Source organism: Zwartia hollandica (assembly GCF_019923725.1).
GTDB lineage: Bacteria > Pseudomonadota > Gammaproteobacteria > Burkholderiales > Burkholderiaceae_B > Zwartia > Zwartia hollandica.
Genome location: NZ_JAHXRI010000006.1, coordinates 56,254 through 168,760, shown reverse-complemented (window position 1 = coordinate 168,760; position 112,507 = coordinate 56,254). Strand labels below are relative to the sequence as shown.

Below are 112,507 nucleotides of genomic sequence, written 5' to 3'. Positions count from 1 at the left end.
TCCGCCCACTTCAACGCCAACCACGTCGTCGCTTGTGTAAACCCGTACTGCGCCGCCGTGGAGGGCGTTGATGCAGCTCGAGCGCAGAGCAGCGCTTTGACTCGCGACGGTCAGTGCCACCGGCAACCCTTGTGCAACCTCACGTGCAAAGGAGGGGCCTGACAGAACACCCGATGGGATGTTCAAGTCCGCGCCTAGTGCTTCTTGCGCGATTTGGGAGGGTAGCTTGCCGCTACTTGCCTCGAGCCCTTTGCAGGTCCAAATGATTCCGGAGATTCGGTCGGTGCGATGTGCAAGTCCTTCGGACACCAGCTCGCATAGGCTGCGCAAGCCCGCCAGCGGGACCGCAAGGATTAACAGCCCGGGAGATGTCCCTGCGCACGCGTAATCGAGCGCAGCGCTGAGCCCACTTGTTGCCTGCATGGATGCGTGAAGCGCTACATCGGGTAGATAACCCCGATTGGTGTGTTTGGCTTGAATCTCGCTGGCAACTTCTTTATTACGCGCCCACAGTAGGGTGTCGCGATGGTCACAAGCGATATTTGCGAGCGCGGTCCCCCACGCACCTGCGCCAAGCACCGCAACTGGGCCGTTGTGAGCGTTAGTTGCGGGCATGGAGGCCTAGACTTTGTTGCATTACTGCCGGGTCATGCCCGGAGGTAGGATTAGGCCAGACTCCTTGCCAGCGTCTACCGCGCCAGCCTCTTGAGCAGCCTGTGCCAAGCGTTGTTCAAACAGAGCTTGAAAGTTCACTTCAGCAAGATGCAGCGGCGGCAGAGATGTGCGTGTGATGGCATCTGCCACGTTGGCACGCAGGTAGGGATACAGCATCGTGGGGCATACGATGCCCATGATGGGATCAAGTTGTTCCGCGGGAATATTTGCGATTTCAAAAATTGCAGCTTGCGTAGCTTCAACCAAGTACAACACTTTGTCTTTAATGCGTGTCGTGACCGTGACGGTAACAGCCGACTCAAAAACCGTCTCGGCAAGGGCTTGGCCACCTACATTGATCGCGACTTCGACCTCTGGCGCATCTTGCTCCAGAAAAATATTTGGAGCATTGGGCATCTCGAGGGAAAGATCCTTGAGATAGACGCGCTGCATATTAAAGGAGGGCGCGTTTTCGGGTTGAGCGTTTTGGTCAGACATAAAGAATCCAGGGACAGGGGAGAGAAAAAGTGGGCGAGCGTTAGAGGCTTACCCGTTGAGCAGAGGTAATAGTTTTCCGTCGCGGTCTAGTGCGGATAGATCATCAAATCCACCCACATGCGTGTCGCCAATATAAATTTGGGGAACGGTCCGGCGGCCAGTGCGCTCCATCATGAGGGCGCGCTGCTCGGTATCGACATCGATGCGGATCTTTTCAATTTCGGCCACACCACGCTGAGTCAGGAGCATCTCGGCACGTGAGCAATATGGGCAGTAGCCAGTGGTGTACATGACAACTTTGTTCATGGAGTGACTCCGTTATTTGGTGGTGAGGGGGAGGCCAGCAGTCGTCCAGGCCTTGATGCCGCCGTCCAGGATGCTGACAGCCGTAAAGCCTAAGGCCCGTAATTTGGTCGCCGCCCCGACAGCGCTACGCCCCATTTCGCAGACGAGAATGACGGGCTTGTCTTTGGCCAGACTAGCCGCTTTCTTCTCTAGGTCGGGGAGGGGGGCGTGGCGCGCTTGGGGGATATGACCGCCGTGAAACGCCTCGATTGAGCGCACGTCGAGTAAAACGGCTCCTTGATGGTTAATCATTTGTACAGCTTGGGTGCTGCTTACGCTCGCCCCGCCGCGGCTGCGCTGAATCATAGGCCAAGCTAAGGCCAGCCCGGAACCAAGAGCAATGCCGATTAAGAGAAGGTTGTTTTGATCTGAAAAGAAATCCACGGTGTGTCCAAAAGAGGCGGTATAGCCCCAAAAAAAGGGTCGGCTGGTTGTAAAGACAAAGACAATTATAAAATGGTGCTTTAACTACACTTTAACCTGTGTCTGCCATGTATAAATTAGTCTTGATGCGTCACGGCGAAAGCCAATGGAACCTCGAAAACCGATTCACCGGATGGACTGACATCGATCTGACCGAGGCAGGGCGAGAGCAGGCGCGCCGCGCGGGCGAGTTGCTCAAGGCGAAAGGCTATGTTTTCGATGTGGCTTTTACGTCGGTACTCAAGCGTGCGATTCGCACCCTGTGGATTGCGTTAGACGCCATGGATACGATGTATTTGCCGGTTCACAACAACTGGCGGCTGAACGAACGCCACTACGGAGACTTGCAGGGGCTAAATAAGGCTGAGATGGCGGCTCAGTACGGCGACGAGCAAGTACTCATCTGGCGTCGTGCCTACGCAATTGCGCCCAATCCGATCGGCCTAGATGACCAGCGTCATCCCCGGTTCGATCCACGCTACTCCAAGCTGACTCCAGAGCAACTGCCTGCGACGGAATGTCTGAAGGACACCGTCGCGAGGGTCCTGCCGTTTTGGGATGAAACAATCGCACCTTCGATCCGAGCGGGCCGTCGGGTGCTGGTTGCAGCCCATGGCAACAGCTTGCGAGCATTGATCAAGCATCTAGATAATGTCTCTGATGACGAGATCGTTCACCTAAACATCCCTACCGGTCAACCGCTGGTGTATGAGTTGGACAAAGAATTACGGCCCATTCGACATTACTACCTCGGCGACCCTGCTGAAATTGAGGCTGCCATGGCAGCGGTGGCGGCCCAAGGGAAAGCTAAGAAAGCGTGATCAAACGGCGTTTTGCGATTGCGGTGTGTCTTGGCCTAAGCCTCTGCGGGGGCGCAGGTACTTCGTTCGCCAATCCCGATGACATTGCCGCCCGCCAAAGCCAGGCTCAGCGCCAGAGGGAAGACTTGCGCGGTCGGATTCAGTCTGTGCAAAAGGAGTTGGACGCCCGAGAGGCCGATCGCAAGGAAGCCGCGGATGCGCTTAAGGTGTCGGAGACGGCGATTTCTCAGACTTCTCGACGTATTGCTGAGCTCGCCGCCGAGCTAAAAAAGGCTCAAAGCGAACTAACCGAGTTGCAACGTCAAATTACTCGTCAGCAGCGCACTTTGAGCGTACGTCGCGATGAGCTGTCTGACCAGTTACGTCGGCAGTATTCAAGTGGATTGTCTCCATGGTCCGCGTTACTGTCGGGCGATGACCCTCAAGAGCTTGGGCGTAACCTGGCTTATCTTGACTACGTCTCTAAGGCGCGCGCAGACACTGTTACGGCGCTCAAGCAGGATATTGAGCGTTTGGCTCAGCTAGAAGCGCGTGCGGATATTCGCCAAAAGGATGTGGCGCGTCTTGTCAGCGAAACCGCCCAGCAAAAGGATGCATTAGAAGCGCAAAAAAAGGAGCGCGCGACGGTTTTGGCCCGTATCGAGGGGCAGATGCAAGCCCAGCGGACAGAATCAGCACGACTTGGTCAGGACGAAAAGCGCCTGTCCGGCTTGATTACGGACTTAGAGGGGCAGCTTAAGGCAGCCCAGCAGGCAGCAGCCGAGGCGGAGCGTCGAGCGCTAGAGGCTCGTAAGATCGAGTTGGCTCGAAAAGAGAAGGCGCAGCGCGAGGCGGAAGAGGCGCGACGTGTGGCCGAGGCCGATAAGCGTCGACAAGCAGCTGAGCAGACGACGCAGGCCGAGGGCACCACACAAGCCGATTCGGATACGGCATCCCTTGCTGCGGGTAAGGGATTGTCCAAGAGCGTGCGCTGGCCGATCCGGGGAACCATCATGGCGCGGTTTGGAACAGATCGCCCCGAGGGTGGAGTCTGGCGCGGGATTCTAGTGCGTGCCGACTCTGGTGCGGCAGTGCAGGTTGTAGGGAATGGCACCGTGGTGTACTCAAACTGGCTCAGGGGGTTTGGCAACCTGTTGATTGTTGACCATGGGCAAGAGTATCTCAGCGTCTATGCCTATAACCAAAGTTTGCTTAAACAGGTGGGTGATGCGGTTCGGGCTGGGGATACGGTTGCCCTGGCGGGAAGTACGGGTGGGCAAGTGGATTCGGCCCTATACTTCGAAATCAGGCACCGCGGCGTCGCGGTCGATCCGATAGCCTATCTGGCCCGTTAGTTTTTTATTGTTGCCTAGGTTTCCGCATTAACGACATTGAATTCAGGAATGTGCATGGGCACTCGCAAATTACGTAGTTTGGGTTTAGTTTCCGCAGGTATTGTTGCCGGAGTGCTCTTGAGCCTGGGCATCAGTGCTGTGGCGCAGCGCGGTTCGCCCTTGCCGCTCGATGAGTTGAGACAATTCTCGAGTGTGTTTTCGGCAATCAAAAATAATTACGTTGAAGCCGTCGACGATAAAAAACTAATCAGTGGCGCAATCTCTGGAATGCTGTCCGATCTGGATCCGCACTCTGCCTACCTGGACGCGGACGCTTTCAAAGAAATGCAAAGCTCCACGCAAGGCGAGTTTGGTGGTTTAGGAATTGAGGTGGGTACGGAAGACGGAATGGTAAAAGTCATCTCGCCGATCGAGGACACGCCCGCCGCACGCGCGGGGATTCGCGCCGGGGATTTAATTTCTAAAATTGATGACACCTCGACTAAAGGTTTAAGCTTGACTGACGCGGTCAAGATGATGCGTGGTCCCGTTAGAACGCCGATCACCCTGACGATTATTCGCCAAGGTCAAGCACAACCGCTAGTCATCAAGATTGTGCGCGACACGATTCGTGTGCGTAGCGTACGAAGCAAGATGCTCGACGGGAATATTGGTTATGTACGTATCGCTCAATTCCAGGAAAAGACAGGCGCTGACCTTGCGCGGCATTTGAAAGAGCTCGCGGCGAAGGGTGCTCCGCGTGCATTGATCCTCGATCTGCGCAACGATCCGGGTGGGTTATTGAGTGGTGCAATTGGTGTCTCCGCGGCCTTTCTCAAGCCAGATACGCTGGTTGTATCGACAGACGGTCGCGCGCCAGACGCCAAACAAAAATACTTGTCTAACCCGTCCGATTATGCGCGTGGCGAGCCTGACTACCTGCGTGGTCTACCTGCGTGGGTGAAGACGGTGCCGATGGTGGTATTGGTTAACGTCGGTTCAGCCTCGGCGTCAGAGATCGTCGCGGGTGCTTTGCAAGATCACAAGCGTGCCACCATCATGGGTAACCGAACCTTTGGTAAAGGTTCGGTCCAGGTCATTCTGCCGATCTCAGACACCACTGCAATCAAACTTACGACGTCACGTTACTTCACACCTAATGGCCGCTCGATTCAGGCCAAGGGCATCAGCCCAGATATCGTTGTAGCGGATACGGCCGAGGGCGACTTGTTTAAATTGCCTCGTGAAGCGGATCTGCAGCGCCATCTAAGTAACCGTCAGACTCCGGAAGAGCAGGCAAAAGCGAAGGAAGACGAAACACCGCTCGCAGATACAAACAAGGTGTTTCAGTTTGGCACACCAGAAGACTTCCAGTTGCAACAGGCCGTTAACTTCCTAGATGGTAAGCCGATTCAAAAAGCTGTCCCTGCGCCCAAGAGTGCAAAGGCGGGAGCCGCTGCCGAGGGATCGTCGAGTAAAAAATGAATGATGCCCAGCTGCTAAGGTATGCCCGGCATATCTTGCTGGATGAGTTGGGCATAGAAGGCCAAGAAAGGCTCTTGGCGGCGAGGGTGTTAATCGTAGGAGCCGGTGGGTTGGGTTCGCCTGCGGCGATGTACCTTGCCTCTGCTGGCGTGGGCACGATTGTGTTGGCCGATAATGATGTCGTTGAGATTAGTAATCTGCAGCGGCAGATTATGCACAATACGAGTCGCCTCGGGCAGCTCAAGGCAGAGTCTGGACGCGAGACAATGCTGGCGCTGAATCCAGAACTGAAGGTAGAGATTCGAACGACGCGGATGGACCCGCATTCCCTCGATCAAGAGATCTCACAAGTCGACGTAGTATTAGACTGCACTGACAATTTTGCAACGCGTCATGCGGTCAACCGCGCTTGCATCAGGCACACAAAACCGTTGGTCTCTGGAGCTGGTATTCGTTTTGAAGGGCAGGTCAGTGTGTTTGATCCACGCGATCCGCACGCGCCTTGTTATCACTGCTTATTTCCCGAGGCGGACGATGTGGAGGCGCTTAACTGTGCGACCACGGGCGTTTTTGCCCCGCTCGTCGGCATCATCGGCAGCATGCAGGCCGCAGAGGCATTAAAAATCATCGCTGGAATAGGGACGACCTTAAAAGGTCGTCTATTGATACTGGACGCACTCGACATGCAGTGGCATAGCGTAAAAGTTAAGCGCGATCCCGGTTGTATCGTTTGCGCGTTGAGACCTCACGCCTGATCTAACTTGGCTTAGCGATCGTTCGTAGCCGCACCCAGGATCAGCTTGAGTTGTGTCTCCATGTGCAACGTGGGAGTCGTTTGCCATGCGCTCTGTGCAAAGCGCAACCAGCTGCCAATCACAAACTGAGTCAGCGCAGCCGCTAAGGCGGTGACTTCAATCGAGGGATCAAGTGTTCCGCTAGTGATGGCATGGCGCAGTGATTGCTTGAAAGAGGCATCGATGCGATCAGTAATTTGACTAGCGCGTGCTTGAAGGCGCTCGTCCTCAGTCACGAGGGCGTCTCCAGTCAAGACGCGCGTCATGCCGCGGTTGCGTTGTGCAAAGGTGAGCAACATTGTGGCGATTTTGCGCGCCTGTTCCACGCCATTGGGCTCTGCCGCCACGATTTGACTAACGAGCGTGAAAATCGTTGATTCGATGAACTCGAATAAGCCCTCAAACATTTGGGCTTTACTTGCGAAGTGACGGTAAAGCGCTGCCTCAGACAATTGCATTCGCGCAGCAAGCGCAGCCGTTGTGATTCGAGCTGCACGAGGCTGCTCAAGCATTTCTGCAAGCATTTGCAGAATCTGATGTTTACGTTCGCCGGTTTTGACTGACATCGCGTTCGGCCCATCAAGGAGGGATTAAAGGTGAGGCGTAAGCTGCGAAGGGGTGTGTGCTACGCCCGCAACGGCCGCTTTTGAAGCAGGAGGTCTGATACGCAGTTTACCCGCAAGTCGACAAAATTTGGGCGACCGCTTTTGCTGAGACCAAATGGTGTTCCGGGGTGGTAGACATGCACGGTGCGCAGACCGGCTCGCCTTGCACCACGTAGGTTCTCGACAGTGTCTTCGACGAGAACCGCTCTGCGAGGAGAGACGCCTTCGTGTGCCAAGATGTGGCGCATCATAGCGCTTGACGGTTTTGGCCTGAAATGACCGTGTAAGCGCATTTGTTCGACGGCCCACAGCCCATCGAAACACTGCAGAATTTTTAGGTGCTTTAGCACTGCGCGAGCGTAGTGCAACGGTGCATTGGTCACCAGCACCTTGCGCCCGGGCAGGCGACGCAGCTTGCTGGCGAGACCCGATTCGGCCCGAACTAGCGGCGCGACGTCGAAGTCGTGGCTGCGGTGCAAAAACGCATGTGCGTCCACGGCATGGTGCCGAACTAAACCGATTAGGGTGGCGCCATATTTGCGCCAGTACTGGGTCCGAAGCAGACTCGCTTCTTGCTCATCGATCGAGAGTGCCTCCATTACCGCGGCTGTCATGCCGAGGTTGATCTCGCGGAAAATCTTGTGTGACGTGTCGTGGAGTGTGTTGTCCAGATCAAAGAACCAGACTAGGTCCTTGTTGCGTGAGGCAGCAGAGCCTTCCGTAAGATGTACGCGTGCACGACGCACACGTATCCGTGGATGCAGTGGCAGTCTTTTAGGCGTCACGCGCGCATTACTGCGACGAGATCATTGTGCCAACACCACGATCTGTTAACACTTCGAGTAACAGGCAGTGGGGCACGCGACCGTCGACGATGTGTACGGACTTCACGCCATTACGCGCGGCATCCAGTGCCGAGGAGATCTTTGGCAGCATTCCGCCTGAGATTGTTCCATCGGCGAACAGCGCATCGATCGTTTTGGCCGACAACTGACGCAGCAGTTTGCCATCCTTATCGAGCACGCCAGGAGTATTGGTCATCATGAGTAGTTTTTCAGCGCCAAGCACCTCGGCCATCTTACCTGCGACGACGTCCGCATTGATGTTATAGGCAAGGCCGTCTACTCCGTAACCAATAGGCGAAATCACCGGGATGAACTGGTCATCTTGCAAGGCTTTCACAACGGCGGGTTCTACGCGGTCGATATCGCCCACGAAGCCGATGTCTAGCGGCTTGGACGGATCATCCTTGTTAGGCATGAGCTTTTTGCTTGCCTGGATCAAACAGCCGTCTTTGCCTGTGAGGCCGACTGCTTTACCACCTGCTTCATTGATCATGAGCACAATATCTTGCTGCACTTGTCCGCCAAGCACCCATTCCACGACTTCCATGGTGTCTGCGTCTGTCACGCGCATACCTTGAACAAACGTACCTTGCTTGCCAATGCGGCGCAGCGCTTCATCAATCTGGGGGCCGCCGCCGTGTACCACGATGGGGTTCAGGCCAATTAATTTCAGCAACACGACGTCGTGCGCGAAGCTGCGCTGCAAGACCTCTTCGGTCATCGCGTTACCACCGTATTTAATGACGATCGTCTTGCCGTGGAATCGTTTGATGTAAGGCAGACTTTCGGACAAAACCTCGGCGAATACTTCTGGAGGCATGGAAGTGGTTTGTGTCTGGCTGGTCATGGGCGTTCGGCAGGCAAGTGGTTGTGGATCGGAACAAATTATTGGAACCGGATTGTAGAGCCAAGAACGACCTGATGGGGGCTAGCCGGCCAAAGCTTTTTCGAGCGTACGACGAAACTCTTGCTTGTCGTACAGCCCGAGATAGCGCTTGATGATTTGACCGTTTTTATCGATCAGGAAGGCAGTTGGCGTAAGCTTCACATCACCAAAGGCTTTGGCTGCTTTACCAACAGTGTCTAGCGCAACAGGAAACGGTAGCTTGCGTGTTTCCGCAAAATTAATCACGTAGTTGGCAGGGTCGTATTGCATCGCAACAGCCACGAGCTCGAAGCCTTGTTCACGGTACTTGTTGTAGTTCTCGATGTTGTCCGGCATTTGCGCCACGCAGCTTACGCAATTAGTTGCCCAGAACTTGACCAGCACAACCTTTCCGCGCAGCTCTGAGAGTGAGAGCTGTTTGCCCGACAAGGTAGAAAACGTTACCTCAGGCGCCTTGGGCGCGGGTGCGGCAAAGAACCACGCCCCGATACCCCCGAGCGCCGCTAGCAGCGCGAGCGCTAGGAGTTTTTTCATTGAATTGGCATAACCTGTACACCACCCTGCGCGGGTGCAGCGCCCGCGCCGGGGGTCGTGACCGGTGCAGCAGGCTGCGCCGAGTCACCCAGACGCCCACCCATCAGACGGTTGGCGGTATCTAAGCGGTTTGCTTCGGCAGGGGTGATGATTTGAAAAAGCTTGTCTACCCGTTTGACGCCACCAATTTGGGCGGTCGTGGCAGCTGCCATATCGCCTTCACTTTGGGTCACCAGACCCATCAAGTACACGATGCCACGGTCGGTGGTGACCGTGATTGTGCGTGAGGGGATGTCTTTGGTCGTGGCAAGAGTGGCCATCACCTTTGAAGTAATCCAAATATCGTTACCCACGACGCCTGCGGAAGCGGCTTCTTTGGTGACGGTAATTTGGTCTGATACGGATTTAACCCCCTTGGTCTTGCGTGCAATTTCGCCTGCCTTGGCCTTCACATCGTTACCGATTGTGTCGCCGGTGAGCAGCACAACGCCGTCATAGACTGTGATTGTTGGGCGGATGCTGTCGCCGAAGGCGTTGCGCAGCTCGCCACCGATCTTCAATTCGATTGTTTTGTCGTCTGTTTGTTGCGCGACAGATCGGCGATCGACTGCTACGAGGCCGGTCGTCGCAGCAGCGCCGCCGATGAGCAAGGGGATACAGCCTTGCAGCATGCTCGATGAGGCTCCGAGTGCAACGCAAAGCAAAATGGGACGAATATAACGGGCTGCGTTAGTCATGCGGGATCTCCGAGTAGAAGCGTATCAATGCCGTCGCACAGCATGTGCAGCAGCAAAATGTGTATTTCTTGAATGCGCATTGTGCGGTCGTGTGGCACACAAAGATGGATGTCGTCGGCGCTGAGCAAAGCGTTCATTGCGCCGCCGCCTTTCCCACTGAGCGCAATGACGCGCATCTCACGTTCGTGTGCGGCCTGAATCGCTTGCTTGACGTTTTCTGAGTTGCCACTTGTGGAGATTGCGACAAGCACATCGCCGGGCTGCCCTAGGGCGCTGATTTGGCGCGAAAAAATTTGGGCGTAGCCATAGTCGTTGCCGACCGCAGTGAGGATCGACGTGTCAGTATTGAGCGCAATGCCAGCGAGTGGAAGTCGTTCGCGTTCAAAGCGACCAACCAGCTCGGCAATAAAGTGCTGCGCATCGGCAGCTGAGCCGCCGTTACCGCAGGCTAATATTTTCCCGCTGTTTGTGACGCAGCCAAAACATAACTCGATGGCGCGCACAAGCGGCGAAGAAAGAGTTTCTGCGCTGTCTTGCGTAGCAAGGACATGGTCGTTGAAGTGTGCGGCGATTGTCGAGGCAAGATTCATGGCAATTGTTCGGCTCCAGAGCTTGAATTATCTCATTTATCTAGCGTCAAGCGAAAGGCATCGCGGTGCCAAGTCAACCCGGGTGGCTCGAAAGCGAGTAAGTCAAACCGGCAATAGGGGGTCGCCCCCTTAAAGTGTTGTTGAACCAACCTTGAGAAAAAATAGCGCGCCGCAAGTCGGATGCGACGTTGTTTGGCCGGCGTCACACTCGCAGAGGCACCGCCATAGGCATTGGAGGCCCGTTGTCTTACTTCGACAAATACGAGCGTTGAGCCGTCGCGCACGACGAGATCGAGTTCACCTGCGGGGCAGCACAACTGGCGTTCGAGCAGCACGCACCCGGCACCTTGAAGATATTCCAGTGCACGCGTCTCATAGAGGTCTCCTTGGCGCTGCCGAGGCGAGCGGTTTGGTGGAGGGCGCTTCTCGGCGCCCGCTTGCTTGCGACTCAGTCGCCCGTGGAGGGAGGCGAGAGCTTTTTTTCGGCGCTGGACTGCTTTTTGTTGTGCGAGCTCTGCTAGTGAGAAAAGGGCTGCATGGTCCATAGAGGGTGAGGTTGTTTTATACATGGGGGAGCAGGTGCCGTGACGAGGTGGAGTAACGCGACTACACTGCCAGAATTCAGACCTTAACAGCCTCGCCATGACAGAAAATGTCCTACCGCAAGAGCTTCCAGACGCTTGGCACCGCCTTGGCCAAAAAGTCGACGCGCAACAGTGGCCCACCCATTGTTTGTACGTGGTGGCAACGCCTATTGGTAATTTGGCGGATCTCTCCTTGCGTGCCTGGCATGCGCTTGCGTTGGTCGATGTGATTGCGGCCGAAGATACGCGGGCTACGCGCACCTTGCTCGACGCCTGGGGGCTGACCACTCCCACCATGGCGGCACATCGGCATAACGAAGCCGGGGCGGCACTGGATATCGTTCGTCGACTTGAGTCAGGGCAACGCGTTGCCTTGGTCTCAGATGCAGGATCGCCGGCTGTGAGCGATCCAGGTGGGCTCGTGGTCCAGACAGTACGTGAAGCTGGTATGCGCGTGATCCCCTTACCTGGAGCGAGTGCGGTGATTACCGCGTTGATGGCGACCGGCGTAACAACAGACGCCTCGCCTGGCTTTGTATTTGCCGGCTTTGCCCCCACTAAGTCTATGGCGCGTCAGCGTTGGTTTCGTCACTGGACGCAGTTTGCTTGCGCAACGGTATTTTATGAAGCCCCTCATCGTATTGCTGCAAGTTTGAAAGACTTGCTGGTGGTGCTGGGCCCCCTGCGTCAAGTGAGTCTTGCCCGAGAATTGACTAAACGTTTTGAAGAGGTTGCGTGTGTGACGTTAGCGGACGCGCAGCAATGGTTGGACGCAGATTCTCATCGTGAGCAAGGTGAGTACGTCGTCATCATTCACCCTGCTCAAACTGAGCCTGACCTTGAGGCTGCCGAGCAAGCTGATGCGGGAGTTGATGCTTGGCTGGACGCCTTACTTGAGGTGTTGTCGGTACGTGATGCCGCACGTGTGGCGGCCAAAGCGACAGGTCAGTCCCGCGACACCTTGTACGCGCGAGCCTTGGCACGCAAAGGCAGTTAACCGCGCGCGCGCGGGGTTAAGGCCCCGTTACCCGCGGTGCGACACCGAGTGCGCTTTCAAGTGGTGCGGCGGCTTGCACGGCAGCCTCTGTGCTGGCGAAGGGACCCACGCGAACACGGTGTAGATTTCCCGCACCCAACTCGACATTTACAGAAATGCCTGCCTGAGTAGGTACTTGAGCGGCTGCGCGCGCGCCGGATCGCTAAAGGCACCAAGCTGCAAATAAACCGACCCTGCGGCTGCCGGTGTGGCGCTACTAGGTGGAACCGCAGCGAGTGGGAGTGCGGCGACCCCGGGCGTGGCGGGCGCCAAGCTTTGCGCTGTTTGGGTTGCTGGTGCCAGCGCTGTGCCATTGGCAATTTGCTCTGGCATGATCCGTTCGACGATTACGTCAGCGCTTCCGGGCGAGAGCACGCCAAGCTTATGGGCCGCGACATACGACAAGTCAATCACACGTCCGCCAAGGAAAGGCCCGCGGTCGTTAACACGCAGCACTACTGTTTTGCCGGTCGCCACGCGCGTGACGCGCACATAGCTCGGGATAGGCAATGTGGGGTGGGCTGCCGTCATGCCGTACATATCGTAGCGTTCACCGTTAGACGTGGGCTTGCCGTGATATTTTTTGCCGTACCAAGAGGCAGGGCCTTGCGCGCGATAAGGCCGCCCCGATGTGTCCGGCACGTAGCGCTGACCAAAGACGCTATAAGGATTGTTTGGGCCACGTGCCAAGGGTTCAATGCGCGGCACGGCATCCGGAACAGCATCTAAGTTTGCGGGGGGATTGGCCTCGGGGCCATCGTCCATGTAATAGGCGCCGCCACGGCGACCGCCTCCTGAACATGCTGCAAGTAGCGCGCAGACAAGCGCAATGACAAGTAAGCGGCCAAGGTGCGAGCCTACTGGTGCCATTAGGATAGTGTCGGCTGATCGCGATGACGCACGAGAACCGGACCGTGATCGGCGAAGCGCTTACCGAGCGTTTCAACCAGGTATACCGACCGATGTTTGCCACCGGTACAGCCGATCGCAACCGTGAGGTAGCTGCGTGTGTCCTCGGTATAGCGTGGCAGCCACTTACGAATGAAGGCTTCGATATCGGTTGCCATTTGGGCCACATCATCAAACCCGCCCAACCAGTCAGCGACCGGCTGGTCTTTACCCGTAAGTGGTCGTAACAACGGGTCGTAGTGCGGGTTGGGTAGACATCGCACATCAAAAACCATGTCAGCATCACTGGGTACGCCCTTCTTGAAGGCGAAGGACTCAAAGGTCAGTAGCAGCGGTTTACGATCTGCTTGGACGAGGTCACGAATCCAAGTGCGCAACTGACCAGGAGTCAGGCCGGAGGTGTCGATCACATGCCCAAGATTGCGCAGTGGCGCGAGTTGATCCCGTTCTTGGGCGATGCACTGCTCGAGCGAGGCGGCTACCCCTTTGCGTGCGAGGCGATCTGACAGGGGGTGGCGTCGGCGTGATTCAGAATAGCGTTGAATTAAAGTCTGGTCGTCTGCATCGAGAAAGACAACGCGCAGTTGTGTCCCCATCGCAGAGAGTGCCGTGATGATGTCGGGTAATTCATCGAGCTCGCCGGGCGAACGTACATCAATGGAAATGGCAACTCTGCCGGTCGGATCGCCTCGCATCGAACCAATAAATTCATGTAAAAAACGGACCGGCAGATTGTCGACACAGGTGTAGCCGGCGTCCTCGAGTAGGCGTAAGGCAACGGATTTGCCTGAGCCAGAAATCCCTGTGAGTAAGACAACGTTTAGCTCTGGCATGTTATGGCTGTCCTCTTGCGATGGCCTCTGCTTGCCTTTCCATGAACTCTGCGAGAGTGTCAATTCCACGCAGCTTTAGAATCGTATTGCGTACGGCTGCTTCAACCAAGACAGCTAAGTTGCGGCCCGCTGCCACTTGCAACATCACTTTGCGGATTGGGCAGCCCAACATATCTTGGGTCATGTCTTGCAAGGGCAGGCGCTCAAACTTGTCTTGCGCAGTGGCCCGCACAAGATGCACGATGAGCTTGAGTTTCATCTTGCGGCGTACCGACGTCTCACCAAAAATTGTCCGAATATTGAGCAGTCCCAAACCGCGGACTTCAAGCATATTACGCAAGAGCTCTGGGCAATGTCCTTCCACAACATGGGGTGCTGTGCGAGAAAGATCCACGGCATCATCGGCGACTAAGCCATGACCGCGTGAGATCAGTTCAAGCGCGAGTTCACTTTTTCCCAAGCCAGACTCGCCTGTGATCAATACGCCCACCCCGAGTACGTCCATGAATACCCCATGCACGGTGGTTGTAGGCGCTAAACGCCGACCAAGGTAAATGCGCAGCAAGTCGATAAGTTCGGCTGCAGGGACAGATGTTGTCAGTAGCGGGATCTGATTGCGCTCACAGCCTTGAATGAGATCGTCCGTTGGCGGCAAGCTGTCTGCAATGAGGATCGCAGGTACACCGCCCGCTAAAAGCTCATCGAGGTGGTGTATGCGGCGTTTAGAGTCAAACCGTGTGTAGTAGTCCATCTCTTGGGTGCCGAACACCTGAATCCGTGAGGGGTGGATGAGGTTCAAGTGTCCGATCAAGTCCGCTGCAGCCATCCCGTTATCGGGGATGAGACGATCAGCCGCTGTTTGTCCAGCAACCCAAGTGAATGGAATGTCTTCGGTATTGTCGTGAACCAGGTCCTGCACCGTCAGCATGGTGACTCCATTTTGGAAGAGGTGGGCCCGCTCGAGAAAACTTAGCGTAGATCTTCAGTCAACAAAGCATGCACGATCTTTGGGTCGGTTTCCATCGCCAACCGTGACCTGAGCGCTTCGTTGGAAAATAGGCGAGCCACTTCGGCAAGTATATCGAGATGTTGTTGCGTTGAGGCTTCTGGTGTGAGCAGAACGAGTAACTGATCAACAGGTTGTCGGTCAGGCGCATCAAAAGGTATCGGTTTTGCGAGTCTAAGAAATGCGGCGATGCCCGTTTTGAGGCCCTTAACCCGACCATGTGGCATGGCGATCCCGGAGCCCAAGCCCGTTGAGCCCAGACGCTCGCGCGCGAAAAGACTCTCGTAAACAGCGGCGCGCTCTACTCCTTGGTTATTCTCAAGTAGCAGAGCGGCTTGCTCAAACACCCGCTTTTTACTGGTTGCGGGCATCTCAAGCACAACATTGCTTAGTGGCAAAAGGCGCGACAAGTGTTTCATGTACGGGATTATAGGTTGGCCGCACTTCTGCTTGTTCGATTGCCCCATTCGCCGGTTGAGGACTTATTAAAAACCCACGCCCGCCAGAGGGTTGGCGGGCGTGGGTTTGCTGGAGGTCAACGCGAGGCGTTTTACGCCGTTTCGAAAGCCTGTCGCTTAGGGGCGAGGTGATGATGATCTTGGGTGCGGGCTTTGTACTGCAGTACTTTACGGTCGACTTTGTCTATCAATAAATCAATCGAAGCATAAAGGTTTTGCTCTGACGCTTCGCAATGAATGTCCTTGCCGCGGACATGCAAGGTGATCTCTGCGTGGTGCTTGAGGGGTTCGACTGACAGCATGACTTGCGTGCCAATCACGTGATCAAAATGCCGTAAAACGCGGGCCATTTTGGTTTGGATGTATTCCCGGATGGCTGGGGTGACGTCAAGATGGTGACCGGTGATGTTCAGGTTCATTGCGTACTCTCCAAAAAGGAACGGCAGTTGTGCGAATGCACGGGGTGTGGGCGGCGAGGGACTCCTATGTGTGCGATCAATATTTAAAGTGTAGTGACTTGCGCGCGGAAATCAAGGGTAAAAGTACCCATAGATTGATCTGCATCAGCAAAATTTGGTGTGCGCCGCAACATAAGAGCGGTTACTCGCCACGGCGGGCGTTACATCTTAAAGTGTTCGCCCAAATAGACGCGACGCACAGAGGCATCGTTAATGATCGCGTCGGGCACGCCGCTCGTGAGTACTTTGCCCTCACTGATGATATAAGCCCTGTCACAGATACCTAGGGTTTCTCGCACGTTGTGGTCAGTAATGAGCACACCGATTCCGCGACTTTTCAGAAAGCGCACGATACGCTGAATTTCAATCACCGCGATCGGGTCTACGCCAGCGAAGGGCTCATCAAGCAGAATAAACCGAGGACGAGTCGCAAGCGCGCGCGAGATCTCGACCCGTCTGCGCTCTCCGCCGGAGAGCGAGAGGGCGCTATTTTTCCGAATATGTGTGATTTGTAGCTCTTCAAGCAAGGCATTGAGCTGTTGCTCGATCGTACTCGCCGAAAACTTTTTTCCATCATTATCGATTTGTAATTCGAGTACTGCACGAATGTTTTGTTCGACAGTTAATCTTCGGAAGACCGAGGCATCCTGGGGCAAGTAGGACAAGCCCATGCGCGCACGACGATGGATAGGCATGCTGCTGATGGGTGTGTCATCGATTTCTATGCGACCAGCATCGGCGGCGACTAAGCCGACAATCATGTAGAAGCTAGTCGTCTTCCCCGCGCCGTTGGGGCCAAGTAGACCAACCACTTCGCCGCTATTCACTGAGATCGATACGTCTTGCACCACCATTCGTCCGCCGTAGGACTTTCGCAGCCCGGTTGCGCTGAGCTTTCCAGGCGTGTGTTCGGAAGCGGGATTAGACGATGTTGAAGCTTGCGATGTTTGCATGGGTGATGCTTTAAGGGCGCGCTGCGCCAGCGGGCTTCGCTGCTGGTGTGGGGGCTAGGTTGCCTTGCTTGGCTTTGCACTCCGCGACGGCGGCTTCCGCACGTGCTTTAGGTTGTGCGACTGAGCGTACGCGGCCATCTGCGTTGGCAGAGTTTGGCCCCGAAAATGCTTGATACACATCCGTTTTTTGGTTGTAGCGAACTTGTTGACCACTGACCGTGTCAAAGTGTTTGCCGCAGATGTAGCGCGACACAACTGCCTTGCCAATTAAATCAAACGTTTCGTTTTTGCCATCGTACTCGGCGCGCTGACCAACGCCTTCGAGAACTTCAAAGTTTTCAGGGCGCAATTGACGGATTAAAACCAGTTTGTCACTCTTCATGGTGGCGTCACCGAACTGGTTGCCGTCTTTGTCTTCGCGCATCTGTAGCACATCGGCATTCATTGTGAGCAAGCCTCGCGTCATCACGACTTTTCCGGTGAAGGTACTTTCACGCTTTGTGTCGTCGTAATGCAGTGTGTCTGAAAGTATCGTCGTGCTCGGCTCTTCAGGCGTTACCGTGGCAGACGGCGCTTGTTGCGCATGGCCGAGCGACCCATGCAGGCACAACATCGCGAAGACGGTTTGAAGAGCTGTGCGCAGAGAGCAAAATTTAATCATGGCTTGGGCATTAACGCTTTGGAGGGCGACTCTGCAGCCTGATCCTTCGGCGCAATGTCGACATCGGTCGATTTAAACACGTCTAACTGCTGCGTGGCGTTGTTAAAGCGCATCCCGACACCACTCATCCGCGAGCGGCCACTGGTCGCGATGGCGGGTAGGTCGGTGTAGCTCAGGTCTTCCTTGACGAGCAAGGTGAGCTCGTCGCTACGGAAGTTAAGAGGTTGACGCTCAGCATCCCCGAGCCGCAAAATCACGGCGTCGCCGCGCATGATGATGCGATTGCCCTCATCGTAAATGACGGCCATACGCGAGGTAGCGACGGTCAGCGGATTTTCAGGCTTGAGCGCAAAGGCGCGGGGCGAAATCAATTCGTAGGACTTGTCATCAGGAAAATGCTCCATGAGATCGCCCTCGAGGCGATGGATCACGAACCCTTTTTCATCCGTACGCAGCAGCACAATCTTTTTTGCCCAAGTGTCAGGCTCGTGTGTGATACGACTAGGGGGGTCAATCTCGACCGCACGTTGCGAGTAGTCGGCCGCCCACCAAGTCCCCAAGACGAGCGTCACCAGTATAAAGAGGGATACGATAATCGAGGCGCGTTCTTTCATGAGTGGCTACTGTATCGTACCTGGCCCAAGCCGCCCAGGTTGAAAAAACGGTCCGAGCCGATGCTGCGCTGCCAGGATGATGTCACAACACTCGCGCGCTGCACCCTGACCGCCAGCTTTGATCGCCACCCAGTGCGCGGTCTGCTGCACGTAGGCCGGCGCGTCAGGCACAGAAGCTGCGAAGCCAGTGCGTTGCATCGCAGGAAGGTCAATGAGGTCATCACCCATAAAGCCAGTTTGTTCCAAGGACACGCGGTGTTTGCCAGCGAGCTCTGTGATTGCGACACCCTTGTCTCGGACATTTTGTAAGACATCGCCTAGCCCTAGTTCGGCCGCACGACGATCAACGATTGGTCCAGAGCGGCCGGTCATTAGCACGACAGCGATGCCGCTGGCCGCCAGCATTTTCAGGCCGTGCCCATCAAGCGCATTGAAGCGTTTGAAGACTTCTCCGTGCTCTCCGTACCAAAGACTCCCATCGGTCAGTATTCCGTCCACATCGAATACCATCAGTTTGATACGCGCAAGGCGCTCTCTAACTGAGGCGGAAATCTTGGAAAGCACCAGTGCTTCAGCAGGGTGGGGAATAAGAGGGGGTCTGTTCATGGCGGTTTAGACGACTTTTGCCGCCATTAGGTCATGCATGTGCAGGGCGCCTATCAGTTTGCCTTGCTCGTCCGCGACCAGCATTTGGTTGAGTTTGTGGCTGTCCATTAGCACTGCGGCATCAACAGCCAATGCTTCCGGTTGAATGTGGCGAGGGTTACGCGACATGCCGTCGGTCACGTTGAGGTCGCGAACATCGCCTTTACGTTCAATCAGGCGACGCAGATCGCCATCCGTAAATATGCCGATGGCTCGGCCTTCAGCGTCGAGCACTGCGGTCATCCCCATGCCCTTGCGTGAGATTTCTTCCAGCGCTTCAAACACGGAGGCTGTCTGTTTTACGCAGGGGACGGCATCGGCGTTGCGCATGATGTCAGCCACGTGGGTCAGCAGTCGACGTCCAAGCGCACCGCCAGGGTGCGAACGAGCAAAGTCTTCTGCACCGAAGCCTCGAGCCTCAAGACAGGCCACGGCTAACGCATCGCCCATGGCGAGCGCGACGGTCGTGCTCGCTGTTGGTGCGAGATTGAGAGGGCAGGCTTCCTGCGAGACACTGACGTCGAGGTGGACGTCGGCCAAGCGAGCCAGATCTGAGTCATTATGCCCCGTCATCGCGATCACTTTGACCCCTAGGCGATGGGCCGCGGGCAGTATGGTGAGCAGCTCTTGGCCTGAGCCAGAGTACGACACGGCGATTAGAAGGTCTTGCCCCCCGATCATTCCAATGTCCCCGTGAACGGCTTCGGCGGCATGCAAAAAAAACGAGGGAGTGCCCGTTGAAGCTAGCGTGGCTGCTATTTTGCGTGCGATGTGTCCTGTTTTCCCTAGACCGCATACGACGACGCGGCCTTTGCACTCGAGCATGAGCGCAACCGCGCGCTCAACGCTCGCGTCTAGGCGTTGGTTCAATTCATTCAGCGCCCGGGCTTCGATATCCAGGGTGCGACGAGCAGATGCAAGCACAGAGGCTGCGGACGATTTAGGAGCAGACATTGCCCGATTTTAATCGTTTCAGACCGCGGGCGTGCTGTGTTTGTATCTGCTACTGTCCGAATCTGCACCACCATTCATTGTTTCCGTTTCCAGGATCCCCATGGCTACGACTCCTTTTTCATCGAACGCATCTCCTGCCGCCGCGTTGGCGCCCTTTGAAGCTAGGCTAGGCACCCCTGGCTCGCCGACGGCGTTGCGTGTACTGTTACTGGGCTCTGGAGAGTTGGGCAAAGAAGTGATCATGGCCCTGCAGCGGTTTGGCGTTGAGGTGATTGCGGTCGATCGCTATCCTCAAGCGCCAGGGCAACAGGTGGCGCACCGAGCGCATGTCGTGACGATGACTGACAAAGAAGCGCTTAGGGCAATCATTGAGAAAGAGCGTCCGCACATCATCGTCCCAGAAATCGAGGCCATCGCCACGGATTTGTTGGTCGAGCTTGAGGCAGCCGGCCGAGTGCGTGTCACACCGACTGCACGTGCAGCACAGCTCACCATGAATCGCGAGGGGATCCGCCGACTAGCGGCTGAAGAATTGGGCTTGCCTACCTCGCCATACCAGTTCGCAGACTCCGTCGAGGAACTTGAGCGTGCGACGCAAAAAGTAGGCTTCCCCTGTCTGGTCAAGCCCGTGATGTCTTCCTCTGGGAAGGGACAGTCGGTGTTGCGTGGACCTCAAGATATTGCATCGGCCTGGAATATCGCCAAACAAGGCGCCCGTGTCGACGGCACACGCATCATCGTTGAGGGATTTATCGATTTTGAGTATGAGATCACGCTGTTGACCGTTCGCGCACGCGGGGCAGATGGCAAGATTTCGACGCATTTTTGCGAGCCCATCGGGCATCGCCAAGTTGATGGGGACTACGTTGAGAGTTGGCAGCCCCAGCCAATGCCTGAGGGCGCACTGGATCGCGCCCGGCAAATTGCCCTGCAGGTAACCAATAGTTTGGGTGGGCAAGGTATTTTTGGGGTGGAGCTCTTTGTGTCGGGAGATCAGGTGTGGTTCTCGGAAGTCAGCCCCCGCCCGCACGATACCGGGCTTGTGACGTTAACTACTCAGCGCCAAAGTGAATTTGAATTACATGCCAGAGCACTCTTGGGCTTGCCGGTCGACACAACATTAATTGCTCCGGGCGCAAGCAGTGTGATTTATGGAGGTGTTGAGGCACAAGGCATCGGCTTTGATGGAGTGGCCGCCGCCCTAAGTGAGCCAGGAACGGACGTGCGGCTCTTTGGCAAGCCTGAGTCCTTTGTAAAGCGACGTATGGGGGTTGCTCTCGCGCAAGATCGTACGATTGATGAGGCGCGGGCGAAGGCGTTGCGTGTGTCGAATGCGGTCAAGGTGCGAACGTCTTGAATAGCGTATTCTCTGTGTTGTTTAAACGTATGCGGAAAACCGTTCCATGAATAACCCGATTCCCTATCAAGACCCGATAGAGCTGGTACGCAGTCTGATCCGCAACGTACCCGACTGGCCCAAGCCAGGTGTCATGTTTCGTGACATCACCCCTTTGCTGCAAGACCCTCGGGCTTTTCGTGCGCTGATTGATATCTTTGTTTATCGGCACATGCGTCACAAGCTTGACGTAGTGGTTGGTATTGATGCGCGTGGCTTCATTTTTGGCAGTGCACTTGCCTATGCACTAGGGGTCGGCTTTGTTCCAGTCCGTAAGCAGGGCAAACTTCCCTACAAAACTGTTTCAGCGGCGTATACGCTTGAGTATGGTGATGCGGTGGTCGAGGTGCATCAAGACGCGGTCAAGCCAGGGCAACGCGTGTTGCTTGTTGACGACTTAGTTGCTACGGGCGGCACGATGCTTGCTGCAGTGAAGTTGCTGCAACAGTTGGGCAGCAATGTTGTCGAGGCTGCCGCGATTGTGGATCTTCCCGCGCTGGGGGGATCATCGCTCATCGCAAAAACGGACACGCCATTTTTTAGCGTCTGTACGTTCTAGTCTCTTAAAGAAAGAGCTTGTAGGCGGGGTTATCCGTTTCGTTCCAGTGCGGGTAGCCTACCTCGTCTAGGAAAGCCTTAAAGGCTTTTTTACTACCTGCGGGTACCTGAATTCCGATCAAGATCTGACCATAATCTGCACCCTGGTTGCGATAATGAAAAAGACTGATGTTCCAGTCGGGCTTCATCGACTGTAAAAAGCGCATAAGCGCTCCGGGTCGCTCTGGAAACTCAAAGCGATAGAGCAGCTCGTGCTGCGCCAGCCCTGAACGCCCGCCCACCATGTGCCGTAAGTGGGTTTTTGACATTTCATCATCGGTCAGGTCGAGCGTGTCAAAGCCGTGCTTGCGGAAACTGTTAGCGATGCGAAGCGGTTCGTTTGGGCTTGAAACCTGAATGCCGACAAAAACATAGGCAGACGTTGAGTCTGAAATCCGATAGTTGAACTCTGTGACATTACGGTCTCCGACGAGACTGCAAAACGCGCGAAAGCTACCGCGTTGTTCGGGTAGCGTGACCGCAAAAATGGCTTCGCGCTCTTCACCGACTTCGGCGCGTTCGGCTACGAATCTGAGCCGATCGAAGTTCATGTTGGCGCCGCAGGCAATCGCCACCAATGTTTTGCCTTTGAGCTTGTGGTCCGTCGCATACTGCTTGGCCCCCGCAATAGCGAGTGCGCCTGCTGGCTCAAGCACGCTGCGGGTATCCTGAAAGACATCCTTGATCGCTGCACAGATGGCGTCGGTATCGACAACGACATAGTCATCGACGTATTCCCGCGCTAAGCGAAAGGTTTCGACTCCCACCTGTTTGACGGCAGTACCATCGGAAAAAAGCCCGACCTCGCTAAGCGAGACGCGGCGGCCCGCGCGAACGCTACGCAGCATCGCATCAGAGTCGACGGTTTGCACGCCGATAATTTTTATCTCGGGGCGCAGTTGCTTGGCGTAGGCGGCAATCCCGCTTATGAGACCTCCGCCTCCAACCGCAACAAAGATGGCGTCGATTGGGGCGGGGTGCTGACGCAAAATTTCCATGCCGATCGTGCCCTGACCAGCAATCACATCGGGGTCGTCAAAGGGGTGCACGAAGGTCAGGTGGCGCTTTTTCTCTAGGGTTAAGGCGTGGGCGTATGCATCGCTGAAGCTGTCACCTTCGAGCACGACCTCACCGCCAAGCGCTTTGACTGCCTCAACCTTGACGGCCGGGGTGGTGGTAGGCATGACGATGACGGCTTTGCAGCCGAGTCGGCGAGCGGCGAGCGCGACACCTTGCGCGTGGTTACCCGCTGAGGCAGCAATCACGCCACGCGCAAGTGTGGCTTTCGGCAAGTGCGCCATTTTGTTGTAGGCGCCCCGTAGCTTGAAGCTAAATACGGACTGTGTGTCCTCTCGCTTCAGTAAGACCGTGTTGCCGATACGAGCGGAAAGCTGGGGGGCGAGTTCTAGAGATGTTTCGACCGCAACGTCATACACTTTGCTGGTGAGGATGCGCTTAAGATAATCGGTGTTCATGGTTTCCTGGCCGTGCGTGCTGCGATGCCGCAATTATCCCACGCCCAGGCTAAAGTCTTCTTACTTATGATGGAGTTTGCTCTGAACGAATTGTTACGCACGCTATTGGCTTGGCTGTCGCTGCCGGAGGTCGGTTTGCCGGCCCTTTTCGCGGTGGGCTTGCTCGCCGCAACGATCTTACCTTTTGGTTCGGAGCCCTTTTTGCTCGCCTATGTAACGAGTGTTCCAGAGATGCTGTGGCCAGCGATCTGGGTTGCCACTGCGGGTAACACGCTCGGCGGCGTGGTGAGTTATTGGATGGGAGCCGGTGCTCACGGCGCTTACGGCCGCTGGCGTGCCAAACGAGCGGCCATCACCCGCTCAGGTGGCGCAGATCACGTTGCAGAGCGCTGGATCCGTCGACTGGGTCCAGCAGGACTTTTTTTTGCTTGGTTGCCGGTGATTGGCGATCCCCTTTGCCTCGTTGCCGGCTGGCTGCGCTTATCGTTCTGGCCTTGCGTGGCCTGGATGGCGCTAGGAAAATTTTTGCGGTATGCGGCTATTTCTTGGATGCTGACTCTGGTTCTCTAGTCGGAAGGGTTATTCGAGCAGCCCCCGCACGATGCCTTAAAATAACGCTTTAAGGGCTTGAACCGATCCTTTATGAACGCCCCTCTCGCTAGCCACCTGTTGAAAGCCATGCCTGCGTCAGACGCTACGTCTCGTTTGCGTGAAATCCCCTACAACTACACCTCATTCTCAGACCGAGAGGTCGTCTGTCGCTTGCTGGGCGAAGACGCTTGGGTGTTGTTGTCAGATTTACGTGGTGAGCGGCGCACAGGGCGCTCGGCCCGCATGCTTTACGAAGTCTTGGGCGATATCTGGGTGGTGCGCCGTAATCCCTACCTTCAAGATGATCTGCTCGACAATCCAAAGCGACGCAAGTTACTGGTCGAGGCGCTTGAGCATCGTCTCAAGGAAATCGATCAACGCCGTGCCGACGATGATGCAGAGCGTGACGAGAAGGTGGCAAGCTTGCTCACGCGTGCACACGAGGCAGTGCGTGACTTCGCTGGCGAGTTTGAGCGTATTGGTCAGTTGCGTAAGCAAGTGCTCAAGGTGCTCGGTAAGCGTACTGCTCGTGACAACATCAAATTTGACGGTCTCTCCCGCGTCTCGCATGTGACGGATGCAACCGATTGGCGCGTTGAGTATCCCTTTGTCGTCCTGACGCCCGATACCGAGGAAGAGATCGCCTCGATGGTGCGTGCCTGCATCGAACTGGGCCTGACCATTGTTCCCCGTGGTGGTGGTACTGGGTATACCGGCGGTGCCATTCCATTGACTTGGCGCTCGGCCGTCATCAACACTGAAAAGCTCGATACGCTTGGTTCGGTTGAAATCCGGTCGCTACCCGGCGTAGACAAGCCGGTTGCGACGGTACGCGCAGGCGCAGGCGTTGTCACGCGCCGTGTATCCGACATCGCTGACGAGAACGGGTTAGTTTTTGCGGTGGATCCAACGTCTGCCGATGCGTCCTGTGTAGGCGGTAACGTCGCCATGAACGCGGGTGGCAAAAAAGCTGTGCTGTGGGGCACGGCCTTGGATAACCTTGCTTGGTGGCGGATGGTAGATCCACAAGGTAATTGGCTCGATGTCACGCGTTTGGATCACAACTTAGGCAAGATTCACGAAGCAGGTTTAGTGCGCTTTGAGTTGCAGTGGTCGGATGGCGCGGCTGCGGCTGGCGCACGTGTGTTACGCACCGAGATCCTTGAAATCGACGGCGCAAGGTTTCGCAAAGTTGGTCTTGGCAAAGATGTCACCGATAAGTTTTTGTCGGGACTACCCGGTGTCCAAAAAGAAGGCTGTGATGGCTTAATTACAGCGGCGCGGTGGGTATTGCATCGCATGCCTAGCCACACACGGACAGTTTGCCTCGAGTTTTTTGGTCAAGCGCGCGACTCGATTCCTTCTATTGTTGAAATTAAAAATTATCTAGACACACAAGGGCGTGAGCAGGGCGCCTTACTCGCAGGCTTGGAGCATCTTGACGAGCGATATCTGCGCGCGGTGGGGTATTCCACCAAGAGTAAGCGCGGTGTGCTGCCCAAGATGGTGCTGATCGGCGACATTGTCGGAGACGATGACACGGCCGTTGCTGCAGCGACTAGTGAAGTGGTTCGTCTCGCTAATACGCGTCATGGCGAAGGTTTCATTGCAGTCAGTGCTGAGGCACGTAAGAAGTTTTGGCTCGATCGTGCGCGCACAGCGGCAATTGCGCGTCATACCAATGCTTTCAAAATTAATGAAGACGTTGTGATTCCGCTTGGGCGGATGGGTGAGTACACCGACCATATTGAGCGCATCAATATCGAATTATCGACGCGCAACAAGCTCAAGCTGCTTGATGCGTTGCAGTCGGCGCTCGATGGAGACTTGGCGATTGCCAAGCTCGATCGCGCCAGCGAAGAGGGTGCCTCGTTAGAAGAAGCGTTGGATGAGCGACGTCGGCATGCGACCGAAATGATTGCGCGTGTTCGAGGACGGTGGTCGTGGGTGCTTGAGAATCTTGATATGCCACTGGCTGAGGGGCTGCAGCCCTTGGTTGCCCACGGCCTGTCTGACTTAAAGTCCGCCTTCGATGAGCGGCTAGCTCGGCATCCGCAGGCTCGTGTGTTTGATATTGTGCAAGACCGGACGTTGCGTATTTCTTGGAAAAAAGAGGTGAAGGCTGAACTTGCTGGCCTCTTTGGTGGCAACGACTTCGCGCCGGTTTTGACGGAAATGCAGGCAGTGCATGATCGCGTGCTTAAGAGCCGCGTGTTTGTCGCCTTGCATATGCATGCAGGGGACGGCAACGTACACACCAACATCCCGGTGAACTCTGATGACTACGAGATGCTGCGCGAGGCCAACGAGGCTGTCGTGCGGATCATGCAAATTGCACGTGATTTAGACGGGGTGATTTCTGGTGAACACGGCATTGGCCTGACGAAGTATGAGTTTCTGACCGAAGCAGAACTTGCGCCGTTTCAGAACTACAAGCGTCAGATCGATCCGCACAATCACTTTAACGCAGGCAAGTTGATGCCGGGCGCTGATCTGCGCCATGCTTGGACACCAAGCTTTGGCTTGATGGGGCATGAGTCGATCATCATGCAACAAAGTGATATTGGCGCCATTAGTAACTCGATCAAAGACTGTCTGCGTTGCGGTAAATGCAAGCCGGTCTGCGCCACGCACGTGCCGCGGGCTAACCTTCTTTATTCGCCGCGCGACAAAATCCTTGCGACCTCATTACTCATCGAAGCATTTTTATACGAAGAGCAAACGCGTCGCGGAATTAGTCTCAAGCATTGGGAAGAGTTCGAAGACGTTGCGGACCACTGCACTGTTTGCCACAAATGCTACAACCCCTGCCCGGTTGATATCGATTTTGGTGATGTCTCGATGAATATGCGCGCATTGTTGCGACGCATGGGGCGTAAGTCGTTCAATGCCGGTACGTCTGCCGCGATGTTCTTCCTGAACGCGAAAGATCCAGCGACGATTAATGCTACCCGTCAGGCGATGGTGGGTGTTGGGTATAAGCTGCAGCGCATGGCGCATGATGTGCTCTCCAAGTTCGCGCGCAAGCAGACAAGCGCCCCGCCAGCAACGGTTGGTAAACCACCGATCCGCGAACAGATTGTCCACTTTATCAACAAGAAGATGCCCGGTGGTTTGCCCAAGCAGACTGCGCGCAAACTGCTTGATATTGAAGATGCTGATTACGTTCCAATCATTCGTCCACCTAGTGTGCCAGCCGATACGGAAGCGGTCTTTTATTTTCCAGGCTGCGGTTCAGAGCGCTTGTTCTCACAGGTTGGGCTGGCAACACAAGCCATGCTATGGCACGCGGGTGTTCAAACGGTGTTGCCTCCAGGCTATCTTTGCTGCGGATACCCTCAGCGCGGTAACGGTATGAATGACAAGGCCGAGCAAATCATTACGGATAACCGGGTATTGTTCCACCGCGTCGCCAACACCTTGAACTATCTTGATATCAAGACTGTGGTGGTGAGTTGCGGGACTTGTTACGACCAGCTTTCCGGCTACGAATTTGAAAAGATTTTTCCAGGCTGCCGTTTGATTGATATCCATGAGTACCTGCTCGAAAAAGGCATCAAGCTTGAGGGTATCCAGGGTACCCGTTACATGTATCACGACCCCTGCCACACACCGATGAAGTTACAGGATCCGATGAAGACGGTTCGCTCATTGGTGGGTGACAGCGCAATCAAAACTGAGCGTTGTTGCGGCGAGTCTGGCACGCTGGCTGTGACGCGTCCGGATATTTCAACGCAAGTGCGGTTTCGCAAAGAGGAAGAGCTTGCGAAAAACACGGCTGCCTTGCGGAAGGACGGGTTTGATGGCGACATCAAGATGTTGACGTCTTGCCCTTCATGCATGCAAGGTTTGTCACGTTTTGAAGCCGACAGTGGCGCCAAGGCAGACTACATCGTGGTCGAAATGGCGCGCCACATTCTAGGCGCCGATTGGCTTGAAGACTATGTCAAAAAAGCCAATAACGGCGGCATCGAACGCGTGTTGGTTTAAGCGCTGACTTCAATCCCCTCGGCCTGCAACGCTTCGCGAATTGCTTTTGCGAATGTCACAGCGCCGGGTTGGTCGCCATGAATGCAAAGCGTGTCGGCTTGCACTTTGACAATGCTACCGTCGTTGGCCGTTAGGGTGCCGGTCTTAACCATTTGTAATACTTGCTTGATTGAGACCTGCACATCCTCGATCATTGCACCTGGTTTGTTCCGTGGGCTCAACGTGCCGTCAGGCATGTAGTTGCGGTCACCAAACACTTCGCTGGCGACAGTTACGCCCACTGACTCGGCGATGCGCACCATTGGGCTGCTGGCCAGGACAAAGAACACAAGGTTTTTGTCTACATCGTAGGTGGCTTGTGCAAGCGCGCGTGCGAGCCCTTCGTCTTTAACGGCCATGTTGTAGAGCTGACCGTGCGCCTTAACGTGACGCAACTTTGCCCCTTGCGAGGCGGCGACGGCAGCAAGCGCACCAATCTGTACCACCATCATGTCGTAAGCCTCTTGGTCGGTAATCGCCATGTTGCGGCGGCCGAAGCCTTGCAGATCTGGCAGGCCGGGGTGTGCGCCAAGCGCGACGCCATGCTTAAGCGCTGCGGCCACCGTTTTGCGCATAGTGGCTGGATCGCCGCCATGAAACCCGCAGGCGATGTTTGCAGAGGAAACATAAGGCATGATGCCCTCGTCGTTCCCGAGCTTCCAGACGCCAAAGCTTTCGCCCATATCGCAGTTCAAGTCAATTCGCAGTGCCATGTGGTGTCACCTCAATGATTTAAAAGTAGGTCTTGTATAGGTTTTACTGTTTGCGAGAGCGTTTGCCAGGCGCACTCCCGTGCTGCGTCGAGCTCTTGCGCGCGCTCGAGCGTGATAGCTTCGAACTTTAGCGCATCACCTGGTGCGAGTTGCGCCAGGAGGGGTAAATCGACCGTTGCGACATAAGCCATCTTGGGATAGCCGCCGGTGGTTTGTCGGTCTGCCATCAAGATGATGGGCTGCCCTCCTGCGGGCACTTGAATGGTGCCAAAGGTGGTTGCTTCGGATAACAATTGTCGTGGCTTGCTCATCAAAAGTGGTGTGCCGGTGAGGCGATACCCCATCCGCTCAGAGTCTGGGCTGACGCGATATGTTTCGGTCAAGAGCGCCACACAACTCTCCGGCGTGAACTCATTCCACAGCGCGCTCTTGATCAAGCGGATTCGCTGGCGCGAAGAATCAGCGATCGCGGCGGGCAGATAAATTTTGATTGCCCAGAGTTCCATTGCAACGGCTTCCAGGCTTTTATTCTTTAGTGGTCGCGCAAAGGCGATCTCGTCACCTTTTTGCAGTGCACGACCGTGCCAGCCACCGAAGTGGCTGCGAAGGTAAGTGCTGGTGCTGCCCAAGACGGGGGTTAATGCAAAGCCCCCATGCACCGCTAAGTAACAGCGGGTGCCATGCTTGCGCGCCCCAAAAGCTAGCTCGTCCTGCGGGCGCACGATGAGTGGCCGATTCAGGGCGACAGCTTGGCCGTTCAGTGTTGCACTCAAGTCGGCACCACACAGTGCGATGCAGCAGGGTTCTTTGAACTTAAGTGTTGGGCCTGTGAGCGTAATCTCTAGGCTTGCGGCTTGTGCGTCGTTGCCGACCAGAATGTTCGCCAGACGGTGTGCGCGCTGATCCATCGCCCCGACGACTGAGATGCCAAGAGGTTGATGTCCGTGCCGCCCCGCATCTTGAAAGCTCGAGAGCATGCCTGGCTTGATGACGACCATACTCATGTGCGCACCCCATCAATCTCAGCCGCTAGCCGCTCGAACTCCTTTTGGTCGATGGGGACGAATTGAATCTTGTCACCCGGCAATAGCAGCGAGGGTTGCTCGCGCGCGAGATCAAAGAGTCTGAGCGGTGTTGCGCCCAAAATATGCCAGCCCCCAGGAAGACGTTCTGGATAAACCGTAGACTGGCGGTTTGCGATTGCAACTGAACCACGGGGCACCACTGTGCGTGGTACGTCTCGTCGTGGAATTGCAAAAATTTCGTCGTGGATGCCAATGTAGGGGTGACCAGGTGAGAAGCCAAGTGAAAACACCATCGTGTCCGACGCGCTATGTTTGGTAATCACTTCCTCTTCGGTCAGACCTGTGCGCTTGGCCACGTCGCTGAGGTCTGGTCCGTGGACGCCGCCGTAACAGACAGGGATCTTGATCAGTCGCGACGAGGCGTTGGCTGGCAGTAACTCACCGCTCAAAATGTGCTTAACCTCTTGCGACAGGCTTGCAAAGGTAACGGGTGTCGCGTGTATGCCGGGCGAGTAAAACAAAGCGACCGCGGTGTATGAGGGCACGATGTCGGACACGCCGGGAATCTGGGCAGCGCGCAAGGTGGCTGCTGCGCTTAAACACATTAGGCCTGTCGCAGCGCTAATTTCCTGGCCAAAGTCCAGACTCAGACACCGGTCGCCCTGGGGGCGGATCGTAAACGCAGGTCCTTTCATGCTTTGGTCTGGTTTCCACGCAAGAGGTATTGGTTGCAGATAGGTTTTTGAGTGCAATGGCAGGCGACGAATCGCATTCGAAGCGAATAGAATAGTACTTGCAATTTTTTAAGCGAACATCAATGTCCGACGATAAAACCCACTTTGGTTTCCAGACCGTTGCTGAGTCCGAGAAGGCTGGCAAGGTTGCTCAGGTATTTCACTCTGTCGCAGCACGCTACGATGTGATGAACGATCTTATGTCGGCTGGATTACATCGGGTCTGGAAGGCCTTCACCATTGGACGTGCCGCTGTGCGACCTGGAATGAAGGTGCTCGACATTGCTGGTGGAACCGGTGATTTGGCGCGTGCCTTTGCCAAACAGGCGGGTCCTGAGGGGGAGGTCTGGCTTACCGATATCAATGACTCGATGTTGAGAGTTGGCCGGGACCGGTTGATTGACGATGGGATCGTCTTGCCATGTGCGGTGTGTGATGCCGAGCGTTTGCCGTTTCCGGACAATTACTTTGATCGTGTCAGTGTTGCGTTTGGTTTGCGTAATATGACGCACAAAGACCGCGCTCTAGCTGAAATGACCCGTGTGTTGCGTCCCAGCGGTAAGTTGTTGGTGCTCGAGTTTTCGCACATCGCCAAACCCTTGGCGCCGGTGTATGACTGGTATTCGTTTAACGTCTTACCTTGGCTGGGTAGTAAGGTTGCGGGTGATGCAGATAGTTACCGCTATTTGGCAGAGTCGATTCGCATGCATCCAGATCAAGAAACCCTTAAGAAAATGCTGTCCGATGCTGGTCTGAGTCGTGTCCAGTATTTTAATTTGTCGGCGGGTCTGACCGCATTGCACGAAGGCATCAAAATCTAATAAGCAAATAACTGAACTTATTTGGACAGGAGCAGTCTACTCACTTACAATTTCGTTCAGCTTTTAGTAAGATTTGGTTTAGCTGTTAGAGTTAATTAAGTATTTCTTTGTAACCGAAAGTAAGTCCATTATTACTTCAGTACTTTTTTATTGGCGATTTTCGCTCAGGAGCAATCGATGTCTCGTTCCCTTTCACGTTTTGTAGCAGCAGCTGTGTTGGCGGTGAGTGGCTTGGCACTGACCAGTATGGCCTTTGATGCCGATGCCGCCCGTGTTGGCAAGGGCAATAATGCCGGGCGTCAATCCAGCAATGTAACGAATCAAGCACCCGCTGCGTCAACCACGACTCAGAAAAGTGCAACAGCCCCCGCCGCAGCCGCCAGCTCGACAGCTGGTGCGGCAGCTGCCGCTAAGCCTAGCGGTGCTTCGCGTTGGCTCGGGCCTTTGGCCGGCATCGCAGCTGGCTTGGGTATTGCTGCGCTCTTGTCGCATTTTGGCTTAGGCGGCGCAATGGCAGACTTCCTCGTGATGGCCTTGATCGCTGGCGTTGTGATCTTTGGTGTCATGTTTATCTTGCGCAGAATGCGCGGCAGTGCCTCTGCTGAACCTGCTGTGCAGGGCGCAGGTGCCGGCTCTGCAACGGGGTCTGCCCCAGCACCCAATGACATGTGGCGTCAGTCGTCGGAGCCTGCAGCAGCACCTGTTCAGTTGCCTCCTTCAGCGACAGGTTCAATGTCTGCTGCCGGTTTTGGCTCCGATGCGCCAGCGCCTGATCAAAGTTGGTTTATTCCGACCGATTTCGACACGCAACGCTTCTTGGGTGAAGCCAAGCAGCAGTTTGTCTCGATTCAGAAGGTCTGGGATAGCGGTAACGTCAATGAGCTGCGTAATTTCTTGACCGATGACCTCTTGAAGGAATTGCAGGCACAGCTAAGCGGTCAGACCGGGCAGAATCACACAGAAGTGGTGCTGCTCAACGCTGAACTGCTTGGTATCGAAAAAGTCAGCGACGGTCATCTGGCCAGCGTGCGCTTTTCTGGAATGCTGCGTGAGCAAGCAGGTGCAGAAGCCTTCCGCTTTGAAGAGGTGTGGAATCTGTTTAAGCCAGAGCAAGGCGGTTGGTTGTTGGCTGGTATTCAACAGGTTCCGGTTTCTCAGGCAAGCTAAGCCTTGCCAATTTGTTGAGAAATTAACCTTCAAACGCCCGCGAAAGCGGGCGTTTTTGCTGAGTGACTGCGCTACAACCGGTAAACTGTCGGTTTGGTGCCAATATGGTCCATCTTCCAATAGTCCAATACTTTGAGACGAGCCTTTCCCTCGCTACCGACCTTAGAGGTTTTTCAACCGGTCCAAGCGCTTGCCCATGCCTTCAATTTGCTGGCGCGGCAGCAGCCGTGGGCGGCGGAGCGCTTGGCGCGGTACGCAGAAAAAACGTTACGAATTGTCTTCGGTGGGTTTGCGCTCACTTTCAAGATTTCCGCTGCAGGGCAGTTAGTTCCTACGGAAGTTAGCACTACACCAGATGTTGTGCTTGAGATTAACCCGCAGTTCTTTGATCCGATTGCATGGCTTTCATCGGCCTCGCGTCCAGATATAGCGGAGTATGTGCACGTGTCCGGACAGGCGGCCTTGGCGCAGGTGGTGTCAGAGCTCTCGCGCGATTTGCGACCTGATCCAGAGGATGCGTTAGCGCAATTCTTGGGCGATGTTGCTGCCCGTCGGATTGTGCAAGGTGCGCGCAGCGCAGCAATCGGATTTAGCGACGCGTTGCGCGGCCTTGGTCGCAATGTGGCTGAGTATCTCTCGGAGGAAACGGATGCACTCGCAGGGCGTCCTGTCATGGAGGCCTTTGCGCAAGAGCACGCTCAAGCGCATACTCGTCTATCTGCGATTGAGCAGCGCGCCGCTGATTTCAGTGCGCGCCTGCGTAGACTGGAAGCAAACCGGAGCGTCGCGCGATGATGTCTTTGCCGCGACTGTTACGCATCATGTTGATCGCGTTGCGCTACCGGCTCGACGAGCTTGTGCTCTCCGGTATCGACCATCCTTGGGCTGTTCGTCTGCTGTGGGTTGCGCGCTTGGGGTCTCGTCCGACGATGGCACGGGGTATGAGATTGAGGCTGGCACTTGAGTCGCTGGGTCCAATCTTCGTAAAGTTTGGACAGGTACTGTCTACCCGGCGGGATCTGATCCCTCCCGATATCGCCGATGAGTTAGCTCTCCTTCAAGATCGTGTCGCACCTTTTCCCTCTCGCGAGGCTGCAGCGCTTGTCGAAGCTGCTCTGGGTGCCCCAACGGGACAGTTGTTTGCCCACTTCGAGAAAGATCCGGTCGCGTCGGCTTCTATTGCCCAAGTGCACTTTGCCGTCCTGCACGATGGTCGCCACGTCGCGGTGAAAGTGCTGCGGCCGGGCATGCTTGAAGTTATCGACAAAGATTTATCGTTGATGCGTGTACTCGCAGGTTTAATTGAGCGCTTGGCTCCCGATGGACGCAGACTCAAGCCTCGCGAAGTCGTTGGGGAGTTTGATAAGCATCTGCACGATGAGCTGGACTTGCTTCGCGAGGCGGCCAACTGCAGCCAGTTGCGACGCAACTTTGCAGCCGATGGTGAGCGCAAAGACTTGCTCTGGGTCCCTGAGGTGATGTGGGACTACTGCGCATCCAATGTCTTTACGATGGAGCGCATGTACGGGATACCCGTGAGTCAGGTTGATCGCCTGCGCGCTTTAGGTGTCGATATACCGACCCTTGCTCGCACGGGTGTAGAAATATTTTTTACGCAGGTGTTTGACGACGGTTTTTTTCATGCAGACATGCATCCTGGCAATATTTACGTTTCTGATCAACCTGCTACGCTCGGGCGCTACATCGCGCTGGACTTCGGCATCGTGGGTTCGTTATCCGAGTTTGACAAGAATTATCTGGCTCAGAATTTTCTGGCTTTTTTTCAGCGGGACTATCGGCGGGTGGCTCGGTTGCATATCGAGTCGGGTTGGGTACCAGCAAGCACCAGGGAGGAGGAGCTAGAGGGGGCGGTACGTGCCGTGTGCGAGCCTTATTTTGATCGCCCGCTGGCAGAAATCTCACTTGGTCAGGTGCTTTTGAGGCTTTTCCAGACATCTCGGCGCTTTAATGTTGAAATACAACCTCAGCTGGTTTTATTGCAAAAGACCTTACTGAATGTCGAGGGTTTAGGACGTCAGCTCGATCCTCAGCTAGATTTGTGGAAAACAGCGAAGCCGTATCTCGAGCGCTGGATGCATCAGCGTGTAGGTTTGAAAGGCATACGAAAAAAATTAACGCAAGAAGCTGCGCAGTGGTCGCAGTGGTTGCCCGAGTTTCCTAGACTGATCTATGCACAGCTCAGTCGACCTGATTTGTCTGCCGCGGTGCTTTCCGAATTGCAGCGATCGCGGCAGGCGCGTGAGCAGGGCAACCGGTTATTGGTTGCATTAACAGGTGTGGCTGCAGTGGCGTTAGGTGTGGCTCTTTGGGCCTTGATCCGCTGACTGTAGTTTGTTTTTTATTTATTAATCCGTTGGCGAAAGCCAAATATTGAAGGCAGTGAATATGCTCTACTCAGAATTGTTCAAGTCGATGGAATCGGTGCGTTGGAATATGGCGACCGATATTCCGTGGCAGGATTTTGATCGCAGCAAGCTCACAGATGAGCAAGCACAGACGATCAAGATGAATGCCATCACAGAGTGGGCGGCGCTCCCGGCAACGGAAATGTTTTTGCGCGACAACCGTGACGACAGTGATTTCTCTGCATTTATGTCTGTTTGGTTTTTTGAAGAGCAAAAGCATTCGCTCGTCCTGATCGAGTACCTACGTCGCTTTGCGCCTGACCTCGTTCCGACTGAGGAAGAGTTGCATCGCGTGCGCTTTGAGTTCGATCCCGCCCCACCCCTTGAAACGCTGATGTTGCATTTCTGTGGTGAGGTGCGTCTCAATCACTGGTATCGTCGAGCGTCCGATTGGCACACGGAGCCAGTCATCAAGGCGATTTATAACGTCATTGCCCAAGATGAGGCTCGGCATGCCGGCGCATATTTGCGTTACATGAAGCGTGCTCTGACGCAGCGCGGGCAAGATATCGCGACGCAAGCGCGCATGGCATTTGCAAAGATTGGTGTCTTGATGGCTTCGGCTCACCGGACTCCCCAGGCGCTGCACCCAACCAATTTGCACGTCAATAAAGGGCTATTCCCCAACGACACGGTGCAGTCCAAAATGCCTGAGCCCGGCTGGCTTGAGCGCTGGCTTGATAACCAGATCGTGTTTGACAAGGTGTGGGAAGGCAAAGTGAGCACCCGTATTTTGCACAATATGTCCTTACTGATGGATAGCTCGTTTAAAACGGTTCAAGATTTGAATCGCTACCGTAAAGATCTGATGCGTGCGGCACCGGGCACAACGGATGTAACGCCTTCCGTGGCTTAAGCAAAGGGGTCATCACGCTGTGACTGCACGGTTTGAAAGCAAGGTATTGACGCCCGAGCAGTGCCTCGAGCATTTATCACTTGCATCCTCGGCCAAGCCAGTGGTGTTTACCAACGGTGTATTCGATATTCTGCACCGTGGTCATGCGACTTATCTCGACGAGGCTGCACAGCTAGGTAGCATCCTGGTTGTGGGCGTGAACTCGGATGCCTCGGCTAAGCGCTTGGGCAAAGGTCCGGACCGACCCTTGAATAATGAACATGACCGTGCTGCCTTGTTAGCGGCGATGGGCTGTGTGAGTTTTGTTATTGTTTTTGATGAAGATACCCCCGTCGAGCTGATTCGACGCCTAAGGCCTGACATCATCGTTAAGGGGGGTGATTACGATATGCGCACCCTACCGGAGACGGCTCTGGTGGAAAGCTGGGGTGGACGTGCTGTCGCGATTCCGTTCGAGTTCGTGCGCTCAACGACAGCACTTGTCACTAAAATTCGTCAAACTTAAACGTGTGTGGTGGCGCTTGAGCCTACGCTGCGCCTGAGCATGAACAGTCGCTTTAAAACTTAAATCGCGAGATGGTCAAGCCACTGAGCGGCTTGATCATGGTCTCAAATAAAGGTGTCGTCTCAAAGCTAGCAGCGGTGCTTCGGGTTACCCGATACACCGTCATTGCTGGTGCGTGGCCTACGACCACAACCATCCGACCACCCACACACAGTTGATATTTAAGTGCGTCTGGGATTGAAGGTACTGCTCCCGTCACCAGAATTGCGTGGTGCTCTGTCGTGCCCCAACCATTGCTCGCATCCCCTGTTTCAACGGTGACGTTGGTCACACCGGCTTGCTGCAGGTTTTGCTGGGCAAAGGCTGACAAGCGAGGATCGATTTCGATGGAGGTGACACAGTGCGCTAGCTTTGCTAGCAGAGCAGCTTGATAGCCAGAGCCAGTGCCTACTTCGAGCACGCAGTCGTCAGGCTGAAGCTGTAGCAGTTGGGCCAACGTGGCCTCCAGCTTTGGTGACAGCATCGTTTGGTTAGTTTCGCCCGAGGAAATTGAAAGTGGTATTTCTAAATCGGAAAACGCGAGGCTGCGGTATCCGGCGGGGACAAAGAGTTCGCGACGAACACTGAACAAGGCATCGAGCACGTTGTTATCAAAGACACCACAGGGGCGAATTTGTTGCTCAATCATGTTGAAACGGGCGCGTTCAATATCAGGCAGAGACGAAGCTTTCATAGGGACTCTTTTAAGGCGTACTGCGGAAAACCCTTATTGTAAGGGTTTTCCTGCCCATAGTTTATGGAAGTGGTGGACAGGGCCGTGGCCCTGCCCAACTTTCAGCATATCGGCGCTGGCGATCGCCGCTACTAGATACTCTTTCGCGGCGCGGGTGGCGTCAATGACTGAGTCCATCTGAGGCAAAAGGGCTGTCAGAGCCGCCGAGAGTGTGCAGCCTGTCCCGTGGGTGTTGCGTGTTGGAATACGATGACCGGGCAACTCGATCATTTTGTCCCCGTCGTGTAAGACATCGATGGTGTCGTTGCCTGGCAGGTGGCCACCTTTGAGCAAGACCCAGCGGTGGCCTCCGTGAGTCATCAGGTTACGTAAACGTTCGGCCACACGTCGCATTTCTCGGACGGTTTCTACACTTCGCATTTCGAGCAAGACACCGGCTTCCGGTAGGTTTGGGGTGATGATCGTGGCCAGGGGCAACAATTGCTCGCGCAGGGCACCGACGGCTTTTTGCTCTAGTAATAAATCTCCGCTTTTTGCGACCATCACGGGGTCTAGAACCAGATGAGGTGGCTTGTAGTGTCCGAGGCGATCTGCAACAACCTCGATAACCCCTGTCTGCCCGAGCATGCCGATCTTGACGGCATGGATTTCTACATCAGCAAAGAGCGTGTCAATTTGTGCCCGAACAAATTGAGCATTTACGGGCGAAATATCGGTTACCGCTTGCGTGTTTTGGGCTGTCAGTGCCGCGACCACCGCACATGCGTAGGCCCCAAGCGCGCTCATTGCCTTCACGTCCGCCAGAATACCGGCGCCGCCGGAAGGGTCCATCCCAGCAATCGTGAGCGTGTTGGGAATCGCTCGTGGTGAATCGGTCGACATTATTTGCTTGTAGCCGGAGAGATTAAGCCCGACGTGGGAGAGCTTGGGGCTGCTGCATAGGTTTTGCGCGGAACGCGGCCAGCAAGGTAGGCTTCACGTCCCGCCTGTACTGCTTTGTTCATCGCGCTCGCCATGAGCACGGGATGTGTAGCGCCTGCGATCGCGGTGTTCATCAGTACGCCATCGCAACCGAGCTCCATGGCGATGGCAGCGTCCGACGCTGTGCCGACACCCGCATCCACTAAGACGGGCACACGCGCCTGGTCGATAATCAGGCGTAGATTCCAAGGGTTTAGGATTCCCATGCCAGAGCCGATCAACGAGGCGAGTGGCATGACAGCGACGCAGCCTATATCTTCGAGCATCCGGCACTGCACTGGGTCGTCCGTGCAATACACCATGACATGAAAGCCATCCGCAACCAGAGTTTTTGCTGCAGCTAAAGTTTCAGGCATATTCGGAAACAGCGTGTGCGCATCACCTAATACTTCAAGCTTCACGAGCTTATGCCCATCGAGGAGCTCGCGCGCCAGACGCAACGTCCGTACCGCGTCATCGGCGTTGTAACAGCCGGCGGTGTTAGGTAGGAGCGTGAATTGCTCTGCAGGTAGGTGTTCAAGCAGGCTTGGTTCGTTTGCATTTTGGCCAATATTGGTCCGACGGATCGCAACGGTGACAATCTGTGCGCCGCTCGCGTCGATCGCCTGGCGCGTTTGCGCAAAATCTTGGTACTTTCCCGTGCCGACGAGCAGGCGTGATTGGTAGGCGGTTCCTGCAATCACCAATGGGTCGTTTGAGGTGGCGGTCATGAGATTCGTCTTTAAATTGAGAGCAAGCCCTATTTTCGAACTTGTTGGAGCAGGGTGCAAATCGACTCTGCAGCTTCTATTAAGCGTGGCCCAGGTCTAAATAGGATATCAGCGTTCATCATATACACATGTCCGGCTTGTGCCGCGGGCAAGCCATTTTTTTTCCAATAATCCCTTGCTTCCGAGTCTTGTTGCGGCGCTGTCCCCGCCTCCGGGCGGCCCACCAGAATAACCATCGGCGCACGCGCCAGTACGCCCTCCGGGCTGATTAAGGGCGCCGGAGCATTAGCATTGGCAAAAACGTTTTCTGCGCCACATAGGCTGAGCACGGCTGATAACAGGTTGTTGCGATTCAGTGAGTATCGCGCAGGATGGCCGACCTGCAGAAACACCTTGATCGGCGCAGACGGTGGTGGGCGCAAAAGCGCCTCAAGACGTTGGCTAAGCAGGCGTGCTTGATCGTTTGCTAAGCCTGAGGTGCCGAGCAGCTGCCCGAGCCGGACAATATTGTCACTCACGCTCGCCAGGGTTGTCGGTGCGCTGAGGAAAAACGGTATGTTCAGTCCCTTGAGCGCTTCGTATTGCGAGGGCAGCCAGCCGATGATTAAGTCTGGTGCGTACGCAGCCACTCGCTCTGGATCTGGTGCCACGCCATCGCCGACGCGAGGTAACGCAAGCGCTTGCGGTGGGTAGTTACTGGGCGTGACGGTCGCGACAATTTGTTTACCACCCCCCGCTGCAAACACGAGCTCTGTGGCATGCGGGCTGAGCGTCACGACACGACGTGCAGGTTTTTCCAAGACGACGTTGCGGCCGCTGTCGTCGCGCACCACGATCTCCGCCCAGGCCTGAGTTCCCATCAGAAGGCTACAGGCAAGACAAAGAGCGAGGCGGCACAACATACCCTTACATCCTGAGTGCTAGGTTGACAAACACGTTGGAGCCCGGCGTGTTGTAGCCTTGCACCAAGGTGTATTGTTGACCGAACACATTGTTCCAGCGCAGCTGCACCTCTGCGTGATCCGAGACCGGATAGCTTGCCGCGAGGTTCAAAAGATTGAAGCCGGCCAAGGTGTCGCCCGAGAAGGAGTCGCGCCGGGCGCTGGTGGCATAGAACTCCGCCGTTAGGCGGGCGCGCCCAATCGATTGATCCACTGCGAGCTTTAATACCTGCTGAGCCCGTTGTGGCAGCAGCTCCCCGGTGTCTGCGTTACGCGGATCAAGCCAGTCGAAACTACCGCGTACGAGGGTTGACGCCCCCAGCCGCTGGTTGCCCGTTAGCGTCACACCCTGAATAGTTGCCCGCCCGATATTGGTCGGCATATAAGGCGAATAGGGGTCGGCTGCGATACTGGGCTGGTTCAGGATCAGATTGGATATTTCGTTGCGATAGACCGTGAGTCCGAGTTGGGTCTTGTCTGTGGTGTACCGCAACCCCGCTTCGATGTTGCGCGATTTTTCAGGCTGCAGCAGAGGATTGCCCATAAAAAACGGGGTCACTGGCCAATAGAGCTCGTTGAAGTTCGGCGCCCGAAAACCGGTATTTGCCCCCACGCTTGCGCGCCAATTTTTTGATAACTCAAGACCATATGTCAGACTGCCTGTGACGAAGTTTCCATACTGGGAGTTGTTATCCGTGCGTACACTGCCTTGAACCGATTGGGGTCCCCAGTTACCGCGATAGATGGCTAGTAGCGAGTTGGTGTAGCGCGAGGTCTGCTGGTAGTTTACGAAGGCAGGCGCCATGTAATCGCCATTGGAGAGCGTCCCGTCCACGCTTTGCTCAAGTCGCTCATAGGCCAGGCTGACGATTTGGGTCGGTGAAAACTTCAAATCGTTTTGCCAGACATATTGGTTTTGGCGTGTTTTGAAGTACTGCGTGCCATCCAGCGCACTTGCTGTGGCGCCGATCGTTTTATAGTCGTCGACAGAGAAGCCGGCACGCAGTGTGCTGGTCCAAAGTGACGAGATGACATTACGACTGGTCAGCATATTGCTGCTCAGGGTCTGTACGCCACGGTCGTTAAAAAAAGGCATGCCCATGTCGTAGCCGCCGTTTACCGTCGACTGGAAGGTCTGCAGCGTTAGCGTTTGGCCAGGCTTATAGGTGTAGCCCAGTGTGCCCCCTACGTTGCTACGGTAATACGAGTCTTTGTCAGGGTTGTAATAGTAGGCGGTGCTGCGGTTGGTATTGAAGCCCCCGCTTTGGCCATAGCCGCCGTACAAGCTATACACCCAGCCATCTGCAGCGCCAGAGAAGCCCGCATCATATTGGGTGGTGGCATAGCTGCCGACACCAGCATTGGCATAGGCCGAAAACGGCCTATCTTGCTCGCCACGCGTAATGACGTTAATGACGCCACCAATCGCATCCGCGCCGTAAAGGCTGCTACTTGTGCCTCGCACGACTTCGATACGCTCTACGCTATTAAGCGGAATCGCGTTGATCGAAGGCAAGCCATTTGTGGCGTTATTAATCCGAAGCCCATCGATCAGGACCAACGATTGATTGCTATTTGTACCCCGAATATTCAGGGTATTTAAGGTCTGGGGACCGCCGTAGTTGACCGTTTCAATACTGTGCTGCCTGATCAGCGCATCACCTAGCGTGCCGTTTGGCAAATTGTCCAGGTTTTCACGGCTGATTACACTATTGTCTCCAAGCGTGTTACCTAAAGGCTCAGGCGTTCGCGCTGGGGTGACAACGATTGTGGATAGCTGAGGAATTTGTGAAGCAGGGGTAGGGCTCAGGCCAGTGCTTTGAGCAAAAACGCCCGTTGCGGCTGCCCAAAGGGCGGCACCGGCAGATAGCCGGAAAAAGGGATGCTGCATAAGAACCTCGTTTAAGGCGTGCGTCCCCGCACGACCAATCCGTAAAAGAAATCTCGGAGATAAGTCCGAAAATTTCCGCTTGAGGTGGCCGGTATCGGGCTGGCCTTGAACAAAAAGCGAGGTGTCCAAGATTGACCGTTGCGGGGGCAGCACAGGCACAACCGTCAAAAAAGACGTATTTCCCTGTTTCCCGTTTAACTTTCCCAATGCGACCAATTTGCTTGTGGCAATAGGGTCTTTGCATCGAAAGCACCAACTCTGTTGTCAATGTAGCACGCCCCTGTTTTTGGTACGATGTAGGGTTGGCTGCCTTAGGGTTATTCGCCAATTTCCTTTTTTGCAAGACAACCATGCCCTATCCAAAACTGCCCTATCCGATTGAAAGCTACACCCGTGGTGCAGAGTTCGCTCGTGCGCTGGGTCAGCGCATGATGATTTTGGATGGCGCGATGGGCACGATGATTCAGCGCTACAAATTGTCTGAGGCAGATTTTCGTGGCCCGCGATTTGCCGAGCATGGCAAAGACGTAAAAGGCAACAATGAGCTCTTGACGCTCACCCGTCCAGACGTGATCCGCGAAGTGCACGAGAGCTATCTGGCTGCCGGCGCAGATGTCATCGAAACCAATACGTTTGGTGCGACGACGATTGCGCAAGGCGATTACGACCTAGCCGAACTCGCGTATGAACTCAACCTTGAGTCCGCACGCATCGCGCGTCAGGCTTGCGATAAATTCAGTACGTCTAACCAACCACGTTTCGTCGCGGGTGCCTTGGGCCCACAACCTAAAACAGCATCGATCTCACCAGACGTCAACGATCCGGGTGCGCGTAACGTCACGTTTGATGAATTACGCATCGCCTATGCCGAGCAGCTCAATGGCTTGTTGGATGGTGGAATCGATTTGGTCTTGATCGAAACGGTTTTTGACACGCTTAATGCGAAGGCTGCAATTTTTGCAGTTGAGGAAGTTTTCGAAGCGCGCGGTGAGCGACTGCCGGTGATGATTTCCGGTACGGTGACCGATGCCTCTGGTCGTATTTTGTCGGGCCAGACAGTAGAAGGGTTCTGGAACTCTGTGCGACATGCTCGTCCGATTACGATCGGATTGAACTGCGCACTGGGCGCGGCCCTGATGCGCCCATACATTGCCGAGCTCTCCAAGATTTGCGACACCTACGTGTGTGTATACCCGAACGCAGGTCTGCCTAATCCGATGAGTGAGACGGGCTTCGATGAAACCCCTGCAGATACGTCGAGTTTGCTCGAGGAGTTCGCACGCGCCGGCTTTGTCAACATGGTCGGGGGCTGTTGCGGAACGACTCCCGAGCATATTGCCGCAATTGAAGCCAAAGTGCGCGTGTTACCGATTCGTACCGTTCCGGATATCGCAGTTAAAACTCGTCTCTCCGGCCTCGAAGCCTTAAACATTGATGACGCCACACTGTTTGTTAACGTGGGTGAGCGCACCAACGTGACCGGCAGCAAAATGTTTGCACGCCTCATTCGCGAAGAGAAGTATGACGAAGCGGTTGCGGTCGCGCGCCAACAAGTCGAGAGTGGTGCGCAGATTATCGACATCAACATGGATGAAGCCATGTTGGATTCGGTGGCTTGCATGCACAGGTTTCTCAATCTGATTGCGTCTGAGCCAGACATTGCACGTGTGCCTGTCATGATCGACAGCTCGAAGTGGTCGGTGATTGAAACGGGTCTCAAGTGTGTGCAAGGTAAGTCGATCGTTAACTCGATTTCGCTGAAAGAGGGCGAAGAGCCGTTTCTGAAGCAGGCGCACCTTTGTCGCCGCTATGGTGCCGCCGCGGTTGTGATGGCCTTTGACGAAAAAGGTCAGGCCGATACACTTGAGCGACGTAAAGAAATTTGTACTCGCGCGTACCGTCTACTAGTCGATGTCGTTGGCTTTCCCCCAGAAGATATTATTTTTGATCCAAACGTTTTTGCGATTGCAACAGGCATTGACGAGCATAACCATTACGCGGTTGATTTCATCGAATCCACGAAATGGATTCGTACTTCGTTACCACATGCACGCATTTCGGGGGGGGTATCAAACGTAAGCTTTTCCTTCCGCGGCAATGAGCCAATGCGCGAAGCGATCCACACGGTCTTCCTGTATTACGCGATCCGTGAAGGCATGACGATGGGTATCGTCAACGCCGGCCAGCTCGGCGTGTATGCGGAACTGCCTCCCGCATTACGTGATCTCGTAGAAGACGTGGTGCTCGATCGCGCGCAGCCTGTTGGGCAAACTGACCCAACCGACACGCGCACACCGACTGAGCGCTTGGTTGCTTTTGCCGATTCTGTAAAGGGCTCAGGCGCCAAGCGTGAAGAAGACCTCACTTGGCGGCAGCAGGCTGTTGAAAAACGACTCGCGCATGCGATGGTCCATGGCATCACGCAATTCATCCTTGAGGACACCGAAGAGATTCGTCAGCAAATCGCTGACCGCGGCGGCCGACCCATTGAGGTCATCGAAGGCCCGTTGATGGACGGCATGAATATCGTCGGCGATTTGTTTGGCGAAGGCAAAATGTTCTTGCCGCAGGTCGTCAAGTCTGCCCGGGTGATGAAGCAAGCCGTTGGACACTTGGTGCCTTTCATTGAAGAAGAGAAAAAATTAATTGCTGCAGCCGGAGGCGATGTCCGTGCCAAGGGCAAAATCGTGATCGCAACCGTGAAGGGCGACGTGCACGATATTGGGAAAAACATTGTGACAGTTGTGCTTCAGTGTAATAACTTTGAAGTCATCAATATGGGTGTCATGGTGCCTGCAGCGGAGATTCTGGCGCGTGCCAAGGCCGAGAAGGCAGATGTCATTGGTTTGTCTGGACTGATTACGCCCAGTCTTGAAGAAATGGCTTATGTCGCAAGCGAGATGCAGCGCGATGAGTACTTCCGTAGCCGCAAGATACCGCTCATGATTGGCGGAGCGACGACGAGTCGTGTACACACGGCCGTGAAGATCGCCCCCCATTACGAAGGCCCTGTTATTTATGTTCCGGACGCTAGTCGCTCTGTGGGCGTTGCGCAGAACCTTGTGTCAGAGACGGCGAACACCTATCTCGAAGAGTTGGCCGTTGAATACGAAGACGTGCGCCGCCGCCATGCAAATCGGCAGGCAGCACCTTTGATGTCAATGACGGATGCACGTGCGGCCAAGCCAGCGTTTGATTGGTCTACGTATCAACCGCCACGGCCCAAGTTCATTGGGAGACGGACGTTTAAGAATTTTGATTTAGCTGAGCTTGCACGATTTATTGACTGGACGCCGTTCTTTCAAACCTGGAGTTTGTTTGGTCAATTCCCCGCCATTCTCGATGACCATGTGGTTGGTGAACAGGCTCGCAAAGTCCACCAGGACGGACAGGCAATGCTCAAGCGCATGATTGATGGACGCTGGTTAACTGCGAATGGTGTGGTTTCCTTCTATCCGGCCAATACCATTAATGATGACGATATCGAGATTTATCAAGACGAAACGCGCGAGAAGGTGTTGTTTACTTGGCGCGGCTTGCGCCAACAAGGCATCAAGCGCGAGGGCGTTGAAAACAAATGCTTGGCTGATTTCATCGCACCCAAGTCTTCGGGCGTGATGGACTACATCGGCTTATTTGCCGTCACCGCAGGCATTGGCGTTGACAAAAAAGAAAAAGAGTTTGAGCGTGCAAATGATGACTACTCGTCCATCATGTTCAAGTCGTTAGCGGATCGCATGGCCGAGGCTTTTGCTGAGGCACTGCATGCCCGCGTACGTCAAGATTTGTGGGGTTATGCGGCGAACGAAGCGTTGACAAATGAGCAGATGATTAAGGAACAGTATGTGGGTATTCGGCCAGCGCCAGGCTATCCCGCATGTCCCGAGCATGTCGTCAAGCGTGAAATGTTCGAAGTCTTAGACGGTGCAGATATCGGCATGATGCTGACGGAAAGTTACGCCATGCATCCCGCTGCGAGTGTGTCAGGCTTTTATTTTAGCCATCCGCAGTCACAGTACTTTAGCGTTGGTCCGATCGGCGAGGATCAGGTTGAGGATTACGTGAAGCGTTCCGGGCGCACTGAGAAAGACGTCAAACGCACGTTAGCGCCCAACTTAGGCTAACTGGCCTTAGGCCGATCGCTCAAGCACCAAGGTGAGGGCGACTGCTGTCACTAAAATTCCTGTCTGTATGTTCAGACCTAACGCGTTGTTGCGCGTTTCGACCAGGCGATACAGTAAGGCGCCCGCCGCTAAAGATAGGCCGACCGCGACAACGATACCCGCCGCATTGATCCAGAGGCCCGTTGGAAACCAGAGACTCCACAGCGCATTGATGCCAATGCAAATGCCGTAGTGAATTAAAAAAATTGAGTAAGAGCGCTCGCCTAGCCAATTTAAAGCGGGGTGATCACCCCAATGCTCGAGTCTACCGCGCAGATCGGCAAGCGCTAGCAGCAAGGCCGTGATCGTGGCGGTCGCGACCGCTTTGCGAAACTCCAGCCATAACGCCACCACACCAAGCAGCGCGATTAATGCCAACCCATACCGGCCTAAGCGTGTGTGTGCTGTCCAATACGCTAATACGCCCAAGCCGTAATAACCAAAGAAAAATGGTGCGTAAGCCTCGAGGGCGTCATTGCGGTTCAGCACCCAAAGAGAAAAGGCCGCAAGCGCAATAATGACCAGTGGGTAAACGCGTTGCAGACTCGCAGGCATTCGCCAGCACAGCGCGGTAAAACCTGCCGTCAACGCAAACAGTTGAAAATCAATCGCGACATACCAAACTCCTGCCGAGAGCGCTTCCAAGCCAATCAAGTCATAAAGTAAAAAAACGTGCGCAAGTAATTGACCAAAGGTCGGTGCAGCCGACAGCGAGTCATGGATAAACCAGGGGCGCACCAGAGCCGTAATGAGCGCTGCGAGTGTCACGGCAAACACAAAGGGGGTAATAAGCCGCTTGTAGCGTTTCCAAATGAGCGCGGATGCTACGACTGCGGTAGGCGCAGCCCGAGGCGCCATTTGTGCGGCAACAAAATAGCCGCCAAAGACAAAAAACATTTGGACTGCGAGCTTGCCGTAGATAATCAGTGCTTCGATCAGTTTTGGATACTGAGCACCGATCACTTCAGACATCGGTCCATACACCGCTAGGTGGTGGATGACAATGACCAGACAGCCAACGCCCTTTGCGGCGTTGACGAGAGACAGTCTGGTCGTTGACATCAGTAGATCTCGCTTGCTCAGTTAGGTCTTGTGATAGATCTCTGAGCCCTTCTTTACAAACTCAATGGCTTTCTCCTGCATGCCGGCCTTGAGTGCTGCATCGTTCGCTAAGCCTTGCTTCTGGGCATAGTCACGTACGTCTTGCGTGATTTTCATACTGCAGAAATGTGGACCGCACATCGAACAGAAGTGCGCCACTTTCATGGAGTCCTTGGGTAAGGTCTCGTCATGAAAATCTTTTGCTGTATCGGGATCGAGCCCTAAGTTGAACTGATCATCCCAGCGGAATTCAAAACGCGCCTTGGATAGCGCATTGTCACGAATCGCCGCGCCTGGGTGGCCCTTGGCTAAGTCTGCCGCATGCGCAGCAATCTTGTATGTGATGATCCCGTCCTTCACGTCCTTTTTGTTTGGCAGGCCCAGGTGTTCCTTGGGTGTGACATAACAAAGCATGGCCGTACCGTACCAGCCAATCAGCGCAGCACCGATACCCGACGTGATGTGATCGTAGCCCGGCGCGATATCGGTTGTCAGCGGTCCCAGGGTGTAGAAGGGCGCCTCATCGCAGTGCTTGAGCTGCATTTCCATGTTTTCTTTGATCAGTTGCATCGGCACGTGACCTGGGCCTTCGATCATGACTTGCACATCGTGCTTCCAAGCCACCTTGGTCAGTTCACCCAGCGTCTTCAGCTCTGCAAACTGTGCTTCGTCGTTCGCATCGAAGCCTGACCCAGGGCGCAAGCCATCGCCAAGCGAGAAGCTCACGTCATACGCCTTCATGATTTCGCAAATTTCTTCGAAACGCTCGTACAAGAAGCTTTCTTTATGATGTGCCAGACACCACTTCGCCATGATCGAGCCGCCGCGTGACACGATGCCTGTCATACGGTCTGCAGTCATAGGAATAAAGGGCAGACGCACACCTGCGTGAATTGTGAAATAGTCCACGCCTTGCTCGGCTTGTTCGATCAGCGTATCGCGGAAGATCTCCCACGTCAGGTCTTCGGCCTTGCCGTCAACTTTTTCGAGCGCCTGATAGATTGGCACTGTGCCAATCGGCACGGGTGAGTTACGAATAATCCACTCGCGCGTTTCGTGAATATGTTTGCCTGTCGACAGGTCCATCACGGTGTCGCCACCCCAACGAATCGACCAGGTCATTTTTTCAACTTCTTCGGCAATCCCAGAGCTCACCGCGGAGTTACCAATGTTTGCATTGATCTTGACTAAGAAGTTACGCCCGATTGCCATCGGTTCAACTTCAGGGTGATTGATGTTCGCAGGGATGATTGCGCGGCCGCGTGCGATTTCATCGCGCACGAACTCGGGTGTAATTAGGTGAGGAATCGACGCACCAAAGGACTCGCCGGGATGCTGGCGCAGCATACGCTTGGCCATTTTCTCGCCTTCAGGACCCGTCGCACGTACACTTTCAATGTATTGCTCGCGGCGCAGATTTTCGCGAATCGCTACAAATTCCATTTCGGGAGTAATGATTCCCCTGCGAGCGTAATGCATTTGCGACACGTTGGCGCCGGCCTTTGCACGACGTGGGTGGCGGCGCAAATCAAAGCGCATCGCAGTTAGTTTGGGATCGGTGAGGCGCTCTTGGCCATAAACGCTGCTGGGGCCCGCAAGCAACTCTGTGTCGCCGCGCTCGTCTATCCAGACGCGGCGTAGTTCTGGAAGCCCTCGACGAATGTCTATTTTTACGCTGGGATCCGTGTAGGGACCACTTGTGTCATACACAGTGAGCGGGGGATTTTTTTCTCCACCAAAGGAGGTAGCGGTATCTTCTTGTTCAATCTCGCGAAACGGAACACGAATATCCGGGCGTGAGCCAGTCTCGTAAATTTTGCGTGACTTGGGTAAGGGCGCAACCGCGGCCGCATCTACTTCGGCGGTGGCAGCTAAAAATTTTGGGTTGGCATTCATAGAATCGCTCCAAATAATTGATTGGAGCCGAATCGGGATCTCTTCCAGGGATGCTGGAAGGCGCTCCCAGCATCGGCATTATCCGTACTGGTACGAAGGGACTCTCTCAACCTGGCGACTTGCCAAGTACCCCCGCATAATGGTGCAAAGTATAGGGCTTCTTGCTTCGTTTAGGAGGGGAAGCCCTTCTAACTCAGTCAAGAATGATCAGATTGTCGCGGTGCATGAGTTCGGTTTCTGACACACTACCAAGAATGTCAGCGATTTTGGTCGAGGGCTGACCCATGATCCGGCGTGCATCCGAGGCGGAGTAATTGACCAAGCCTCTTGCACATTCCTTACCGCTTGGATCAATACAAGCGACGACGTCACCGGGTTCAAACTCACCTCTGACCTCTTTCACCCCGATTGGCAAAAGGCTTTTGCCTTCCTCAATGAGAGCACGCGTCGCGCCTGCGTCTAGAACAAGCTGCCCACGCATTCTCAGGTGGTCGGCCATCCATTGTTTTCGAGCGGATAGCACGGGAAGCTCGGCGCGAAGCTCTGAGCCAATGCATTCGCCAGCGGCCAAGCGAACCATCACGTCTTGCTCGCGTCCTGAAGCGATTACCGTGTGTGCTCCACTACGTGCAGCGCGCTTTGCCGCGAGAATTTTGGTGAGCATGCCACCTTTGCCTATCCCAGAACCCGTGCCGCCGGCCATGGCTTCTAGGCTTAAATCGCCCGCGCACGCGTGGGCCACAAACTTTGCGGCGGGATTTTTCCGAGGGTCCGACTCGTAGAGCCCGCGTTGATCGGTCAGGATAATGAGGGCATCCGCCTCGATTAGGTTTGTAACGAGTGCACCAAGAGTGTCGTTATCACCAACAGCGATTTCATCGGTCGCAACGGTATCGTTTTCATTGACGATGGGCACAACGCCGAGTCGTAATAACGCGAAAAGGGTCGAGCGTGCGTTGAGATAGCGCTGGCGATCAGCGAGGTCTTCGTGCGTAAGCAGAATTTGTGCCGTGCGCAGATTGTGCTTGGCAAAGGCTACTTCGTACGCTTGTGCCAAACCCATTTGGCCAACAGCGGCCGCTGCTTGTAACTCGTGCATCGAGGTTGGACGCTTGTCCCAACCGAGGCGGGCCATGCCCTCTGCGATAGCGCCGCTTGAGACAAGGACGACTTGCTTGCCTTGCTGTCGCAAAGCCGCGATTTGCCCGGCCCAGTGTGCCACCGCTTCTCGATCCAAACCTTTGCCATCATTCGTCACAAGTGAAGACCCCACCTTGGACACGATGCGTGAGGCGGAGGCGATGACAGAGACTTGCGGGGCGGAGGCGGTCATGGCTGGTGACGGTGTTTAGTCAGTGTTGGGGGCTGGCCCGTCGCTACGGGTTTCGTCAAAGCGCGGATCCTCAGCGACATAGGTGCCGTCTGCTTTATCCTCTGCGATGTTGTCTTCTTGACGATAAGCGTCAATAGCGTCCTGCAGATCCCAAATCAGTTGCTGCGTGCCATCGCCAGAAAGGGCAGATATGGCATAGACCGGGCCTTTCCACTTGTATTCTTTGCAGAAGCGTTTTTTGACTTCTTCGGGGTTTGGCACCATGTCCAGCTTATTCAGGACAAGCCAGCGAGGCTTGTTATAGAGGGTCTCGTCATACAGACGCAACTCTTCTACGATGGCGCGTGCCTCGCCTACTGCGCGTGCAACGGCATCCTCATCGGGATCATGCGAAGAAACATCGACAATGTGCAACAAAATCCGCGTGCGTGACAAATGCCGCAAGAAAAGATGGCCAAGACCTGCGCCTTCAGAAGCGCCTTCGATCAGGCCTGGAATGTCTGCAACAACAAAGCTGCGGGACTCAGAGGTTCTGACAACGCCAAGGTTTGGGTGCAGAGTCGTAAAGGGGTAATCGGCAATCTTTGGTCTTGCATTCGATATGCGACTAATTAACGTGGACTTGCCGGCATTGGGCATGCCTAGCAAGCCGACGTCCGCCAGAACTTTGAGCTCCATTCGCAAGCGCCGTTGTTCGCCTTCTTTGCCAGGGGTCCATTGCTTTGGAGCACGGTTCACGCTGGACTTAAAGTGCACATTACCGAGGCCGCCAGCGCCGCCAGCAGCCAGCACAACCTTTTGGCCGTGACGCGTCATGTCAAAGAGCTCTTCGCCTGTCTCCGCGTCAAAGATAATGGTCCCGACAGGTACGCGCAGTGTGATGTCATCAGCTGCCGCGCCATATTGGTCCGCGCCGCGTCCGTGCTCTCCGTTGCGGCCTACATGTTTGCGGGCATAGCGGAAGTCAATCAAGGTATTGATGTTGCGATCAGCGGTGGCTAAGACGCTACCGCCTTTGCCGCCATCGCCACCATCGGGTCCACCCTTAGGGATGAATTTTTCGCGGCGAAAGCTGTGCGAGCCATTGCCACCTTTTCCGGCAATGACTTCGATGGTGGCTTCGTCGACAAATTTCATAGGTGGATACCGTTAAATAAAAAGCCCTGCCGCGTGCGACAGGGCTTTAAGGACTGGCTCGCGGACTACTCTGCCGCGATAATCGACACGGTCGATTTGCTCAGTTTGCCTTTGACTGCAAACTTAACGTGACCGTCGGTTAACGCATAAAGAGTGTGATCCTTGCCGATACCGACATTGGTACCTGGGTGGAACGTTGTACCGCGCTGACGCACGATAATTGAACCGGCCGGGATCAGTTCGCCGCCATAGGCTTTAACGCCTAGACGCTTCGATTCTGAGTCGCGACCGTTGCGGGTAGAGCCCCCGCCTTTTTTCTGTGCCATGCTTTACTCCTGGTGCTGTCCGTGATTCGATGAAATCGGCAATTAAGCCTTGATTTCACCAATAAGAATCTCGGTGTAGTTTTGACGGTGGCCCTGATGCTTCTGATAGTGCTTGCGACGACGCATCTTGAAGATCGTGACCTTGGCGTGGCGTCCTTGCGCAAGAACTGTAGCTTTAACCACTGCGCCAGCCACAAGCGGGGTGCCAATCTTTAATTGGTCGCCTTCGCCTACGGATAACACCTGGTCTAGCGTAATCTCTTGCCCAATGTCTGCCGGTATCTGTTCTATTTTAAGTTTTTCGCCAGTAGCAATGCGATACTGCTTGCCACCAGTTTTTACGACCGCGTACATGGGTTAACCTCTTGTTTTAGTGCAAATGGAATCTCGGCAAAACGCCGAGCCAGACATAATAGCGTCTAACCACTTGAAAGTCAAAAGAAAGTCTCGTGCATAAGCTCTCAAATCTGCTGGCCCCCGTGGCTCAGGACATGGCTGCTGTTGATGCCGTGATCCGCTCCCGCCTCAATTCTGAGGTCGTGCTGATCCGTACGATCGGTGATTACATCATCGGTGCCGGCGGTAAGCGCATGCGTCCAGCCCTGGTCCTGCTGGTGGCCCAGGCCTTGGGATACCGGGGGGATCATCAGCATTTGATGGCTGCCGTGGTCGAATTCATACACACAGCAACCCTGTTGCATGACGACGTAGTCGACGAATCCGCCTTGAGGCGAGGCCGGAGCACAGCCAATGCGGTGTTTGGGAATGCTGCGAGTGTCTTAGTGGGCGACTACCTGTATTCCCGTGCTTTTGAGATGATGGTCGATGTCGACGACATGCGGATTATGCAGATTATGTCTTGTGCAACGACTGTGATCGCCGAGGGTGAAGTCCTTCAATTGCTCAATGTGCATGATCCGGACGTATCCGAGGCACGTTATTTACAGGTGGTGCGGTTTAAAACGGCTAAGCTTTTTGAAGCGGCTGCAGAGGCCGGCGCCGTCTTGGCTGGGGCAACACCGGCGCAACGCGATGCCGCAGCCGCTTACGGCCGGCACATTGGAACCGCATTTCAACTTGTAGACGATGTGCTTGACTACAGCGGAGAGGTGGGCGCTTTGGGTAAAAACGTGGGCGATGATCTGCGGGAAGGCAAGCCAACCCTTCCTTTGATTCGCGTCATGGAAGTTGGTACTTACTTGCAGAAAGAGCTTGTTAGAAAGGCGATTGAGAAAGGCGAGGCCGACTTTGATGCGGTTGCGCAAGCGATCCATGATACCGGTGCGCTTGAGCATGCTCAGCGCAGTGCAGTAGCCGAGGCCGATATGGCCAGACAGGCCTTGAATGCCTTTCCTGACTCCGACGCTAAATCTTCCTTGCTTTCTTTTTGTACGTTTGCGACCGATCGAGATCGTTAGCCCTTACAAGGGTGGCGCGCTAAAAAACTTCTCAGATCAGCCACGCAGCGGTCCGCCAAATACTCACAAATGCTGTGGCGTTCCCCCTCATACACTAAGACTTCCCCTTGGCGCAGATTGGTGCGCATCGGCTGGTATACGTCAGCTGCACCGATACGACCAGCCCCAGGGACAACAACCAGCGTTGGACACTGTATTTTGTGCAACTGATCTCCCCACTCCTGCGTCGCCATGTACTCGATGAAGCGCGCAATGAAGGGTATGTCGTTGCGACCTAGTGCATCAAGAAACTCCTCAGCCTGCGGAGTGCCGTGAAGGTGGGGCGGGAAGCGGTCATCGATGGTGTTGGCTAGGAATTGCCTCAAGCCAAACTTCTCGACCATGGGCAGCCAAGTTAATGCCTGGCTGTTTCTTAGGCCAGGTGCGGACCCAAAAAGTGCCAGAGTTTTGATCCGCGAGGGATGCTGCATGGCCAAATGTTGCCCGACATAACCCCCAGCTGAGTTTCCAACGAAGTGAGTTGCCTCAACCCCTAGATGATCTAGAAGCGCAATGACGTCATCCACTAAAGTGGACATATTCAAGGTCTGACTCTGCGCCGGCACTTCAGACTGGCCATGGCCGCGCATGTCCATTCTCACAACACGATAGTCACGGCAAAGGGCTGGAACCCATGGGCGAAACCGCTGTGCGTTGGCCATCGCGCCATGCAGCATAAAGATGACCGGGGCGTTCGCCCACGAGTCGGTAAAGTCGTCTACGAAGAAATTAAGTTTTAATCCTTCGCGCTCAAACGAATGTTGCACGCAATCCTCTCAATTCACTTGTATGCCGGCACTCTTGATGACGGTGCCCCAGCTGTTAATCATGGAAGAAATTTGTGCATCATGCTGACTTGGCGAGTTGCCAATCAAACTAAGTCCCAGCTCCCCGGCACGCTTGATGACTGCAGGATCGCGCAGAGCCGTAACAAAGGCCTTGTTTAGGGTCGCGACAATGCTATCTGAGGTTTTGGCAGGAACATAAATGCCCCAATAAGAGTCCGCCTCTACCCCCTTTATTCCACGAGACAAAAACGTTGGAACGTCTGGGACTAGCGGGTTGGTCGAATCACCAGTGATCGCAAGAGCCTTGAGTCGACCCGTTTGAAGGTGTTGTAGGGCTGTTGTTGTTCCACCGAAATAGAACTGGACTTGGCCGCCGAGCAGAGCATTCATTGCTGGGGTCACACCCTGAAATGGGATGTGCTCGGCTTTGACGCCAGCCGCTCGCAAGAACATCTCTCCCGCTATGTGGGTGGAAGTGCCATAACCGCCAGAGCCAAAATTGTACTTGCCGGGATTTTGCTTAAGCAGGCTGACGAACTCCTCAACAGTATTGGCTGCCACAGAAGGATGAATCAATAGCAGCAGGGGTGCTCGTGCGAGCATCGAAACACCACGAAAATCTTTGAGCGTGTCGTAGGGAAGTTTCGGCATCAGGCTGTGATTAACCAAAATCGCTAAATCGGTACCCAAGACAGTGTATCCATCAGGTGCCGCTTGTGCGACGGCGTTTGTTCCGATCACAGATCCGCCGCCAGGGCGATTTTCGATAATCATTTGTTGATTAACTGCTTCACTGACTGGGTTTTGCAATAACCGAAGCAAAATGTCCGTTGTGCCTCCCGCGGTGTATGGAATGATTAATCGCAGTGGTCGATCCGGGTAGGTTTGTGATTGTGCCGAGCCGATCGTTAAAAATTGCAGAAAAATGCAACTAAGTATTTTTACAAGACGCATCATCTAATCCTTGTTGAAAGTATCCGTATCAATCGTCGCACCGTTCTGCGTTCTACCAACGACGTATGTATGTCAAAAGAGTACTCGTTTTTTATAAAGTTTTACAGGTCTGACATTCATTTCGAAATTCGCTGCATGCACTTAAAAACTGCGCATATACCGCAAGGCAAGCACGCGGCTTTGAGCGAAGCCGTTGAAGGTATCCATGTCGCGACCGTACTGCAAGGAAAATCTGCCGATATCGGTGTAGGCCAGAAGGCTCAGCAGGAATCTTTGCGTTTTTATTTCATTATTCTGTGAGAGGCCGTTTATCGAGGTACTGCCGCCGTTGATATAAAAATAGCTGGCGCCCGCGGTGAAGGTTTGGTTGATTTTATAGATTGGCCCTAACTGTAGCGTTGTAAGGGGCTTTTGGTTCAGTGTGGCGTTTGTCGCAGAAGCGCACGCCGCCGCGCAACCGCTGTTTGCTCCAAACCAACGCGTGTCAACCGCGATCATGCCATCTAAATTGCCCGCAATCGGTGTTTGAAAGGCCAATTGCAGTTCAAGACGGTAGCGGTTTTCCCCAACGTTAAACACTCGATCGTTTGCGTAATTGCCGGTCGGTAACGTTAAGAAACCCATCATGCCGAAGTAGGTGCGCGTATTTCGGTTTGCATAGGGCCATATCGCAGTCGCAAGCGAGATGTCAGCTACTCCGCTTGCGCCACGCAGGTTTGAGAGTGAACCACCAAGCTGCAGGTCACTGTAGGGCACTTGAACGAGTGAGACCGCAGGCAGGCCGAATAACGAATAGCTTCTGGATAAACGTAGGATGGCGCTGTTGTTCTCAATAAGAGGGTTTCGTAGTGCTGGTGTGGAGACGGCCGAGCCGTTCCGATAGAGTGTGCCGTTCTCGGTGCCGTAGTATGAAAGCATCGCGAACGTCTTGTCGGGTATGGGCGCGACAGCATCGTTGGGCTGAAGGTCTATTGCCCTGCATAATGCGGGAATAAAAACGGATACGAACAAGATCGCTTTACACATGGTTTGCATAGCTAATCGAATCCTTTCGCCTCGATCCGTTAATCGTAATTCACTTTGACACTCACCGCTGCAAGAAACCCTTAAAAAAAGTTGTGGTGTTCACTGCTAACGTATCAAAGTGGTACCCACCCTCTTGCACAATCACGGTGGGAAGTGAAAGTTCGGCGATTTGCGTGCCGAGCTTGCCAAAGCCCTCTGTCGTGACCGCAACTTTCGATTGCGGATCATCTTTGTAGACGTCAAACCCTAGCGAGAACACCAACGCATCGGGATTGAATGCTCGCAGTGCAGCAAGGGCGCGAGAGACGTTATCAAAAAAGATCTCTTCAGAGGCGCCATGCGGCATAGGCAAGTTCAGGTTAAAGCCTTCGCCTTTCGCTACGCCTGTTTCATCGTCAAATCCCGCCGTAGCTGGATAAAAATTTGTAGGATCGCCATGAACAGAAATATAAAAAATGTCATCGCGGGCATAGAAAATTTCTTGAATCCCTTGCCCGTGATGCATGTCGGTATCAAGGATGACAACGCGCTTGTATTTCTCTCGCAGCAGTTCAGCGGCAATCGCGGCGTTATTGATATAACAAAACCCGCCTGCAGCGTCTTTGCGCGTGTGATGTCCGGGTGGGCGGCAGAGCGCATAGGCACTCGAGTCGCCAGAGAGGACGGCTTGGGTTGCTGCTATCGCGGACTGAGCGCCCCAGTAGGCAGCTGTCCATGTGTGTTCACCGACAGCGGCGCTGCCATCGGCTAAATAGCGACCGGCCTCGGCCAAGATTCCACGCAATGCATTAGGCTCGCGCACAAAGACATTGGGAATCACCTCGTCACCCCAGTCTTGTCCAACCTCCTTCCAACGCGCATGCGCAGTTTGCAAGAATTGCAGGTACTTGGGATCGTGAACCGCAAGCAGAGGGGCCATTCCCGCATCGACAGGCTGCGTCACAGGCAGACCAAGTTCGGCTAAGCCCTTTAAGATCTGAATCGATCTCTCAGGCACTTCTTGTGGCACACGCATTTTCCCACGTGAAAAATATGTGGTGGGATGATGGAGTTGCTGATTGGGATGGAAAAACGATTTCATCAGAATACCTAGCGGGAGTTTGGAACATATGTGGGATCAAGCGCATCTACGCTCGATCATACCGAGTCGTCAAAACCATGTCGATGGTCAGGTAAAACGAGACTTGCAACCTTCGCAAGCCTGTTGTCTACTTAGGGCACCCAAGAGTGTGAGGTCAATGCCTCGTATCGCTCAGGCTTAAAAATAAAAAGGAGACTAATAATGAATTTCAGAAAATCGGTTTTGGCAGCACTTTTTACGGGAGCTTTTGCAGTTAGTGCGCAGGCACAGGCCCCTGCGGAGGTAAAGCTGGGCCTAGTGACCATCCTTTCTGGCCCTGCTGCCTCGCCCTTTGGTGTGCCTGCCCGGAACGCCGCCGAGTTAATGCTGGAACAATTCAACGCCGGTACTGCGCCAGCCCCCTACAACAAAAAAGGGTTTGGTGGAAGCGTTGTTAAGGCGCAATTAATTGATGAAGCAGGAACAACCACGAGCGTTGTAACCGAATACCGCAACCTGGTTCAGCGCGACAAGGTGGACTTGATCGTTGGTTATATTTCAAGCGGCAACTGTTTGGCTATCACCCCGGTTGCTGAAGAGCTTAAAACAGTCACTCTCCTTTTCGATTGCGGTACCCCCCGCATTTTTGAAGACGGCAAAAAGAACTACGTCTTCCGTGCAGTGAACCATGCGACTGCGGATAGCGTTGGTCTGGTTCGCTACCTGAAGGCAAAAAAGCCTGACGTCAAAACATTCAGCGGTATTAACCAAAATTACGCTTGGGGTCAGGACTCTTGGAACGACTTTGAAGCGGCGATGAAGCAGCTCTATCCTCAGTCTGCCGTAAAAACTTCACAAATGCCTAAGTTGTTTGCTGGTCAGTACAGTGCAGAGGTTTCGGCACTGATGGGTAGCAAGTCTGAAGTGGTGCATACCAGCTTCTGGGGCGGCGATCTCGAGGCGTTTATTCTGCAGTCTGTGCCACGCGGGCTCTTTAAAAACAGTGAGGTAGCACTGATCGCCGGTGAAACCGCCATGTTCCGCTTGGCTAGCAAGATTCCTGATGGCACGATTATCGGTGCGCGCGGACCGTACGGCGTTTTTGCACCAGATACACCGCTGAACAAGTGGTTTAGAGACGCGTTTATCGATCGCTATAACGTTGCGCCCAATTACACGGCCTACCAAATGGCTCACTCGATCATGGCTGCCAAGCTCGCGTACGAGAAAGCCATGGACGCGAACGGCGGCAAGAAGCCCAGTACAGAACAGCTCGCGGCAGGGTTGCGTGGCCTGACGTATGAAGGCCCAGGTGGCGTACATAAGCTTGCTCTAAACAATGGGCATCAGGCGATTTCCGAAACCGCATACGGCCGCACTAAGCTTGTTAACGGTCAAATGACAATCGTTGACATGATGCGCTTCCCAGCCGAGCAAGTGATGCCGCCCGATGGCGTCAAGAGCGCTGACTGGATCGCCGGTGGGATGAAGGCCAAATAAGTCTGCATTGTGATTTAACCTTCAAAGGCTAGGACGGTGTCAATGACACCGTCCGGTACAAACACATGATGTCTCAAATAATGATCGTTCTCGTGGACGGGCTGAACTATTCGGCCTGGCTGTTCTTGTCTGCTGTAGGTCTCACGCTTATTTACGGCGTGATGAAGATTGTTAATGTTGCGCACGGTAGCTTTTATGCCCTAGGCGCGTACATGGCAGCCTCAGTTATCGGCATATGGACAGCAAACGGCTACCCGCCTTATCTCTCCTATCTCGCACTGTTAGGTGCTGCGATCGTAGGAGGCTTTGTTGTCGGGCCCTTGCTCGAGCGCTTTCTGTTGCGCTATCAGTATGAGAAAGACGAAGTCGTGATTCTGTTAATCACGTATGCACTCTTTTTGGTGATGGAAGATGCGCTGAAACTTGTGTGGGGTGTTGACCCTTATTTCATCTCCGAACCCTATGAATATCTGGGTAACTTCTCTATAGGCGATATGTCCTACCCCAACTACTACTTGCTGATGTTGGGACTTGCCTTGATTGTCGGCTTGGTGCTCACGGTGGTCTTGAATAAGACTCGTTTCGGCCGAATGTTGATTAGCGTTATCCACGATCGCGAAATTAGCGCGGCGATGGGGATCGATGTAAAGAAGATTTTCATTTTGACTTTTGGGGTTGGGTGTTCACTTGCAGCAATTGCAGGTGCTTTTACTGCACCCACAATTTCTGTCACCCCTGGCCTTGGGGTTGAGGTGATCGTCTTGTCCTTTGCTGTTGTTGTGACCGGGGGGCTTGGTAGTTTGCCGGGCGTCGCACTTGCTGCGTTCATTATGGGATTAGTGCGCGCGTTTTGCATACATTACGCACCGCAACTTGAATTGTTTGTCATTTTTAGTGTGATGGCGTTGGTCCTTGCGTTTAGACCGCGCGGGCTATTTAGTTTGGCCGAGGCGAGAAAAATATGATGCCTGACAAAGTGACCGTACGTTTCGGCGTCGCGCTGTTAACCATGATGGTGCTTACGCCCTTTATCCCGCAATGGGCAATGTTTATTTTGACGATCACAGGCGCCAACGGTCTGGTGGTGCTCGGGCTTATGCTTTTTTTGCGTGCAGGCCTCGTCTCGTTTGGCCAAGCTTTGTTTTTCTGTGCGGGCGCCTACACAACAGGCTTGCTTGCACTGACACTAGGCTTGAGGGAGATTTTTGTACTCCTTCCGCTGAGTGCGCTAGTGGCCGGAGTATTAGCCTACCTTCTCGGGTTTTTGCTGGCGAAATACCGAGCGATTTTCTTCGGCCTGCTCTCCCTAGCATTCTCGATGATTTTGTATGGGCTCTTGGTTAAAACCGAAGCACTGGGCTCAACCGATGGCTTTAACGTTCCCGCCGTCACTATTTTTGGTTGGGCGCCAGCGTCGGATCAGGTGCGCCAGGCGGTACTGGGCGTAACGAGCGTGATCATTATTCTTTGCGTGGCGTTTGTGAATAGTTTGCTGAAGAGTCCGCGAGGCCTCTTATTAACAGCGATTCGTGACAATGAGATACGCGCCGAGTATATGGGGGCGTCCGCGCGCAAAACGATACATCTGATCTATGTGATCGCAGGAGTTCTCTCCGGTTTCGCGGGCGCAATTGCTGCAATTGCAGTAGGTCATATTGATCCGGCGATGGCGTTCTGGACTACGTCTGGCGAGTTTATTTTCATCACCATCCTGAGCGGTATCGGTAGCGTCGCTGCACCGTTCATAGGCGCGCTGGTATTCGGCATTATTCATACCGTGGCATTTTCTTATTCGCCCAATACCTGGCAAGGACTCATCGGTCTATCGCTTATTTTTGTTATTTTGCTTTTGCCTAACGGTCTCTGGTCTTTAGTGAGTAAGTTCAAGCGGAGGCAGTCATGAGTGAAATTATTCTGCATGCCAAAGGCTTGAATAAAAGTTTTGGTGCAGTCGTCGCTGCAGCAGAGATTGATGTGGCCGTGCCAGCAGGCGCGTGCTTGGGCTTGATCGGCACCAATGGCGCTGGCAAGACGACCTTTGTCAACATGATCACTGGTTATCTAAAGCCCGACTCAGGTACCGTGGAATTTAATGGACGTGACATTACCCAGTTGCCACCGAGAGAGATCACTCAACTAGGCATTTGTCGGTCATTTCAAATCCCGCAACTCTACAACACCCTGACCGCACTTGAGAACCTGGAAGTCAGTTTCGGAATCGTGTCTCTGATCGCCAATAAAGGCAGTTTGTTTACGCGAACGGAACGGGTGATTCCTGGCTACAGTAAAACGATCAGGCAACTTGCGGAAGAGTCTCTTGAGCACTTTGGTTTAAGTGCTTATCGCGACAAGGTAGCGCGTGTGCTGCCAGGTGGCGTGCGCAAACTGTTGGATATTGCGATGGCTATGGCAATGCGACCTAAAATCTTGTTGCTTGATGAGCCGACGAGCGGCGTCTCCACCGAGGAAAAATTCCAAATTATGGAAATGGTGATGCACGCAGTTCGACAGGGCAACACCACCGTGCTCTTTGTTGAGCACGACATGGAGATCGTCAGTAAACACGCAGAGCGTGTCCTTGCCTTTTACGAAGGGCGCATCATCGCTGATGCTCCACCAGAGATTGCACTAAAGGATGAGCGGGTCGTGAAATATATTGTCGGCAAGAGTCATGCTGCCACGCAGGAGCACTGAGATGCTGAAAATTTCTAATCTCAATGTATCGATCCAGTCAGTGGATATTTTGCGTGATGTGTCCATTCAGGTAGACACAGCGTCTATGGCGGGTTTAGTTGGGCGCAATGGTGCAGGCAAGACGACACTTATTAAAAGTGTGATGGGGATTCTTAAGCCAAAGTCCGGAACGATCGAGTTTGACGGTGTCGACTTGATTCAGACGCCAGTGAATCTACGCAATCGTCTTGGTATTGGCTATATGCCTGAGGATCGCCGGCTCATTCCAGATCTGACGGTAGAAGAAAATATTCTAGTGCCAGCGTGGGCCAATGAGCAGATCGATGCGCACAAGCGGCTTGGCTATGTTTACGACCTGATCCCTGAGCTGAGAGCGTTTGCACCGCGACGTGGCCAACAGTTATCTGGGGGGCAACAAAAACTTGTTGCGTTGGGACGTGCATTGATGATTGGTTCAAAACTGCTGTTGCTTGATGAGCCCTTTGAAGGTGTGGCGCCGGCGCTTGCACAGCGTTTAGCCGAAGTTATCAGCCGCTTGCAGACTGAGGGTATGGCAGTGATTTTCTCAGAATCCGACCTTCAGTACTCCGAACATCTGGTGCAGAAGGTCTACAGCATTGATCGAGGTGCCGTTACTGAGCGGCCGTTAAAGCCACGCCTTTAATCATCAGACGGTAAAGAAAGCGTTTCTGTTCGGGGTCATAGTCAGCATTGGCCTGGTGCATGACGGCTTGGTTATCCCAAATCACCATGTCACCAACCTGCCACCGGTGTCGATATTCGTATCGAGCATCTGTGGCGCGTCGGTATAAATCTTCGATCAAAGCGTAACCCTCGTCAGCTGGCATGCCCTCAATCCCTTCCATTCGACCTGTATTCAAATACAACGCCGGGCGACCACTGCCAGGATGACGAATGACGAGCGGCTGTAATGCAGTCGGTATTTTTGCAAGATCCTCAGCGCTAAGTTTGGTAAGTTCTCGCGGACTGCGGCTGCTTTGATGCACATGCAGAGACTTAAGGTTTTTAACAGTCTCTTTTAAGGAGTCAGGCAAATCGTCGTAGGCCTGTCGTACATCGACAAATTGCGTATCGCCCCCCGAGTGAGGAATTTGTAGCGCATGCAGAGTGGTTGCTTTTGGCGGGCAGCGATCGTTAGAGTGATCGGTATGATAGTTTTCGCCGCGCACTTGAAGCTTGCCATTCTTTCTGGGCAGGTCGTCAGTAGAATTACAGCCCACCATTGGATAGTCTGCAAGCACATATTTTTTTAACTGTTGATCCATGAGGTCGCCAAAGATTTCGGCAGCGCCCATGAACTGGGGTGGAGTCAACGCTTGTTTGCGAAACACTAGCACTGCATATTGTGCGAGCAATGTATTGAGCTGTTGCTTGACGGCTCTTGTTGTGGGCTCCGTTAGATCGATACCAGAAATTTCGGCGCCAAACTCTTTGCGGATCGGGTGAATGATCAGTGTCATGGAGGTCTCGGCTCGTTGAGTCTACTTTGCGCTGATGCCAGTTTGTTTTGCAACGGTAGACCAGCGAAGCAGCCCATCGTGGACAAGTGTTTTAAAGTCAGCGACGGTCATGGGTTTCGGGTTACCGCCGTCTGCCGCAAGAAACTCAATGAGATCTTTGGATGCCAAGGCCTTATTGACTGACAGATTGATGAACTCCTGGATGGTTGGATGCACATTCGCTGGCCCAAGTAAGCCCCACCACTGTTGAATGTCGTAGTCCTTGATGCCCGCCTCTTGAAACGTTGGTATGTCAGGTGCTGCCGCAGAGCGCTGCGCGCTTGTGACCGCGACACCCCGCAAGGTACCGTTTCGTATTTGTGGCAGCACCTGAGTCATACTACCGATAGAGAATTCGATATGTCCACCCATGGTATCGGTCATGGCAGGGCTACCCCCTTTGTACTGAACGGCAGTCATATTATTGCCTAGCGCTTGGCTTAGCAGCACTCCTGCAAAATGCTGGATGCTGCCAACGCCGGTCGCGCCGTAATTCAAGTTGGGTGTTGCCTTTAAATAGGCGAAATATTCCTGCGCATCTTTACCCGGTGACTTAGGTTTTGCCGCAAGGGCAAGAGGTACTTCGCCAATCATTGCGATCGGAGTAAAGTCTTTGATAGGATCAAAAGGCAAGGTATTGACGACTGCTGGTGCCATGGTAAAAGTTGAGGACGCTACGAGCAGTGTGTAACCATCATTACGCTGCTTAGCTACGTAAGCTGCGCCGATCGCTGTGCCCGCCCCCGGCTTGTTTTCAATGACAACCGGCTGACCCCACTGTGCCGTGAGTTGTTTTGCAAGTTGGCGTGCAACGATGTCGTTCGAGCCACCAGGAGCAAATGGCACCACGAGCGTGACAGGTTTCTCAGGATAAGCGCACCAGGCGTTTGGGGCGATAAAAAAATTTAGACTGCCTAGGATGGTTGTGAGAAAGGCGGCGATTGTTTTCATTTGATTAATTTCTCTAGTCAGAGCCAACACACAATACTATGATAGGTGATCTTTTGAATAGGCAGGGTACACAATGAAAGCGGCATGGTATGAAAAAAATGGTGAAGCAAAAGACGTCTTAATATTAGGAGAGCTTCCCACTCCAGAGCCTGGGCCCGGCGAGGTTCGAGTAAAGGTACAAGTGTCTGGGGTCAACCCATCCGATGTGAAGTCCCGACGCAATCGACCTATCTATGATCCGAAAATCATTCCGCATAGTGATGCGGGTGGTGTGATTGATGCTGTCGGTGCGGGCGTCTTGACCTCACGTATTGGCGAACGCGTGTGGACTTGGAACGCGCAGTATCAGCGTCCGTTTGGTACGGCGGCCGAGTATGTTTGCCTGCCGCAAGCGCAGGCGGTCCAATTGCCAGATCATGTCAGCTTGGATGGTGCTGCTTGCATGGGTATCCCGGGGTTAACTGCGTATGAGGCGGTGAGACGCTGCGGAGAAATTGCAGGCAAGACAGTGCTTGTGATTGGTGCCGCCTCGTCCGTTGGGCATTACGCAGTGCAAATGGCAACCCTCAAAGGCGCGCGTGTCATCGGCACGGTGAGTTCGGAAAGCAAAGCTGCGCATGCGCGCGCGGGCGGTGCAGTCGAAACGATCAACTATAAAATAGAGAATGTTGCAGAGCGGGTAAAAGCGCTGACCGAGGGTCGGGGAGCTGATGCAATTATCGACATGGATTTCTCGACGACAACAGACTTAGTTCGAGACGGTGCTCTCGCGCCACACGGAACAGTGTCCTGTTTTGGATCGAATAAGGTTGAGCCGCCAACGATCCCGTTTCGCTTATGCCTCACAACTAGTCTGAGCTTGCAGTTTTTTCTTGTGTACGAGCTCACGCCGGCAGAGCGTGCCAGCGCCTTAACTGGGCTATGTGGCCTACTACGGTCAGGCAAGCTTACGCACGCGATTGGTGCACGGTTTAAGCTTGGTGAGATTGTTGCTGCCCATCAAGCTGTAGAGCAAGGCCAAGTGACGGGTAACGCGGTTATTGATATCGCTTAAGGCTGTTGACCAGCACGCAATAGAAACCGCTCATTCAGATCGTCAAAATTCTTACAGCCGATTTGAGTGAGCACGGCGTTAATCTCACGGCGCAAAATCGCGAAGACTTGATCTGCACCTTCTTGTCCAAGCGCCGCAACTGCATATAGCGTCGGCCGACCAAAGAAACAGAACTGTGCACCTAGGCATTTCGCAATCACAATGTCTGATCCGCGGCGCACACCGCTGTCGAGCATCAGCGTCATTTTGTCACCGACCGCGTGCCGAATGGCTGGAAACATCGTGATAGATGATGGTGCGACATCTAGTTGTCGCGCGCCATGGTTTGATACGACGATACCATTGAGGCCTAGCTCGGCAGCCTTTAGCGCATCCTCGGCATGTAGCAAGCCTTTTATGATGAGAGGTCCGGACCACTGGTCGCGAATGCGAGAAACAGTATCCCAATTGGTCATCGGAGCAGGTGTCAGTGTTCCATACAAGTCGGCGACCTCGTCCGCCGAGGCACCGTCTGGCGCGTAGGGTTGCCAGTTGCTCATCATGGGCATGCCGCCTGCCTTTAGGTACTCAAGCACCCAACCTGGCTTAGTCATTGCATCCAACATGATGGAAGGTGTCATCCGGAATGGTCGAGTAAACCCATTGCGTTTATTGCGTTCACGGTTTGAATTGACGGGTACATCAACAGTGATCGCCAGTACGCCTAGCCCCGCATTCTTTGCGCGCGCGACGAGATCGTGGTTAATGCGCTCATCACTTGTCGCATACATTTGAAACCAAACATTATCGGGTGCAATTTTTGCGGCATCTTCAAGTCTGAAGTTGCTTGCGCTGGAAAGCAGAAAGGGGACGTTGGCTTTTTTGGCTGCGGCCGCAAGCATTGCGTCGGCGCCCGTGCGAAACAGTCCTGCCATACCCGTGGGCGAAATGCCGATGGGGCTTGCGTATTCACGCCCGAACAAGGTAGTCGTTTGATTGATTTTTGTGACGTCAGCTAAGTATCGCGGCACCAACTGATAGTCCTGGAATGCATTTCGATTGCGCACGAGGCCGGTTTCGTCATCCGCACCGCCATCGATAAAATCAAATGCGATTTTGGGAAGGCGGCGCTGCGCCATTGCGCGAAAGTCGTGGAGATTGATAGCGGTAGCCATAGCGGACCCAGTTAATTTGTTGACAGTGATGCGTTGATGAACAAACAGCAGATTTTAAAAAATTACTATAGTGTAGGTGTAATTTATAGTACAACTATGCATCGTTTTCTCTCGTCACTCATTATTTAACGGATCGGTATATGAAAATCACGGTATCTGGAGCTAGCCCCTATGTGCGCAAGGTAATCGCCTGTGCGATCGCGCGTGGCATCGACGGGCAGTTTGAAAAATGGTCAATTTCAACAACTGATCCGGTGCTGTCGGATTCAAACCCGTTAGGCAAGATCCCGACCCTGATCACTGACGAGGGTGTGGCGATGTTTGATAGCCCTGTCATTTGCGAATACATCGACAGTATTGGTACAGCGCCTCCTTTGTTCCCCGCTGTTGGTCCTGCGCGCTGGAAAGCGCTACGCCTTCAGGCGATCGGAGACGGTATTCTAGATGCGAGTCAGCCGCGTCGCCGTGAAATCGCATTACCTCAGGATGAGGGCCGGATTGGCTACATCAAACTGCAACAAGGTAAGGTGGCTCGCGCGCTGGCGGTCCTTGAGGCCGAGGCTGCCTCGCTTGGCCAGTTAGCTACCGTTGGCGATATCGCGGTCGCGTGTGCACTCGGATATCTCGATTTCCGCTTTGCTAATGAGCCTTGGCGTGCCGCTCATCCGAAACTCGCTGTTTGGTATGCGAGTGTAGAGAAGCTCGCACCAATGGCTAAGACGATGCCTGTCGCCGCTTAAGGGTAAAACGCGTTACGTCCGCCTTGGATGAAAAAGCGGCCCTCCTAGGAGGGCCGCTTTTTACTGACTACTTAGTCATCATCAAGCAACTTTAGGCGCTTCGCTCATCGCCACTTTCACCGAGGCCGGTGTGAATGGGATGGTACGCAGTCGCACGCCAATGGCGTCAAACACTGCGTTAGCAATTGCAGCAGGCACCGTGGTAGGTGCTTGTTCGCCAGCGCCCCAAACCGGTTGACCTGGTCGGTCAATCAGTGTTGTGACGACCTTAGGTACGTCTGGGAAGCGCAAGATTGGGTAGCTTGCCCAGTCAACACTAGTCACCGTATTACCCGTCCATTTCACCTCTTCCATCAGCGTACGGCTGACGGTTTGGATCACACCACCTTCAACCTGGTTAATCACGCCATCTGGATTGATGATTTGTCCGCAGTCATGTGCAACATAGACACGTGTCACGGCGATTTGGCCTGTTGTGCGGTTCACCTCAACTTCCGCTACCGTTGCAACGTACGTAATCGTATTGTTGTAGCGAACATAAGAAATGCCGCGGCCCTTTGCGATGTTACCCTGCGAACTTGCAGGATTTGGGCCCGGACGAGTTTGCCAGTTGGAGGCTTTCAGCACCGCTTTGATTACATCTACAGCGCGAGGATCAGAGAGATGTTTGAGGCGGAACTCGGCAGGATCTGCCTTCGCTGTTGCCGCAAGTTCATCCATGAAGGATTCGTTGGCAAAGCTATTTTCGATACGACCTGGGCTGCGCAAGTGCGAGGCGCGGAATATCGGCTGTTCAATATGCTTAGTTGTGACCTTAATGTTTGGCAACGCGTAGGGCGCGGCTGAGTTTTGAAACAAAAAGCCAACCCAGTTGCCGGGACGAGGATTGCCCGTTTCGGCCGTCGCGAGCAATGGAAAATCTAGCGGCTTAAACGCTGCGATATGGTTCAAGGCAATGTAGAAATCACTTTGCCAACCTGTCACATTACCTTGCGCATCAAAGCTCGCCTCGAAGTCCATCGTTCTGGGAGGACTCTTAGGTGCCAACGCGGTTTCATCGTGGCGCATCCATTGCACGCGTACCGGCTTGCCAATTAATTGCGCAATCAGAGCAGCGTCCGCGGTGGCGTCCTCGTGACCGTTACGTCCGTAGCAGCCAGAGCCATCCAAGTAGATCAAGCGGATGGAGTCTTTGGGCAACTTCGTGAGCGTCGCGATCTCGTCTTGCATTGAATGCGTCGCCTGAGATGCCGACCACAAAGTCATTTTTCCATCGCGGAAGTCTGCAACGGCACAGGACGGGCCAGAAGAGGCGTGCGTTTGGACAGCAAAGTTGTAGGTCGCTTTTATGCGTTTGGCGCCGCCCGAGAGTGCGGTGTCGATGTTGCCAACGTTTTGAGTCACCTCGGTCTTTGCAATCGGTAACTGACGCCAGTGTTCGTAGATTTTTGCTTGCGGCGGGAGTTCACGACCCACAGACCAGTTTGCCTTCATCGCCTGCGAGGCCTTCACAGCACCCCATTCGTCCTTACAGATGACCGCTAGGAAATTATCCTTGCGCACTGTCTGTACGTAACCCTTTACTTTCTTTGCATCTGAGTCGTCAAAGCTCACCAGATTCGCACCAACCTGCAGCGGTCGAATGACTCGAGCATGGAGCATGCCGGGTAGGCGGAAATCATGTACGAAAGGGTGTTCGCCTGAGACCTTGTCAGGGATATCCACGCGCTGAATGGATTTGCCGACGACCGTATATTCTTTGTGTGATTTGAGGGGCGCTTTGGGATCAACCTTTAACTTAAAGCCTTCGCCGATAACCTCTCCGTATGAGAGGCTTTGTCCAGGCTTAGACGCAGCGGTGATCACACCGTCTTTTATGCTGAGTTCGGTGACAGGAACTTTTAGCTTTTCAGCCGCGCGCGCAAGTAAGGCGATCCGCGCGTTTGCGGCAGCGATACGTAATTCAGCGCCACCTTGGGAAAGCGTAATTGCACCGCCCGTCAACCACTGATCCGGGGTGGTGGCAGTGTCACCCATGATCATGTCGATTTTGTTGAAGGGAACAGACAACTCTTCTGCTGCAATTTGTGAGAGCGCCGTTTTTGTACCTGTGCCGAGATCGACCTTGCCAACAAAAACGGTTACCTTGCCATCACGATCAATCGAGAGCCATGAATCGAGTACGTCCTTGGCGACGCTTTTTGGAGGCCGTAGACCGTAGTTTGCGGAAGCGGGATTGACTCCCATTGAAAAACTAACAACTAACATACCAGCGCCGCTGGCTTTCAAAAATTCGCGTCGTGTGAATGCGTTCATGAGTTCACCTGTGGATGAATAAGTTGTGGATGGGTTTAGGCAGCAGCGATGTAGCGTTTAACCGCTGCCACAATCCGCTGATGGGTGCCACAACGACACAGATTTCCTGCAAGCGCCTCGTTAATTTGCGCGTCTGTTGGATTTTTATTGTTGGCGAGAAAAGCGCTAGCAGTCATGATCATGCCGTTGATGCAATAACCACACTGCACAGCTTGCTCGTCGATGAAGGCTTGTTGTAGTTTCCCAGGCTTTGCTGAACTGCCTAGACCCTCAAGCGTAGTCACATTTTTCCCTTGCATCGCTGTTGTAGGCGTCACGCAGGAGCGCACTGCCTGACCGTCTACGATGACCGTACAGGCTCCGCATTGTCCAAGACCACAACCAAATTTAGGTCCGTTGATTTCAAGGTGGTCACGCAGTGCATAAAGCAATGGGGTGTCGTCTTCAATTTCGACTTTGTGCGACTTGCCGTTTACACTCAAACTTACTGTTGCCATGCTTGTCTCCCGCTTTTTATATTGTTGCGACCAGAATAGGTCGTCAAGGCTACGGAAGCCACTTTACCCAAACGCCATGAAATTGAAAAGTCTCAAACACAACGCACGGTTCACGGCGCTCAGATGGCAATAATCCTACAGTCCGTAAGGGTATTGCGAGCAAAGCGGGTGGTACTTGACGATGTCAACCTGACGGTCATGCCGGGAGAAGTTGTCGGTGTGCTCGGTGAAAACGGAGCGGGTAAATCGACGTTGCTTGACGCGATTGCGGGGGAGATCACGCCCGCCATGGGTCAGTTGACGCTCTCGGGTTTCAATCTTGCTGATCTAGGCGTGGTGGAGCAGTCGCGCCTCCGGGCGGTTTTGCCGCAAAAACCAAGCCTGAGTTTTGATATGACCGTCACAGAAGTCATTGAAATGGGCGCTTATCCATTTCCAGAGGCTGGGTCACCCGAGGTTGATGCTTGGGTAAAACAAGCACTGGTTTGGGTTGATCTGACCGCGGTCGCGCCACGCCACTATTTAGCGCTATCGGGAGGGGAGCAGCAACGCGTGCAACTTGCTCGCATTTTGGTACAAAGTTTGGCCATCACTGCAAGTGGCGAGAAGCCGTTCATCTTGCTTGATGAGCCTGCCGCTAGTTTGGATGCGCGACACCAAATTGAACTGATGCGCTGCTTAAGGCATCTCGCGGCACAACATCAGGCAGGCGTGCTTGTTGCACTGCATGATATTAATCTTGCTGCGCGGTGGTGTGATCGTTTGGTGCTGCTCGCAGAGGGGCGCATCGCGTCCCAAGGTGCACCGCCGGTCGCCTTAACGGCTCAAGCACTCAAGAAGACCTTTGGCCTTGAAATGGTGGTGCTGCCTCATCCGCTTGAGGAGGGGGGTGTGCTGGTGCTGGATCGGGTAACTTGTTAATCTGTTTTAAATCGTGACGCTTTAATGTTGCAGCGCAACGCGCAGCAACTTCAGCAAGGAATGGACATGAAGATTGCAATCGTAGGTTCGGGCCTCGTGGGTCAGGCGTGGGCAATTGTTTTTGCGCGTGGTGGGCATGAAGTCAATATGTGGGACGGTGATCCGGCGGCAGTTGCACACGCTCAGGCATTAATCACAAAGCAAGTTGCTGACTTGCATAATGCTGGATTGATTACTGATCCAGCAGGATTGATCGCACGGATTCAAAGTGTGATGACACTGGAAGAAGCTTTGGCGGGTGCTCAATATGCACAAGAGAGTTTGCCGGAGCGCTTAGAGATGAAAAAGGAGATCTTCGCAAAGATGGATGCGCTGGCGGCGCCTTCGACAGTCTTGGCAAGCTCGACCTCTAGTATTCCAGCGTCAGCGTTTACCGAAAACTTGGCTGGGCGCGGGCGCTGTTTGATCGCTCACCCAGTCAATCCGCCTTACCTTGTGCCTGTTGTGGAAATATGCGGCGCACCTTGGACCGATGCTGCCGTGGTGCAGCGGACATGGGATGTGATGGAGGGTGTAGGTCAAAAGCCTGTCAAGATTCACAAAGAGCTCAAGGGATTTGTATTGAACCGGCTGCAGGGGGCCTTGTTGCGTGAGGCGTTTCGACTCGTCGAAAATGGCTACGTCGATGCCGAAGGTTTGGATGTCACCGTCAAGGAAGGGCTGGGCTTGCGCTGGTCGTTTATGGGACCTTTTGAGACGATTGACCTCAATGCTCCCGATGGTTTGGCGGATTACGCACACCGCTTCGACGAGATGTATCAGGCGATGTCTCTTGAGCAAACGTCCACAGACCACTGGTCTGAGGACGTGATTCAAAAGCTTGAAGCGCAGCGTCGAGCCCTGTTGCCGAAAGACAAGCTATTGGCGCGACGCCTATGGCGTGATCGGCGCCTGATGGCACTTGCCGCACACAAAAAATCTGCCGAAGAGTAAGTACGATACTTTTTAATTTTTAACTTAACGCATCTACTGGTCAACACAATATGAAAGTCAATGAAGCTTTTGCCGATTACAGCCGATTTATTAAAATTCGCCGCGACATTCACGCCCATCCTGAGCTTGGCTTTGACGAGCATCGTACCTCTGAGATTGTGGCCGGTCTATTAAAAGAATGGGGCATCGAGGTGCACCGCGGCATTGCCGGCACGGGCGTGGTAGGTGTGCTGAAGGCGGGAAACAGCAAACGCACGATTGGACTGCGTGCTGATATGGATGCATTGCCGCTTCAAGAGTTGAATCAGTTTGAACATCGATCGACGAACGACGGCAAGATGCATGCCTGTGGGCATGATGGGCACACCACCATGCTTCTTGCTGCGGCTTGGCACCTGTCGCAGACGCGTAACTTTGACGGCACGGTGCATTTTGTTTTTCAGCCAGCAGAGGAGATGGGCAAGGCCGGCGCCAAGAAAATGATCGATGATGGTTTGTTTGAGCGTTTTCCGTGCGAAGCTATTTTCGGTTTACATAATTGGTCCATCGGATCGGTTGGCGGATTTGCTTTGAACCGTGGCCCGCTCATGGCTTCAAGCAGCACGTTTAAAGTCACCATCAAGGGACAGGGTACGCATGCCTCGTTGCCGCATACAGGGACCGATCCGATCACGCCAGTCTTGTCTTTGGCCACGTCGTTGCAGAGTCTCGTCGCAAAGGTAATACCTGGAACCGAGCGAGCCCTTTTAGCTGTGACGCAACTTGAAGGCTCATCGGCCCCGAACGTGATCCCCAACTCGGCTTCTGTGGGTGGGACTATCCGGACATTCTCCGTTTCGGCGCTGGATCGTTTAGAAGAGCGGCTACGGACACTGGCGACACAGACCGCACTGGCGCACGAATGTGAAGCCGATATTTTTTTCAGACGCGCATCGCCGCCGGTCGTCAATCATGCGAATGAGGCGGATTTCGCGGCGCAAATCATGCGCGAGATTGTGGGCCCAGACATGGTGAATGATCAGTACCCTGGCGTGATGGCGGGGGAGGATTTTGCGCACATGTTGTTGGTGAAGCCGGGCTGCTACGCCTTTATTGGGAATGGCGAAGGTAAGCATCGTTTGGATGGTCATGGAGAAGGCGCTTGTGTCGTACATAACACCTCCTATGATTTCAATGATGCAATCATCCCGGTAGGTGCGAGTTATTTCGTGCGCCTGACTGAACGCTGGCTTTCTGATGCGCGATAAGCAAGGATTTGCTTCGCATCTAAGGGTAAACCACGGGACGGTCGGTCCCTAAAACCCAAATGAAAGTAGGGCTTTATGTCGAACATTTCGTTATGATCTGACGTTAGCCTTGAGCCCGCCACTTGTCTCGGTTGCGGTGCTAAGCGCACGGGGGTTTAGAGATGACTCAGTTACTAGTATTAGCTCGCCTGATTGATCGGTTGAGTGATTTTTCTGCTGTATTCGCCAAGTGGGCAGTCCTGCTCTGCAGCCTAATTAGCGCAGGTAATGCAGTGATGCGCTACACCTTCTCCTACAGCTCAAATGGCTGGCTTGAAATCCAATGGTATTTGTTCGCCGCTTGTGTGATGCTTGGTGCGGCACAAGTATTGCGAGTAAACGAGCATGTCCGTGTCGATGTGATTTACGGAACGTTAAAAAGCAAGAGCCGCGTTTGGATCGATCTCTTTGGGCTTACCTTTTTTCTGATGCCTGCGATGATCTTGTTTGCGTATCTTTCTTGGCCACTGTTTGTGGGGATGTACGTTTCAGGTGAAATCTCCGGAAACGCTGGAGGCCTCATCCGCTGGCCCGTGATGATGTTATTGCCGCTTGGCTTTGCGTTGATGGCATTGCAAGGCGTTTCCGAAATGATAAAGCGCGTCGGCTGGTTGAGGGGTACCTATCAGATGGATCTGACCTACGAGAGGCCGCTTCAATGAGTATGCAAGATTTCGCACCCCTTATGTTCTTGGGGTTAATTCTGATCATGTTGATTGGATTTCCCGTTGCGTTTTCGTTGTCTGCGCTAGGGTTGCTGAGTGGGTTTATCGCCATCCAGATGGGTTGGTTTCCCGCCGCCTTTATGTACAACTTGCCGCTGAATATCTTCAGTATTTTGTCCAACGACCTATTGTTGGCAATCCCATTTTTCACATTGATGGGGGCAGTGCTTGAGAAGTGCGGGCTTGCCGAAGACATGCTTGACTCGATGGGACAACTGTTCGGTCCGATTCGAGGTGGGGTTGGTTACTCCGTCATTATCGTGGGTTTTATCTTAGGCGCGGTGACGGGTACGGTCGCTGGCCAAGTCATCGCGATGGCGATGATCTCGTTACCGGTCATGATGCGCTATGGCTACAACATGCGTTACGCCACCGGCGTCCTAGCCGCTTCAGGAACCATCACACAGCTTGTACCGCCCTCGCTAGTGTTGGTGGTGATGGCTGATCAATTGGGCCGTTCTGTAGGCGACATGTACAAAGGGGCCTGGGGCCCATCGATTCTACAGATCCTTTTATTTCTAGCTTATACCTTCGTATTGTCCCGATTGCGTCCCGGCCATATGCCAGGCTTGCCGCCTGAGGCTCGTACGCTTCATGGTTGGGACCTGTGGCGCAAATGTTTGCGCGGCATCATTCCGTCGGCGATGCTGATTTTTGCCGTGTTGGGGAGCATGGGTGGCTTACCTTTCATGACCACCGCCATCGCGACGCCAACTGAGGCGGGTGCGATGGGTGCTGTTGGCGCGATTTTGCTGGCTGCGTTTCACCGACGGCTGAACTGGGAAATTGTGCGTGATGGCATGACGAGTACGATGCGAATCACTGCAATGGTCGTCTTCATTCTGATCGGCTCGCGCGTGTTTTCGCTCGTTTTTCAGGGTGTCGATGGTGCCATCTGGATTGAACACTTATTGACTGGCTTGCCTGGTGGGCAGATAGGCTTTCTGTTTGTCGTCAATATTTTCGTTTTCTTTCTCGCCTTTTTCTTAGACTTCTTTGAGATCGCTTTCATTATCTTGCCGATGCTCGCGCCCGTTGCGAGCAAGCTAGGCATCGACATGATTTGGTTTGGTGTGCTGCTGTGCGTAAACATGCAGACCAGTTTTATGCACCCACCTTTTGGCTTCGCCTTGTTCTATTTGCGCAGCACGGCTGATAACTTGTTTAAATCCGGTTCGTTGCCAGCGAAGGTGTTGTCTAAGGATATCTATCTAGGCTCTATTCCCTGGGTATTGTTGCAATTGACGCTTGTGGTGATTGTGATTTTCTTCCCGCAAACAGTGACAGTTTTCCTCGATAAGCCGATTGAAGTAGACCTAAAAACAATCAGAATAGAAGTGCCACCTAATGATTTGCAGCAATCAGAGGATCAAAACGATCAGGATACGGTCAATAATCTGATGCGTGATCTGATGAAAAATACTCCGCAAGCAAAATGAGTGAATCGGCAGTGATCGCCGATGAGGCCATGTCCGACTTTACGGCGGAGGGGCCTGCCTTCCCCCTGTTGATTAAGATCGTAGCGACACTGTTCATTGTCGCCATCATCTGGTCGGGGCTGCCCGCGATGCAACACATGCAATGGTCCGAGTTTACGGATACCGCCGTAGTCGTCTGGGGATGCGCTAGTCTTGTGACCGGACTCATTTATTTTTGGATGCTAAGAAGTCGAACATCTATTCGAGATGGTGTTATCGAGCAAACTTGGATCTGGAATAAACGCATTGCGATCGACCAGATCAGGCAAGCTAAATTTATTTATGTTCCGCATATGACCTGGTTAATTGCACCCCGACTAGTTGTGCGCAGCGGCGTGAGTGCGACGGTTTTTTATGCGGCTGAACCCGCCGTGCAAAAGGCTTTTGCCCGCTTGGTCTCGGGCGGGTAATATGATGCTCAATATAAAAGCAATCACTTGGGGGCAATGTGTTCAGACTAGATGGCAAAGTTGCATTGGTGACAGGGTGTGGCACGCTCGGTGAGGGCTGGGGTAATGGCAAGGCAATTGCCGTAGCACTCGCACGTCAGGGCGCAAAGATTTTTGGGTCGGATCTCAATTTAGAAGCTGCCGAACAAACACAAAAAATCATCGAGCAAGAGGGCGGCTCTGCAGGCGTTATGGTTGCTGACGCCACAAAAGCAGAGGATGTAAAAAAGCTGGTTGATGCCTGTATGGCGAAATATGGTCGGATCGATATTCTGGTGAATAACGTTGGTCGTTCAGAGCCGGGCGATCCGGTGACGATGTCGGAAGCTGTGTTTGACGAGCAGCTAGACGTAAACGTTAAGGGCGCATTTCTTGCCTGTAAGTATGTGTTGCCGATTATGGAAGCACAGGGCAATGGCTCGGTTGTTAGCATCTCTTCTGTGGCTGGTCTGCGGTATATCGGCAAGCCACAAGTAGGTTATTCGGCCGGCAAAGGTGCCCTTCAACAACTGATGCAGACGACAGGCGTCATTTATGCTGATCGAGGAATTCGTTTGAATTGCGTTGCGCCAGGCTTAATGTTTACGCCGTTAGTCAAGCGCCTCGCTGATAAATACGCGAAGGGTGATTTCGAAGGATTTGTTGCGCATCGTCATAAGCAAGTGCCTGCTGGTTACATGGGAGAATCGTGGGATGTGGCACATGCCGTGGTATTTCTTTCGAGCGACGAAGCCCGATACATTAATGGACAAACCCTAGTTGTCGATGGTGGGCTGACATCCGCAACACGATAGTCGGCCCCCAACGCTGACGGACGTGGCAGACCACGCTCTTGCACCACTTAAAAAGGAAATGCTATGAAAGCAGTTGTGTTGACCGAGACTGGGTTTGAGATTGGTGAGGCACCAAAGCCTACTCCGACTGAGGACCAGGTGCTTGTGCGCGCGCATGCCTATGCCTTGAATCGCGCCGATCTCGGTGTCCTCTCTGGAGGCCAGCATGGCAGCGTCGGAGGGCCTGGAACGATTCCTGGAATGGAGTGGGCCGGTGAAGTCGTAGAGGTTGGTGCACGCGTGCGTGGGATCAAGCCGGGCGACCGCGTGATGTGTTCGGGGACTCGCGGTTATGCCGAGTATGTCGTAACGGACTGGGGCCGTGTGATGCCTATCCCATCTGCCTCAATGACCTATGAGCAAGCAACAACGCTACCCATTTCAATTATTACGATGCATAACGCACTAATTACCGCAGGCGAAATGCGGGCGGGCGAAACGGTGCTGATTCAAGGAGCGTCGTCTGGTGTTGGATTGATGGCAATGCAAATTGCGAAAGTGATGGGAGCGAAAACAGTTATCGGTACATCATCTAACCCCGGTCGACTTGCGCAGTTGAACAAGTACGGTGCTGATTTTGCTATCGACAACAGCGATCCGAATTGGCCCGCACTTGCAGCGCAGGCCAATGGCGGAAAGGGTGTCGATCTAATCATTGATCAATTATCAGGCAAGTTTGGTACGCCGAATCTAGAGGCCTGTGCGGTCTTGGGGCGCATAGTGAACGTAGGGCGACTCGCGGGTAGATTCGCAGAGTTTGATTTTGATTTGCATGCAGCCAAGCGTATTAAATATACAGGTGTCACATTCCGCACTCGTAGCATTGATGAGGTTCGTGAGATTGCTTCGCGTGCGATGGGAGATCTTTGGCCTCATATCGAGTCTGGCAAGTTAGCCTTGCCTATTGACAGTACCTATAGTTTTGACAAGATTGCTGATGCCTTTGCAAAAATGCGTGGCAATCAACACTTTGGCAAAATTGTAGTGTCGATGAATTAAGTACGATGTTGATTCAATCAATCGAGCAACTGCGTGCGCTCTACGCGTCGCCTAAAGAGCGCGCAGTAAAAAAGCAAATGCCAGCGCTGGATAGGCACTGCCGCCAGTTTATTGCGCTCTCACCTTTTGTTGTGTTGGGTAGTCAGGGAGCAGACGACGCCTTAGACGCCTCGCCCCGAGGGGGTGCGCCCGGCTTTGTCAAGGTCACTGAGGCGGGTCAACTCTTGATCCCGGACTCGCCCGGTAACAATCGCTTAGATACCTTAGAGAATATTATCCACACTAGGCGTATCGGGATGCTATTCATCATCCCAGGCGTGGATGAGACCTTGCGTGTGAACGGTCAAGCAAAGTTGACGACTGCGACGGATCTATTGAAGCTTTGCACGTCTGAGCTAAAGCCCCCGAAGTTGGTGATTCAGGTGGACGTGACACAGGCCTATCTGCATTGCGCGAAGGCATTTATGCGTTCAAAGCTGTGGGACACATCTAAGCAAATTGATCGGGCCCGCTTGCCGACAATGGGAGAGATGATTGGTGAGCAGACTGGCATGGCTGACCCACCTGAAACGCAAGCTGAAATGCTTGAACGCTATAAGAGTGAACTATAGAGACGGGATGTGACGAGGTAGAGATGACAGCACCGCTTGCAGGGATTAAGGTTGTTGAGATCAGTGTTGCCATGGCGGGTCCATTCTGTGGCATGTTATTAGGTGACTATGGCGCAGATGTGATCAAAATAGAACGCACTGAAGTCGGTGATGACAGTCGTGCGTGGTCTCCCTTCTTCCATGATTCGCTGAGCTATTACTATGCGGCTGCAAATCGTAATAAGCGTGGCATGGCGATCGACCTCAAGACCCCCGAAGGGGTCAAGATTGCTCGTGAGCTTATCGAACAAGCTGATGTCTTGGTACACAACTATCGGGTCGGTGCGCTAGAGCGTCTAGGCCTTGACTATGAGTCGCTGGCGAAAGTGAATCCACGTCTCGTGTATTGCGCCATCAGCGGTTTCGGTGCAACAGGCCCGTTGAGTAAAGAGCCTGCGAATGATTTATTCATGCAGGCTTATGCAGGCTCGATGAGCATCACAGGTGATCCTGAAGGCAGCCCCGCAAAAATGGGTATGTCTGTTGCGGATGTTGGTGCCGGAATGTTTGGCGCCATGGGCGTGATGATGGCATTAGAGACGCGCCACCGCACTGGTCGGGGCCAGCGAGTCGACACCTCGTTACTCGAAGGCCATATGGCGATGCTGGCTCAGTTCTTCACGCGCTACTTTTCAAGTGGAGAGGTGCCCGGCCCAAGCGGCAGCGGTGCTCTTACTAGCCCGACCTATCGCGCTTATCAGGCAAGTGATCAGTGGATTGTTATCTCTGCCTTTAACCAACGGATGTGGAAGGGGCTTTGTGCGGCGCTAGAAAAGCCCGAATGGTTAGAAGACCCTCGTTTTATTAATCCACAAATGCGTTCGGATAATCGCGCACTGATGATCAAGCTGATTGGCGCAATCATTATTACGCAGCCGCTGGCGTACTGGGAAAAGCGACTGATCGAGAACGAAGTGCCATGCTCACCCGTCAACACGATTGACAAGGTTGTGCAGCAGCCACAGGTTCACGCGCGCGACATGATTCAAGAAATGAGCCTAGAGGGGTTGGGCATGATGTCGATGGCCGGGTTACCCATTAAGTTCAGTGAGTCTCCCGGAGCGATCCGTTTACCACCGCCGCGGCTGGGCCAGCATACGGTTGAAATTTTGAGTGAGTCTGGCTACTCTGCAGAGAAAATTGCCGAACTCGCCGCTTCAGGCGCAGTCGGACTCGACCCAGGTTGGGTGAAGGTCAAGTCCTCGTCTAGTTCTTAACTTAATGCTACTCAGAACTTTCCGGGATGATTTTTTTGAACTTCATCCCGAACGCTTTAGACAGAAGGTACTGTATTGGTCCGAGTAGTAAGACCAAGAGCACAAGTGCCCAGATCCCGATAGCCAAGGGACTGGTGTAAAAAACAGAGATATCCCCTAGGCTCATAAAGAGACCTTCGCGTAGGTGCTTCTCAATGAGAGGCCCGAGCACTACGCCTACGACCATTGGTGCGAGTTGAAAGTTCAACTTGGTTAAGCAATATCCAACAAAAGCGACCAATAGCAGCATGTACACATCAACCATGCTGTTGCGCACGCTGTAGCAGCCAATCGTAGCCACCATCAAAATGATTGGTAGAAAAATATGATTAGGTACGCGCAGTAAACTCACCCAGAGGCTGATGAGTGGGACGTTCAAAATCAAGAGCATTGCGTTACCGATCAGCATCGAGGCAATCACGCCCCAAAATACTTCCGGATGCTGCGTGATCATCATTGGGCCTGGTTGAACGCCATGCACCATCATTGCAGCGAGCATGAGAGCGGTCACAGAGCCAAACGGAATGCCAAGCGCAAGCAAGGGAACCATCGAAGAAGTGGCAGCCGCATTATTTGCAGTTTCTGGGCCAGCGACGCCCTCAATGGCGCCTTCCCCGAGCTCTTCCTTATGTTTGGAGACACCTTTTTCCAAACGGTAGGATGCGAAGCTTGCCATGGTGGCAGAGGGCCCAGGCAATAAGCCAAAAACAAAACCTAATGCTGTGCCGCGTCCATACGGTGCGACCGATCTTTTCCACTCCTCGCGCGTCGGGAACATATCTCTTAGACGGACGGGTAAAGGTTTGACTTGCGTTTGCAAGTTCGCCACCACCGACATTATTTCTGTAATTCCGTAGAGACCGACCACCAAAGCCACCAACTCAACGCCGAGAGTGAGATCACTAACTCCAAAAGTAAACCTATCCTGACCCGTGACTAGCTCTTGTCCGACCGTACTTAGCATGAGACCAATTGCCATGGGAAAAATGCCAGCCGCTAGAGAGCCACCCGAAATACGTGAAAATAACAGTAGGCCGCCTGCTGTCAGTGCAAAAAACTCAGCGGGACCGAAAAGTAAACCTAACTGTGCAAGCGCGGGCGCAAACAGCATCACCCCGACCACCGACAGCACGCCGCCTACAAAAGAACCCGCGGCAACAATGGTCAGGACTGCACCAGCACGCCCCTTTTTTGTCAATTTATAGCCATCGATGCACGTAATGACCGAGGCAGATTCACCCGGCATGTTCACCAAAATAGCTGTCGTCGATCCGCCATACATGGCGCCATAGAACATACCAGCCATCATAATGAGGCCGCTTGTCGGGTCGAGCGAGTAGCTCAGCGGCAAGATCATTGCGATCCCAGCAGTTGGACCCAGGCCAGGCAGAACACCGATCAGAGTCCCAGCGAGGGCCCCTGCTAAGGCGGCAAGCAGATTATTGAAAGTCAGCGCTACGTCAAGTCCATACAGAAATCCGTTAATCGCATCCACAGCGGTGATTCCTTTTTAGAATCCCAAGGCCATCGTAGGCATCGGAACTTTCAACAAATAGATAAACACTCCATAAACGACAGCCGTCATGATGGCAGCATACAGAGCGCATCGAACCCAACTGCTCTTAGAGAGGAGTCGGATTAACGCGGCAGAGAAGAAAAAGCTGCTAACCGAATAGCCAAACCATGGGAGTGCAACAAAATATGTTGATAGCAATAGAATCAATTTAATCAAACGTGCGCGATCGCTGCCGCTCGGGATTTCAATTGCGTCCGTCGAGGGCGCCTTCATACCCTCCCAGATGGTGGCCAAGCTTGAAAAGGCCATAATCGCCGCCACTAAGATCGGGAACAAACCCGCTCCGGGTTCGTCGAGTGCCCCCATCGGGAGATCGAGAGACATACGGAGATAGCCTGCGGAAAGCAATAAGCCAAACACGCCAGCTGACACATAGGACTTCTTCTTGGAAATCGTACTCGCCGTCATTTTTTTCTGTCTCGCGAGAATTTATCTATAAAGAGCTATTTCACTTTTGATCTAATGCCTTGATCAACGCTGAGAAGGTATTTGTATCTCGAACGATTTCTTCACGTAGCGCGGCCGGACCTTTAGGGTCTAGCGCGTAGCCTTCCTTTGCAAACTTGATGAATTCTGCGCTCTGAACGATTTCCATTGAGGTTTTGGTGAGCTTATCCAAAACGTCCGGTGCAAGACCTTTTGGCGCGATGACATAGAACGAAGCGGTCATGGTCGTGTTGTATCCCGCATCCACTGTGGATTGCGCCTCAGAAACGGGCTCATAGACCCCTTTCTTGAAAGCAGCTAACACTCGAACTTTACCCGCTTGTACATGGCTCGGTATGCCAACTGCACCTGTAAAGAGCGTGGCTTCGACACGATTGCCAAGTAGGGCCACCAGAGCTTCTCCGCTACCGCCCGTAAATGGAACGGTACGAAGTTTCGTACCCGCGACCATATTGAACTCTTGTGCTAATAAGTCTGGAACGGTTCTCAGTCCCGAAACCGAGGCCCGCACTTTGCCGGGATTGTCCTTTACATGCTGTACAAACTCTGCGAAGGTCTTCCAAGGCGCGTCGGCACGTACTACTAAGATCACAGGCATTTCCCCGAGCTTGACGATCGGCTGATACTGATCTGGAGTTTTAAAAACTAAATTGGCATTGACCAGTGGTTGATATCCGAGAATGCTATTGGTGGCTAGGCCAAGCGTATAGCCATCGGGTTTCGAGCGCACCACCAAACCGGTTCCGATCGTGCCAGATCCGCCAGGCTTATTTTCTATGTTGACCTCAACGCCCAACGCTTTTTGCAATTGCATGGCATATTGCCGCGCCACCGGGTCGGTTGATCCGCCGGGTCCATACGGAACGACAAAGGTGATGGGGCGATTCGGGTATGACTGCGCGTTGATCGACACACTCATCAACGACATACCGATCATTGTTAAAAAACGAAGGGCGGACGATAGGCTGAGGTTGCTCATGTGCTGTCCTTATTAGAAGAGAAATAGTCTTTGTAATTTTTGTCTACAGAAGTCAATGTTCCCAGATCAAGCATCATGCTGGTGTTCATCGTACCTGAGATGCCGGGATTCGTTGGGGTATCGCTAATAATACCGTTCGCTCGGGCAGTTTGAATTTGTTCCGCCGACATGCCCACAATATCGCGCAGAATAGCCGTGTTGTCTTCACCAAAACGCGGTCCGCCTTTTTTTATCTTTGCGTCCCGAAAGCGCAGTCGGTACGGGCGTCCAATAATGGGCCTCTCGCCAACAGGTTCATGGTGCTGAACTTTTTCGTAAAAGCCTCTTGCAATCAGGTGAGGATCCGATAGTAAGTCGCGGCTATCGCACACATGTCCCGCGGCGATCCCGAGTGCTTGTAACGCCTCGGTAAGGTGGCGCGCATCTTGTTGCAAAGCCCACGCACCGATTGTTTCATCAATCCGCTTGCGGTACTGGCGCCTTGACTGGACGCAAGCGTAGTTCGGATCGGTGCTCAGAGTTGGTTGTTGCATGTAGGCTGTAAGGGTCTGCCATTGCGCATCAGTTTCAACGGTCAGTGCGATCCACTGATTGATCCCTTTTGCCTTGTATAGATTGCTCGGCACATGCTCGGCATGTTCGTTACCGATGCGCTCTGGTTCGGTACCGTCGAGTTGGAACTGAATGAACGGCTCTGGCATCATGGCGACACCGAGTTGATACATTCCGACATCAACCCATTGTCCTTCGCCTGTTTTCTTCTGGTGGCTAATGGCAGCCCATAATCCGTTTAAACCCGCCCAGCAGGCGATGAAGTCAGGGTAAGACTGCCCGACTTTCCAAGGCTTGTCACCTCGGTAACCTGTGTAGTATGTGATCCCCATCGTCGCTTCAAGCGTTGTCCCTTGGCTTGGAAACGCAGACCAAGGTCCTGTTGATCCGTAGCCAGTATTGGACAACATGATGAGAGAGGGCTTAATTTTCTTAAGTTCGTCGTAATGGAGCCCCCACTTACGCAAGACTCGGGGAGTGTAGTTATCCAAGACAATGTCGCTCTTGCGAACAAGTTCTTTGAAAATATCCTGGCCTTCAGGTTTGCTCATGTCCATAGCGAGTGAACGCTTGCCACGATTTACAACATAGAAGATGCCAGATCGGTTCCAGGGATCTTGCGCAGGATCATTGTCTAGATAAGGCCCAAATGCACGTCCTCGAGTTTGATCAAGCTTGTGAGGCGCTTCGATTTTGATGACCTCCGCGCCTAGGTCGCTGAGGAGTCCAGCCATGTAGGGCACTGCAAATACATATGAAAGATCGAGTACGCGAACGCCGACGAGTGGCAGAGTGGGCTTCCCAGTGCTCATACCCTTTCCTTATTGTCACTTGGTCCGAGTAGTTCAACAAGCACTTCATCCCTGTGTTCATCAAGCCTAGGCGCACGGCGTCTGAGCGCGGTAGGTGTGAGCGATAGCTTGGCAAGCTCCGCAGGCAAACGTAACTCAGTCTCTGTCGCCGGATGAGACACTGTTGCAAACGCCTTGCGATCCTCTAGGTGCTCACACTGAAGCAGATCGCTAGCGCCTTGTACGACACCGAGTAACAGCCTCTTTTTGGCGCCCGCTAAAAACACTTCCTTAGCTTCTCGGTCAGCAACGCACTCCTCAAGCAAGGCACGAACCTCTGGTACGCGTTTCTCGCGTTCAGGGGGACTGGTAAATCGTTTTTCTAAAAACTCTGGTCGATCGAAGAGCTCTGCAAATGTTTCGAAGGGTGCACCGCCCCCAGTTTGAAATGCGACAAACCCCTTGCGTGTGGCGATCGGTTCACCGGCGAAGGGATCTTGAACAATAGCGCGTCGCCCTTGAACAGCACCGAGAAACGCATAATAAGACTCGTTAAGCACCAGTTCGGAGGCAAGGCATTCATGAATAGACACATCAACATGCTCACCAAACTGATCCTGCTGCGCAGCGGTATAGGCCATGATGGAAGCATAGGCGCCGGTAAGTCCCGCACAATAGTAGGATTGTGATAAGCCGTGCTTCAGCGGTTCGCGATCGACTTGGCCGCTGATCGCCATGATTCCGCTCATCGCCTGTAACGTGAGATCGCTAGCTTCATAATGTGCGTAAGGTCCGGTTTGACCATAGTTCGTGATGGATGTAATGACGAGCCTAGGATTCCATTCAAGCATCACGTCTACGCCAATACCCCAGGCATCGAGCGTGCCTGGCCGAAAACTTTCGATCAAAATGTCACTGCGCTCGATCAGCGCACGTAGCGTACGCTGATCGAGCGTATTCGAGATGTCGAGCGCAATGCTGCGTTTGTTCCAGTTCAGATACTGAAACAAAAGGCTTTGTTCTGGCTCGGGAGCATCGGTCTTCAGTGGTGCAAGTCTACGGCCCGACTCGCCCCTGTGAGGAGGCTCTACTTTGATGACATCCGCATCATGATCACCCAGTAGACGCGCTGCAAAAGGTCCAGCAATACCTTGACTTAGGTCCAGTACGCGCACGCCATTAAGCGCGCCGTGGACCTGTTGCTTGGACGTTACGGGCGTATTCACTTTTCCTATACCTATAACTTTGGAGCAACGAAGGGGTAGGGGATAGGCTTGCCGCTTTTGTAGGGGAGGGCAACAACAGCGGTACCCGGCGTGGACTCTTTACCCGCGTCGTTGATGATGCCCAACTCTATATCGATAAGGCCAAAGTCTGGCGCCTCGCGTTTTCCCGTGACACGTCCCCAGACGCGCACAGTCTCTTCGACCAGATTCATCGCCCGAAACTGGAAGCTCGCTTTCCATGGCCAACCTTGCGGACCAGCCCAGTCAGCGATCAGTTGCATTACAAATTGCTGCTTAAGTGAGCCATTAATCAGCAAGCCGGGTAGTTTGTCGTGTTCTATTGCAAAGGGCTTGTCATAATGAATCTTGTGCCAGTTTTCCATGGCGGCTGACCAACGCATCAAGTGTGCCGTGGTCAAAGGCCCCTTTTCCAGGCCAGGTAGTTCGAGGCCAACCGCGACATCTTCAAAATAAGGTGTTTTGCCAAGCGCCATTTTATTTTCTCCGAATCTGTGTGCGACGTGTGCGGATCAGTAACTCGCCTTCGCCCGTGCGGTATTCCGACTCGGTCACGACCAGAACAATCGGACCTTTGCTAGTTTCTTTTTCAATGATGTCTGCATAGTGAGACACTAACTTAACCCTCTCTCCTCGCAGGGCGTAACGAAAAAACTCGATCTCAGAGCCGCCGTTCAGCAAGGCATAGCCATTTAGTGGTTCTATGTTTGGCAGGCCTTGTGAGCTTGTGGCAGCGACGATGCCGTCGAAGTCTGGATTCCGTGCGTTCGCTTGTATCGGATCTTCTGTTCCTAGGGGGCGTCGGAAAAGATGTGTTGGAAATAGTGGTGGCGCGACAGGACCGCCGTAACGTTCGTTATTCTCGCAGGCTTTCGCAAAGATTGGATCTTCATACATGATCGCCTGTGCGTAACGACGAACGGCACCGTGCTCGACCGGATCACATGCGATCTCGGTTTCGGACTTCATGCCAATATACTTTTTTAGTGAATCGGAAAATGCAGACATGCTGAACCTCTCCAGTTAAGCACAGGCAGTAATGACGATTGCCTGATGCTGCGTTGAATACTTGCGTTAAGCCTTTCCAGCAAGATACCGTTGCGGACTCATCGTAAATTTTGTGCGACAACCAAGTGAACACAAAAAATACCATTCCCCATCGTGAAATTGCCGAGTACCTTTCGACGGGTCTATTTCCTTGGCGCCAAAAGCCGTCTCTCCGGTTTTAGAATCTGCGCCTTCGATATCAATATTTTTTGAACAAACTGGACATTTCATGAAGCTACCTCGTACGAAATAGTTAAGCGGCCAAAGGAGGAACAGGGCCGCCAAGGACAACATTACCTGGGGTGTCGAGTAACGCACTCGCGATGCGCTCCCGATGCTCGAAGCTTGTGCCGAGGCGCATTGACCAAGCGGTAATCCGCCGTAGCCATAAGTGGAGATCAAATTCCATCATGAAGCCAATGCCGCCGTGGATGGACTGCGAGTTGCGTGCTACAGCAGGGCACTTCTCATTGCAAAACGCTTTGGCCTGTGACACTTCAACTTGAGCAGGCAGCCCATTATCCATTTTCCATAAGGCCTCATAGGCGAGCAACTCGCCTCCATCGATCCAGATGATCATGTCGGCACACATGTGCTGTATGGATTGAAACGCGCCGATTGGCTGACCAAAGGCTTCACGAAACTTTGCATGGTCTATTGCCATCTCGGCATCCATGCGCGTCGCGCCCAGCATTTGCGTGCAAAGCAATACTGTTGCTAGGTCAAGCAATTGCTCCATCGCCACCCAGCCCTGATGAAGTTTCCCAACTAATGCTGACTTCGGGACGCGGACTTGATTAAAGACAACTTCGCACTGCTGATCTTTTGCCAGAGTGCGTAAGGGCGTAGATGAGATGCCTTTAGTCTTTGTGTCAACTAAGAATAATGAAATGCCCTCGCTCGAGGCGTCCGAGGCCGCACTACGACAAGCGACTAGACAGTGGCTTGACGCCAAAAAATTATCGACAAACAGCTTTCTACCGGTCAATACAAAATCATCGCCGTCTGCGCGCGCTTGCATCTTGACCGAGCCCGGTACAAAACGGGGATCTTCTTCTGAGAATGCCCAAGTCAAAATCGTCTTGCCAGTACAGACGTCGGGGAGAATTTTTTCGCACATCGACTTACTCGCGTACCGCGAGAGAGTAATCGCGGTCACGGCGGTGCTGTGCAGAGGGACTGGAGCCACAGCCCGACCGATTTCCTGCAAGACCAGCCCTAAATAGGCAAGCGGTAGTGCTTGCCCGCCGTACTCTTCAGGAAGACACATTCCCGGCCATCCCATCTCGGCACACTTTTCCCACAGGGTCGGTGGATAGCCAAGCGGATCAAGTTCCATTTTTCGTACAAGCGCGGTTGAGCATTCCCCAACGAGGAATTCTCTAGCGCTCGTCACAACCATTTGTTCTTCTTCGGTTAGCAATACATCCATGATTCTTTCCTGTAACTGGTGCTATTTAGATTTCGCGCGGCGTGAGGAAGGTAACTCTAGTCCCCGCTTTGCCACTTGATCGCGCATAATCTGGACGCTGCCATGATTGATGCCAGACTGAAACGCACCCATGGTGTTGTGGGCGAATACACCGTTCTCAACGGCATGAGGCGAACCATTTAGTAAGGTCGCGTAGGGCCCTAACATTTGTGTGATGGCTTCTGTTGTGCGTACCCCATGCTCTGGTGACCATACCTTTTCCGCAGAACCTTCGTAGGTAAAGTTCCCGCCTTTTTCGACAATCGACATACTGCGCATAGTCATCAGGCGACAGATTTGTCCTTCGATCCAGAGCTCAGCTACTTTGTCACGTATTGCTGGGTTCTTTGCAGGCGCATAATCACCAAACGAATTGGCTTTAATCCAGTTGACGATATCCTCATCGCGTCGCACCGACCGCAGATAGCGAGACGCTCCGACCCGGTCTAGATTCAGTCCCATCGAGCCGACGCGCCAGCCTTGGTTTTCGCGCCCTAAGAGGCACGACTCATGAATGCGTACATTTTCAAAAAATACTTCGTTGCTACGCGCGTCGCCATAAGTGGTGCCGCGAGGTGCACGTGGATTGTTTTGAATCGTCCAAAGGGGGCGCACAGTTAAGCCAGGCGTATCCATCGGAAATAGGAAAATCGAAATGCCATCGTGTCGCGCGGCTTCGGGGTCGGTGCGCGCCATCAAATACATGTGCGTCGCGGTATGCGCTGCTGTGGTGTACATTTTCTGACCGTTGATGACGAAATGATCACCATCGCGTATGGCTCGACAACGGAGCGCCGCGAGGTCAGCGCCTGCATGGGGCTCCGTAAAGCCCAATGCAAAGGTGTATTCCATCGCGATTAGTTTTGGCAGGTAGTGACGCTTCTGCTCTTCCGTTCCTGCAGCCATGATCGCTGGCGCACCACTCCCAGCAAGGCCCATCTGTATGCCTGCTCGTTGGAACTCTTCCTCGATAATATTTTGACCAACGCGATCACCGCCGCCGCCGCCATATTCTTTTGGGTAGCTGTAGCCTAGCCAGCCTCGTTGACCAATCTTTTTAAAGACAGCGCTAACGAGCGGCCCTTTTTTGCCAGGATGGCGCTCGCTTTTCCCATTTTCGAGCGCTTCTTCGTCTGCATCGAGTTCCGCGTATACCTCGGCGGTGAGGTGTGTGCGAATAAAATCCAAAACCTCTGTACGCAGAGCTTGTTGCTCTTTGGTGTATCCAAAATCCACTGTGTGTCTCCCCAGTAGGCAGTACGGACTAATGTTTTTAATTGTTAGTCGCGAACGCCTATTGTTCTTTTTAATTTAACGGCGCTTTGTCGGAATTTATCCTAGCATAAAGGTTCTCTCGAATCACCCTATTTTAGGTAGACGAGGTAAATAGCGGTGGGTTTTCAAAATATGGACTTCCCGGCATTCGACGCCGTGCTCTTTTGGTTGCAGTGCTAAGGTTGACATGGCGCTCGACGGAATTTTTTGAAGGGAATGAGAACAATGAAAATATTATTTTTTAATGACTTTAGGCTGGGGATTTTGAAAGGTGATCAGGTGGTAGATGTCACCTCGGTAGTCGCCGACATTCCGCACCTAGGCCCACACGATTTGATTAATGGACTGATCGCGCATTTTGACGTGTACCGGCCCAAGATCGAGGCGTTCCTTATCGATGCAAAAGGGGTGCCGGTGACTTCGCTGCGTATTCGACCGCCCTTGCCGAAACCGGGTCATATCGACTGTATGGCCGTGAATTACATGGAGGATGGCACCCGAACCGAGCCGGCACCTATTAATGCCTTTCAAAAAGCTCCAGGCGCGATCATCGGGCCCGGAGATTCGATGGTTCTGCCTGACGTACCCGCTACGATTTTCGAGGGTGAAGCAGAGATCGCTTTGGTCATTGGAAAACGTGCAACGAACGTCGCGGCAAAAGATGCCATGAATTATATTTTTGGCTATGTGAACTTCATCGATGGATCGGCGCGTGGGCTAGGTCCTGAAGGTAATATTTTCTTCAAGATGAAGTCGCGCGATACGTTCGCACCGATCGGACCTTACATTGTCACTGCCGATGAAATTCCTAATCCACAGAAGTTACAAATTCGCCTGTGGAATAACGGAAAGTTGATGCAGGATTTCAATACAGATGACATGGCGCACAACATACCTCGCTGCATTGAGTGGATTAGCTCTATCCATACGTTAGAGCCAGGGGATATTGTCGCGACCGGAACTAATCACCGTGGCCTCAACCCCTTTATGGACGGAGATGTGATCGAGTTGGAGACAGAGGGCTTGGGGCGTTTAACGATTAATGTGCGCGATGATCTGAAACGCACCTGGGCACGTCAGACTCGACTGGAACGACAAGAGGCGAAGCAGCCCGGAGTGCACACCCCGCAATTAAGCGGGAAGTACACCCCAGCACCAAAGTAGTCAGTGCATGGTGACCAAAAAAGCTTGGAGTTTAACTCCAAGCTTTTTGAGCAACTGCACTACGCGCAGCGATACGACCAAAAGCAAAGCACTCGCCGATATTCCCGGTCCCCTGGTACAAATAACTAAAGATCGAACCGAGCTCGCCTGCGCTGTATAGGCGAGGGATAGGGGTTCCGTCCGGGCGGACGATTTCGGCACGAGCGTTGCGACGTGGACCGCCTTGTGTATTGAGCATGGAGGGTGAAAGTTCTACTGCGTAGAACGGACCTGCGCCAAAGGGTTGGAACATTTTGGTGCGACCAAAGTCGGCGTCTGTTCCTGCTGCCACCGAAGCATTCCAACGTGTGGCGGTCTGGTCCAAACTTCCCTCCGGTAGATCCAGCAGTTTTGCCAACGCTTCTAAAGTCGGGGCCGTTTTGATCCAGCCCTTACCCAGTTCTGCTTTATTGTCCTTGCTCCACGTGTAGCCGCTCATGATTTGTGTCCAGCCATGGGTTGGCTTTCCATCGTAAATCGGGCCGTCGTTCATCATGGCTTGGTCAAAGACCATATACATCGGACAGGGGGTGCGCAGGGCATACCACTTGCCATGATGCTCAACTTTGCCATGTCTTGTTTTGTACTTTTCGTCGGTAAAGCGTTTCCCATCGGGCCCGACTACAACCATGCCACCTGCTGGCTCATGTGAAAAATGCAAGGCCATCATGGAAAACGTTGTGGGATAGTCCGGCACTTTGAGCGCCATAGACGGACCCGCAAAGTTATTCATGTGCCAGAGATCAGCGCCTAGCTCCATCGCCATGCGCACACCGTCACCCTCATTAAAAGGACTTCCCGATGTGTAGCAATAGGGCACGCCAGTGAGATAGTTGCGAATCATCTCTTGATTATTTTCGAAGCCGCCACAGGTCAGGACAACGCCTTTACGCGCCTTGATGTTAATTGACTTGCCTTTGTGATTTGCCACTACGCCGATGACTTCTTGTGTCAGAGGATCTTGTATTAAGCGGGTAGCCGGGCATTCGTAGCGCACCTCAATGGGGCGAGCACGAACAGCCTCAGCCAACATTTCCCATGTCTTTGAATAACCAAGGATATCGCCATGGTGAAACTTGTGCACCGAATCGGCACCCGGAAGATCAGGAAATTCGATTCCCACTTTATGTTGATGCTCTTGTGGGTCGCCGCCAATCGAGGTGAGCCATTCGTTGTTTTTGCACATTTCTTCCGACCAGACTTTAACCATGTCTTGCGGTACGGTGTAAGGCCCACACAGTGCATTTAAGTAGGTGGCTGCGCCCTCGGGTGTAGAGGTATTGAGATAGCCCTGCGCGGCGACACGCGTGTTGCCGCCCTCCTGTCCCTCGGGCGCCTTGTCCAGCATGATCACGGAAGCACCTGCTTCGACCGCAGTGATTGCTGTGGCTGCACCCGCTCCACCAAAGCCCACAACGACGAGGTCTGCCGTCGCGTCCCAGGTGATATTTTGAGGGTTAATTTGCTTCATATTTTGATCCTGTTTCAATTATCTAAGTGTCATGCCAGCGTCGGTAAAATATTTTTTGTACCACTCAATTTCGGCTGGAAATTTATCTTGTACAGACTTACCATCTTCGTAGGCATAGTCAAGATTGTATTTGTCCAACAACTTTTTAAATTCAGGCGTGTCTGAGACCTGTTTGAATGCTGCAGTAAGTTTTACGGCTATTGGGTCTGGCAGTCCTGCCGGAGCTATAACAATCATTCCGTTTGGCGGATTAGTTGGTGGACAGCCAATGTCCTTCATGACAGGAATGTCGGGGCGTTTAGGGTCTCTAGCATCTACGTGAAAAGTAACGAGCTCGCGAAACGTGCCTTGCTGAACCAGAGGGATGTGCGAGCCAGACCCCGCTATAAAGTCGACGTGCTTTCCCATTAGAGCGGTGTTGGCAGCAGAACCACCTTTTGTCGGAACGTGTTTAAACGTTAAGCCCTTGCAGCGTGCGAAGGACTCCACGCCGATTTGCTGTTGCGTGTTTGGGCCGCTCGACGCATAGGTCATTCCTGGATTCTTTTTTGCATGTGCAACGAAGTCATCGACCGTTTTCCAAGGTGAGTCCGCCGGAACAACGAGCCCGCCAATGTAAAAGGTGTACTGCATCAGGACGCGGAAGTCTTTGGGTGTGTAGGCAAGCTTCATTAGAAGCGGGCGTACCGTAATGGAACCCGTTGAGGTCACCAAGAGGGAGTAGCCATCGGGCTTCTTGCTTGCAAGCAATCCGTTTGCAACGGTCGCTCCACCACCACCTTTATTCTCAACGGTAATTGGGACACCCAATATCTTTTCAGCACCTTGTGCCAGAGCACGGGCGGTGACATCGGTTGTGGCGCCTGCCGCAAACGCGACGTACAAGGTAATCGGCTTGTCAGGGTACTGCGCTTGGGCTGCTGCAGGAAGTATCAAGGAGGTTAAGAGAGCTCCGGCTACTCCAGTGGCGCGTAAGGCTGATTTGATTTTCATTTGCGTCCTCAGTAAAGAGATGGATAAGTTGTGTTAAGCATTTTCATCGGCAGTAGCCGCCAAGGCACTGCGTTTCTTGCGGATGCTTGGCATTACTGCCGTAATAAGCAGTACGAGTGAGACAAACAGAAAGCCTGCAGCGATCGGACGTGTGACGAAAATCGACATGCTCCCCCCAGATATGATGAGTGACTGGCGCAGTGAGTCTTCCAGTATGTTCGTTAAAACGAAAGCAAGAATTAACGGCGCCGGCTCGTATTCAAACTTACGCATCAAGTAGCCGATCACACCAAAAAACAGCATCAGGTACAAGTCCATTTCACTGCCATTGATCACGTAGGCGCCTATCAGTGCAATAAAAAGGATAAGTGGAAAGAGCACGGCGTACTGAACTTTTAGCAAACGTACCCAAAGACCAATTAAGGGTAGATTAAGCACAAGCAGCATGATGTTGCCAACGTACATGCTCGTGACTGTTCCCCAAAAAAGCTGAGGATTTTTTTCAATCATCATGGGGCCTGGTGTGATGCCATGAATAAGCAATGCGCCGAGCAAAATTCCCATGACTGCGTTCGCTGGGATGCCCAGAGTTAGCAGCGGAATAAAAGCGGCTTGGGCGGCTGCATTGTTGGCAGATTCTGGCCCGGCCACGCCGGCGATAGCCCCATGACCAAAGGTTTCAGGGTGCTTGGATAGGCGCTTCTCAACACCATAAGAAATGAAGGAAGCGAGAACCGCTCCACCGCCTGGCAAAATGCCAAGACAAAAACCGGTAATCGAGCCGCGCGCAATAGGCATCGCCGAGTCTTTCCAGTCTTGTTTGCTAGGCAAAAGATTTTTGACTTGTTTGACTACAACACTTTGCTTGATCGTTTGCTCGACATTGAGCAATATCTCGGACACGCCAAACAACCCCATCGCGAGCGGGGCGATGCCAATACCGTCGATGAGATCTGGGATGTCAAAGGTAAACCTCGGCATGCCAGTCATTGTGTCTAGCCCAACCATGCCGACTAAGATGCCGACCCCTGCCATCATCAGTGACTTCACCATTGATTTTTGCGCGAGGTAGGTCAGAATAATCAGACCCATAATCATCAAGGCAAAATATTCGGGCGGTCCGAACCTGAGCGCAATGGCTGCTAACGGTGGTGCCAAAAGCATCAAGCCGATGATGCCCAAGGTGCCCGCAATAAACGAGCCGAAGGCGGAGATGCCAAGCGCAGGGCCTGCACGGCCTTTGAGTGCCATTTGGTGGCCATCAAGCATCGTGACAACCGAGGCCGCTTCGCCGGGAATACCCACCAAGATGGATGTCGTGGAACCCCCATACTGTGCGCCGTAGTAGATGCCAGAAAGCATGATGATGGCCGTGACCGGGGAGATGCCAAATGTAACGGGCAAAAGGATGGACATCGCACCGACAGGTCCCAGCCCAGGCAACACGCCAATCAGTGTGCCAATCAGAACGCCTAAAAAACAAAACAGGAGGTTATGTGGTTGAAAGGCGACCGATAAGCCGGTGAGTAGGTTGTCTGCGAAATCCATGTGTGCGTTCTCTCGTCAGAAACCGAAAATTCCCGCGGGAAGCGAGATGTTCATGAAGAACTTGAAGACAACGTAGGTCGTTCCGATTGCAATGGATGGCACGAGTAGACACAGTTTCCAGCTTAGACCCTCAAGCCAGCGCATGATGACAATGAGAAGCACTAGGCTGCAGACAAAAAAGCCGAGTTTTTCAAATGAGAGGATAAATAGTGTGATTAGAAGGGTGATTGCCACCGCCCGTTTCCACTTTTTGCCTTTCCAAAGGTCTGTCACGCGCTTGGAGGTCGTTTGATCCTCACGATAAGACTGAACAATGATGATTAGGGCCATACAGCTGACGAAGCTGCCAGCCACGAAAGTCAGAAAGCCCGAGCCGGGCTCTTGCATTGTGCCGAGTTCTAGGTCTAGCCCGCCGTATATTGCGGCGCAGCCAAAAAGAAGCCAGAAGAGGGCCCCAGTTCTTTCCGCGTTCATCGAGAGCTGCACTGCATCGTTGTCCCCTAATATCTTCTTTTTCTTGTCGGCAATCCTAGGTCTAAGCGTACTCCTTGTCAATCAGGCACTTCCAAGGCGTCGTATCCTGACTAAGGGCCGTTTGATCACATATTGGAAGTGTCAACGGCCTGCGTTGACATCGACTTGGCGCTGGTATTACTCTGAATCCAATTATTTGTCGTTTCAAGTCGCTTACGCGACACACACTTATAAATAGGAGCAAACATGTCAGACTTGCCAAAGCGCGTACGTATCCTGGAAGAAGGCCCTCGCGAAGGGATGCAGATTGAGAAAGGTCCGATTCCGACTTCACGCAAAATCGAATTGATCGATAGCCTTTCTGAGACCGGACTTGAACAAATCCAAGTGACCTCTTTCGTGAGCCCAGCAGCTGTTCCCCAGATGGCTGATGCGCCAGAGATCGTCGCTGGTTTTAAGCGCAAGCCTGGTGTGCGTTACACAGGCCTGTGGCTAAACGACAAGGGACTTGAGCGCGCAATCGCGACACAAAAACTGGACATTCGCGGTTCGCTGTCCCTCACCGCCTCTGAAAAATTCTTGCTGCGCAATCAGAAACGCACGCTCGTTCAAAACGTTGAGGCCGTCCGCTCGATGATTGGGATGTTCAATCACTACAAGGTGCCAATTAATCGCGCTAGCATCATGGCTGTTTTTGGTTGTAACTTTGAAGGGGATATTCCGGTATCGCGCATATTGGATTTAATCCAGACCTTTCATGACCTGGCGGATGAGCACAAGTTCAAGCTCGAAGTTCTGTCGCTAGCGGACACGATGGCGTGGGCGACACCTGGCTCGATTCGCAAGGTGGTCGGTGCGGTACGTGACAAATATCCTGATCTGCAGTTGTCCCTGCATTTGCATGACACGCGCGGCATGGGGATCGCAAATGCCTATGCTGGTATGGAAATGGGCGTCGCAATTTTTGATGCGGCTGTCGCTGGCTTGGGTGGATGCCCCTTCGCATCGCATTCGGGCGCCTCGGGTAACGTCTGCACAGAAGATCTCGTCTTTATGTGTCACGAGATGGGCATCGAAACAGGCATTGATCTAGAGAAACTGATCGAGTCCGCATTGCTTGCTGAGCAAGTAGTGGGTCACCCCCTGCCTGGTTCTGTCATGAAAGGAGGCTCGCTCAATAAATTGCGTGAGAAGGTTAAGGCTTCTATGGCTGCGAACGCTTAAGCGAGGAAATCCATCATGACCGATATCACACGCGACCTCGGTCGCTTTGTCGCAAGTTTAAAGTTTGAGCAGATTCCTAAGGATGCGCTTGAAGTTATTTATACCGGCTTTGCCGATTGCGTTGGTGTGATGTTGGCCGGCAGGGAGGAGCCACCCACTCGGATATTGACTGAAGTACTTGCTCCGCAGCCCGGCCCTTCGACGTTGCTATTCGGCTCACAGACGGCAAGTGCGCCAGATGCGGCTTGGATTAATGGCGTTGCTGCCCATGCGCTGGACTTTGATGATGTTGCGCTCAAGGGTCATCCAAGCACGGTACTCGTGCCAGCTATTTTGGCAGAGGCGCAGGCGCTGGGCTCATCGGGTCGCGATATGGTGGTTGCATACGCGGCAGGGTACGAGGTTTGGGCCGAACTCGCTCGGCGCGATCCTGATCATTACCACACCAAAGGATGGCATCCCACCGGCATCTTAGGTGCGATCGGCTCGGCAGCTGCGTGCGCATCGTTAAACAAGCTAAATGCAGAGCAGTGCGCGATGGCAATCTCGATGGGTGCGTCGCAAAGTGCTGGCACCATGGCAAATTTCGGCACGATGACTAAGCCGTTTCATGCAGGGCGCTCCGCCCAATCGGGTGTCATGGCAGCACGCTTGGTGAAGGCAGGTTTTACGTCATCGACGGATGCGTTGGAGCATCCTCAAGGCTTTTTGTCTGCAGTATCTCCCGGCGGTCGCTTTGACGTGTCAAGTCCTGTACAAGCAGGTAACCCTTGGAAACTGGCGATCAGTAAGCTGTCGGTTAAGAAGTATCCTCTGTGCTTTTGTACACATCGTGCGCTCGATGGCATGTTAGACCTTGTGGCAGAACATGCCATTAATGGTGAAGAGATCGAATCGATTACCGCGATGACGAGTGCGCGCAACACCAAGGTTTTGCGTAATCACAATCCTCAAACTGGGCTCGAAGCAAAGTTCAGCATGGAATTTGCGATGGCGTCGTGTGTTGTCGCTGGACGTGCCGGGTTGACTGAGCTAGTCGATGATTTCGTCGTACGCCAAGATGTACAAGACCTGATGAAAAAAGTGATGGTTATCGCCGATGAAAAGGAGCATCCTAACCTGCCGGGCTATTCGCCCTTCGATCTAGTCACCGTCAAACTGAAGGACGGAAAGACAATTGAAAGTCGTCAAGTAGTCGCTGTGCGTGGCGGTCCCGATTTGCCCCTCAGTCGCGAGCAATTGTGGGCGAAGTTTGAGGACTGTGCACGTGTTGGACAAGTTGAGTTTTCTTCCCGTCAACTGTTTGATGCATTGATGTCTCTTGATAAGATCCCGCGCGTATCCGATTTGCCTGGACTCGCCTCAGGTAAAAAATAAAAGCGGATAAAAAAAGGCGGCCCGTGCAAAAGCGCGGGCCGCCTTCTTATTGATACTTACTACGAGCGATTAGCCTACGTGTTTACGCAGCAATTCGATTGTGCGTTCGCGCGCCAATTTTGCAGATGCCGCATCATAGGAGCCCCGTTGGTCGCAGTTAAAGCCATGACCAGCTGGGTAGAAAAAGCTTTGCTCTTTGGGATAGGCAGCTGCTACGACTTTTGCCTGCTCGAGTGTGATTGAGTGATCTGTTTCACCAAAATGGAACATGACTGGGCACTTTGGAGTTTCCTTCAGGAAATTCGGAATTGCGCCGCCGTAATAAGGTGCTGAGCAGCTCAGACCCGCGACACGCCCTGCTGCGAGCCAAGCAAGCACGCCGCCCCAGCAATAGCCTACGATTCCAGCCTTCCCCGCTGCCTTGCCGTACTCCAGTGCAGCGGCGACATCTAGCATAGCGTCATCGAAGCTGATTTTTTTCATGATCTCAACGCCGGCAGCGATATCGGGCTGAGTGTAGCCTGCGTCGTACTTGCGCTGGCCGCGATCAAAAAATGCGGGTGCTATAGCCATGTAGCCATCTTGTGCATAGCCATCGGTGACGGATTGAATATGGCTGTTCACACCAAAGATCTCTGGTGCGATTACAACGAGTCCACGAGGTTTGCCTGAGGGCTCGGCAACGTAAGCGTCAAATTGGTGGCCGTCTGAAGCCTTTAGTTGTACGAATTTACCCATTTGTATCTCCTGTTAGCGCAATGCTGCGGTATGGTGTGTCGTGAATTATAGGCACAGTTCAGCCTAGGCATCGCTAAAATCTTATTGGGAAAGACGCCTAAGCACATAAGTGCGAGGTTGCAGCATAGAGGATGAGAGGCTTTTTGTGCAACACCGCGCAACAAGCGTCTTCGCCCGAATCCAGCTACAGCAGGGCTCGGGCGAACAAGCGATGCGCCGCGCGGGAATGCGCGGCGCTAGGCTTTAGTTTTCGTATGCAGATTCGCCGTGCGAATTGATATCCAAACCTTCGCGTTCCTGATCTTCAGGCACACGGATACCAAACAACATGTCCGCGATCTTAAAGGCGATATACGCAACGACAGCAGACCAAACCAAGGTAACGAGTACACCCTGCGTCTGAAGCCATACTTGACCAGGGATTGAGTACTCTGGGGATGCCGCATTGGTGATGTAATCAAAAATTCCAGTGCCGCCCAAAGCTGGTGCTGCAAATACGCCCGTCAATATTGCACCGAGAATTCCGGCAACTCCGTGAATGCCGAAGACGTCTAAGCTGTCGTCGGAGCCAAGCATGCGCTTGAGGCCACTGACGCCCCACACGCAAGCAAAGCCGGCAACGGCGCCAATCGCCAGCGCACCCATTGGTCCGACAAAGCCTGCCGCAGGAGTAATTCCAACTAAGCCAGCCACACAGCCTGAGGCGGCGCCCAGCATGGAAGGCTTGCCTTTCAATACCCATTCAGCAAAGGTCCAACCCAATACGGCTGCGGCGGTTGCTAACAAGGTGTTTGCGAAGGCCAAAGCAGCAGTACCGTTCGCTTCGAGTGCCGAGCCAGCATTAAAACCAAACCAACCAAACCACAGCAAAGATGCACCCACCATCACATGAACCATATTGTGTGGCTTCATCGGCTCTTTACCGAATCCAATGCGCTTGCCGATCACGAAAGAGCCAACCAAGCCAGCGATTGCTGCGTTGATGTGAACAACGGTACCGCCTGCAAAATCTAATACGCCTTTTTGAAACAACCAACCAGCTTTGGCGGTCACGGCTTCAAGCGATGCTGCATCCTTGATATCGTCTGGACCAGGCCAGGACCAAACCATGTGAGCGATCGGCAGATACGAGAACGTGAACCAGATCACCATAAATACTAAGATGCCTGCAAATTTTGCACGCTCCGCGAAAGCACCGACAATCAGGCAGCAGGTAATTGTGGCAAATACACCTTGAAAGGCCATAAAGATCAATTCAGGAATGACAACGCCCTTGCTGAAAGTTGCTGCAACGGATTCTGGTGTGAGTCCTTTAAGGAAGAGGCGATCAAATTTGCCAATGAAAGCGTTGCCTTCGGTAAACGCAAGGCTATAGCCATAGATGGACCAAAGAACGATGATCAACGAAAAGACCACCATACACTGAACCAATACCGACAATACGTTTTTGCTGCGGGTGAGACCGCCGTAAAAAAGTGCCAAACCTGGCAGAGTCATGAGCATGACCAGCGCCGTACAGATCAACATCCAAGTGGTATCACCCTTGTTTGGCTCAAGCGCTGCTGCCACCGCTGTGAGGGGTAAAGTTGCCGCAGCAAGCAGACCCGTTGCGAGTAGATTTTTAATAGTATTAGACACGTTACACCTCATGTTTAAAGTGCTGAAGCACCGGTTTCACCGGTACGAATGCGGACCACATGCTCAATGGGCGAGACAAATATCTTTCCGTCACCGATTTTTCCGGTACGGGCGGATCTTTCGATCGCATCAATCGCGGTCTCAACTAAGTCGTCCGACACGGCGACTTCCAGTTTTATCTTCGGTAGGAAGTCGACCGAGTATTCAGCGCCACGATAGAGCTCAGTGTGGCCCTTTTGACGACCAAACCCTTTAACTTCGGTGACGGTGACACCTGAGACGCCGATGCCAGATAGTGCAGTACGAACCTCATCAAGTTTGAAGTTTTTTATGATTGCTGTGATTAGTTTCACGAGTAGCTCCCTGAGATTTAAAACGTTTTGGTCAACGAGATCAGGAATCCCGCTTTACCAAGATTTTGTGCGTTGGGGTTCATATAGGCCCCGTTTTTTGCATTCGTGCCGACGTACGCAACGGCACCTGCGAAGCCGCTACCGAAGTCTTTTGTCACGCCAAGCTTCCAATCGGTATAGGAAAAGAGACTGGCGTTTGAAACACTGCCGTCTGCGACACGACCAGCAACGGCTTGATAACCTACATGTCCGTTCAGAGAAAGACCCCACACGCCAGTGTCGTAGTTAACGGTTAGGTCCGTATAGTTAGAGCCGGTGCTATTGAAGGCTCCAAAAAGAGGTGTGACGGCATACGAAAATTTCACATACCCTGTGAAGGCATTGAAGGTGAAGTTCTGGGCGATGTAGAGTTCAGTTGTGTTGGGGTTTGTTGCGAAGGCAGATAAATTAGAGGTGGGGTAGTAGTACTGGAGTACACCAACGTCTGCAGCAAACCCTTTGGACCATTCGTGTTTAAAGCCTGCGTAAAAATCCATTTCGATCGGTGCCGAGGCACTATTGCCGAGCGTGGAGGCGGCATCAGAGATCCAACTAATGGAAGAGTTCCAGTTGCCGATGTAGAAGCCACTGGAGTGCGCGTAGTCGAAGCCACCTTGAATAGCCGGCTGAAAGTTTGATTGGGAGATGCCACGATAGCGATAGTCGCTTACAAGCGTGAGGTTTGCGGTGAACGGCCCAGGTGCTGCAGCTTCTGGAACAGCGGCTGGTGTTGATTGTGCAAAGGCGCTTGCGCCCAAGCTGCAGGCGGCAAACATGGCGGCGGCAGATAGCGAGGTAGCGGTACGTGTGTAGAAGGTAGTCATAGAGCCCCCAAAGATTTGACGGAAAATCAGGACTTCGGGAGGTACTCAAGCAAATCCCATGCCAGCCCGTATGGGGCTAGCTAATGGGAAAGCAGTGGGGAATTGAGCGGCGTATCAGAGCGATGCGCCAGAAGAGGGAAACCAATTGCACCATATTGGTGCAATTGGTTTTTTACTTAGTCGGCAGTCATTTTTGTTCGGATGATCACATCCTTCCACTTCGCAGTTTCAGCTTTGATGAACGCGCCGTATTGCTCGGGAGTGCTGCCCACGACAATGGTGGCTTGATCCACGATGCGTTTGTTGACGTCGGGCATCGCTAAAACTTTTGCAACATCCTGAGAGACCTTGTCAACGATTACTTTAGGGGTGCCCGTCGGTGCCATAAAGCCGAACCAAGCGGTAATCTCAAACCCCTTAACACCAGACTCGATCATGGTTGGAACATTTGGCTGGGTCGAAGACCGAACGTCACTTGTGATTGCAAGGGCTTTCAATTTGCCAGCATTCAAATGTGGCAACAGTACGGGAGTGTTATGAATCAAAAGATCAATCTGCCCGCCTAGCCCGTCGGTTGTCATCTGTGCACTTGACTTGTAGGGTATGCCCACCAACTCAATTCCAGCCACGAGATTCAGCAGTTCCCCTGTCAAATGTTGAGTCGTGCCGGGACCTGCTGTTCCGTAACGGATTTTGCCAGGATTCTTTTTTGCCAGGGCAATCAAATCTTGAATGTTGTTTGCTGGATGTGTCGGTAGTACCGTGATCCAGTTCGGTGTCTTAGTTGCCAGGCTAACGGGGATCAAATCCTTTTCGGGACTGAAGGACATCTTAGTTGGCATCAGGCTCGGTGCAACCGCGATTGGTCCAATGGTGTTGTAGAGATAGGTATAGCCATCCGGGGCGGCCTTTGCCACGCGATCGGCACCAATGAGGCCACCAGCACCGACAATGTTTTCTACAACGACAGGTTGACCCCACATCTCGCTTAATTTTTGGCTAATCAGACGGACTTGTCCGTCTGGTGCGCTACCAGGAGGAGCGGGAACGATCATGCGGACGGTTTTCTCTGGCCACTTGCTTTGTGCTGAGGCGTCGTCTGCGGTCATGAGTCCATAACCCAGCACACTAGCCGTAAGTGCAAGGGATAAGCTGCGAGTAAGATTTTTTTTCATGTTGTCTCCATTAGCTCAGTAGAATTGACTGATAAATAATTCTAAACGCCCTTGGTAGGTCTTAGGACCGCTCGCTTTCCCTAGTGAAGGAAGCGCCTACAAGGCGATCAATCGGGCTTATCCCGCTTCAGAATTTCTGGGTTGTGCTCGCCAAGCTTAGGTGGTTTGCGCCCGGGCTGACCGGGGGTAGCCGACAGCTTGATAGGCAGCCCTAAGCCTTGATAGTCAGGGCGTTTGACCCGCATGTCGCGCGCCACGACGTGGGCTTGTTCAAGTGCTTCGGCGACATTGTGAACCGGACCGGCTGGGATACCGATATCCATCAAACTCTTACAAAGCTCAGCGCGTGTAAATGGTTTGAGCGCTTCATCCATTGCCTGATGCAACACTTCGCGGTTTTCAATTCGACTCATGTTCGTTTGAAAGCGCGGGTCTATTGCAAGATCGTCACGACCAATCTTCTTACAGAATTTAACGAATTGTGCATCGTTCAGTATGCCTAAAAACATTTGCCCATCACCCACATCAAATCGGTTGTAGGTTGGGATATTCGGATGGGCATTGCCCCATAAGCCTGGAGTCTTTCCTGACGCCATCCAGTTCACTGCATGGGGGATCAGTAGACTAAGCGCAGTATCAAACAACGTGGCATCAACCCGTTGACCGTGACCGATTCGTGCGCGCGCCAACAGAGCCATCGTGATGCCAGCAAAAGCGTTATATCCCGTCACAATATCGACAATCGGTATGCCGGTGCGCATGGGTCCAGTATTGATGTCTCCATTGATGCTCATGAGGCCACACATGGCCTGCAGCACTGCGTCGTAACCGGGTTGCCCCCCCAACGGGCCCACTGCGCCAAAACCAGAAATGCCGCAATAAATGAGCTGTGGAAACTTCTTTGATAGAGATGCCTCGTAACCTAGGCCCCATTTCTCCATCGTGCCTGGAACAAAGTTTTCAATCAGTACATCGGCTTGAACCAAGAGTGCCTCAATCACGGCGCGATCGTCGTGTTTGCTCAAGTCGAGTTCGAGGCTCCGCTTTCCCCGATTTAATGCAGAGAAATAGGCAGCTTGTCCGGGCTCAATGAAGGGCGGGCCTAAGTGTCGCGTTTCATCGCCAAGCCGCGACTCAACTTTAATCACGTCAGCACCGTGATCCGCCAACATTTGTGAACAGAGTGGCCCTGCGACAACTCTGGAGAGATCTAGGATGCGTACGCCCGCCACGGACCCTGTTGCATGATCGCGATCTAACCATGCGTGAGGATGTATGGGGACGTTCATAGGACTTAGCCTCGACTTGGAAGTTGAACGATCGCGGAGCCTAATACAGACAGCTCGTCATTTTGATTATGTGCCTCTTGTGCAATCGCCACGAGGTGCCTGTCGCCCTCTTTGTACTTGCGTGTGACTTTTGCCTTGATAAACAACATATCTCCTGCTGGATTATGCCGACGAATTTTACAGTCGGCTTGACGCAAGAATCCATCGTCGCCCATCCAGTTTGTGAGTTGATGCGTGAGCCAAGAACTACGTTCTGGGCCGTAGTCATAAGCGCCTGGCGCTCCGACTTCAAGAGCAAACTCCTCTTCCCAGTGCACACGTTCGGGCACGTCTGGCACGCCAAAGCGATTCTTGATGCCTACGCCTGGGTGTGCATCAATCAGCTGCCAGGCCAATTTATTTGCGCGGATGTACAGGCCACCCCAGCCTTGTGCATAGGCAATGAAGCCCGTAACGGTCATCGGTCCCTTGAACAAAACGGGAAGTTCTTCACCTTCGGCAACATCCTCCCAGTATCGTGGTGTTGCGCCTCGAATCTCTTCATTCGCGTACAGCTTGTAGGCCTCTTTGATTTCCTCGTCTGAGTAAGCAACCTCTCCTTTCTCCGCAAGGGCCTTATATTTTGTGCCTTTTTCACGTGCGTGATCGCGCTCAGTACGGAAGCACCAGCTATCCGCCTCGGCAAGCTTGTCACCTGTTTGATTGAAGAAGTCGACATGATAGATTTGCTGAACGGCCTTGCCAGCGAAGCGTGTTTCATGTTCGATGCAATCTTTAAGATATGCTTCAGTGCTGATTACGTCATTACGCTGCGCATGCTTATGCCACGTCCAGTCTGAGCCAGACCACATTGCATGTACACCGGGCAAGCCACCGACATACCCCGAAACGATACGACTCGTCGAGTACAAAAAGCTTGGAAGCGCGATGATGCCACCGTGGCTCGTTTTCGCAGCATAGGCTGGGTCGCACCACAGCGGATTGTCGTCACCGATACCGTGCGCATAGTGTCGAATGTTATCCCGGGTCGCCTCGTAGCACCAAGGCTCAGCCGTTGCGCCGATCTTGACGCCAATACGTCGTCTTAGGTCATCAAGACCCTCTTGCGTAATCTTTGGAAAGTTTCGTTGCCCGGCGGGTGATGATGACATGCCTATCTCCAGATCATTTAAAAATGATGAATGTTGTAAGTGGTTCGTTAATCAAGGCGTCGATGCGGTCGCGAGATGCACCGCATGAGCTTCCCGTAATTTCTTGCGGTGAACTTTGCCTGCTGGTGTTTTAGGTAGCTCCGCAAGGAACTCAATATGCCTAGGGTATTCGTGTTGGCTTAAGCCATTACGCACAAGATCTTGAATTTCCTTTCGGAACAAGTCATCTCCCTTGCGTGAAGACACGACGTAGGCTTTGACCGCCTGTCCGCGCAGCGTGTCGGGCACGCCGATTGCAGCCGCCTCTTTGACGTCGGGGTGTTTTAGGATTGCATCTTCGATTTCGACCGCACTCATCGTCCAGCCAGCAGAAATAATGACATCGTCTGCTCGGCCACCATGAAAGAAGTACCCGTCAGCATCAACGCGTGCGAGATCTTTTGTTGCAAGCCACTGGCCCTTGCGCCAAACCATCAAGTCACCCGACACCCCGGGTGGGCAGGGATTGCCCGTCGAATCTTGCACTTGTACTTGCGCCCCAGGGATGGCTTTGCCCAAAGAGCCGCGCTTGACGGTAAAGTCCTCTGCGCCGGGGTAACTAACCAAAATCACACCTATTTCGGTCGTCCCGTACATACTGCATACAGGTAGGCCAAAGGTTTGTTCAATAAAATCTTCTGTCGCACTGTCGATCGGCTCACCAGTAAAAGACATCTTTTCTAGGGCGTACCGATACTCTTTCGCCACGCCCGAGTTTTTCATCATGCGATAGTGCGTTGCCGCAGCTGAAATATTCGTAAATTGATGCTCTTGCAGCCCTCGCAACAGAGTTTTGGCATCAAATTTTCCGGCAAAGGCACCTACCGTTAACCCAAGTGCCATGGGGGCGAGCGTTCCATGCCAGAGTCCGTGTCCCCATGCCGGTGAGGAGGGACACATGTAGCGATCGCCTGGTCGCAATCCTGTCCCGTATAGCGCTGCAACCATCAGCGTGACGATTGAACGGTGCTTGTGCCGGACCGCTTCAGGAAGTTCTCGAGTAGTACCTGAGGTGTATTGGAAGATCGCATAATCTTCCGCAAGGGTGCTGGCCTGAAACGACCCGGAGTAATCATCGAGATGGCATATAAAAGTGGCATCTGCTAACACTGAACGTTTACGCATTGATGGATCGACAATTTCCATCTTCTCGGCGTTGGTAATAAGAAGAGCCGGTGAACAGTCCTGCAGACGAAGTCGTAGCCCATCGGGACCGAAAAGCGTAAACAGGGGAACTGCAATGGCGCCGGCCTTAATGATGCCGAAGATAGACGCGTAAAAAGCAAGCGAGGGTTCGAGCATGACAGCCACTCGGTCGCCGGGTTCGACGCCACGAGCTTGCAGAAAATGTGCGACTTGCGAAGACCGTTGCGAAAGCTCTTGGTAAGAAATAACCTCGTCAGGGCCGTCTGCGCGAACCACAATTACGGCGGTTTGCTTGGAGGCCGCATAGCGATCAACGCACTCATGCGCAATGTTTAGCTTCTGCCGGTCGCCATCAAAAAGCTCCCATAGCTTGTCAGAGGAAAAAAATTTCTGAGCATCGGCGTAAGACGTGTATTCGGTGAGGCGAGTCATGTTTAGTCGCACGGTAGGGTGACACGGTGGATGACTCAATGTAACGAGACACTCTATTATTGTCAAATAAGAACGCTTATTGTATTAGTACAATAAAATGATTATGATAATGCATATGATTAAGCAAACAACAAAGCGGCCTGCGGCAACGCCCCAGCCCAAGCCAGTGGTGCGCACAAGGGCCGTTCCCGCTGTTTCCCGAGCAATCGCAATTTTGCGGTTATTGGGCAAAGTGAAGGAGCCTATGGGCGTTAATGCAATCGCCCAGGCCCTGGACTTGATCCCCAGCACTTGCCTGCATATCTTGCGCACCCTGGTCGATGAAAAACTAATATCCGTCGATCGCGACACCAAGCGGTACCGACTAGGAATGGGAGTGCTCACCCTTGCGCGCAGTGCACGCGAGGCAAACGCTTTTCCATTAACAGTTCAGTCTGGGCTCGATCGGCTTTCCTCAAAGTGGGGAGTGACGGCGATTGGCGTTGACGTGACCGATCAAGAGCAGATGGTGGTGGTTGCACTTTCTCGATCAAGCTTGCCGTTTCGATTACATGTGGATGTCGGCAGCGTATTCCCAGCATTGCTCAGTGCGACTGGACGACTTGTCGCTGCGTTCGGTGGACAGCCAATGCCTGAGCTCAAGCGGCGTTTCCAGAAATTGCGATGGGATAAACCGATGGATTTCGAGGCTTGGTACAAGGAGGTAGTCTTCGCCCAGAAGCATCATTACAGCATCGATCGAAACACCTATATTGCTGGACTACATATCGCAGCGGTGCCGGTGCTAGATGATGCAGATCGCATAGCGCAGACCATCGTGTGTGCGAGTCTTGCTGATCAACTCACCAAGTCGCAGCAGTTAGAGTTAGTCACGGCTATGCAAAAAGAGGCTCGGCTATTGGTCCGACCAAAATTCGACTAAGGAAAATCTCACAATGTCTTCTACGTTCGACCCCGCTACGCAGGGCTGGAAGTCTCTCAAAAGCAAAGGTTTTTTCGCGGAGGTGGGCCCATTGTGGAGTAGGCCCTTAGGCCACGGATGGGAATACGGCTTGCTCGTTGAGCCTAGGCATGAAAATGGTGTTGGTGTTGTGCATGGAGGCATGCTAGTCACTTTGCTAGATCAAGCTGTGAGCATGATCGCGTGGGCCGCCAATGACCAGCAGCCCTGCACAACGATTCATCTTGATACGCATTTTGTTGCACCAAGTGTTGCTGGTGACTTCATCGTTGCACGTGGTGAAGTTGTGCGCAAAACATCGTCTCTAATTTTTTTGCGTGGCACCTTGTCCGTCAACGATAAGCAGGTCATGTATGGGCAGGGGATCATGAAGATCCTGCATAAGAAACAGACTCGCTAGCGTACGGTGTAGACCTAGGGAGTTTCCAATTGGCGCAACAGCGATCTCAGCTTGTTATAGGCGTCTTCCCTTGCTTCCGGGTTGGGACCTGAATGCACGCCTTGCCCAGGTGAGACTCCATTTGGAACTTCTGGTCGAAACTGGACCTTGCCAATAGGGCTATCGAACCCATGGTAGGCCTCTTCGTAAACCCAGACTGTCGCGCCTACACTTTTGCCAAGTTCGATACATGGTTGAGGCGCTGTCCAGTCATCCTTGCCTGCCAAGAACATCGTCAGTGGAATATTCGTTTTATAGCCACGTTTTAGCTGCTCAGAGCAGCCGGGATAAAATGCGATTGCTTGATCGATAAGGCCTTTGGCTGGTTCGCCGCGTTGTGTGCGCTCGATGGTTTGGAGCACTGCTGAGCCGCCGTGAGACCAGCCTAGAATGACGGTCTTCAGAGGCCGCGATGGCTCCTCCCCAGACCATTTCTGCTCACGTACCCATTGGGCAGTCTTTAATGCGTCTAGTCTTCGGTGGCTACTATTAATTGTGCGTTCGGAAAACTTTTGAGTACAAATTTCTCGACGCCCGCGCGGTGAGAAACTATCAGGGAATAATGCGATCCAACCGGCCTCGGTAATGAGCTTTGCCATACTGGCATGACGAGCAGACAGCTCAGACGCTCGCGATTTGGCGCTAGACAACAAACCACCGCACCCATGTAATGCGATGACGACCCCTTTGGGCTCAGTGTGTGGCAGAAAAATATGAAGGTTTGTAGGCCGCTCAGCTTGTGCATATGCAAGCGCGCTCATGGTAAAGGTTACAACGGCTGCAATAAGATTCTGAAACTTAAACATAGAAGGCCTGTCCTTCAGGTGCGGCAGTGGGCGCAATGTCAGCGAGGCAAGTGGCCGAGCTGTCGCAGGATACGAATGACATCGGGACCGATGTGCTGATAAAAATGAAAGAGTCCAGAGCATAAATAATTTAAGCCGGGCTCACCATCACGCGTTTTGATCAGTCGATTTTTTGGGCACTCACCCCAGCACAGTTTGAGGTAGTCACAGCCATGGCACTGCTTCGGTAAGGAGTTTCGCTTGTTCATGCCAAACTCTTTCTGTACTGCTGAGAAGGCGAGATCACCCAGGTGCGTTGTGTGAATGTTTCCGATTCGATATGCTGGATAGACAAAGTGATCGCAAGAGTAGACTTCGCCATCGTGCTCTACTGCGAGACCCTTACCGCAAAATTCGGCCTGCGTACAGGTCTGAGCCGGCATTCCAGCGGCTTGTGCGATGGCGGTTTCGAACAGATTGACATGAATACGTCCAAAGTCTGTCGCGAGCCACTCGTCCCAAACTCCCGATAGAAAGGTGCCATACTCGTCAGGATCGACAGACCAGTCTGTGACAATTGAAAGCGGATGACCAGGCTTTGCGCGGGGGCTGTCTTGCATAGGGGCTGTGGATTTGTCTAGCCTGCCTGGTGCGCTTTGCTTAAATGTGGCGGGTTCGACTGCTGGATTGAACTGCACACGCCAAGTACCTAACTCGTCTACCAAGAATCGATACACTTCCTTTGGATGCTTCGCATTCGCGCGGTTGACCACACACAGTGCCGCAAATGGGACCTCAGCATCGCTCAGCTTTCGCGCAGCGGCCATCACCAAATCAAAGGTAGATTTTCCGTTGCGAGTCTTGCGATAGGTGTCGTGAAGTTCACGAGGCCCATCGATTGAAAGGCCCACATGAAAATGATGCTCTTTTAGAAATTTGACCCACGTGTCGTCAAGCGCAATACCGTTTGTTTGTAAATCATTTTCGATACGCTGACCCGGCTTCGCATACTTTTTTTGTAAAGTAACGACCCGGAGAAAGAAATCTAACCCCATCAGTGTGGGCTCACCGCCCTGCCATGAGAAGACAACTTGGTCACCAGTTTGGCTCTCAATGTACTGCCGGATGTGTTGCTCCAACGTTGTGCCATTCATGCGAGCATGGGCAGGATGTTCGAGCAGATCCGTCTTGTGCAGATAGAAGCAATAGTCGCAATCGATATTGCACTCTGCACCTGATGGCTTGATCATCGCGTGAAAGCGATAATGTCTGCCTTCGGGCAGTGGCGGCAGTTTTAGCTCAGGTGCGGACATGGATAGACAACTATTTATTGATACGCGTGATCTTATTGCCTTGAATGCCTACCCCTGCCATCAGCCCTTTCTGGCTAAAGACAAAGGCGTAGATATCGTTTTGCATGGTTGTTGTCGTGTGTGAGACGCCCATTCCCTGATCGATCACGACAACACTAGGGCCGACTCCGACCTCGAAGCCCTGCGTCACATTCAGCGAATTCAGCGCATTGTCTTTCATAAAGAACATGGCATAGCCATATTCCTGCACGCCCGCTTGAAACCCAAACGAGGCCCCGCCGGTGTTGTAGAAGGCAGTTGCTTTACCATCACGCCAAAGAACGCCCTCGCCATATTGTGCTCCAACCATCAGGCCGGCCTTTTTGACGCTAGGGAAAACGAGCACTGCAGCAGCCCGCGCATTCAAATCCTTCGCGATTTGATTTTGAGCGAGTAGATTGTTCAACGCGTTTTTTGAGTCGCGCTCAAGTGCCTCGCGTGACTCAGCGTACGCTGTGTTTGCAGCACAAACAAGCAAGGCACTCATGACGATACTCAGAAAATAGCGAAGTGATTGGAAGCGGTGTAGCGCAAAAAACATGTAATACCTCAACTTTGACACTGGAATCCTAAGATATTAGTATAAGTTTGAGCTTGTAAATGCTCACGCGATACATCAATGTTTTACGAAAAGTGGGACTAGACTAAGCAGAGCGTGCAGCATACGACCTATGGCGTACCGACGCTTCAATTACTCCAAACAAAATACAACAGGAGACATGATGTTGATAAAAGCCGTTATTGAGCGCACGTTAAGTGCCATCGCATGCATTGGTACTGTGGCTGCTATGGCATTACCAAATACTGCCGCTTCGCAAGCAGGTGCCGCTACAAATTTCCCAGATAAACCAGTCAAACTCGTTGTGCCGTTTCCCGCTGGAGGGGCATCCGATATTTTGGCACGTCTGGTTGGTAAAGAGTTGTCCGAGCTGTGGAAGCAGACGGTGCTGATCGAGAATAAGCCGGGCGCGGCGGGTCACCTTGGTGGGCAATACGTGGCCGCGTCCAAACCAGATGGCTACACCATGCTTGTCGCTGATCTAAGTATCTTGACGATGACGCCAAGCTTGATGGATAAGATGACCTACAACCCTGCAAAGGAGCTGACCTCGGTCGCCATTTTGGCTTACTCACCACACATTCTGGTGGTGAAGAATCAGATGCCGGTGAAAACATTCGACGAGTTTATTGCATACGCGAAAGCTCAAAAGAATCCCGTCAGTATTGGCGTGACCTTGGGCACATCTACCCATTTGGCTGGCGTCGTCTTGAGCAAGAGCCTTGGCTTTGAGTACAACTTTATTGGGTACAAGGGTGGCGCGCAAGTTGTGAGCGACTTGGCGGGTGGTCAGATTGACTCGACGTTGAATAGCTTTTTGGCCACCTATCCAATGGTTAAGGCAGGAAACTTCAGGTTAATCGCCGTTGCTAGCCCGAAGCGCTTTGGGCAAATTCCCGACACCATGACCATCGCTGAACGCTCACCAGACTTTGTGACGGGTTCGTTCCAAGGTGTTGTCACTGCAGCGGGCACCCCGCCAGAGATTGTGGCCAAGATTAACGCAGACATCATGAAAGTCGTCGCCAAACCCGAAGTACAAAAGCGTTTCGCAGAGCTTGGCTCGGAAGGCGTTCCTTACAACCCGGTCGCCATGCAGAAATGGCTCGTGGATCAAACGGCATACTGGGGTAAAGTGATTAAAGACAACAACATCAAGCTTCAATAACATCATGCAACATAGCAACAAAAGAATTCTTACAACACACACTGGTAGTCTTCCGCGCCCGCTCGAGCTGGTGCAGATGTATGCGGATCGCGCCAACGGGGCTGAAGTAGACCCTGCCGCTCTTGAGTCGCTTGGCCATCAAGCCATGCAAACTGCTGTCGATCTTCAGCTCGCCAATGGTATCGACGTTGGTAACAATGGTGAGCAACAGAGGGAGGGATTCTTTCTGTACGTACAGCGGCGGATGTCAGGGTTTGGCGGTACGTGGAAGCGGTTTTCGCGCGGGGATGTTGAGCGCTATCCAGAATTTAAAAAAATGCTAGAACAGCAGTCTGGCGGAAAGGTTGCCGTCAGCAACTTCTTGCCTCCGCGCGTAACGGGAGAGGTTCGCTATATCGATCCTGATTTGGCCGCGTCTGAGGCGCGAGATTTTCGCAGTACGCTCAATGCACGAAAAGAAAAGACATTTACTGAGGCGTTCTTGACGGCCCCCTCACCCGGCATCATTGCTTCGGCCTGTAAAAATGAGCATTACGACACCGAAGAGGCGTATCTCGCTGCCTTGGCCGAAGCGCTGCGCCTTGAGTATGAGGCGATCGTTGAAAATGGCTTTATTTTGCAGATCGATTGTCCCGACTTGGCTCTAGAACGACACGTTTCCTATCATGATGAGTCGGACGCAAAATTTTTAGGTTTCATTGAGCGTGTTGTTTCAGCCATTAATGTGGCGTTACGCAACATTCCGCAAGACCGTGTCCGTATGCACGTGTGCTGGGGAAATTATGAAGGGCCTCATGATTGCGATGTGCCGTTACGCAAGATATGGCCTGTCATTCGTCAGACGAAGGTTGGTGGTTTTGTACTGCCCTTTGCGAATGCTCGACACGCTCACGAAATGAAGGTCTTGCGGGAGCAACCCTTACAGGACAACCAGGTAATTGTCGCCGGTGTCATCGATGTATTGACGAACTTTGTCGAGCATCCAGAGGTGATTGCTGAGCGTCTTGAGCGAGTGGCCGCAGATGTCGGAGACCCAACGCGCGTGTTAGCAGGAACCGATTGTGGCTTTGATACGTCGGCGGGCATGGGACGTGTCGCGACCGATGTGGTCTGGGCAAAATTACGCGCACTTGCTGAAGGTGCGCGTATCGCAAGTGACCGCTTGATTAAGTAGTTAAACCGAGTAAGCCCAGGGTCGCTTCGCCCGATCAGATGTTCTGAATTGTTCGATTGATTCAGATTTTGAAAGTGTGAGAGAGATCTCGTCGAGACCCTTCAACAACATTTCTCGTAATGCGGGTGGAGCGGTAAAGCTAAAACGCTTGCCGCTCCCTGTACTGACACAGAGTGCCTCTAAATCGACGGTGATCTTGTCGTGACCGGAGCTGGCCTCGACTTCGGCAACAAGCTCTTTGATTTGCTCAATCGGAAGCTCGACCGGTACGATCCCATTGCGATAGCAGTTATTAAAAAATATCCCACCAAACGACGGTGCTATCACTGCGCGAAATCCAAACTCCCGAAGCGCTTTTGGCGCCCGTTCACGTGATGAGCCGCAACCAAAATTTCGATCTGCAAGCAAAATTTCAGATTGATCGAAGGGCGTTTGATTCAAAATGAACTCAGGATTGGGTGTTCCATCCGCTAAGAAACGCCAACCATTAAAGAGATGCGCACCATAGCCTTTGGCATCTGTCCCTCCAAGAAAAAGCGCAGGAATGATCTGATCCGTATCGATATTGATACGCATGAAGGGTGCCGCGACCCCCGTAACACGCTGTAGTGCTTCCATATTTAGCTGAGCTCCCTAGCGTCTGCGATACAACCCATGATGGCAGAGGCTGCAACTGTTGCAGGACTGGCAAGATGCGTGCGTGTCTTGGGACCTTGTCGCGACTCAAAGTTTCGATTTGTCGTACTAATGACGCGTAAATCCGCAAAGCGATTATCACCAATATGCCCACAGAAACCACAGGCAGACTCGTGCCATTCGAATCCAGCGTCTTTAAAGATTTTGTCAATGCCCTCGGCCTCTGCCGCGCGTTTAACCGGAGTAGAGCCCGGCACACAAATGGCCTGAATCCCCGCTTTTACCTTTCGACCTTTTAGGATCTGCGCAGCGGCACGCAAATCGGTGAGGCGCGCATTGGTGCACGACCCGATATAAGCAACGTCTATGGGAGTGCCGCGAATTGGCTCGTCTGCGTGAAGTTTCATATAAGTCAGAGCACGCTCACCCAACGCATTAGCCTCTTTAT

General features: G+C 53.3%; 113 protein-coding genes and 1 riboswitch (2 of these 114 running past the window's edge). Of the genes, 41 read left to right on the top strand and 72 right to left on the bottom strand.

The features are described from left to right. The 4 genes in view from KZZ10_RS04080 to KZZ10_RS04065 are tightly spaced (at most 48 nt apart) and all read right to left on the bottom strand, a layout consistent with a single transcriptional unit that may run on beyond the window. Window positions 1-615: the 5' portion of an NAD(P)H-dependent glycerol-3-phosphate dehydrogenase gene (locus KZZ10_RS04080; RefSeq protein ID WP_259660230.1), read on the bottom strand. 429 nt of this gene lie to the left of the window's left edge; the window shows 615 of its 1,044 coding nt (coding positions 1-615); its start codon is at window positions 613-615; the stop codon falls past the left edge of the window. Window positions 616-636: 21 nt separating this feature from the next. Further along, a complete protein-coding gene (gene secB / locus KZZ10_RS04075) occupies window positions 637-1,152 on the bottom strand; it encodes a protein-export chaperone SecB (protein ID WP_259660229.1) in 516 nt (171 codons plus the stop codon). A gap of 48 nt (window positions 1,153-1,200) precedes the next feature. Next, on the bottom strand, window positions 1,201-1,458 hold the full coding sequence (gene grxC, locus KZZ10_RS04070) for a glutaredoxin 3 (protein WP_259660228.1): 258 nt from the start codon (window positions 1,456-1,458) through the stop codon (window positions 1,201-1,203). A gap of 12 nt (window positions 1,459-1,470) precedes the next feature. After that, on the bottom strand, window positions 1,471-1,881 hold the full coding sequence (locus KZZ10_RS04065) for a rhodanese-like domain-containing protein (RefSeq protein ID WP_259660227.1): 411 nt from the start codon (window positions 1,879-1,881) through the stop codon (window positions 1,471-1,473). A 107-nt stretch (window positions 1,882-1,988) separates the two neighbouring features. Between KZZ10_RS04065 and gpmA the strand changes: the two genes are divergently transcribed. The 4 genes from gpmA to KZZ10_RS04045 are packed head-to-tail and all read left to right on the top strand — an operon-like array spanning window position 1,989 to window position 6,294. Further along, on the top strand, window positions 1,989-2,741 hold the full coding sequence (gene gpmA, locus KZZ10_RS04060) for a 2,3-diphosphoglycerate-dependent phosphoglycerate mutase (protein WP_259660226.1): 753 nt from the start codon (window positions 1,989-1,991) through the stop codon (window positions 2,739-2,741). Then, a complete protein-coding gene (locus KZZ10_RS04055) occupies window positions 2,738-4,075 on the top strand; it encodes a murein hydrolase activator EnvC family protein (protein ID WP_311133539.1) in 1,338 nt (445 codons plus the stop codon). Before gpmA ends, KZZ10_RS04055 begins: the two co-directional genes overlap by 4 nt. A 54-nt stretch (window positions 4,076-4,129) precedes the next feature. Next, on the top strand, window positions 4,130-5,539 hold the full coding sequence (locus KZZ10_RS04050; RefSeq protein ID WP_259660225.1) for a S41 family peptidase: 1,410 nt from the start codon (window positions 4,130-4,132) through the stop codon (window positions 5,537-5,539). Continuing rightward, window positions 5,536-6,294 (top strand): HesA/MoeB/ThiF family protein, encoded by a 759-nt coding sequence (locus KZZ10_RS04045; protein WP_259660224.1) that lies wholly within the window; start codon window positions 5,536-5,538, stop codon window positions 6,292-6,294. The genes KZZ10_RS04050 and KZZ10_RS04045 overlap by 4 nt, the downstream gene beginning before the upstream one ends. An 11-nt stretch (window positions 6,295-6,305) precedes the next feature. Here the strand turns inward: KZZ10_RS04045 and slmA are convergent, their stop codons facing one another. The 7 genes from slmA to KZZ10_RS04010 all read right to left on the bottom strand — a co-directional run bounded on the left by slmA (window position 6,306) and on the right by KZZ10_RS04010 (window position 11,075). Beyond that, on the bottom strand, window positions 6,306-6,899 hold the full coding sequence (gene slmA, locus KZZ10_RS04040; protein WP_259660223.1) for a nucleoid occlusion factor SlmA: 594 nt from the start codon (window positions 6,897-6,899) through the stop codon (window positions 6,306-6,308). A gap of 59 nt (window positions 6,900-6,958) precedes the next feature. Further along, complete coding sequence (locus tag KZZ10_RS04035) at window positions 6,959-7,723, bottom strand: pyrimidine 5'-nucleotidase (protein WP_375372533.1); 765 nt, start codon at window positions 7,721-7,723, stop codon at window positions 6,959-6,961. A gap of 7 nt (window positions 7,724-7,730) precedes the next feature. Further along, the gene (gene argB / locus KZZ10_RS04030; protein ID WP_259660222.1) at window positions 7,731-8,630 is read right to left on the bottom strand and encodes an acetylglutamate kinase; all 900 of its coding nucleotides are present in this window, start codon (window positions 8,628-8,630) and stop codon (window positions 7,731-7,733) included. Window positions 8,631-8,711: 81 nt separating this feature from the next. After that, entirely contained in the window at window positions 8,712-9,203 is a 492-nt protein-coding gene (locus KZZ10_RS04025; RefSeq protein ID WP_259660221.1) for a peroxiredoxin family protein, read from the bottom strand. Beyond that, window positions 9,200-9,940, bottom strand: coding sequence for a BON domain-containing protein (locus KZZ10_RS04020; RefSeq protein WP_259660220.1), 741 nt, complete (start codon window positions 9,938-9,940; stop codon window positions 9,200-9,202). The genes KZZ10_RS04025 and KZZ10_RS04020 overlap by 4 nt, the downstream gene beginning before the upstream one ends. After that, window positions 9,937-10,530 carry a phosphoheptose isomerase gene (locus KZZ10_RS04015; RefSeq protein WP_259660219.1) on the bottom strand — a complete coding sequence of 198 codons (594 nt, stop codon included), beginning with the start codon at window positions 10,528-10,530 and terminating at the stop codon, window positions 9,937-9,939. The genes KZZ10_RS04020 and KZZ10_RS04015 overlap by 4 nt, the downstream gene beginning before the upstream one ends. Window positions 10,531-10,562: 32 nt before the next feature. Next, window positions 10,563-11,075, bottom strand: a complete 513-nt coding sequence (locus KZZ10_RS04010; protein WP_259660218.1) for a YraN family protein — start codon at window positions 11,073-11,075, stop codon at window positions 10,563-10,565. A gap of 97 nt (window positions 11,076-11,172) precedes the next feature. On the opposite strand from KZZ10_RS04010, the gene rsmI reads away from it, so the two are divergent. Then, a complete protein-coding gene (gene rsmI / locus KZZ10_RS04005; protein WP_259660217.1) occupies window positions 11,173-12,111 on the top strand; it encodes a 16S rRNA (cytidine(1402)-2'-O)-methyltransferase in 939 nt (312 codons plus the stop codon). A 16-nt stretch (window positions 12,112-12,127) separates the two neighbouring features. Here rsmI and KZZ10_RS04000 read toward each other — a convergent pair whose 3' ends face one another. The 11 genes from KZZ10_RS04000 to KZZ10_RS03950 all read right to left on the bottom strand — a co-directional run bounded on the left by KZZ10_RS04000 (window position 12,128) and on the right by KZZ10_RS03950 (window position 19,641). Then, complete coding sequence (locus tag KZZ10_RS04000) at window positions 12,128-12,250, bottom strand: SPOR domain-containing protein (RefSeq protein ID WP_259660216.1); 123 nt, start codon at window positions 12,248-12,250, stop codon at window positions 12,128-12,130. A gap of 8 nt (window positions 12,251-12,258) precedes the next feature. Further along, on the bottom strand, window positions 12,259-13,020 hold the full coding sequence (locus KZZ10_RS03995; protein WP_259660215.1) for a septal ring lytic transglycosylase RlpA family protein: 762 nt from the start codon (window positions 13,018-13,020) through the stop codon (window positions 12,259-12,261). Continuing rightward, the gene (gene rapZ / locus KZZ10_RS03990) at window positions 13,020-13,892 is read right to left on the bottom strand and encodes an RNase adapter RapZ (RefSeq protein ID WP_259660214.1); all 873 of its coding nucleotides are present in this window, start codon (window positions 13,890-13,892) and stop codon (window positions 13,020-13,022) included. The genes KZZ10_RS03995 and rapZ overlap by 1 nt, the downstream gene beginning before the upstream one ends. 1 nt (window position 13,893) lies before the next feature. Further along, window positions 13,894-14,820: an HPr(Ser) kinase/phosphatase gene (hprK, locus tag KZZ10_RS03985; RefSeq protein ID WP_259660213.1), complete on the bottom strand. Its 927-nt coding sequence runs from the start codon at window positions 14,818-14,820 to the stop codon at window positions 13,894-13,896. 41 nt (window positions 14,821-14,861) lie between these two features. Beyond that, window positions 14,862-15,317: a PTS sugar transporter subunit IIA gene (locus tag KZZ10_RS03980; RefSeq protein WP_259660212.1), complete on the bottom strand. Its 456-nt coding sequence runs from the start codon at window positions 15,315-15,317 to the stop codon at window positions 14,862-14,864. Between the two features lie 131 nt (window positions 15,318-15,448). Continuing rightward, a complete protein-coding gene (gene hpf, locus KZZ10_RS03975; protein WP_259660211.1) occupies window positions 15,449-15,775 on the bottom strand; it encodes a ribosome hibernation-promoting factor, HPF/YfiA family in 327 nt (108 codons plus the stop codon). A gap of 200 nt (window positions 15,776-15,975) precedes the next feature. Continuing rightward, a complete protein-coding gene (gene lptB, locus KZZ10_RS03970; RefSeq protein ID WP_259660210.1) occupies window positions 15,976-16,767 on the bottom strand; it encodes an LPS export ABC transporter ATP-binding protein in 792 nt (263 codons plus the stop codon). Window positions 16,768-16,777: 10 nt separating this feature from the next. Beyond that, entirely contained in the window at window positions 16,778-17,380 is a 603-nt protein-coding gene (gene lptA, locus KZZ10_RS03965) for a lipopolysaccharide transport periplasmic protein LptA (RefSeq protein WP_259660988.1), read from the bottom strand. A gap of 44 nt (window positions 17,381-17,424) precedes the next feature. Continuing rightward, window positions 17,425-18,042 (bottom strand): LPS export ABC transporter periplasmic protein LptC, encoded by a 618-nt coding sequence (gene lptC, locus KZZ10_RS03960; RefSeq protein WP_259660209.1) that lies wholly within the window; start codon window positions 18,040-18,042, stop codon window positions 17,425-17,427. 6 nt (window positions 18,043-18,048) lie between these two features. Further along, the gene (locus KZZ10_RS03955) at window positions 18,049-18,648 is read right to left on the bottom strand and encodes a KdsC family phosphatase (RefSeq protein ID WP_259660208.1); all 600 of its coding nucleotides are present in this window, start codon (window positions 18,646-18,648) and stop codon (window positions 18,049-18,051) included. Between the two features lie 6 nt (window positions 18,649-18,654). Continuing rightward, on the bottom strand, window positions 18,655-19,641 hold the full coding sequence (locus KZZ10_RS03950) for a KpsF/GutQ family sugar-phosphate isomerase (protein WP_259660207.1): 987 nt from the start codon (window positions 19,639-19,641) through the stop codon (window positions 18,655-18,657). A 100-nt stretch (window positions 19,642-19,741) separates the two neighbouring features. Between KZZ10_RS03950 and purT the strand changes: the two genes are divergently transcribed. Then, the gene (gene purT, locus KZZ10_RS03945; RefSeq protein WP_375372532.1) at window positions 19,742-20,998 is read left to right on the top strand and encodes a formate-dependent phosphoribosylglycinamide formyltransferase; all 1,257 of its coding nucleotides are present in this window, start codon (window positions 19,742-19,744) and stop codon (window positions 20,996-20,998) included. A gap of 46 nt (window positions 20,999-21,044) precedes the next feature. Then, a complete protein-coding gene (locus tag KZZ10_RS03940; RefSeq protein WP_259660206.1) occupies window positions 21,045-21,596 on the top strand; it encodes an adenine phosphoribosyltransferase in 552 nt (183 codons plus the stop codon). Between the two features lie 4 nt (window positions 21,597-21,600). On the opposite strand, the gene ilvA is transcribed toward KZZ10_RS03940, so the two are convergent. After that, window positions 21,601-23,142, bottom strand: a complete 1,542-nt coding sequence (ilvA, locus tag KZZ10_RS03935) for a threonine ammonia-lyase, biosynthetic (RefSeq protein ID WP_259660205.1) — start codon at window positions 23,140-23,142, stop codon at window positions 21,601-21,603. Between the two features lie 36 nt (window positions 23,143-23,178). Here ilvA and KZZ10_RS03930 point away from each other — a divergent pair, with 36 nt between their 5' ends. Next, window positions 23,179-23,679 (top strand): YqaA family protein, encoded by a 501-nt coding sequence (locus tag KZZ10_RS03930; RefSeq protein WP_259660986.1) that lies wholly within the window; start codon window positions 23,179-23,181, stop codon window positions 23,677-23,679. A gap of 72 nt (window positions 23,680-23,751) precedes the next feature. Next, a complete protein-coding gene (locus KZZ10_RS03925; protein ID WP_259660204.1) occupies window positions 23,752-27,690 on the top strand; it encodes a DUF3683 domain-containing protein in 3,939 nt (1,312 codons plus the stop codon). Here the strand turns inward: KZZ10_RS03925 and KZZ10_RS03920 are convergent. Genes KZZ10_RS03920 through pxpB form a run of 3 tightly spaced genes read right to left on the bottom strand, consistent with a single transcriptional unit; the run spans window position 27,687 to window position 30,162 of the window. Next, window positions 27,687-28,442, bottom strand: a complete 756-nt coding sequence (locus KZZ10_RS03920; protein WP_259660203.1) for a LamB/YcsF family protein — start codon at window positions 28,440-28,442, stop codon at window positions 27,687-27,689. The two genes, KZZ10_RS03925 and KZZ10_RS03920, sit on opposite strands and share 4 nt — an antisense overlap. An 11-nt stretch (window positions 28,443-28,453) precedes the next feature. Beyond that, window positions 28,454-29,446, bottom strand: a complete 993-nt coding sequence (locus KZZ10_RS03915) for a 5-oxoprolinase subunit C family protein (RefSeq protein ID WP_259660202.1) — start codon at window positions 29,444-29,446, stop codon at window positions 28,454-28,456. Further along, the gene (gene pxpB / locus KZZ10_RS03910) at window positions 29,443-30,162 is read right to left on the bottom strand and encodes a 5-oxoprolinase subunit PxpB (RefSeq protein ID WP_259660201.1); all 720 of its coding nucleotides are present in this window, start codon (window positions 30,160-30,162) and stop codon (window positions 29,443-29,445) included. The genes KZZ10_RS03915 and pxpB overlap by 4 nt, the downstream gene beginning before the upstream one ends. Before the next feature lie 122 nt (window positions 30,163-30,284). Between pxpB and ubiE the strand changes: the two genes are divergently transcribed. From ubiE to rfaE2, 6 genes are all read left to right on the top strand, one after another. Then, window positions 30,285-31,022 (top strand): bifunctional demethylmenaquinone methyltransferase/2-methoxy-6-polyprenyl-1,4-benzoquinol methylase UbiE, encoded by a 738-nt coding sequence (ubiE, locus tag KZZ10_RS03905; protein WP_259660200.1) that lies wholly within the window; start codon window positions 30,285-30,287, stop codon window positions 31,020-31,022. 177 nt (window positions 31,023-31,199) lie between these two features. After that, window positions 31,200-32,189 carry a Tim44 domain-containing protein gene (locus tag KZZ10_RS03900; protein WP_259660199.1) on the top strand — a complete coding sequence of 330 codons (990 nt, stop codon included), beginning with the start codon at window positions 31,200-31,202 and terminating at the stop codon, window positions 32,187-32,189. A gap of 132 nt (window positions 32,190-32,321) precedes the next feature. Continuing rightward, entirely contained in the window at window positions 32,322-32,984 is a 663-nt protein-coding gene (locus KZZ10_RS03895) for a ubiquinone biosynthesis accessory factor UbiJ (RefSeq protein ID WP_259660198.1), read from the top strand. Then, the gene (ubiB, locus tag KZZ10_RS03890; RefSeq protein WP_259660197.1) at window positions 32,981-34,534 is read left to right on the top strand and encodes a ubiquinone biosynthesis regulatory protein kinase UbiB; all 1,554 of its coding nucleotides are present in this window, start codon (window positions 32,981-32,983) and stop codon (window positions 34,532-34,534) included. The genes KZZ10_RS03895 and ubiB overlap by 4 nt, the downstream gene beginning before the upstream one ends. A gap of 61 nt (window positions 34,535-34,595) precedes the next feature. After that, window positions 34,596-35,471 (top strand): ferritin family protein, encoded by an 876-nt coding sequence (locus KZZ10_RS03885; RefSeq protein WP_259660196.1) that lies wholly within the window; start codon window positions 34,596-34,598, stop codon window positions 35,469-35,471. Window positions 35,472-35,490: 19 nt separating this feature from the next. Continuing rightward, on the top strand, window positions 35,491-35,976 hold the full coding sequence (gene rfaE2 / locus KZZ10_RS03880; protein ID WP_259660195.1) for a D-glycero-beta-D-manno-heptose 1-phosphate adenylyltransferase: 486 nt from the start codon (window positions 35,491-35,493) through the stop codon (window positions 35,974-35,976). Between the two features lie 52 nt (window positions 35,977-36,028). Here the strand turns inward: rfaE2 and KZZ10_RS03875 are convergent, their stop codons facing one another. From KZZ10_RS03875 to KZZ10_RS03855, 5 genes are read right to left on the bottom strand one after another with little or no spacing between them, the layout of a single operon-like run. Next, on the bottom strand, window positions 36,029-36,709 hold the full coding sequence (locus tag KZZ10_RS03875; RefSeq protein ID WP_259660194.1) for a protein-L-isoaspartate O-methyltransferase family protein: 681 nt from the start codon (window positions 36,707-36,709) through the stop codon (window positions 36,029-36,031). Between the two features lie 33 nt (window positions 36,710-36,742). Continuing rightward, the gene (thiD, locus tag KZZ10_RS03870; RefSeq protein WP_259660193.1) at window positions 36,743-37,591 is read right to left on the bottom strand and encodes a bifunctional hydroxymethylpyrimidine kinase/phosphomethylpyrimidine kinase; all 849 of its coding nucleotides are present in this window, start codon (window positions 37,589-37,591) and stop codon (window positions 36,743-36,745) included. Next, a complete protein-coding gene (locus tag KZZ10_RS03865) occupies window positions 37,591-38,400 on the bottom strand; it encodes a thiazole synthase (RefSeq protein WP_259660192.1) in 810 nt (269 codons plus the stop codon). Before KZZ10_RS03865 ends, thiD begins: the two co-directional genes overlap by 1 nt. Window positions 38,401-38,429: 29 nt before the next feature. Beyond that, on the bottom strand, window positions 38,430-39,260 hold the full coding sequence (locus KZZ10_RS03860; RefSeq protein ID WP_259660191.1) for an ABC transporter substrate-binding protein: 831 nt from the start codon (window positions 39,258-39,260) through the stop codon (window positions 38,430-38,432). 46 nt (window positions 39,261-39,306) lie between these two features. Beyond that, window positions 39,307-41,232, bottom strand: coding sequence for a TonB-dependent receptor domain-containing protein (locus KZZ10_RS03855; RefSeq protein WP_259660190.1), 1,926 nt, complete (start codon window positions 41,230-41,232; stop codon window positions 39,307-39,309). A 69-nt stretch (window positions 41,233-41,301) separates the two neighbouring features. Continuing rightward, window positions 41,302-41,464: riboswitch (cobalamin riboswitch) on the bottom strand. Between the two features lie 118 nt (window positions 41,465-41,582). Here KZZ10_RS03855 and metH point away from each other — a divergent pair. After that, on the top strand, window positions 41,583-45,356 hold the full coding sequence (gene metH, locus KZZ10_RS03850; protein WP_259660189.1) for a methionine synthase: 3,774 nt from the start codon (window positions 41,583-41,585) through the stop codon (window positions 45,354-45,356). A 6-nt stretch (window positions 45,357-45,362) separates the two neighbouring features. Here the strand turns inward: metH and KZZ10_RS03845 are convergent, their stop codons facing one another. The 6 genes from KZZ10_RS03845 to rplU form a co-directional block, all read right to left on the bottom strand. Continuing rightward, a complete protein-coding gene (locus tag KZZ10_RS03845) occupies window positions 45,363-46,457 on the bottom strand; it encodes an acyltransferase family protein (RefSeq protein ID WP_259660188.1) in 1,095 nt (364 codons plus the stop codon). Between the two features lie 21 nt (window positions 46,458-46,478). Continuing rightward, complete coding sequence (gene thiC, locus KZZ10_RS03840) at window positions 46,479-48,392, bottom strand: phosphomethylpyrimidine synthase ThiC (RefSeq protein WP_259660187.1); 1,914 nt, start codon at window positions 48,390-48,392, stop codon at window positions 46,479-46,481. Between the two features lie 193 nt (window positions 48,393-48,585). After that, entirely contained in the window at window positions 48,586-49,725 is a 1,140-nt protein-coding gene (gene proB / locus KZZ10_RS03835; protein ID WP_259660186.1) for a glutamate 5-kinase, read from the bottom strand. A gap of 15 nt (window positions 49,726-49,740) precedes the next feature. Beyond that, window positions 49,741-50,862 carry a GTPase ObgE gene (obgE, locus tag KZZ10_RS03830; protein WP_259660185.1) on the bottom strand — a complete coding sequence of 374 codons (1,122 nt, stop codon included), beginning with the start codon at window positions 50,860-50,862 and terminating at the stop codon, window positions 49,741-49,743. A gap of 65 nt (window positions 50,863-50,927) precedes the next feature. After that, a complete protein-coding gene (gene rpmA, locus KZZ10_RS03825; RefSeq protein WP_259660184.1) occupies window positions 50,928-51,188 on the bottom strand; it encodes a 50S ribosomal protein L27 in 261 nt (86 codons plus the stop codon). 42 nt (window positions 51,189-51,230) lie between these two features. Next, window positions 51,231-51,542, bottom strand: a complete 312-nt coding sequence (gene rplU / locus KZZ10_RS03820; protein ID WP_259660183.1) for a 50S ribosomal protein L21 — start codon at window positions 51,540-51,542, stop codon at window positions 51,231-51,233. A gap of 137 nt (window positions 51,543-51,679) precedes the next feature. On the opposite strand from rplU, the gene KZZ10_RS03815 reads away from it, so the two are divergent. Then, entirely contained in the window at window positions 51,680-52,606 is a 927-nt protein-coding gene (locus KZZ10_RS03815) for a polyprenyl synthetase family protein (protein ID WP_259660985.1), read from the top strand. Here the strand turns inward: KZZ10_RS03815 and KZZ10_RS03810 are convergent. From KZZ10_RS03810 to KZZ10_RS03795, 4 genes are all read right to left on the bottom strand, one after another. Beyond that, window positions 52,603-53,412, bottom strand: a complete 810-nt coding sequence (locus tag KZZ10_RS03810) for an alpha/beta fold hydrolase (RefSeq protein WP_259660182.1) — start codon at window positions 53,410-53,412, stop codon at window positions 52,603-52,605. The genes KZZ10_RS03815 and KZZ10_RS03810 overlap by 4 nt on opposite strands. A 9-nt stretch (window positions 53,413-53,421) precedes the next feature. Continuing rightward, window positions 53,422-54,390, bottom strand: coding sequence for a Bug family tripartite tricarboxylate transporter substrate binding protein (locus KZZ10_RS03805; protein WP_259660181.1), 969 nt, complete (start codon window positions 54,388-54,390; stop codon window positions 53,422-53,424). A 138-nt stretch (window positions 54,391-54,528) separates the two neighbouring features. Next, a complete protein-coding gene (locus tag KZZ10_RS03800; RefSeq protein ID WP_259660180.1) occupies window positions 54,529-55,422 on the bottom strand; it encodes a transporter in 894 nt (297 codons plus the stop codon). Window positions 55,423-55,474: 52 nt separating this feature from the next. Further along, window positions 55,475-56,494 carry a histone deacetylase family protein gene (locus KZZ10_RS03795; protein WP_259660179.1) on the bottom strand — a complete coding sequence of 340 codons (1,020 nt, stop codon included), beginning with the start codon at window positions 56,492-56,494 and terminating at the stop codon, window positions 55,475-55,477. Between the two features lie 201 nt (window positions 56,495-56,695). Here KZZ10_RS03795 and KZZ10_RS03790 point away from each other — a divergent pair, with 201 nt between their 5' ends. From KZZ10_RS03790 to KZZ10_RS03770, 5 genes are all read left to right on the top strand, one after another. After that, the gene (locus KZZ10_RS03790; protein WP_259660178.1) at window positions 56,696-57,973 is read left to right on the top strand and encodes an ABC transporter substrate-binding protein; all 1,278 of its coding nucleotides are present in this window, start codon (window positions 56,696-56,698) and stop codon (window positions 57,971-57,973) included. A 65-nt stretch (window positions 57,974-58,038) separates the two neighbouring features. Then, window positions 58,039-58,938, top strand: a complete 900-nt coding sequence (locus KZZ10_RS03785) for a branched-chain amino acid ABC transporter permease (protein WP_259660177.1) — start codon at window positions 58,039-58,041, stop codon at window positions 58,936-58,938. Next, window positions 58,935-59,876, top strand: a complete 942-nt coding sequence (locus tag KZZ10_RS03780) for a branched-chain amino acid ABC transporter permease (protein ID WP_259660176.1) — start codon at window positions 58,935-58,937, stop codon at window positions 59,874-59,876. Before KZZ10_RS03785 ends, KZZ10_RS03780 begins: the two co-directional genes overlap by 4 nt. Then, complete coding sequence (locus KZZ10_RS03775; RefSeq protein ID WP_259660175.1) at window positions 59,873-60,667, top strand: ABC transporter ATP-binding protein; 795 nt, start codon at window positions 59,873-59,875, stop codon at window positions 60,665-60,667. The genes KZZ10_RS03780 and KZZ10_RS03775 overlap by 4 nt, the downstream gene beginning before the upstream one ends. A 1-nt stretch (window position 60,668) precedes the next feature. Next, window positions 60,669-61,331 (top strand): ABC transporter ATP-binding protein, encoded by a 663-nt coding sequence (locus tag KZZ10_RS03770; RefSeq protein ID WP_259660174.1) that lies wholly within the window; start codon window positions 60,669-60,671, stop codon window positions 61,329-61,331. Here KZZ10_RS03770 and KZZ10_RS03765 read toward each other — a convergent pair. Both KZZ10_RS03765 and KZZ10_RS03760 read right to left on the bottom strand, forming a co-directional pair. Next, window positions 61,300-62,148 carry a TauD/TfdA dioxygenase family protein gene (locus KZZ10_RS03765; RefSeq protein ID WP_259660173.1) on the bottom strand — a complete coding sequence of 283 codons (849 nt, stop codon included), beginning with the start codon at window positions 62,146-62,148 and terminating at the stop codon, window positions 61,300-61,302. The two genes, KZZ10_RS03770 and KZZ10_RS03765, sit on opposite strands and share 32 nt — an antisense overlap. A gap of 21 nt (window positions 62,149-62,169) precedes the next feature. Beyond that, on the bottom strand, window positions 62,170-63,138 hold the full coding sequence (locus KZZ10_RS03760) for a tripartite tricarboxylate transporter substrate binding protein (protein WP_259660172.1): 969 nt from the start codon (window positions 63,136-63,138) through the stop codon (window positions 62,170-62,172). A gap of 73 nt (window positions 63,139-63,211) precedes the next feature. On the opposite strand from KZZ10_RS03760, the gene KZZ10_RS03755 reads away from it, so the two are divergent. Continuing rightward, window positions 63,212-64,192, top strand: coding sequence for an NADPH:quinone reductase (locus tag KZZ10_RS03755; RefSeq protein WP_259660171.1), 981 nt, complete (start codon window positions 63,212-63,214; stop codon window positions 64,190-64,192). On the opposite strand, the gene KZZ10_RS03750 is transcribed toward KZZ10_RS03755, so the two are convergent. Next, window positions 64,189-65,346 carry an alpha-hydroxy acid oxidase gene (locus tag KZZ10_RS03750; RefSeq protein ID WP_259660170.1) on the bottom strand — a complete coding sequence of 386 codons (1,158 nt, stop codon included), beginning with the start codon at window positions 65,344-65,346 and terminating at the stop codon, window positions 64,189-64,191. The two genes, KZZ10_RS03755 and KZZ10_RS03750, sit on opposite strands and share 4 nt — an antisense overlap. Window positions 65,347-65,486: 140 nt before the next feature. Between KZZ10_RS03750 and KZZ10_RS03745 the strand changes: the two genes are divergently transcribed. Continuing rightward, window positions 65,487-66,086 (top strand): glutathione S-transferase N-terminal domain-containing protein, encoded by a 600-nt coding sequence (locus tag KZZ10_RS03745; protein WP_259660169.1) that lies wholly within the window; start codon window positions 65,487-65,489, stop codon window positions 66,084-66,086. A gap of 81 nt (window positions 66,087-66,167) precedes the next feature. On the opposite strand, the gene KZZ10_RS03740 is transcribed toward KZZ10_RS03745, so the two are convergent. Continuing rightward, entirely contained in the window at window positions 66,168-68,402 is a 2,235-nt protein-coding gene (locus tag KZZ10_RS03740; RefSeq protein WP_259660168.1) for a xanthine dehydrogenase family protein molybdopterin-binding subunit, read from the bottom strand. 35 nt (window positions 68,403-68,437) lie between these two features. Beyond that, window positions 68,438-68,899 (bottom strand): (2Fe-2S)-binding protein, encoded by a 462-nt coding sequence (locus KZZ10_RS03735; RefSeq protein ID WP_259660167.1) that lies wholly within the window; start codon window positions 68,897-68,899, stop codon window positions 68,438-68,440. A 123-nt stretch (window positions 68,900-69,022) separates the two neighbouring features. Between KZZ10_RS03735 and KZZ10_RS03730 the strand changes: the two genes are divergently transcribed. From KZZ10_RS03730 to KZZ10_RS03685, 10 genes are all read left to right on the top strand, one after another. Next, the gene (locus tag KZZ10_RS03730) at window positions 69,023-69,820 is read left to right on the top strand and encodes a heme ABC transporter ATP-binding protein (RefSeq protein ID WP_259660166.1); all 798 of its coding nucleotides are present in this window, start codon (window positions 69,023-69,025) and stop codon (window positions 69,818-69,820) included. Window positions 69,821-69,886: 66 nt separating this feature from the next. Next, window positions 69,887-70,813 (top strand): 3-hydroxyacyl-CoA dehydrogenase, encoded by a 927-nt coding sequence (locus KZZ10_RS03725; RefSeq protein WP_311133538.1) that lies wholly within the window; start codon window positions 69,887-69,889, stop codon window positions 70,811-70,813. A gap of 50 nt (window positions 70,814-70,863) precedes the next feature. Continuing rightward, window positions 70,864-72,060 carry a M20 aminoacylase family protein gene (locus tag KZZ10_RS03720; protein WP_259660165.1) on the top strand — a complete coding sequence of 399 codons (1,197 nt, stop codon included), beginning with the start codon at window positions 70,864-70,866 and terminating at the stop codon, window positions 72,058-72,060. Between the two features lie 161 nt (window positions 72,061-72,221). Beyond that, window positions 72,222-72,761, top strand: coding sequence for a TRAP transporter small permease subunit (locus KZZ10_RS03715; RefSeq protein ID WP_259660164.1), 540 nt, complete (start codon window positions 72,222-72,224; stop codon window positions 72,759-72,761). Continuing rightward, complete coding sequence (locus KZZ10_RS03710; RefSeq protein ID WP_259660163.1) at window positions 72,758-74,263, top strand: TRAP transporter large permease; 1,506 nt, start codon at window positions 72,758-72,760, stop codon at window positions 74,261-74,263. Before KZZ10_RS03715 ends, KZZ10_RS03710 begins: the two co-directional genes overlap by 4 nt. Then, the gene (locus KZZ10_RS03705) at window positions 74,260-74,712 is read left to right on the top strand and encodes a hypothetical protein (RefSeq protein WP_259660162.1); all 453 of its coding nucleotides are present in this window, start codon (window positions 74,260-74,262) and stop codon (window positions 74,710-74,712) included. Before KZZ10_RS03710 ends, KZZ10_RS03705 begins: the two co-directional genes overlap by 4 nt. 38 nt (window positions 74,713-74,750) lie before the next feature. Next, entirely contained in the window at window positions 74,751-75,545 is a 795-nt protein-coding gene (locus KZZ10_RS03700; RefSeq protein ID WP_259660161.1) for an SDR family NAD(P)-dependent oxidoreductase, read from the top strand. A 63-nt stretch (window positions 75,546-75,608) separates the two neighbouring features. Next, window positions 75,609-76,583 (top strand): quinone oxidoreductase family protein, encoded by a 975-nt coding sequence (locus KZZ10_RS03695; protein ID WP_259660160.1) that lies wholly within the window; start codon window positions 75,609-75,611, stop codon window positions 76,581-76,583. A gap of 8 nt (window positions 76,584-76,591) precedes the next feature. Further along, window positions 76,592-77,194 (top strand): pyridoxamine 5'-phosphate oxidase family protein, encoded by a 603-nt coding sequence (locus tag KZZ10_RS03690; protein WP_259660983.1) that lies wholly within the window; start codon window positions 76,592-76,594, stop codon window positions 77,192-77,194. A 23-nt stretch (window positions 77,195-77,217) separates the two neighbouring features. Continuing rightward, window positions 77,218-78,450: a CaiB/BaiF CoA transferase family protein gene (locus tag KZZ10_RS03685; RefSeq protein WP_259660159.1), complete on the top strand. Its 1,233-nt coding sequence runs from the start codon at window positions 77,218-77,220 to the stop codon at window positions 78,448-78,450. A gap of 7 nt (window positions 78,451-78,457) precedes the next feature. On the opposite strand, the gene KZZ10_RS03680 is transcribed toward KZZ10_RS03685, so the two are convergent. The 9 genes from KZZ10_RS03680 to KZZ10_RS03640 form a co-directional block, all read right to left on the bottom strand. Continuing rightward, on the bottom strand, window positions 78,458-79,984 hold the full coding sequence (locus KZZ10_RS03680; protein ID WP_259660158.1) for a tripartite tricarboxylate transporter permease: 1,527 nt from the start codon (window positions 79,982-79,984) through the stop codon (window positions 78,458-78,460). A gap of 15 nt (window positions 79,985-79,999) precedes the next feature. Continuing rightward, window positions 80,000-80,473, bottom strand: a complete 474-nt coding sequence (locus KZZ10_RS03675) for a tripartite tricarboxylate transporter TctB family protein (RefSeq protein WP_259660157.1) — start codon at window positions 80,471-80,473, stop codon at window positions 80,000-80,002. A 40-nt stretch (window positions 80,474-80,513) separates the two neighbouring features. Next, entirely contained in the window at window positions 80,514-81,491 is a 978-nt protein-coding gene (locus KZZ10_RS03670; RefSeq protein WP_259660156.1) for a Bug family tripartite tricarboxylate transporter substrate binding protein, read from the bottom strand. After that, window positions 81,488-82,855 (bottom strand): CaiB/BaiF CoA transferase family protein, encoded by a 1,368-nt coding sequence (locus KZZ10_RS03665; protein WP_259660155.1) that lies wholly within the window; start codon window positions 82,853-82,855, stop codon window positions 81,488-81,490. Before KZZ10_RS03665 ends, KZZ10_RS03670 begins: the two co-directional genes overlap by 4 nt. Next, a complete protein-coding gene (locus KZZ10_RS03660; RefSeq protein WP_259660154.1) occupies window positions 82,852-84,060 on the bottom strand; it encodes a CaiB/BaiF CoA transferase family protein in 1,209 nt (402 codons plus the stop codon). The genes KZZ10_RS03665 and KZZ10_RS03660 overlap by 4 nt, the downstream gene beginning before the upstream one ends. Before the next feature lie 11 nt (window positions 84,061-84,071). Then, complete coding sequence (locus KZZ10_RS03655; protein ID WP_259660153.1) at window positions 84,072-84,554, bottom strand: hotdog family protein; 483 nt, start codon at window positions 84,552-84,554, stop codon at window positions 84,072-84,074. A 1-nt stretch (window position 84,555) separates the two neighbouring features. Then, the gene (locus KZZ10_RS03650; RefSeq protein ID WP_259660152.1) at window positions 84,556-85,086 is read right to left on the bottom strand and encodes an FAS1-like dehydratase domain-containing protein; all 531 of its coding nucleotides are present in this window, start codon (window positions 85,084-85,086) and stop codon (window positions 84,556-84,558) included. Between the two features lie 292 nt (window positions 85,087-85,378). After that, window positions 85,379-86,557, bottom strand: coding sequence for an acyl-CoA dehydrogenase family protein (locus KZZ10_RS03645; RefSeq protein WP_259660151.1), 1,179 nt, complete (start codon window positions 86,555-86,557; stop codon window positions 85,379-85,381). A 21-nt stretch (window positions 86,558-86,578) separates the two neighbouring features. Then, entirely contained in the window at window positions 86,579-87,832 is a 1,254-nt protein-coding gene (locus tag KZZ10_RS03640) for an acyl-CoA dehydrogenase family protein (RefSeq protein ID WP_259660150.1), read from the bottom strand. Window positions 87,833-88,096: 264 nt separating this feature from the next. Here KZZ10_RS03640 and KZZ10_RS03635 point away from each other — a divergent pair, with 264 nt between their 5' ends. Beyond that, window positions 88,097-89,035: a fumarylacetoacetate hydrolase family protein gene (locus KZZ10_RS03635; RefSeq protein WP_259660149.1), complete on the top strand. Its 939-nt coding sequence runs from the start codon at window positions 88,097-88,099 to the stop codon at window positions 89,033-89,035. A gap of 31 nt (window positions 89,036-89,066) precedes the next feature. On the opposite strand, the gene KZZ10_RS03630 is transcribed toward KZZ10_RS03635, so the two are convergent. Genes KZZ10_RS03630 through KZZ10_RS03615 form a run of 4 tightly spaced genes read right to left on the bottom strand, consistent with a single transcriptional unit; the run spans window position 89,067 to window position 93,560 of the window. Continuing rightward, window positions 89,067-90,545, bottom strand: coding sequence for an FAD-dependent oxidoreductase (locus tag KZZ10_RS03630; RefSeq protein WP_259660148.1), 1,479 nt, complete (start codon window positions 90,543-90,545; stop codon window positions 89,067-89,069). 18 nt (window positions 90,546-90,563) lie between these two features. After that, a complete protein-coding gene (locus KZZ10_RS03625; RefSeq protein ID WP_259660147.1) occupies window positions 90,564-91,538 on the bottom strand; it encodes a Bug family tripartite tricarboxylate transporter substrate binding protein in 975 nt (324 codons plus the stop codon). A 33-nt stretch (window positions 91,539-91,571) separates the two neighbouring features. Continuing rightward, a complete protein-coding gene (locus KZZ10_RS03620; protein WP_259660146.1) occupies window positions 91,572-93,086 on the bottom strand; it encodes a tripartite tricarboxylate transporter permease in 1,515 nt (504 codons plus the stop codon). A gap of 15 nt (window positions 93,087-93,101) precedes the next feature. Beyond that, window positions 93,102-93,560 carry a tripartite tricarboxylate transporter TctB family protein gene (locus KZZ10_RS03615; RefSeq protein ID WP_259660145.1) on the bottom strand — a complete coding sequence of 153 codons (459 nt, stop codon included), beginning with the start codon at window positions 93,558-93,560 and terminating at the stop codon, window positions 93,102-93,104. Between the two features lie 246 nt (window positions 93,561-93,806). On the opposite strand from KZZ10_RS03615, the gene KZZ10_RS03610 reads away from it, so the two are divergent. Together KZZ10_RS03610 and KZZ10_RS03605 are read left to right on the top strand one after the other, a co-directional pair. Beyond that, entirely contained in the window at window positions 93,807-94,784 is a 978-nt protein-coding gene (locus KZZ10_RS03610) for a hydroxymethylglutaryl-CoA lyase (protein WP_259660144.1), read from the top strand. A gap of 15 nt (window positions 94,785-94,799) precedes the next feature. Continuing rightward, window positions 94,800-96,161 (top strand): MmgE/PrpD family protein, encoded by a 1,362-nt coding sequence (locus tag KZZ10_RS03605; protein ID WP_259660143.1) that lies wholly within the window; start codon window positions 94,800-94,802, stop codon window positions 96,159-96,161. A 69-nt stretch (window positions 96,162-96,230) separates the two neighbouring features. Here the strand turns inward: KZZ10_RS03605 and KZZ10_RS03600 are convergent, their stop codons facing one another. The 8 genes from KZZ10_RS03600 to KZZ10_RS03565 form a co-directional block, all read right to left on the bottom strand. Next, entirely contained in the window at window positions 96,231-96,899 is a 669-nt protein-coding gene (locus tag KZZ10_RS03600) for a dienelactone hydrolase family protein (protein WP_259660142.1), read from the bottom strand. Between the two features lie 243 nt (window positions 96,900-97,142). Further along, window positions 97,143-98,537, bottom strand: a complete 1,395-nt coding sequence (gene amt / locus KZZ10_RS03595) for an ammonium transporter (protein WP_375372531.1) — start codon at window positions 98,535-98,537, stop codon at window positions 97,143-97,145. A 14-nt stretch (window positions 98,538-98,551) separates the two neighbouring features. Next, entirely contained in the window at window positions 98,552-98,890 is a 339-nt protein-coding gene (locus KZZ10_RS03590; RefSeq protein WP_259660141.1) for a P-II family nitrogen regulator, read from the bottom strand. Window positions 98,891-98,907: 17 nt separating this feature from the next. Next, window positions 98,908-99,753 carry a TorF family putative porin gene (locus tag KZZ10_RS03585; RefSeq protein WP_259660140.1) on the bottom strand — a complete coding sequence of 282 codons (846 nt, stop codon included), beginning with the start codon at window positions 99,751-99,753 and terminating at the stop codon, window positions 98,908-98,910. A 176-nt stretch (window positions 99,754-99,929) separates the two neighbouring features. Continuing rightward, window positions 99,930-100,928 carry a Bug family tripartite tricarboxylate transporter substrate binding protein gene (locus KZZ10_RS03580; protein WP_259660139.1) on the bottom strand — a complete coding sequence of 333 codons (999 nt, stop codon included), beginning with the start codon at window positions 100,926-100,928 and terminating at the stop codon, window positions 99,930-99,932. 107 nt (window positions 100,929-101,035) lie between these two features. Continuing rightward, the gene (locus KZZ10_RS03575) at window positions 101,036-102,217 is read right to left on the bottom strand and encodes a CaiB/BaiF CoA transferase family protein (RefSeq protein ID WP_259660138.1); all 1,182 of its coding nucleotides are present in this window, start codon (window positions 102,215-102,217) and stop codon (window positions 101,036-101,038) included. Between the two features lie 5 nt (window positions 102,218-102,222). Then, window positions 102,223-103,368 carry an FAS1-like dehydratase domain-containing protein gene (locus KZZ10_RS03570; RefSeq protein ID WP_259660137.1) on the bottom strand — a complete coding sequence of 382 codons (1,146 nt, stop codon included), beginning with the start codon at window positions 103,366-103,368 and terminating at the stop codon, window positions 102,223-102,225. Window positions 103,369-103,419: 51 nt separating this feature from the next. Beyond that, window positions 103,420-104,985 carry an acetate--CoA ligase gene (locus KZZ10_RS03565; protein WP_259660136.1) on the bottom strand — a complete coding sequence of 522 codons (1,566 nt, stop codon included), beginning with the start codon at window positions 104,983-104,985 and terminating at the stop codon, window positions 103,420-103,422. A gap of 115 nt (window positions 104,986-105,100) precedes the next feature. Here KZZ10_RS03565 and KZZ10_RS03560 point away from each other — a divergent pair, with 115 nt between their 5' ends. After that, on the top strand, window positions 105,101-105,907 hold the full coding sequence (locus KZZ10_RS03560) for an IclR family transcriptional regulator (protein ID WP_259660135.1): 807 nt from the start codon (window positions 105,101-105,103) through the stop codon (window positions 105,905-105,907). 13 nt (window positions 105,908-105,920) lie between these two features. Next, entirely contained in the window at window positions 105,921-106,346 is a 426-nt protein-coding gene (locus KZZ10_RS03555) for a PaaI family thioesterase (protein WP_259660134.1), read from the top strand. A gap of 14 nt (window positions 106,347-106,360) precedes the next feature. Here KZZ10_RS03555 and KZZ10_RS03550 read toward each other — a convergent pair whose 3' ends face one another. From KZZ10_RS03550 to KZZ10_RS03540, 3 genes are all read right to left on the bottom strand, one after another. Beyond that, complete coding sequence (locus KZZ10_RS03550; protein WP_259660133.1) at window positions 106,361-107,146, bottom strand: dienelactone hydrolase family protein; 786 nt, start codon at window positions 107,144-107,146, stop codon at window positions 106,361-106,363. Window positions 107,147-107,229: 83 nt separating this feature from the next. Beyond that, window positions 107,230-108,483, bottom strand: coding sequence for an anaerobic sulfatase maturase (locus KZZ10_RS03545; protein WP_259660132.1), 1,254 nt, complete (start codon window positions 108,481-108,483; stop codon window positions 107,230-107,232). A gap of 10 nt (window positions 108,484-108,493) precedes the next feature. Continuing rightward, entirely contained in the window at window positions 108,494-109,009 is a 516-nt protein-coding gene (locus KZZ10_RS03540) for a lipid-binding SYLF domain-containing protein (protein ID WP_259660131.1), read from the bottom strand. A 232-nt stretch (window positions 109,010-109,241) separates the two neighbouring features. Here KZZ10_RS03540 and KZZ10_RS03535 point away from each other — a divergent pair, with 232 nt between their 5' ends. Next, complete coding sequence (locus KZZ10_RS03535; RefSeq protein ID WP_259660130.1) at window positions 109,242-110,249, top strand: Bug family tripartite tricarboxylate transporter substrate binding protein; 1,008 nt, start codon at window positions 109,242-109,244, stop codon at window positions 110,247-110,249. A gap of 4 nt (window positions 110,250-110,253) precedes the next feature. Further along, the gene (locus KZZ10_RS03530) at window positions 110,254-111,423 is read left to right on the top strand and encodes an epoxyalkane--coenzyme M transferase (protein ID WP_259660129.1); all 1,170 of its coding nucleotides are present in this window, start codon (window positions 110,254-110,256) and stop codon (window positions 111,421-111,423) included. On the opposite strand, the gene leuD is transcribed toward KZZ10_RS03530, so the two are convergent. Both leuD and KZZ10_RS03520 read right to left on the bottom strand, forming a co-directional pair. Continuing rightward, window positions 111,424-112,041, bottom strand: a complete 618-nt coding sequence (gene leuD / locus KZZ10_RS03525) for a 3-isopropylmalate dehydratase small subunit (protein WP_259660128.1) — start codon at window positions 112,039-112,041, stop codon at window positions 111,424-111,426. A 2-nt stretch (window positions 112,042-112,043) separates the two neighbouring features. Continuing rightward, window positions 112,044-112,507, bottom strand: partial view of a 3-isopropylmalate dehydratase large subunit gene (locus tag KZZ10_RS03520; protein ID WP_259660127.1) — the 3' portion only. 952 nt of this gene lie beyond the right edge of the window; 464 of the gene's 1,416 nt are visible here — the last part of the coding sequence; the start codon falls outside the window, past its right edge; the stop codon is at window positions 112,044-112,046.

Bases quoted from the DNA above. Each gene is read 5' to 3' on its own strand.
- secB (WP_259660229.1), bottom strand. From the start codon at position 1,152: ATGTCTGACCAAAACGCTCAACCCGAAAACGCGCCCTCCTTTAATATG.
- grxC (WP_259660228.1), bottom strand. From the start codon at position 1,458: ATGAACAAAGTTGTCATGTACACCACTGGCTACTGCCCATATTGCTCA.
- gpmA (WP_259660226.1), top strand. From the start codon at position 1,989: ATGTATAAATTAGTCTTGATGCGTCACGGCGAAAGCCAATGGAACCTC.
- KZZ10_RS04050 (WP_259660225.1), top strand. From the start codon at position 4,130: ATGGGCACTCGCAAATTACGTAGTTTGGGTTTAGTTTCCGCAGGTATT.
- KZZ10_RS04045 (WP_259660224.1), top strand. From the start codon at position 5,536: ATGAATGATGCCCAGCTGCTAAGGTATGCCCGGCATATCTTGCTGGAT.
- slmA (WP_259660223.1), bottom strand. From the start codon at position 6,899: ATGTCAGTCAAAACCGGCGAACGTAAACATCAGATTCTGCAAATGCTT.
- argB (WP_259660222.1), bottom strand. From the start codon at position 8,630: ATGACCAGCCAGACACAAACCACTTCCATGCCTCCAGAAGTATTCGCC.
- KZZ10_RS04025 (WP_259660221.1), bottom strand. From the start codon at position 9,203: ATGAAAAAACTCCTAGCGCTCGCGCTGCTAGCGGCGCTCGGGGGTATC.
- KZZ10_RS04020 (WP_259660220.1), bottom strand. From the start codon at position 9,940: ATGACTAACGCAGCCCGTTATATTCGTCCCATTTTGCTTTGCGTTGCA.
- KZZ10_RS04015 (WP_259660219.1), bottom strand. From the start codon at position 10,530: ATGAATCTTGCCTCGACAATCGCCGCACACTTCAACGACCATGTCCTT.
- KZZ10_RS04010 (WP_259660218.1), bottom strand. From the start codon at position 11,075: ATGGACCATGCAGCCCTTTTCTCACTAGCAGAGCTCGCACAACAAAAA.
- rsmI (WP_259660217.1), top strand. From the start codon at position 11,173: ATGACAGAAAATGTCCTACCGCAAGAGCTTCCAGACGCTTGGCACCGC.
- KZZ10_RS03995 (WP_259660215.1), bottom strand. From the start codon at position 13,020: ATGGCACCAGTAGGCTCGCACCTTGGCCGCTTACTTGTCATTGCGCTT.
- rapZ (WP_259660214.1), bottom strand. From the start codon at position 13,892: ATGCCAGAGCTAAACGTTGTCTTACTCACAGGGATTTCTGGCTCAGGC.
- hprK (WP_259660213.1), bottom strand. From the start codon at position 14,820: ATGCTGACGGTGCAGGACCTGGTTCACGACAATACCGAAGACATTCCA.
- KZZ10_RS03980 (WP_259660212.1), bottom strand. From the start codon at position 15,317: ATGAAACACTTGTCGCGCCTTTTGCCACTAAGCAATGTTGTGCTTGAG.
- hpf (WP_259660211.1), bottom strand. From the start codon at position 15,775: ATGAACCTGAACATCACCGGTCACCATCTTGACGTCACCCCAGCCATC.
- lptB (WP_259660210.1), bottom strand. From the start codon at position 16,767: ATGCAAACATCGCAAGCTTCAACATCGTCTAATCCCGCTTCCGAACAC.
- lptA (WP_259660988.1), bottom strand. From the start codon at position 17,380: ATGTTGTGCCTGCATGGGTCGCTCGGCCATGCGCAACAAGCGCCGTCT.
- lptC (WP_259660209.1), bottom strand. From the start codon at position 18,042: ATGAAAGAACGCGCCTCGATTATCGTATCCCTCTTTATACTGGTGACG.
- KZZ10_RS03955 (WP_259660208.1), bottom strand. From the start codon at position 18,648: ATGAACAGACCCCCTCTTATTCCCCACCCTGCTGAAGCACTGGTGCTT.
- KZZ10_RS03950 (WP_259660207.1), bottom strand. From the start codon at position 19,641: ATGTCTGCTCCTAAATCGTCCGCAGCCTCTGTGCTTGCATCTGCTCGT.
- purT (WP_375372532.1), top strand. From the start codon at position 19,742: ATGGCTACGACTCCTTTTTCATCGAACGCATCTCCTGCCGCCGCGTTG.
- KZZ10_RS03940 (WP_259660206.1), top strand. From the start codon at position 21,045: ATGAATAACCCGATTCCCTATCAAGACCCGATAGAGCTGGTACGCAGT.
- KZZ10_RS03930 (WP_259660986.1), top strand. From the start codon at position 23,179: ATGGAGTTTGCTCTGAACGAATTGTTACGCACGCTATTGGCTTGGCTG.
- KZZ10_RS03925 (WP_259660204.1), top strand. From the start codon at position 23,752: ATGAACGCCCCTCTCGCTAGCCACCTGTTGAAAGCCATGCCTGCGTCA.
- KZZ10_RS03920 (WP_259660203.1), bottom strand. From the start codon at position 28,442: ATGGCACTGCGAATTGACTTGAACTGCGATATGGGCGAAAGCTTTGGC.
- KZZ10_RS03915 (WP_259660202.1), bottom strand. From the start codon at position 29,446: ATGAGTATGGTCGTCATCAAGCCAGGCATGCTCTCGAGCTTTCAAGAT.
- pxpB (WP_259660201.1), bottom strand. From the start codon at position 30,162: ATGAAAGGACCTGCGTTTACGATCCGCCCCCAGGGCGACCGGTGTCTG.
- ubiE (WP_259660200.1), top strand. From the start codon at position 30,285: ATGTCCGACGATAAAACCCACTTTGGTTTCCAGACCGTTGCTGAGTCC.
- KZZ10_RS03900 (WP_259660199.1), top strand. From the start codon at position 31,200: ATGTCTCGTTCCCTTTCACGTTTTGTAGCAGCAGCTGTGTTGGCGGTG.
- ubiB (WP_259660197.1), top strand. From the start codon at position 32,981: ATGATGTCTTTGCCGCGACTGTTACGCATCATGTTGATCGCGTTGCGC.
- KZZ10_RS03885 (WP_259660196.1), top strand. From the start codon at position 34,596: ATGCTCTACTCAGAATTGTTCAAGTCGATGGAATCGGTGCGTTGGAAT.
- KZZ10_RS03875 (WP_259660194.1), bottom strand. From the start codon at position 36,709: ATGAAAGCTTCGTCTCTGCCTGATATTGAACGCGCCCGTTTCAACATG.
- thiD (WP_259660193.1), bottom strand. From the start codon at position 37,591: ATGTCGACCGATTCACCACGAGCGATTCCCAACACGCTCACGATTGCT.
- KZZ10_RS03865 (WP_259660192.1), bottom strand. From the start codon at position 38,400: ATGACCGCCACCTCAAACGACCCATTGGTGATTGCAGGAACCGCCTAC.
- KZZ10_RS03860 (WP_259660191.1), bottom strand. From the start codon at position 39,260: ATGGGAACTCAGGCCTGGGCGGAGATCGTGGTGCGCGACGACAGCGGC.
- KZZ10_RS03855 (WP_259660190.1), bottom strand. From the start codon at position 41,232: ATGCAGCATCCCTTTTTCCGGCTATCTGCCGGTGCCGCCCTTTGGGCA.
- metH (WP_259660189.1), top strand. From the start codon at position 41,583: ATGCCCTATCCAAAACTGCCCTATCCGATTGAAAGCTACACCCGTGGT.
- KZZ10_RS03845 (WP_259660188.1), bottom strand. From the start codon at position 46,457: ATGTCAACGACCAGACTGTCTCTCGTCAACGCCGCAAAGGGCGTTGGC.
- thiC (WP_259660187.1), bottom strand. From the start codon at position 48,392: ATGAATGCCAACCCAAAATTTTTAGCTGCCACCGCCGAAGTAGATGCG.
- proB (WP_259660186.1), bottom strand. From the start codon at position 49,725: ATGACCGCCTCCGCCCCGCAAGTCTCTGTCATCGCCTCCGCCTCACGC.
- obgE (WP_259660185.1), bottom strand. From the start codon at position 50,862: ATGAAATTTGTCGACGAAGCCACCATCGAAGTCATTGCCGGAAAAGGT.
- rpmA (WP_259660184.1), bottom strand. From the start codon at position 51,188: ATGGCACAGAAAAAAGGCGGGGGCTCTACCCGCAACGGTCGCGACTCA.
- rplU (WP_259660183.1), bottom strand. From the start codon at position 51,542: ATGTACGCGGTCGTAAAAACTGGTGGCAAGCAGTATCGCATTGCTACT.
- KZZ10_RS03815 (WP_259660985.1), top strand. From the start codon at position 51,680: ATGGCTGCTGTTGATGCCGTGATCCGCTCCCGCCTCAATTCTGAGGTC.
- KZZ10_RS03805 (WP_259660181.1), bottom strand. From the start codon at position 54,390: ATGATGCGTCTTGTAAAAATACTTAGTTGCATTTTTCTGCAATTTTTA.
- KZZ10_RS03800 (WP_259660180.1), bottom strand. From the start codon at position 55,422: ATGCAAACCATGTGTAAAGCGATCTTGTTCGTATCCGTTTTTATTCCC.
- KZZ10_RS03795 (WP_259660179.1), bottom strand. From the start codon at position 56,494: ATGAAATCGTTTTTCCATCCCAATCAGCAACTCCATCATCCCACCACA.
- KZZ10_RS03790 (WP_259660178.1), top strand. From the start codon at position 56,696: ATGAATTTCAGAAAATCGGTTTTGGCAGCACTTTTTACGGGAGCTTTT.
- KZZ10_RS03785 (WP_259660177.1), top strand. From the start codon at position 58,039: ATGATGTCTCAAATAATGATCGTTCTCGTGGACGGGCTGAACTATTCG.
- KZZ10_RS03780 (WP_259660176.1), top strand. From the start codon at position 58,935: ATGATGCCTGACAAAGTGACCGTACGTTTCGGCGTCGCGCTGTTAACC.
- KZZ10_RS03775 (WP_259660175.1), top strand. From the start codon at position 59,873: ATGAGTGAAATTATTCTGCATGCCAAAGGCTTGAATAAAAGTTTTGGT.
- KZZ10_RS03770 (WP_259660174.1), top strand. From the start codon at position 60,669: ATGCTGAAAATTTCTAATCTCAATGTATCGATCCAGTCAGTGGATATT.
- KZZ10_RS03765 (WP_259660173.1), bottom strand. From the start codon at position 62,148: ATGACACTGATCATTCACCCGATCCGCAAAGAGTTTGGCGCCGAAATT.
- KZZ10_RS03760 (WP_259660172.1), bottom strand. From the start codon at position 63,138: ATGAAAACAATCGCCGCCTTTCTCACAACCATCCTAGGCAGTCTAAAT.
- KZZ10_RS03755 (WP_259660171.1), top strand. From the start codon at position 63,212: ATGAAAGCGGCATGGTATGAAAAAAATGGTGAAGCAAAAGACGTCTTA.
- KZZ10_RS03750 (WP_259660170.1), bottom strand. From the start codon at position 65,346: ATGGCTACCGCTATCAATCTCCACGACTTTCGCGCAATGGCGCAGCGC.
- KZZ10_RS03745 (WP_259660169.1), top strand. From the start codon at position 65,487: ATGAAAATCACGGTATCTGGAGCTAGCCCCTATGTGCGCAAGGTAATC.
- KZZ10_RS03740 (WP_259660168.1), bottom strand. From the start codon at position 68,402: ATGAACGCATTCACACGACGCGAATTTTTGAAAGCCAGCGGCGCTGGT.
- KZZ10_RS03735 (WP_259660167.1), bottom strand. From the start codon at position 68,899: ATGGCAACAGTAAGTTTGAGTGTAAACGGCAAGTCGCACAAAGTCGAA.
- KZZ10_RS03730 (WP_259660166.1), top strand. From the start codon at position 69,023: ATGGCAATAATCCTACAGTCCGTAAGGGTATTGCGAGCAAAGCGGGTG.
- KZZ10_RS03725 (WP_311133538.1), top strand. From the start codon at position 69,887: ATGAAGATTGCAATCGTAGGTTCGGGCCTCGTGGGTCAGGCGTGGGCA.
- KZZ10_RS03720 (WP_259660165.1), top strand. From the start codon at position 70,864: ATGAAAGTCAATGAAGCTTTTGCCGATTACAGCCGATTTATTAAAATT.
- KZZ10_RS03715 (WP_259660164.1), top strand. From the start codon at position 72,222: ATGACTCAGTTACTAGTATTAGCTCGCCTGATTGATCGGTTGAGTGAT.
- KZZ10_RS03710 (WP_259660163.1), top strand. From the start codon at position 72,758: ATGAGTATGCAAGATTTCGCACCCCTTATGTTCTTGGGGTTAATTCTG.
- KZZ10_RS03705 (WP_259660162.1), top strand. From the start codon at position 74,260: ATGAGTGAATCGGCAGTGATCGCCGATGAGGCCATGTCCGACTTTACG.
- KZZ10_RS03695 (WP_259660160.1), top strand. From the start codon at position 75,609: ATGAAAGCAGTTGTGTTGACCGAGACTGGGTTTGAGATTGGTGAGGCA.
- KZZ10_RS03685 (WP_259660159.1), top strand. From the start codon at position 77,218: ATGACAGCACCGCTTGCAGGGATTAAGGTTGTTGAGATCAGTGTTGCC.
- KZZ10_RS03675 (WP_259660157.1), bottom strand. From the start codon at position 80,473: ATGACGGCGAGTACGATTTCCAAGAAGAAGTCCTATGTGTCAGCTGGC.
- KZZ10_RS03670 (WP_259660156.1), bottom strand. From the start codon at position 81,491: ATGAGCAACCTCAGCCTATCGTCCGCCCTTCGTTTTTTAACAATGATC.
- KZZ10_RS03665 (WP_259660155.1), bottom strand. From the start codon at position 82,855: ATGAGCACTGGGAAGCCCACTCTGCCACTCGTCGGCGTTCGCGTACTC.
- KZZ10_RS03655 (WP_259660153.1), bottom strand. From the start codon at position 84,554: ATGGCGCTTGGCAAAACACCTTATTTTGAAGATGTCGCGGTTGGCCTC.
- KZZ10_RS03650 (WP_259660152.1), bottom strand. From the start codon at position 85,086: ATGTCTGCATTTTCCGATTCACTAAAAAAGTATATTGGCATGAAGTCC.
- KZZ10_RS03645 (WP_259660151.1), bottom strand. From the start codon at position 86,557: ATGGATGTATTGCTAACCGAAGAAGAACAAATGGTTGTGACGAGCGCT.
- KZZ10_RS03635 (WP_259660149.1), top strand. From the start codon at position 88,097: ATGAAAATATTATTTTTTAATGACTTTAGGCTGGGGATTTTGAAAGGT.
- KZZ10_RS03630 (WP_259660148.1), bottom strand. From the start codon at position 90,545: ATGAAGCAAATTAACCCTCAAAATATCACCTGGGACGCGACGGCAGAC.
- KZZ10_RS03625 (WP_259660147.1), bottom strand. From the start codon at position 91,538: ATGAAAATCAAATCAGCCTTACGCGCCACTGGAGTAGCCGGAGCTCTC.
- KZZ10_RS03620 (WP_259660146.1), bottom strand. From the start codon at position 93,086: ATGGATTTCGCAGACAACCTACTCACCGGCTTATCGGTCGCCTTTCAA.
- KZZ10_RS03615 (WP_259660145.1), bottom strand. From the start codon at position 93,560: ATGAACGCGGAAAGAACTGGGGCCCTCTTCTGGCTTCTTTTTGGCTGC.
- KZZ10_RS03610 (WP_259660144.1), top strand. From the start codon at position 93,807: ATGTCAGACTTGCCAAAGCGCGTACGTATCCTGGAAGAAGGCCCTCGC.
- KZZ10_RS03605 (WP_259660143.1), top strand. From the start codon at position 94,800: ATGACCGATATCACACGCGACCTCGGTCGCTTTGTCGCAAGTTTAAAG.
- KZZ10_RS03600 (WP_259660142.1), bottom strand. From the start codon at position 96,899: ATGGGTAAATTCGTACAACTAAAGGCTTCAGACGGCCACCAATTTGAC.
- KZZ10_RS03585 (WP_259660140.1), bottom strand. From the start codon at position 99,753: ATGACTACCTTCTACACACGTACCGCTACCTCGCTATCTGCCGCCGCC.
- KZZ10_RS03580 (WP_259660139.1), bottom strand. From the start codon at position 100,928: ATGAAAAAAAATCTTACTCGCAGCTTATCCCTTGCACTTACGGCTAGT.
- KZZ10_RS03575 (WP_259660138.1), bottom strand. From the start codon at position 102,217: ATGAACGTCCCCATACATCCTCACGCATGGTTAGATCGCGATCATGCA.
- KZZ10_RS03570 (WP_259660137.1), bottom strand. From the start codon at position 103,368: ATGTCATCATCACCCGCCGGGCAACGAAACTTTCCAAAGATTACGCAA.
- KZZ10_RS03565 (WP_259660136.1), bottom strand. From the start codon at position 104,985: ATGACTCGCCTCACCGAATACACGTCTTACGCCGATGCTCAGAAATTT.
- KZZ10_RS03560 (WP_259660135.1), top strand. From the start codon at position 105,101: ATGATTAAGCAAACAACAAAGCGGCCTGCGGCAACGCCCCAGCCCAAG.
- KZZ10_RS03555 (WP_259660134.1), top strand. From the start codon at position 105,921: ATGTCTTCTACGTTCGACCCCGCTACGCAGGGCTGGAAGTCTCTCAAA.
- KZZ10_RS03550 (WP_259660133.1), bottom strand. From the start codon at position 107,146: ATGAGCGCGCTTGCATATGCACAAGCTGAGCGGCCTACAAACCTTCAT.
- KZZ10_RS03545 (WP_259660132.1), bottom strand. From the start codon at position 108,483: ATGTCCGCACCTGAGCTAAAACTGCCGCCACTGCCCGAAGGCAGACAT.
- KZZ10_RS03540 (WP_259660131.1), bottom strand. From the start codon at position 109,009: ATGAGTGCCTTGCTTGTTTGTGCTGCAAACACAGCGTACGCTGAGTCA.
- KZZ10_RS03535 (WP_259660130.1), top strand. From the start codon at position 109,242: ATGATGTTGATAAAAGCCGTTATTGAGCGCACGTTAAGTGCCATCGCA.
- KZZ10_RS03530 (WP_259660129.1), top strand. From the start codon at position 110,254: ATGCAACATAGCAACAAAAGAATTCTTACAACACACACTGGTAGTCTT.
- leuD (WP_259660128.1), bottom strand. From the start codon at position 112,041: ATGGAAGCACTACAGCGTGTTACGGGGGTCGCGGCACCCTTCATGCGT.